This is a genomic window from Nocardiopsis sp. NPDC101807 (assembly GCF_044766605.1).
GTDB lineage: Bacteria > Actinomycetota > Actinomycetes > Streptosporangiales > Streptosporangiaceae > Nocardiopsis > Nocardiopsis tropica.
Map to the genome: position 1 here is coordinate 489,464 of NZ_JBIWMK010000002.1, position 114,739 is coordinate 604,202.

General features: G+C 73.7%; 99 protein-coding genes and 1 pseudogene (2 of these 100 cut by a window edge). 54 read left to right on the top strand and 46 right to left on the bottom strand.

Translation table 11 applies throughout. From position 1 onward, the window contains the following. Positions 1–450: the final stretch of a DMT family transporter gene (locus ACIRPH_RS07395; RefSeq protein ID WP_402910548.1), read on the top strand. Its footprint begins 492 nt before the window's first position; only the last 450 of its 942 coding nucleotides appear in the window; its start codon lies off the left edge, out of view; the stop codon is at positions 448–450. A gap of 29 nt (positions 451–479) precedes the next feature. Here ACIRPH_RS07395 and ACIRPH_RS07400 read toward each other — a convergent pair whose 3' ends face one another. Beyond that, positions 480–2,129, bottom strand: coding sequence for an FUSC family protein (locus tag ACIRPH_RS07400; protein WP_402910550.1), 1,650 nt, complete (start codon positions 2,127–2,129; stop codon positions 480–482). 75 nt (positions 2,130–2,204) lie between these two features. On the opposite strand from ACIRPH_RS07400, the gene ACIRPH_RS07405 reads away from it, so the two are divergent. The 3 genes from ACIRPH_RS07405 to ACIRPH_RS07415 are packed head-to-tail and all read left to right on the top strand — an operon-like array spanning position 2,205 to position 4,777. Further along, entirely contained in the window at positions 2,205–2,690 is a 486-nt protein-coding gene (locus ACIRPH_RS07405) for a MarR family winged helix-turn-helix transcriptional regulator (protein ID WP_402910552.1), read from the top strand. A 57-nt stretch (positions 2,691–2,747) separates the two neighbouring features. Further along, positions 2,748–3,728, top strand: a complete 981-nt coding sequence (locus ACIRPH_RS07410) for a phosphotransferase family protein (protein ID WP_402910554.1) — start codon at positions 2,748–2,750, stop codon at positions 3,726–3,728. Positions 3,729–3,742: 14 nt separating this feature from the next. Next, positions 3,743–4,777: an aminotransferase class V-fold PLP-dependent enzyme gene (locus tag ACIRPH_RS07415; RefSeq protein ID WP_402910556.1), complete on the top strand. Its 1,035-nt coding sequence runs from the start codon at positions 3,743–3,745 to the stop codon at positions 4,775–4,777. Between the two features lie 69 nt (positions 4,778–4,846). Here ACIRPH_RS07415 and ACIRPH_RS07420 read toward each other — a convergent pair whose 3' ends face one another. Further along, entirely contained in the window at positions 4,847–5,254 is a 408-nt protein-coding gene (locus ACIRPH_RS07420) for a pyridoxamine 5'-phosphate oxidase family protein (protein WP_402910558.1), read from the bottom strand. Positions 5,255–5,422: 168 nt separating this feature from the next. Here ACIRPH_RS07420 and ACIRPH_RS07425 point away from each other — a divergent pair, with 168 nt between their 5' ends. Then, entirely contained in the window at positions 5,423–5,812 is a 390-nt protein-coding gene (locus ACIRPH_RS07425; protein WP_402910560.1) for an Hsp20/alpha crystallin family protein, read from the top strand. A gap of 139 nt (positions 5,813–5,951) precedes the next feature. On the opposite strand, the gene ACIRPH_RS07430 is transcribed toward ACIRPH_RS07425, so the two are convergent. Further along, positions 5,952–6,518, bottom strand: coding sequence for a TetR/AcrR family transcriptional regulator (locus ACIRPH_RS07430; RefSeq protein ID WP_402910562.1), 567 nt, complete (start codon positions 6,516–6,518; stop codon positions 5,952–5,954). Positions 6,519–6,911: 393 nt separating this feature from the next. Between ACIRPH_RS07430 and pip the strand changes: the two genes are divergently transcribed. After that, a complete protein-coding gene (pip, locus tag ACIRPH_RS07435; protein WP_402910565.1) occupies positions 6,912–7,856 on the top strand; it encodes a prolyl aminopeptidase in 945 nt (314 codons plus the stop codon). Positions 7,857–7,920: 64 nt separating this feature from the next. On the opposite strand, the gene ACIRPH_RS07440 is transcribed toward pip, so the two are convergent. After that, a complete protein-coding gene (locus ACIRPH_RS07440; RefSeq protein ID WP_402910567.1) occupies positions 7,921–9,102 on the bottom strand; it encodes an aminotransferase class V-fold PLP-dependent enzyme in 1,182 nt (393 codons plus the stop codon). A 166-nt stretch (positions 9,103–9,268) separates the two neighbouring features. Between ACIRPH_RS07440 and ACIRPH_RS07445 the strand changes: the two genes are divergently transcribed. Beyond that, positions 9,269–10,258, top strand: a complete 990-nt coding sequence (locus ACIRPH_RS07445) for an adenosine deaminase (protein ID WP_402911644.1) — start codon at positions 9,269–9,271, stop codon at positions 10,256–10,258. Between the two features lie 52 nt (positions 10,259–10,310). Here the strand turns inward: ACIRPH_RS07445 and ACIRPH_RS07450 are convergent. Next, positions 10,311–11,281, bottom strand: a pseudogene (locus ACIRPH_RS07450) (DUF2332 domain-containing protein). Positions 11,282–11,546: 265 nt separating this feature from the next. On the opposite strand from ACIRPH_RS07450, the gene ACIRPH_RS07455 reads away from it, so the two are divergent. The 3 genes from ACIRPH_RS07455 (at position 11,547) to soxR (ending at position 13,792) form a co-directional block, all read left to right on the top strand. Further along, complete coding sequence (locus ACIRPH_RS07455) at positions 11,547–12,377, top strand: SDR family oxidoreductase (protein WP_402910570.1); 831 nt, start codon at positions 11,547–11,549, stop codon at positions 12,375–12,377. Between the two features lie 213 nt (positions 12,378–12,590). After that, a complete protein-coding gene (locus ACIRPH_RS07460) occupies positions 12,591–13,286 on the top strand; it encodes an ABC transporter ATP-binding protein (protein ID WP_402910572.1) in 696 nt (231 codons plus the stop codon). Positions 13,287–13,318: 32 nt separating this feature from the next. Then, a complete protein-coding gene (gene soxR, locus ACIRPH_RS07465) occupies positions 13,319–13,792 on the top strand; it encodes a redox-sensitive transcriptional activator SoxR (RefSeq protein ID WP_402910575.1) in 474 nt (157 codons plus the stop codon). A gap of 67 nt (positions 13,793–13,859) precedes the next feature. Here the strand turns inward: soxR and rnhA are convergent, their stop codons facing one another. The 4 genes from rnhA to ACIRPH_RS07485 form a co-directional block, all read right to left on the bottom strand. Further along, positions 13,860–14,333, bottom strand: coding sequence for a ribonuclease HI (gene rnhA, locus ACIRPH_RS07470; RefSeq protein WP_402910578.1), 474 nt, complete (start codon positions 14,331–14,333; stop codon positions 13,860–13,862). A 445-nt stretch (positions 14,334–14,778) separates the two neighbouring features. Further along, positions 14,779–15,690: a phosphotransferase gene (locus tag ACIRPH_RS07475; protein ID WP_402910580.1), complete on the bottom strand. Its 912-nt coding sequence runs from the start codon at positions 15,688–15,690 to the stop codon at positions 14,779–14,781. A 143-nt stretch (positions 15,691–15,833) separates the two neighbouring features. Further along, entirely contained in the window at positions 15,834–16,502 is a 669-nt protein-coding gene (def, locus tag ACIRPH_RS07480) for a peptide deformylase (protein WP_402910583.1), read from the bottom strand. 105 nt (positions 16,503–16,607) lie between these two features. Beyond that, entirely contained in the window at positions 16,608–17,051 is a 444-nt protein-coding gene (locus tag ACIRPH_RS07485) for an SMI1/KNR4 family protein (RefSeq protein ID WP_267950397.1), read from the bottom strand. Positions 17,052–17,428: 377 nt separating this feature from the next. On the opposite strand from ACIRPH_RS07485, the gene ACIRPH_RS07490 reads away from it, so the two are divergent. The 3 genes from ACIRPH_RS07490 to ACIRPH_RS07500 all read left to right on the top strand — a co-directional run bounded on the left by ACIRPH_RS07490 (position 17,429) and on the right by ACIRPH_RS07500 (position 20,411). Further along, a complete protein-coding gene (locus tag ACIRPH_RS07490; protein ID WP_402910585.1) occupies positions 17,429–18,400 on the top strand; it encodes a hypothetical protein in 972 nt (323 codons plus the stop codon). A gap of 146 nt (positions 18,401–18,546) precedes the next feature. Beyond that, positions 18,547–19,812, top strand: coding sequence for a histidine kinase (locus ACIRPH_RS07495; RefSeq protein ID WP_402910587.1), 1,266 nt, complete (start codon positions 18,547–18,549; stop codon positions 19,810–19,812). Beyond that, positions 19,764–20,411, top strand: coding sequence for a LuxR C-terminal-related transcriptional regulator (locus tag ACIRPH_RS07500; protein ID WP_402910589.1), 648 nt, complete (start codon positions 19,764–19,766; stop codon positions 20,409–20,411). The genes ACIRPH_RS07495 and ACIRPH_RS07500 overlap by 49 nt, the downstream gene beginning before the upstream one ends. A 55-nt stretch (positions 20,412–20,466) precedes the next feature. Here ACIRPH_RS07500 and ACIRPH_RS07505 read toward each other — a convergent pair whose 3' ends face one another. The 5 genes from ACIRPH_RS07505 to ACIRPH_RS07525 form a co-directional block, all read right to left on the bottom strand. Then, positions 20,467–22,428, bottom strand: a complete 1,962-nt coding sequence (locus tag ACIRPH_RS07505; RefSeq protein ID WP_402910591.1) for an AMP-binding protein — start codon at positions 22,426–22,428, stop codon at positions 20,467–20,469. A gap of 142 nt (positions 22,429–22,570) precedes the next feature. Next, positions 22,571–23,878, bottom strand: coding sequence for a multidrug effflux MFS transporter (locus ACIRPH_RS07510; RefSeq protein WP_402910594.1), 1,308 nt, complete (start codon positions 23,876–23,878; stop codon positions 22,571–22,573). 146 nt (positions 23,879–24,024) lie between these two features. Continuing rightward, the gene (locus ACIRPH_RS07515; RefSeq protein ID WP_402910597.1) at positions 24,025–24,462 is read right to left on the bottom strand and encodes a DUF3037 domain-containing protein; all 438 of its coding nucleotides are present in this window, start codon (positions 24,460–24,462) and stop codon (positions 24,025–24,027) included. Beyond that, a complete protein-coding gene (locus ACIRPH_RS07520) occupies positions 24,459–25,226 on the bottom strand; it encodes a HipA family kinase (protein ID WP_402910598.1) in 768 nt (255 codons plus the stop codon). The genes ACIRPH_RS07515 and ACIRPH_RS07520 overlap by 4 nt, the downstream gene beginning before the upstream one ends. Positions 25,227–25,548: 322 nt before the next feature. Then, positions 25,549–26,268 (bottom strand): hypothetical protein, encoded by a 720-nt coding sequence (locus tag ACIRPH_RS07525; RefSeq protein WP_402910601.1) that lies wholly within the window; start codon positions 26,266–26,268, stop codon positions 25,549–25,551. A gap of 149 nt (positions 26,269–26,417) precedes the next feature. Here ACIRPH_RS07525 and ACIRPH_RS07530 point away from each other — a divergent pair, with 149 nt between their 5' ends. From ACIRPH_RS07530 to ACIRPH_RS07550, 5 genes are all read left to right on the top strand, one after another. Then, a complete protein-coding gene (locus ACIRPH_RS07530; protein WP_402910604.1) occupies positions 26,418–27,485 on the top strand; it encodes an AAA family ATPase in 1,068 nt (355 codons plus the stop codon). A gap of 4 nt (positions 27,486–27,489) precedes the next feature. Beyond that, positions 27,490–28,458 carry a DUF58 domain-containing protein gene (locus ACIRPH_RS07535; RefSeq protein WP_402910607.1) on the top strand — a complete coding sequence of 323 codons (969 nt, stop codon included), beginning with the start codon at positions 27,490–27,492 and terminating at the stop codon, positions 28,456–28,458. 77 nt (positions 28,459–28,535) lie between these two features. Continuing rightward, positions 28,536–29,483: a VWA domain-containing protein gene (locus ACIRPH_RS07540; RefSeq protein WP_402910610.1), complete on the top strand. Its 948-nt coding sequence runs from the start codon at positions 28,536–28,538 to the stop codon at positions 29,481–29,483. 141 nt (positions 29,484–29,624) lie between these two features. Then, on the top strand, positions 29,625–30,365 hold the full coding sequence (locus ACIRPH_RS07545) for an HAD family hydrolase (RefSeq protein ID WP_402910613.1): 741 nt from the start codon (positions 29,625–29,627) through the stop codon (positions 30,363–30,365). Further along, complete coding sequence (locus ACIRPH_RS07550) at positions 30,362–31,141, top strand: NUDIX hydrolase (protein WP_402910616.1); 780 nt, start codon at positions 30,362–30,364, stop codon at positions 31,139–31,141. The genes ACIRPH_RS07545 and ACIRPH_RS07550 overlap by 4 nt, the downstream gene beginning before the upstream one ends. 37 nt (positions 31,142–31,178) lie before the next feature. On the opposite strand, the gene ACIRPH_RS07555 is transcribed toward ACIRPH_RS07550, so the two are convergent. Together ACIRPH_RS07555 and ACIRPH_RS07560 are read right to left on the bottom strand one after the other, a co-directional pair. After that, complete coding sequence (locus ACIRPH_RS07555; RefSeq protein WP_402910618.1) at positions 31,179–32,444, bottom strand: APC family permease; 1,266 nt, start codon at positions 32,442–32,444, stop codon at positions 31,179–31,181. A gap of 340 nt (positions 32,445–32,784) precedes the next feature. Then, positions 32,785–33,291, bottom strand: a complete 507-nt coding sequence (locus tag ACIRPH_RS07560; RefSeq protein WP_402910621.1) for a dsRBD fold-containing protein — start codon at positions 33,289–33,291, stop codon at positions 32,785–32,787. Positions 33,292–33,431: 140 nt separating this feature from the next. Here ACIRPH_RS07560 and ACIRPH_RS07565 point away from each other — a divergent pair, with 140 nt between their 5' ends. From ACIRPH_RS07565 to ACIRPH_RS07580, 4 genes are all read left to right on the top strand, one after another. Then, a complete protein-coding gene (locus tag ACIRPH_RS07565) occupies positions 33,432–34,088 on the top strand; it encodes a class I SAM-dependent methyltransferase (RefSeq protein WP_402910623.1) in 657 nt (218 codons plus the stop codon). Between the two features lie 122 nt (positions 34,089–34,210). Continuing rightward, the gene (locus tag ACIRPH_RS07570; protein ID WP_267944504.1) at positions 34,211–34,771 is read left to right on the top strand and encodes a TrmH family RNA methyltransferase; all 561 of its coding nucleotides are present in this window, start codon (positions 34,211–34,213) and stop codon (positions 34,769–34,771) included. A 235-nt stretch (positions 34,772–35,006) separates the two neighbouring features. Then, positions 35,007–36,389 (top strand): hemolysin family protein, encoded by a 1,383-nt coding sequence (locus ACIRPH_RS07575; RefSeq protein WP_402910627.1) that lies wholly within the window; start codon positions 35,007–35,009, stop codon positions 36,387–36,389. Then, positions 36,386–37,396 carry a hemolysin family protein gene (locus ACIRPH_RS07580; protein WP_402910630.1) on the top strand — a complete coding sequence of 337 codons (1,011 nt, stop codon included), beginning with the start codon at positions 36,386–36,388 and terminating at the stop codon, positions 37,394–37,396. The genes ACIRPH_RS07575 and ACIRPH_RS07580 overlap by 4 nt, the downstream gene beginning before the upstream one ends. Positions 37,397–37,609: 213 nt before the next feature. Here ACIRPH_RS07580 and ACIRPH_RS07585 read toward each other — a convergent pair whose 3' ends face one another. From ACIRPH_RS07585 to ACIRPH_RS07595, 3 genes are all read right to left on the bottom strand, one after another. Next, positions 37,610–38,038 carry an Ohr family peroxiredoxin gene (locus tag ACIRPH_RS07585; RefSeq protein WP_402910633.1) on the bottom strand — a complete coding sequence of 143 codons (429 nt, stop codon included), beginning with the start codon at positions 38,036–38,038 and terminating at the stop codon, positions 37,610–37,612. Positions 38,039–38,104: 66 nt separating this feature from the next. Beyond that, positions 38,105–38,596, bottom strand: a complete 492-nt coding sequence (locus tag ACIRPH_RS07590) for a MarR family winged helix-turn-helix transcriptional regulator (protein WP_402910636.1) — start codon at positions 38,594–38,596, stop codon at positions 38,105–38,107. Positions 38,597–38,740: 144 nt separating this feature from the next. Further along, entirely contained in the window at positions 38,741–40,288 is a 1,548-nt protein-coding gene (locus tag ACIRPH_RS07595; RefSeq protein WP_402910638.1) for an aldehyde dehydrogenase family protein, read from the bottom strand. A 203-nt stretch (positions 40,289–40,491) separates the two neighbouring features. On the opposite strand from ACIRPH_RS07595, the gene ACIRPH_RS07600 reads away from it, so the two are divergent. Next, entirely contained in the window at positions 40,492–41,589 is a 1,098-nt protein-coding gene (locus tag ACIRPH_RS07600) for a pyroglutamyl peptidase (protein WP_402910640.1), read from the top strand. 143 nt (positions 41,590–41,732) lie between these two features. Beyond that, positions 41,733–43,352, top strand: coding sequence for a polysaccharide deacetylase family protein (locus ACIRPH_RS07605; RefSeq protein WP_402910643.1), 1,620 nt, complete (start codon positions 41,733–41,735; stop codon positions 43,350–43,352). 133 nt (positions 43,353–43,485) lie between these two features. Here the strand turns inward: ACIRPH_RS07605 and ACIRPH_RS07610 are convergent, their stop codons facing one another. Continuing rightward, positions 43,486–44,898 (bottom strand): aldehyde dehydrogenase family protein, encoded by a 1,413-nt coding sequence (locus tag ACIRPH_RS07610; RefSeq protein ID WP_402910646.1) that lies wholly within the window; start codon positions 44,896–44,898, stop codon positions 43,486–43,488. Positions 44,899–44,957: 59 nt separating this feature from the next. Between ACIRPH_RS07610 and ACIRPH_RS07615 the strand changes: the two genes are divergently transcribed. Continuing rightward, the gene (locus tag ACIRPH_RS07615; protein ID WP_402910648.1) at positions 44,958–45,614 is read left to right on the top strand and encodes a TetR/AcrR family transcriptional regulator; all 657 of its coding nucleotides are present in this window, start codon (positions 44,958–44,960) and stop codon (positions 45,612–45,614) included. A 157-nt stretch (positions 45,615–45,771) separates the two neighbouring features. Here the strand turns inward: ACIRPH_RS07615 and ACIRPH_RS07620 are convergent, their stop codons facing one another. The 4 genes from ACIRPH_RS07620 to ACIRPH_RS07635 form a co-directional block, all read right to left on the bottom strand. Further along, positions 45,772–47,232 (bottom strand): aldehyde dehydrogenase family protein, encoded by a 1,461-nt coding sequence (locus ACIRPH_RS07620; RefSeq protein ID WP_402910650.1) that lies wholly within the window; start codon positions 47,230–47,232, stop codon positions 45,772–45,774. Between the two features lie 134 nt (positions 47,233–47,366). Next, entirely contained in the window at positions 47,367–48,215 is an 849-nt protein-coding gene (locus tag ACIRPH_RS07625; protein ID WP_402911648.1) for an ABC transporter ATP-binding protein, read from the bottom strand. A 58-nt stretch (positions 48,216–48,273) separates the two neighbouring features. Further along, the gene (locus ACIRPH_RS07630; RefSeq protein WP_402911650.1) at positions 48,274–49,041 is read right to left on the bottom strand and encodes an ABC transporter permease; all 768 of its coding nucleotides are present in this window, start codon (positions 49,039–49,041) and stop codon (positions 48,274–48,276) included. A gap of 95 nt (positions 49,042–49,136) precedes the next feature. Beyond that, positions 49,137–50,000 carry an ABC transporter permease gene (locus ACIRPH_RS07635; protein WP_402910653.1) on the bottom strand — a complete coding sequence of 288 codons (864 nt, stop codon included), beginning with the start codon at positions 49,998–50,000 and terminating at the stop codon, positions 49,137–49,139. Positions 50,001–50,298: 298 nt separating this feature from the next. Here ACIRPH_RS07635 and ACIRPH_RS07640 point away from each other — a divergent pair, with 298 nt between their 5' ends. Further along, positions 50,299–51,462, top strand: coding sequence for a 4-hydroxybenzoate 3-monooxygenase (locus ACIRPH_RS07640; protein ID WP_402910655.1), 1,164 nt, complete (start codon positions 50,299–50,301; stop codon positions 51,460–51,462). An 80-nt stretch (positions 51,463–51,542) separates the two neighbouring features. Here the strand turns inward: ACIRPH_RS07640 and ACIRPH_RS07645 are convergent, their stop codons facing one another. After that, the gene (locus ACIRPH_RS07645; RefSeq protein WP_402910658.1) at positions 51,543–52,208 is read right to left on the bottom strand and encodes a lytic polysaccharide monooxygenase; all 666 of its coding nucleotides are present in this window, start codon (positions 52,206–52,208) and stop codon (positions 51,543–51,545) included. Positions 52,209–52,933: 725 nt separating this feature from the next. Further along, positions 52,934–54,742, bottom strand: a complete 1,809-nt coding sequence (locus ACIRPH_RS07650; protein WP_402910661.1) for a serine/threonine protein kinase — start codon at positions 54,740–54,742, stop codon at positions 52,934–52,936. Between the two features lie 558 nt (positions 54,743–55,300). Between ACIRPH_RS07650 and ACIRPH_RS07655 the strand changes: the two genes are divergently transcribed. Then, the gene (locus ACIRPH_RS07655; protein WP_402910663.1) at positions 55,301–56,554 is read left to right on the top strand and encodes a cytochrome P450; all 1,254 of its coding nucleotides are present in this window, start codon (positions 55,301–55,303) and stop codon (positions 56,552–56,554) included. Between the two features lie 325 nt (positions 56,555–56,879). Further along, positions 56,880–58,043: an endo-1,4-beta-xylanase gene (locus ACIRPH_RS07660; RefSeq protein ID WP_402911653.1), complete on the top strand. Its 1,164-nt coding sequence runs from the start codon at positions 56,880–56,882 to the stop codon at positions 58,041–58,043. Here the strand turns inward: ACIRPH_RS07660 and ACIRPH_RS07665 are convergent. Further along, positions 57,967–58,935, bottom strand: coding sequence for an MBL fold metallo-hydrolase (locus ACIRPH_RS07665; protein WP_402910666.1), 969 nt, complete (start codon positions 58,933–58,935; stop codon positions 57,967–57,969). The two genes, ACIRPH_RS07660 and ACIRPH_RS07665, sit on opposite strands and share 77 nt — an antisense overlap. 149 nt (positions 58,936–59,084) lie before the next feature. Then, positions 59,085–59,918, bottom strand: a complete 834-nt coding sequence (locus ACIRPH_RS07670) for a serine hydrolase (protein ID WP_402910668.1) — start codon at positions 59,916–59,918, stop codon at positions 59,085–59,087. A gap of 38 nt (positions 59,919–59,956) precedes the next feature. On the opposite strand from ACIRPH_RS07670, the gene ACIRPH_RS07675 reads away from it, so the two are divergent. Continuing rightward, positions 59,957–60,925 carry a LysR family transcriptional regulator gene (locus tag ACIRPH_RS07675; protein ID WP_402910670.1) on the top strand — a complete coding sequence of 323 codons (969 nt, stop codon included), beginning with the start codon at positions 59,957–59,959 and terminating at the stop codon, positions 60,923–60,925. 178 nt (positions 60,926–61,103) lie between these two features. Next, on the top strand, positions 61,104–62,036 hold the full coding sequence (locus ACIRPH_RS07680) for an aminoglycoside phosphotransferase family protein (RefSeq protein ID WP_402910673.1): 933 nt from the start codon (positions 61,104–61,106) through the stop codon (positions 62,034–62,036). Positions 62,037–62,140: 104 nt separating this feature from the next. On the opposite strand, the gene ACIRPH_RS07685 is transcribed toward ACIRPH_RS07680, so the two are convergent. Continuing rightward, positions 62,141–63,082, bottom strand: a complete 942-nt coding sequence (locus ACIRPH_RS07685) for an AraC family transcriptional regulator (RefSeq protein ID WP_402910676.1) — start codon at positions 63,080–63,082, stop codon at positions 62,141–62,143. An 80-nt stretch (positions 63,083–63,162) separates the two neighbouring features. Here ACIRPH_RS07685 and ACIRPH_RS07690 point away from each other — a divergent pair, with 80 nt between their 5' ends. Then, a complete protein-coding gene (locus ACIRPH_RS07690) occupies positions 63,163–64,044 on the top strand; it encodes an SDR family oxidoreductase (RefSeq protein ID WP_402910679.1) in 882 nt (293 codons plus the stop codon). A 361-nt stretch (positions 64,045–64,405) separates the two neighbouring features. Here the strand turns inward: ACIRPH_RS07690 and ACIRPH_RS07695 are convergent, their stop codons facing one another. The 5 genes from ACIRPH_RS07695 to ACIRPH_RS07715 form a co-directional block, all read right to left on the bottom strand. Continuing rightward, a complete protein-coding gene (locus ACIRPH_RS07695) occupies positions 64,406–64,972 on the bottom strand; it encodes a hypothetical protein (protein ID WP_402910682.1) in 567 nt (188 codons plus the stop codon). Between the two features lie 254 nt (positions 64,973–65,226). Continuing rightward, positions 65,227–66,411 (bottom strand): GDSL-type esterase/lipase family protein, encoded by a 1,185-nt coding sequence (locus ACIRPH_RS07700; protein ID WP_402910685.1) that lies wholly within the window; start codon positions 66,409–66,411, stop codon positions 65,227–65,229. A gap of 170 nt (positions 66,412–66,581) precedes the next feature. Next, positions 66,582–67,151, bottom strand: coding sequence for a WHG domain-containing protein (locus tag ACIRPH_RS07705; protein ID WP_330161987.1), 570 nt, complete (start codon positions 67,149–67,151; stop codon positions 66,582–66,584). A 137-nt stretch (positions 67,152–67,288) separates the two neighbouring features. After that, entirely contained in the window at positions 67,289–67,990 is a 702-nt protein-coding gene (locus ACIRPH_RS07710) for a pentapeptide repeat-containing protein (RefSeq protein ID WP_402910687.1), read from the bottom strand. Positions 67,991–68,034: 44 nt separating this feature from the next. Next, a complete protein-coding gene (locus ACIRPH_RS07715; RefSeq protein WP_402910689.1) occupies positions 68,035–69,609 on the bottom strand; it encodes a PucR family transcriptional regulator in 1,575 nt (524 codons plus the stop codon). 244 nt (positions 69,610–69,853) lie between these two features. Between ACIRPH_RS07715 and ACIRPH_RS07720 the strand changes: the two genes are divergently transcribed. The 7 genes from ACIRPH_RS07720 (at position 69,854) to ACIRPH_RS07750 (ending at position 80,605) form a co-directional block, all read left to right on the top strand. Then, on the top strand, positions 69,854–70,723 hold the full coding sequence (locus ACIRPH_RS07720) for an FAD binding domain-containing protein (protein ID WP_402910692.1): 870 nt from the start codon (positions 69,854–69,856) through the stop codon (positions 70,721–70,723). After that, positions 70,714–71,229, top strand: a complete 516-nt coding sequence (locus ACIRPH_RS07725) for a (2Fe-2S)-binding protein (protein ID WP_402910695.1) — start codon at positions 70,714–70,716, stop codon at positions 71,227–71,229. The genes ACIRPH_RS07720 and ACIRPH_RS07725 overlap by 10 nt, the downstream gene beginning before the upstream one ends. After that, positions 71,226–72,596 carry an 8-oxoguanine deaminase gene (locus ACIRPH_RS07730; RefSeq protein WP_402910698.1) on the top strand — a complete coding sequence of 457 codons (1,371 nt, stop codon included), beginning with the start codon at positions 71,226–71,228 and terminating at the stop codon, positions 72,594–72,596. The genes ACIRPH_RS07725 and ACIRPH_RS07730 overlap by 4 nt, the downstream gene beginning before the upstream one ends. Beyond that, positions 72,596–75,028 carry a xanthine dehydrogenase subunit D gene (gene pucD / locus ACIRPH_RS07735; RefSeq protein WP_402910700.1) on the top strand — a complete coding sequence of 811 codons (2,433 nt, stop codon included), beginning with the start codon at positions 72,596–72,598 and terminating at the stop codon, positions 75,026–75,028. Before ACIRPH_RS07730 ends, pucD begins: the two co-directional genes overlap by 1 nt. Positions 75,029–75,254: 226 nt before the next feature. Beyond that, positions 75,255–76,697 (top strand): NCS2 family permease, encoded by a 1,443-nt coding sequence (locus ACIRPH_RS07740; RefSeq protein WP_402910702.1) that lies wholly within the window; start codon positions 75,255–75,257, stop codon positions 76,695–76,697. A gap of 231 nt (positions 76,698–76,928) precedes the next feature. Then, positions 76,929–79,580: a molybdopterin-dependent oxidoreductase gene (locus ACIRPH_RS07745; protein WP_402910705.1), complete on the top strand. Its 2,652-nt coding sequence runs from the start codon at positions 76,929–76,931 to the stop codon at positions 79,578–79,580. After that, entirely contained in the window at positions 79,577–80,605 is a 1,029-nt protein-coding gene (locus ACIRPH_RS07750) for an FAD binding domain-containing protein (protein ID WP_402910708.1), read from the top strand. Before ACIRPH_RS07745 ends, ACIRPH_RS07750 begins: the two co-directional genes overlap by 4 nt. Positions 80,606–80,811: 206 nt before the next feature. Here the strand turns inward: ACIRPH_RS07750 and ACIRPH_RS07755 are convergent, their stop codons facing one another. Then, positions 80,812–81,762: a D-alanine--D-alanine ligase gene (locus ACIRPH_RS07755; protein ID WP_402910710.1), complete on the bottom strand. Its 951-nt coding sequence runs from the start codon at positions 81,760–81,762 to the stop codon at positions 80,812–80,814. Positions 81,763–81,818: 56 nt separating this feature from the next. After that, positions 81,819–83,051: a PLP-dependent aminotransferase family protein gene (locus ACIRPH_RS07760; protein WP_402911655.1), complete on the bottom strand. Its 1,233-nt coding sequence runs from the start codon at positions 83,049–83,051 to the stop codon at positions 81,819–81,821. Between the two features lie 560 nt (positions 83,052–83,611). Between ACIRPH_RS07760 and ACIRPH_RS07765 the strand changes: the two genes are divergently transcribed. Further along, positions 83,612–84,223, top strand: coding sequence for a hypothetical protein (locus ACIRPH_RS07765; RefSeq protein WP_402910713.1), 612 nt, complete (start codon positions 83,612–83,614; stop codon positions 84,221–84,223). 300 nt (positions 84,224–84,523) lie between these two features. On the opposite strand, the gene ACIRPH_RS07770 is transcribed toward ACIRPH_RS07765, so the two are convergent. Beyond that, complete coding sequence (locus ACIRPH_RS07770) at positions 84,524–85,843, bottom strand: GAF domain-containing protein (RefSeq protein ID WP_402910716.1); 1,320 nt, start codon at positions 85,841–85,843, stop codon at positions 84,524–84,526. 451 nt (positions 85,844–86,294) lie between these two features. Then, entirely contained in the window at positions 86,295–87,875 is a 1,581-nt protein-coding gene (locus ACIRPH_RS07775; protein ID WP_402910719.1) for a PucR family transcriptional regulator, read from the bottom strand. A 248-nt stretch (positions 87,876–88,123) separates the two neighbouring features. Between ACIRPH_RS07775 and ACIRPH_RS07780 the strand changes: the two genes are divergently transcribed. The 4 genes from ACIRPH_RS07780 (at position 88,124) to ACIRPH_RS07795 (ending at position 93,842) form a co-directional block, all read left to right on the top strand. Next, a complete protein-coding gene (locus ACIRPH_RS07780; protein WP_402910722.1) occupies positions 88,124–89,632 on the top strand; it encodes a sodium:solute symporter in 1,509 nt (502 codons plus the stop codon). Positions 89,633–89,704: 72 nt separating this feature from the next. Next, positions 89,705–90,658 carry an agmatinase gene (gene speB, locus ACIRPH_RS07785; RefSeq protein ID WP_402910725.1) on the top strand — a complete coding sequence of 318 codons (954 nt, stop codon included), beginning with the start codon at positions 89,705–89,707 and terminating at the stop codon, positions 90,656–90,658. A 4-nt stretch (positions 90,659–90,662) separates the two neighbouring features. Further along, positions 90,663–92,288, top strand: a complete 1,626-nt coding sequence (locus tag ACIRPH_RS07790) for a thiamine pyrophosphate-binding protein (RefSeq protein ID WP_402910727.1) — start codon at positions 90,663–90,665, stop codon at positions 92,286–92,288. 111 nt (positions 92,289–92,399) lie between these two features. Further along, the gene (locus ACIRPH_RS07795) at positions 92,400–93,842 is read left to right on the top strand and encodes an aminobutyraldehyde dehydrogenase (RefSeq protein ID WP_402910729.1); all 1,443 of its coding nucleotides are present in this window, start codon (positions 92,400–92,402) and stop codon (positions 93,840–93,842) included. Positions 93,843–93,887: 45 nt separating this feature from the next. Here the strand turns inward: ACIRPH_RS07795 and ACIRPH_RS07800 are convergent, their stop codons facing one another. The 3 genes from ACIRPH_RS07800 to ACIRPH_RS07810 form a co-directional block, all read right to left on the bottom strand. Next, on the bottom strand, positions 93,888–94,514 hold the full coding sequence (locus tag ACIRPH_RS07800; RefSeq protein ID WP_402910731.1) for a TetR/AcrR family transcriptional regulator: 627 nt from the start codon (positions 94,512–94,514) through the stop codon (positions 93,888–93,890). Between the two features lie 205 nt (positions 94,515–94,719). After that, positions 94,720–95,556, bottom strand: a complete 837-nt coding sequence (gene ddaH / locus ACIRPH_RS07805) for a dimethylargininase (RefSeq protein WP_402910734.1) — start codon at positions 95,554–95,556, stop codon at positions 94,720–94,722. A 232-nt stretch (positions 95,557–95,788) separates the two neighbouring features. Next, the gene (locus ACIRPH_RS07810; RefSeq protein ID WP_402910736.1) at positions 95,789–96,766 is read right to left on the bottom strand and encodes a Ku protein; all 978 of its coding nucleotides are present in this window, start codon (positions 96,764–96,766) and stop codon (positions 95,789–95,791) included. A 206-nt stretch (positions 96,767–96,972) separates the two neighbouring features. On the opposite strand from ACIRPH_RS07810, the gene ACIRPH_RS07815 reads away from it, so the two are divergent. The 3 genes from ACIRPH_RS07815 (at position 96,973) to ACIRPH_RS07825 (ending at position 100,724) form a co-directional block, all read left to right on the top strand. Further along, complete coding sequence (locus tag ACIRPH_RS07815) at positions 96,973–98,067, top strand: alcohol dehydrogenase catalytic domain-containing protein (RefSeq protein ID WP_402910738.1); 1,095 nt, start codon at positions 96,973–96,975, stop codon at positions 98,065–98,067. A 200-nt stretch (positions 98,068–98,267) separates the two neighbouring features. Continuing rightward, positions 98,268–99,932, top strand: coding sequence for an FAD-binding dehydrogenase (locus tag ACIRPH_RS07820; RefSeq protein WP_402910740.1), 1,665 nt, complete (start codon positions 98,268–98,270; stop codon positions 99,930–99,932). Between the two features lie 150 nt (positions 99,933–100,082). Continuing rightward, positions 100,083–100,724 carry a Uma2 family endonuclease gene (locus tag ACIRPH_RS07825; protein WP_402910742.1) on the top strand — a complete coding sequence of 214 codons (642 nt, stop codon included), beginning with the start codon at positions 100,083–100,085 and terminating at the stop codon, positions 100,722–100,724. 63 nt (positions 100,725–100,787) lie between these two features. On the opposite strand, the gene ACIRPH_RS07830 is transcribed toward ACIRPH_RS07825, so the two are convergent. Beyond that, positions 100,788–101,048 (bottom strand): hypothetical protein, encoded by a 261-nt coding sequence (locus ACIRPH_RS07830; protein WP_402910744.1) that lies wholly within the window; start codon positions 101,046–101,048, stop codon positions 100,788–100,790. 17 nt (positions 101,049–101,065) lie between these two features. Beyond that, the gene (locus ACIRPH_RS07835) at positions 101,066–101,974 is read right to left on the bottom strand and encodes an SPFH domain-containing protein (RefSeq protein WP_402910747.1); all 909 of its coding nucleotides are present in this window, start codon (positions 101,972–101,974) and stop codon (positions 101,066–101,068) included. A 105-nt stretch (positions 101,975–102,079) separates the two neighbouring features. On the opposite strand from ACIRPH_RS07835, the gene ACIRPH_RS07840 reads away from it, so the two are divergent. Both ACIRPH_RS07840 and ACIRPH_RS07845 read left to right on the top strand, forming a co-directional pair. Further along, on the top strand, positions 102,080–102,577 hold the full coding sequence (locus tag ACIRPH_RS07840) for a PH domain-containing protein (RefSeq protein ID WP_402910750.1): 498 nt from the start codon (positions 102,080–102,082) through the stop codon (positions 102,575–102,577). Further along, positions 102,574–104,445 (top strand): PH domain-containing protein, encoded by a 1,872-nt coding sequence (locus ACIRPH_RS07845; protein WP_402910752.1) that lies wholly within the window; start codon positions 102,574–102,576, stop codon positions 104,443–104,445. Before ACIRPH_RS07840 ends, ACIRPH_RS07845 begins: the two co-directional genes overlap by 4 nt. Positions 104,446–104,501: 56 nt before the next feature. On the opposite strand, the gene ACIRPH_RS07850 is transcribed toward ACIRPH_RS07845, so the two are convergent. Further along, complete coding sequence (locus tag ACIRPH_RS07850; protein WP_267944557.1) at positions 104,502–104,861, bottom strand: STAS domain-containing protein; 360 nt, start codon at positions 104,859–104,861, stop codon at positions 104,502–104,504. A 450-nt stretch (positions 104,862–105,311) separates the two neighbouring features. On the opposite strand from ACIRPH_RS07850, the gene ACIRPH_RS07855 reads away from it, so the two are divergent. From ACIRPH_RS07855 to ACIRPH_RS07875, 5 genes are all read left to right on the top strand, one after another. Then, entirely contained in the window at positions 105,312–105,848 is a 537-nt protein-coding gene (locus ACIRPH_RS07855) for an NUDIX hydrolase family protein (protein WP_402910755.1), read from the top strand. 142 nt (positions 105,849–105,990) lie between these two features. Further along, complete coding sequence (locus ACIRPH_RS07860) at positions 105,991–106,677, top strand: hypothetical protein (RefSeq protein ID WP_402910757.1); 687 nt, start codon at positions 105,991–105,993, stop codon at positions 106,675–106,677. Beyond that, the gene (locus ACIRPH_RS07865) at positions 106,640–107,245 is read left to right on the top strand and encodes a TetR/AcrR family transcriptional regulator (RefSeq protein ID WP_402910760.1); all 606 of its coding nucleotides are present in this window, start codon (positions 106,640–106,642) and stop codon (positions 107,243–107,245) included. The genes ACIRPH_RS07860 and ACIRPH_RS07865 overlap by 38 nt, the downstream gene beginning before the upstream one ends. A gap of 59 nt (positions 107,246–107,304) precedes the next feature. Continuing rightward, positions 107,305–107,961: a nucleoside/nucleotide kinase family protein gene (locus ACIRPH_RS07870; RefSeq protein ID WP_402910763.1), complete on the top strand. Its 657-nt coding sequence runs from the start codon at positions 107,305–107,307 to the stop codon at positions 107,959–107,961. A 301-nt stretch (positions 107,962–108,262) separates the two neighbouring features. Continuing rightward, positions 108,263–109,600 carry an MFS transporter gene (locus tag ACIRPH_RS07875; protein WP_402910765.1) on the top strand — a complete coding sequence of 446 codons (1,338 nt, stop codon included), beginning with the start codon at positions 108,263–108,265 and terminating at the stop codon, positions 109,598–109,600. 61 nt (positions 109,601–109,661) lie between these two features. Here ACIRPH_RS07875 and ACIRPH_RS07880 read toward each other — a convergent pair whose 3' ends face one another. Then, positions 109,662–110,285, bottom strand: a complete 624-nt coding sequence (locus ACIRPH_RS07880) for an HAD-IA family hydrolase (protein ID WP_402910768.1) — start codon at positions 110,283–110,285, stop codon at positions 109,662–109,664. Positions 110,286–110,487: 202 nt separating this feature from the next. Between ACIRPH_RS07880 and ACIRPH_RS07885 the strand changes: the two genes are divergently transcribed. Further along, positions 110,488–113,733, top strand: a complete 3,246-nt coding sequence (locus ACIRPH_RS07885; RefSeq protein WP_402910770.1) for an NACHT domain-containing protein — start codon at positions 110,488–110,490, stop codon at positions 113,731–113,733. 75 nt (positions 113,734–113,808) lie between these two features. Here the strand turns inward: ACIRPH_RS07885 and fahA are convergent, their stop codons facing one another. Beyond that, a protein-coding gene (gene fahA / locus ACIRPH_RS07890) for a fumarylacetoacetase (RefSeq protein WP_402910772.1) crosses the window boundary here: on the bottom strand, positions 113,809–114,739 show its 3' portion. It continues 284 nt past the right edge of the window; 931 of the gene's 1,215 nt are visible here — the last part of the coding sequence; the start codon falls outside the window, past its right edge; it ends in the stop codon at positions 113,809–113,811.

Here is a 114,739-nt window from a genome sequence, read left to right on the forward strand (position 1 = left end):
GTGACCTACGCCCTGGGCGTGGTCTGCCAAAAGCCCGCGCTGCGCCACGCCTCCCCCCTGCAGGTCTCCGCGTTCGGCTGCCTGGTGGGCACGGCCGCGTGCCTGCCCTTCGCCGGGCAGCTGGCCGCCGAGGCGGCCCGCGCCCCCGCCGCGGCCACGCTCAACATGCTCTACCTGGGGGTGTTCCCGACCGCGATCGCCTTCACCACGTGGGGTTACGCCCTGGCGCGCATGCCCGCGGGCCGGCTGGGCGCCACCACCTACCTGGTGCCGGTCCTGGTGGTGGTGCTCTCCTGGGCGGTGCTGGGGGAGACGCCCGCGCCGGCGGCGTTCGCGGGAGGGGCCCTGTGCCTGGCCGGTGTGGCGATCTCCCGCCGCCGCCCCACCGCACCGCACTCCCCCGCGCCGGCGGCGCCCGCCCCCGCTCCCGGCCGCGAACCCGGTGCGTGAGCGGGCCGGCGGGGGGCGGGTCCGCCTCCTCAGCCGCCGCGGGGGGCGTCCAGCAGGGCGCGGGCGCGCCGGTGCAGGTCCTCGACCTCGCCCGTGCGCGCCACCGCGCGGGTTCCGGGCTCGCCCGAGGCCAGGGCGTGGGCCTCGCGCAGCGCCACCAGGGCGCGGGCCAGGCCCCGCCGGGCGGCCGGGTGGTCCGCGCCCCGGCGCTCCAGGGCCAGGCGGGCCCGCTCCCCCTCGGCCAGGGCGGCCTGCAGGTGCTCGTCGGCCCTGCGGTTGGCCAGCACGGCGCACACCGCGATGCCCACCACCGCCCCCAGCACGGTCGCCCACAGCCGCTCGGCCGCCAGGTCCGGCGTGGCGCCCGCCGGGTGGGCCAGCCCGGACAGGGCCAGGGTGAGCGGGGTGACGAACACGATCGCGTAGGAGTAGTTGGCGGCCACCACCATCTCCGCGGCCATCTGGCAGAGCACCACCAGCGCGATGACGCCCAGCGGCGAGTAGTCGAAGGAGAAGAGCACGGCCGCCAGGGCCACGCCCGCGAGCGTGCCCAGGGCGCGCTGCAGGGTGCGGTGCCAGGTGGTGGTGACGTCGGCGGCCTGCAGGACCGACCCGGCCGAGACGGCCGCCCAGTACCCGTGGTCCATGCCCGCGGCCCAGGCCAGGGCCCCGGCGAGCAGGGAGGCCGCCCCCACCCGGGCCACCGAGACCGGGGTGGGGGAGGGGGAGCGCAGCGCACCGCGCAGGCGCTCGGCCGTTCCGGGTTCGGGGTCGCCTTGCCGGCGCAGGTGCTCGGCGTGGGCGGCCAGGGCGGCGCGCTCGCGGCCCCCGACCAGGGGCCGCACCCCGCGCTCGCGCCGTGTGCGGCGGGCGAGCTCGCTCATCTCGGCGGCGGTGCGGGCGTCGCCCAGGGCCTCTCCCGTGCCGCCGAGCAGGGACTCGGCCCGGGCGGTGAGGAGCTCCAGCGACTCCAGCGCGGAGGCACTCCGGGGCCGGGCGGGGCGGGGGCGGCGCAGCAGCGTGGTCCAGGCGTGCTGCACGGCGGCCTCGGCGCCGGCGCGGGTGGCGTCGGTGGGCCCGTCCAGGTGCCGGGCCAGGGCGTGCAGGGCGCGGGAGACCGCCAGGCGCTCGGGGGCGGTGGGGTGGACCAGGGCGCCGGCCACGGCCGCGGCCCAGCACAGGGCGGCGGCCGCCGCGGTGACGGCCACCTCCAGGGGGAGTGCGGCCAGGGTCTGCGGGTTGTAGGCGGCCACACCGGTGGCGAAGACGAACATCAGCCCGGCGGGGGCGCCGAAGGCCAGCGCGTCGGAGAGGTACTTGGCGCCGGCGGCCACCAGGGAGCCCGCCAGGACCGCGGCCAGGGTGTGGGAGAACAGGGCCGAGGCGAGCCCGCCCACCGCCACGGCCAGGGTGAGGGCGGCGCCGACGAGGGCCAGGACCCGGGCGCGGCGGGCGTAGGTGTCGTCGCGCGCGTACAGGGCGGTGAAGCAGCCCATGGCGGCGTAGGGCGCCAGGTCCACGCGCCCCAGGGCGTGGAGCAGCAGCAGGGGCAGGGCCATGCACGCCCCCGCGCGCAGGGCGGTGACGGTGACGTTGCCGTGGACGCGGCGGGGGGAGAAGGCCCCGCGGACGCCGAGGACGCCGCGCAGGGACGCCGCCTTGGAAAAAAAGTAATTCACAAGTAAATTATATTAGGGTGGTTCACCGACGCACCACACGCAAAGAGGGAGACCTCCCCCACCAGGAAGGCCACCATGAGCGACGCCGTCTCCCGCTTCCTCCGCAGCTGGACCCGCCTGCGCCCCGACCTGGACCTGTCCACCATGGCCGCCATGGGCCGCGTCCTGCGCCTGGGCGCCCTGATGAACAACATCACCGAGGACGGCCTGGCCGACGCCGAGGTCACCCGCCCCGAGTTCGAGGTCCTGGCCGCCCTGCGCCGCTCCCCCGACGGACTGCGCCCCCGCCAGCTCACCCGCGAGACCATCGCCTCGGGCGCCTCCACCACCAAGCGCCTCACACGCCTGGAATCCGCCGGACTCATCACCCGCACCCCCCTGCAACGCGACCGCCGCGAGGTCCAGGTCCGCCTCACCGACCGCGGCCGCACCCTGACCGACACCCTCTTCGCCGCCCAGCTCGACCGCGAGGCCGCCGTCCTGGCCCCCCTGGACACCGACGAACGCGCCCAGCTCGCCGACCTGCTCGCCCGCGTCCTGGCCCCCATCGACCGGGCCTGACCCCGCCCCGCGCCCCGGGCGAGCACCGCCCGCCGACCACCCCACCAGGACCCCCTCATGAGCCGCGAACCCGACACCCGCACCCGCCTCACCCACGCCCTGGCGGCCCTGCTCCAGGACCCCCGCCCCGTCACCGCCGTCCAACGCCTGCGCGGCGGCAGCAAGAAGGGCGTCTACCGCCTCACCCTCGACCACACCGCCACCGTCATCGCCTACCTGTGGCACAGCACCGAGGACTACTGGCACACCGGCGACGCCGACCCCGCCGACCCCTTCTCCCACGCCTCGGGCCCCCACCTGTTCACCGCCGCCCACCACGCCCTGGCCGACCTGGGCGTACGCGTGCCCCGCCTGCTCGCCCACGACACCACCGGCACCCACCACCCCGGCGCCATCGCCTTCGTCCAGGACGTGCCCGGCCCCACCCTCGAAGACCTCCTCGAACGCGACCCCGCCGCGGCCGCCCCCGTCCTGGACCGCCTGGGCGCCTTCCTGCGCACCATGCACGCCACCACCCACCCCGGCTTCGGCAAGGTCCACCACCTGGCCACGGGAGGCCGCCCCCACGCCCCCTCCTGCGAACAGGCCGTCCTGGACCGCGCCCTGACCGACCTGGACGAGGCCGCCGCACGCGACGCGCGCCTGCGCCCCCACCACGCACGGCTCACCACCGCCCTGCACACCCTGGCCCAGCGCATCGCCCCGCGCAGCGAACACGTGCTCATCCACGGCGAACTCGGCCCCGACCACGTCCTGGTCGACACCGACGGCGCCCCCGTCCTCATCGACATCGAGGGCATGATGTTCTTCGACGCCGAATGGGAGCACTCCTTCCTGCGCCTGCGCTTCGGCGAACACCACCCCCGCCTGCGCACCCGCACCCCCGACCCCCACCGCACCGCCCTGTACGACCTGGCCATGCACCTGTCCCTGGTCGCCGGCCCCCTGCGCCTGCTCGACGGCGACTACCCCGACCGCGCCTTCATGCTCTCCATCGCCGAACACCACCTGGCCCGGGCCCTGCAGACCACCGCCTGAGACACTCGGGCACCATGGACACCTTCGACCACCTGTGGAAGACCGACACCGTCTGGCTCAACACCGCCCAGTACGGCATCCCGCCCGCCCCCGCCCACCAGGCCCTCGAACAGGCCCTGCACGCCTGGAGGACGGGCACCGGAGACCCCCTGGAATGGGGGCGGGCCGTCCACGACACACGCACCAACCTGGCCGCGCTCGTGCACGCCCCCGCCCAGGACCTCACCCTGGGCTCCGCGGTCTCCCAGATCACCGGCATCCTCGCCGCCTCCCTGCCCGACCGGGCCCGCGTCCTGGTCCCCCAGGACGAGTTCTCCTCCCTGGTCCTGCCGTGGCTCTCCCAGGCCGACCGCGGCGTCACCGTGCGCACGGCCCCCCTGCAGCACCTGGCCGAGAACGTGCGCCCCGACACCGACCTGGTCGCCTACAGCCTGGTCCACTCCGCCACCGGGCGCATCGCCCCCACCGCCGACATCGCCGCCGCCGCACGCGCCCACGGGGCGCGCCTGGTGGGCGACGCCACCCAGGCCGCCGGATGGCTGCCGGTGCGGGCCACCGACTTCGACGCCCTGCTCGGCGCCGCCTACAAGTGGCTCATGGCCCCGCGCGGGCTGGCCTTCGCCTACCTGTCACCGGCACTGCGCGCCGAGCTGCGCCCCCACAACGCCGGCCCCTCCGCCACCCGGGACCCGGCCGCCTCGCTCTACGCCGGAGACCCGGCCCCGGAGCTGACCGGGACCGCCCGGGCCTTCGACACCTCCCCCAACTGGTTCGCGTGCGTGGCCGCGGCCGCCTCCACCCGCGTGCTCCTGCAGGCCGGGGTGGAACGGGTCCGCGACCACAACGTCGCCCTGGCCGACCGCCTGCGCGCCGCCCTGGGCCAGGAGCCCGGCGGGTCGGCGATCACCTCGGTGGAACTGCCCGGGGCCGCCGAGCGCCTGGCGCGCGCGGGGATCGTCACCACGAGCCGGGGCGGCGGAACACGCCTGGCCTTCCACCTGTACAACACCCCGCAGGACGCCGACCTGGCCGCGCGCGCCCTGCTCTGAGGCGCGCACCCGGCGGGGCCGCGAGGGTGCGCGGCCCCGCCGGGCCCGCCCCTCGCCGTGCGCCCCGGGTCAGTCCCGCGCGGGGCCCGGGCGGACGTTGCCCAGCTCCCGGGTGACGGCGATCTCGATGGCCACCCGCCCGGGGTTGGGGCGCGGGGCCCGGTAGCGCCCGGTGTACAGGCGCACCGCCTCGGCCACCGCCTCCGGGTCGCGCGTCACCGTGGCCGTGCCCTCCAGGGTGGACCAGCGCGCACCCTCCACCTGCGACACCGACACCCGCGTCCCGGGACGGGCGGCCAGGTTGCGCGCCTTGAAGCTGGCCCCGTCGGCGATCACGCGCACCAGGCGGCGCCCGGGGTCGTAGGTCGCCCCCACCGGGACCTGGTGGATGCTGCCGTCCGGGCGCGGGCTGGCCAGCGTGCAGATGCGGCGCTCGCTCCAGAAGGCGAGGAAGGGGTCGTCGGGGATCGGGGACACGGGCGGCTCTTCTCGGGTCGTCGGATCGGGTCGTCGCTGGGGACCCCAGGATCCCAGAACACCGGGTGTGCGGTGGCGCACACCACATTGACGCGTCAAACTCCGTCAATAAACTTGAGTCCAACAGCATCAAGTTATGTTTCTGAGACCTTCTCGGGGGTTCACACCATGCTCCTCACCCGCACCATCCCCTTCGACCCCGCCCGCGCCGCCACCACCCGCCAGCACACCGTCCCCATGGACGTCCTGCGCAGCGAGGACGAACTCCTCGTCCGGCTCGACCTGCCCGGCGCCGGCGCCGACAGCATCGACCTGGAGGTCGAACGCGACGTGCTCACCGTCAGCGCCCGGCGCCCCGCCCGCCGCGAGGGGGCCGCCCCCGTCCTGACCGAGCGCCCCGCCGGCCCCTTCACCCGGCGCCTGCGCCTGGGCCGGGACCTGGACACCGACAACATCAGCGCCGACTACACCGACGGCGTCCTGACCCTGCGCCTTCCCGTGGCCGAGAGGGCCAAGCCGCGCAAGATCCTCCTGGGCCAGGGCGGCGCAGCCCTCTGACACCCACACGGCCGAGGGGGCGCGAGGCCACGGGGGACCCGCGCCCCCTCGGCGCGAGAACACGCGGGGGCGCCCCGCCCAGGGGCGCCCCCGCGCGTGCGGACCGGGACGGATACGCCAGGGCCCGCCGGCGCCGCGCTCAGGTCGCGCGGGCCCCGTCCAGGAACAGCGACACCAGGGCGGCGGCCGCCTCCTCGGGGGAGCCCGGCGTCATGTCCACCGCCCTGGCCAGGTGCAGGAAGGCGTTGCACAGCAGGGCCGGGTCCGGGCCGGCGAGCTCGCCCTCGGCCACCGCCCGCGCCATGCGCGCCCTCACCGGCTCCAGCAGCGCGCCCACGTACGCCTCGCGCAGCTCCTTCTCCACCTCCCCCTCCACCTGGCCCAGGGAGTCGAACAGGTGCTGCTCGAAGGAGGAGGTGGCCCCCGTGGGGTCGGCCACGGCGCCGACGATGACGGCCCGCAGCTGGGCGGCGAGCCCGCCCGGGGCCGCCAGCGACTCCCGCAGGCTGCGGCCGCGCCTGTCGATGAACTCCAGGGCCACGAGCTTGTGCAGGGTCTCCTTGCCGCCGGGGAAGTGGTGGTAGAGCGTGGGCTTGCGCACGCCGACCTCGGCGGCCACCGCCTCCAGGGAGGTGCCGCGGTAGCCGCGGGCGGCGAAGTGGGCGGCGTAGACGGACATGGCCCGGCCCCGGGTGTGGCTGGTCATGGTGGGCTCCTCGCTGGCGGACGGCGGTGCGGGCCGGCGCTTCGACCCGCCCCCTGAAACTACCGACCAGTCGGTAGAGACGCAAGCCGGGCCCCACCCCGCCCCCGCACAGCGCACCGGCCACCGCCGCCCACGACAACCGCGACCCCTCCAGGGCCCCGCGCCACGAACGCACCGCCCCCGCCCGCGGCCCGCCCCGCGCCACAAAACCCCCACCTGCCCCGGCGCACAGAACCGGCACCCGCCCCCCACCCGGCCCGGCACCGACAGCCCGAACGCTCGCACAACCTCCCCCGCGACAACCATGCGCGCCAGCGTGCCCCCAGGGCACGCCCAACCCCACACCACCCCGTAGTAGAGTCCCCGACCCACCCCCACGACCACGGAGACCCCATGACCGCGCCCACCCCCCACGCCCAGGGCACACTCCACACCGCCGACGGACACCACCTGTACTGGCACGAGTACGGCAACCCCCACGGCCACCCCGCCCTGGTCCTGCACGGCGGCCCCGGCAGCGGCTGCCGCCCCTCCTACACCGGCTTCTTCGACACCGACCGCTACCGCGTCATCATGCTCGACCAGCGCGGCAGCGGACGCTCCACCCCCAACGCCCGCCACACCACCACCGACCTGAGCACCAACACCACCCACCACCTCATCCACGACATCGAAACCCTGCGCACCCACCACGGCCTCACCGCCTGGCACGTCCTGGGCCTGTCCTGGGGCTGCACCCTGGGCCTGGCCTACGCCCAGGCCCACCCCGAACACGTCAGCGCCCTGATCCTGGCCGCGGTCACCAACACCACCGCCGCCGAGGTCCACTGGCTCACCCACGACATGGGCCGCGTCTTCCCCGAGGAATGGGAGCTCTTCCGCCAAGGCGCCGGACCCGGCGCCGACCCCCACGACCTGTCCACCGCCTACGCGCACCGCCTGGCCCACCCCGACCCGCAGGTGCGCTTCGACGCCGCCCGCGCCTGGTGCCGGTGGGAGGACGTCCACGTCTCCACCGCCCCCGGCCACACCCCCCACGCCGCCTTCACCGACCCCGACTTCCGCATGACCTTCGCCCGCCTGGTCACCCACTACTGGTCCCACGCCGCCTTCCTCCCCGACGGGCAGCTCCAACGCGACGCCCACCGCCTGGCGGGCACACCCGGGGCCATGGTGCACGGGCGCATGGACATCAGCGGCCCCGTCGACATCGCCTACCGGCTCTCGCACACCTGGACCGACGCCGACCTGGTGGTGGTCGAGGAGGCCGGACACGGCGCGGGCACCGTCACCATCCAAGCGGCGACCCGCGCCGCCACCGACCGCCTCGCCCCCTGACCGCCCCCGCACCGGCCGGCCGAGCACCGGGCGGGGCGCCACAGGCACCGCCCCGCCCGGCGGCTCACCCCCGCCCCTGGCGCTCCTTCACCTCCCGCACCAGCACCTCCACCTCCTCCTCGGTGTTGAAGTAGTGCACCGAGGCCCGCACCGCCTCGTCCACCCCCTCCCGCGGCTCCCACACCTGGTTCCACACCCGCGCCACACTCACGTTCACCCCGGCCCCCACCAGATGCGCCCGCACGTGCTCGGCCGGCACCCCCCGCACCGCGAACGTCACGATCCCCGACCGCACCGGCCCCCGGTCCAGCACCCGCACCCCCGCCACCTGCCCCAACCGCTCCCGCGCGTACTCCGCCAGAGCCCCCACCCGCTCCCGGATCCGCTCCAACCCCAGCGCCACCGCGTAGTCCACCGCCACACCCAACCCGATCTGACCCGCCACACTGCGCTCAAAACTCTCAAAACGGCGCGCATCGGCGCGCACCCGATACTCGCCCTCCCCCACCCAGTGCGCCGAGGACACATCCACCACCGCCGGCTCCACCAGATCCGCACCCGCACGCGCGTACAAAAACCCCGTCCCCCGCGGCCCCCGCAAGAACTTGCGCCCCGTCCCCGTCAACAGATCGCACCCCAACCGCTCCACGTCCAGATCCCACTGCCCCACCGACTGGCACGCATCCAGCAGGAACACCGCCCCCGCCGCCCGGCACAGCGCCCCCACCTCCTGCACGGGGTTGACCAACCCGTTGTGCGTGGGCATGTGGTTCAACGCCACCAACCGCACCCCGCCCCGCCCCAGCTCCCGCTCCAACGCCCCCAGGTCCACCACCCCCTCCGGACCGTCCGGCACCACCTCCACCCGCACCCCCCGCTCACGGGCCGCCTTCACCAGCCCCAACGCGTTACTGGGGTACTCGCTCGTGGTCGTCAGCACCCGGTCCCCCGCCTCCAGGCGCACCGCCCCGAACCCCGCCTCCCACGCCCGCGTCGCACTCTCCACGAACGCCACCTCCTCCGGCCGCGCCCCCAGCATCCGCGCCACCGCCGTGTAGAACCCCTCCACCAGCCCCTCCGCACGCTCGGCCGCCTCATAGCCGCCCACCCGCGCCTCCAACCGCAGATGCCCCACCACCGCCTCCACCACCGGCACCGGCGACAACGACGACCCCGCACTGTTCAGATGCACCAGATCCGCGACCGCCGGGGTGTCCGCCCGCACCGCACCCACGTCGATTCCCATACACCGCCGCCTTCCACACAGGGGACCACCAACCCCCCGGAACCTACCCAGCGCCCGCCCCCCACACCGGTGTGGGCCACAACGCCCCCGCACACGACCCACCCACCCCCACCCATCAGCCACAATGACCACAACCACCACACCCGCCACCAGAGAGCACCCCGCCATGCCCCTGCCCAAAGCCGAACTCCACCTCCACATCGAAGGCACCCTCGAACCCGAACTCGCCTTCACCCTCGCCCGCCGCAACGGCATCACCCTGCCCCACCCCACCGTCCAGGACCTGCGCGACGCCTACTCCTTCACCGACCTGCAGTCCTTCCTGAACCTCTACTACCAGCTCATGGACGTCCTGCGCACCGAAGCCGACTTCACCGACCTGGCCAACGCCTACCTCACCCGCGCCGCCGCCCAAGGCGTGCGCCACGCCGAGATCTTCTTCGACCCCCAGGCCCACACCAGCCGCGGCATCCCCCTGGACACCGTCGTCAACGGCCTGGCCGCCGCCCTGGACACCAGCCTGCGCGACCACGACATCAGCACCTCCCTCATCCTGTGCTTCCTACGCGACCGCCCCGCCTCCGAAGCCCTGGACACCCTCCACCAGGCCCGACCCCACCTGCACCGCATCAGCGCCGTGGGCCTGGACTCCGCCGAGGTCGGACACCCGCCCCAGGACTTCACCGCCGTCTTCGCCGCCGCCCGCGACCTGGGCCTGCGCTGCGTCGCCCACGCCGGAGAGGAAGGACCCCCCTCCTACATCTGGCAGGCCCTGAACCTCCTGCACGCCGAACGCATCGACCACGGCATCCGCGCCCTGGAGGACCCCGACCTGCTCGCCCACCTGGCCCGCACCCAGACCCCCCTCACCGTGTGCCCCCTGTCCAACGTGCGCCTGCGCGCCGTGCCCACCCTGGCCCAGCACCCCCTGCCCGCCCTCGTCGACGCCGGACTCCTGGTCACCGTCAACTCCGACGACCCCTCCTACTTCGGCGGCTACGTCCACGACAACTACGAGGCCCTGCGCACCCACCTGGGCCTGGACGAGGCCGCCCTGCGCCAACTCGCCCGCAACTCCTTCACCGCCTCCTTCCTGCCCCCCGAACGCAAGAAGGCCCTCATCGCCGAAGTCGACGCCCACCCCGCCAACGGATAGACACACCACGGGCCCCTCCCCCCAAGGGGAGGGGCCCGACCCCGCCACCGCCTCACACCCAGGCCAGCGACTGCCCGTGCTCACCGGCGTAGGCCACCACCCGCCCGTCCACCGCCAACGTGAAATCGGTCTCCACCACCGGCTCCGCGTTCTCCCACCCCGCGAACACCCGCCACCCCTCGTCGGCCACCCAGTGCCCCTCCAGGGCGCCCACCACCCGCACGAACTCCTCCCGCCGCTCCCGCGACAGGTAGGCCAGCACCGCACTGTGGAACACCACCAGCGTCGCCCCCGCCGGAGCCAGGGCCGCCACCGCACCCACCCGCTCCACCAGGCCCCCCGCACCAGCAGCGGGGGATCGGCCGCCACCACCGACGCCGCCCCCCGCCGCCCCGCCTCCTCCCTCCCCGGCCACACCAGCGACTCCAACCAGCGCACATCCTCCTCGGCGCCCGCGTCCAACGGGTTCAGGTCCACCCCCGCCCGCCACACCACCCGCGGCACCCGCTCCGGAACCGGCACCCCGCCCGAGGTCGCACACTCCAACACCACCGGGCTGCCCGCAGGACCCACCCGGGCCCCGCCGTCGAAGGAGTACCGGTACCGGTCCGGATACAGGCACAGCCCCGCCGAGGCCCCCACCTCCAACAGCGCCAACGGGCCCGGCAGACCCGCCAGCACCGGCAGCAGCGTCGCACACCGGCGCACCTCGTTGGTCTGGGTGTGCCGCTCCAGCACCACCCGGCGCACCTGCTCCCAGTGCCCTACCAGCCACGCCCGCCACGGCCCCCACCCCTGCACCGGACCGCCCAGGTAGCGCACCGCCCCCAACACCAGGTTGGGCTGCCTCTTGTTGCCCCGCGGCAGCGACGCCACCAGACCCAGGACCTCCCCGTCACGCGAGACCCCCTCACAGATCCGCGCGTAGGCGGGGGAGCCCCCCGCCGCACAGTGCCGGGCGAAACCGCGGTACTCGCGCGCAAGGCGCTCAAGGTCCGCTCCACGGTCCACAGCAGAACCCACGACCCACACCCATTTCCACACCGGGGGAAGACGACACCGCACCCCTACCCGCCCCACCCCGCACCGCCCTGTGGCGCCCCTCACCCAGCAGGAACCGCGAGTGCGAGCACACCGGCCCCGGACCGCTGGAGGAGACCCCCGCCGAAGACGACCACCACCTCACGGACCAGGCCCCGCCCCCGCCGGCCCCGAGGCGGCCACGAGGCCGCACACCCCGCCCCTCCCGCCACCACACCTTGACCTCAACAAAACTTCAGATGCAAGCGTGGGGAGCACACCCGCCCACCCCGAGGAACCACCCGTGCACCTGATCACCACACCCACCCACCCCGTCGCACACCACGTCCTGACCACCCTGCTCACCCACGCCCACCCCGTCCGCGCCCTGACCCCCCACCCCCACCACCCCCGCATCCCCCACGGCACACCCACCGTCCGCGCCGACCTGCGCGCACCCGCCACCTGGCCCGCCGCCCTGCACGGCACCACCTCCGCCTTCCTCACCTGGCCCCACCCCACCCCCGACCACGCCGCCGACTTCATCACCGCCCTGGCCCACCACGCCCGCCACATCGTCTACCTCTCCTCGGCCACCGCCGACCCCCACGCCCCCGACCCCCTCGACAGCACCCACGGCCACCTCGAGAACCTCATCACCCGCTCCGGCGCCCACTGGACCCTCCTACGCCCCAGCACACCGGCCACCACCACCCTGCGCTGGGCCCCCGACATCCGCACCCACCGCACCGTCCACCCCACCCACCCCCACCTGGCCCGCCCCCTCATCCACGAAGCAGACATCGCCGACGTCGCCGTCCACGCCCTCACCCACCCCGAACAGCACCACCGGCGCACCCACCACCTCACCGGCCCCCGCCACCACACCGAGACCGAACAGGTCCGCATCCTCGCCCAGGTCCTGGACCTGCCCCTGACCCACCACACCCCCACCCGCCCCCAAACCGCCGACCGCACAGACCCGCACCCGGACCCCGCCCTCCCCGAACCCGCCACCACCACCGTCGAACAGATCCTCCGCCGCCCCGCACGCTCCTACCGCCAATGGGTCGCCGACCACGCCACCGACTTCCGCTGACCCCCGCCCCGCACGGCCCGCCCCCACCACCGGGCGCGGGCCCACACCCCTGCCCACACCCACCACCGCCCCCGGGAACCAACCCGCCCCACCGCCCGTTCCACACACCGAACACCCGCCCACGGAGACCAAGGACACGAGCAGATAACGAGAACTCTCATGCACCCAGAACAATCCCAGGCAGGTGACGACCACCCACACGAACGGACACCCGTGAGGCTCACCCACCGCGAAAAGCTGCGCCGCAGCCCCGCACACACCCCCAACCCCACCCGACCCCTCCTCGAGCTCCACGACGTGTCCCTGGCCCCCGCCCGCCCCCCGCTACTGGACCACCTCGACCTCACCGTCCACCCAGGCGAACACGTCTCCCTCGTCGGCCTCACCCCCACCGCCACCACCGCCCTCACCCACCTGCTCACCGACCGCACCACCCCCACCAACGGCCGCATCACCACCCACACCCCCACCCACCTGCTCACCCCCACCCCCCACACCACCCTCGCCCAGACCATCACCGGCCACCCCACCCCCGACCCCCACGACCCCCACCTCACCCACACCCTCACCACCACCGGACTCGACCCCGCCCACCTGCACACCCCCCTCACCAGCCTCGACCCCGCCCTGACCACCCGCATCCACCAGGCCCGCACCCTCTACACCCACCACACCGGCGCCCGCCTCTTCCTCCTGACCGCCCCCGCACCACCCCCCACCCCCGCACACGACACCGCCCTGCTCTCCCTCACCGACCACCCCACCCACGCCCGCACCGCCGACCGCATCCTCCTCCTCCGCGACGGACGCGTCACCGAAACCGGCACCCACCACCAACTCCTCGTCCGCGGCGGCGCCTACGCACGCCTGTACGCCCTCCACGGCACCCACCGCACCCGCACCCCCTGACCCACGCACCCCAACGACCTAGGATGGGCACCGTGCCACCCATCACCAAGGAACTCACCGTCGGCCAGGTCGCCGAACGCGCAGGGGTCGCCGTCTCCGCCCTGCACTTCTACGAACGCCAAGGGCTCATCCACAGCCGCCGCACCAGCGGAAACCAGCGCCGCTACCGCCGCGACACCCTGCGCAGGGTCTCCTTCATCCGCATCTCCCAACGCGTCGGCATGCCCCTGGCCCGTATCCGCCAGGCCCTCGAAGCACTCCCCGACAACCGCACCCCCACCCGCACCGACTGGGCCGCCGTCTCCGAACAGTGGCGCGACGAACTCGACACGCGCATCGCCCAGCTCATCCGCCTGCGCGACGACCTCACCGGCTGCATCGGCTGCGGCTGCCTGTCCCTGGACACCTGCACCCTGTCCAACCCCGACGACGAACTCGCCGCCGCGGGCCCCGGACCCCGCCGCCTCATGGTCCAGGCCCTCGCCCAGGACGCCGACACCCTCTGAACCACCCCCGCACACGACGACGGCGGCCCCCTACAGGGACCGCCGCCACCGCACACCCGCGAACCGACTACCGCCCGGCCGCCTCATCACGCCCGCGCCGGGCCAACTCGTCCGCGCGCTCGTTGCCCTCGTCGCCGCTGTGCCCGCGCACCCAGCGCCACTCCACCTCGTAACGCGAGGCCACCTCGTCCAGGCGCTGCCACAGGTCCACGTTCTTCACCGGCTTCTTGTCGGCCGTGCGCCACCCGCGCTTCTTCCACCCGTGCAGCCAGGTCGTGATCCCGTTGCGCACATAGGAGGAATCGGTGTGCACCAGCACCGGCAGGGGCTTCTTCAAGCTCTCCAACGCCTGGATGGCCGCCATCAGCTCCATCCGGTTGTTGGTGGTCTGCTCCTCGCTCCCGTACAACTCCTTCTCGTGCTCGCCGTAGCTCAACCACACCCCCCACCCTCCCGGGCCGGGGTTGCCGCTGCACGCCCCGTCGGTGTAGACGACCACCCTGCGCTCCGGCTCCCGGCCGGCCTCGTCCCCGTTGTGCATGCCGCGCAATCTACCGCCCTCCACGGTCACGGAAGAGTCACACTCCCCACCGGAAGAGCCATAAACAGAGCCACATTCCACCACTGGCACCTCTAAACCCATCATTTCGGACCAACAGGCCCCCCAAAGGCACCCACCCACCACCCCAGCACCGACCACCGCCCACGACCCACACGGAGCCACGAAGCACCACTCCGCGTGACGACACCCGGGCGCACCGCCCCCGCGGATCCACCACCCGGACCCCGACCCGCGCCCCACGGGGCCCACAAGGCGGACGGCCCCGGCCCGGAGCCCCGCCGACGGCCGCCCCGGAGCCGGCCAGGGGCGGGTCCCCGAACCGCCGGGTCCCCCTTCCAAGGAGCGAACCCCCCAGGGGCAGACCGCCGCCGCACCCGCCCACGGCCCGAAGGGACCCGGCACAGACGGCGCGACCGCCCCGCCCCTACACCCCGGCGCCCCGCAGAACACGATCCAGCGCCGCCCGGCCCGCCGGCCCCCACGCCGGCTTGCCGCCGGGCAGACCCCGGTCCCCGTTCTGCCCCATCAGCATCAGGAACAGGCTCTTCAACACGGCCAGCCCCCGGGCACGCCGCACCGTCGCCCCGTCGGCCTGCGCATAGGCCTCGAAGAAGCGCGCGGCCCCACCCGCCGGCAGCAGCACCCAGGCGGCCGCCAGGTCCGAGGCCGGGTCACCGGCGAACAGGTCGCCGAAGTCGACGACGCCCGCCAGCGTCCCCTGCGCGACGACGACGTTCGCGGGATGCAGGTCGCCGTGCACCCACACCGGCGGCCCCTCCCACCCGGGGGCCGCGACGGCGTCGTCCCAGACGGCCCGGACGGCGGCGGTGTCGGAGCCGATCGCGTCGGCCTCCAGGGAGCCCGAGAACCGGTCGAATCCCTCCGCGCAGTGCGCGGGGTGCGCTCCGCGTCCCGTGTCCACCGGCGCCTCGGCGGGCGCCGGTACGTGCAGCGCCCGCAGGAACGCCGCCAGGGCGTCGGCCGCGTGCCCGCCGCGGGTGATCGCCCCCTGGTCCAGCGGCAGGCCCGGCACCCACGTCACCACCGTCCACATCTTGGGGAACCGCTCACAGGGCGCACCGCCGCGCACCGGGACGGGGACGGGCAGCGGCAGGCGCGGGGCGAGCAGAGGCAGCCACCGGCGCTCCTTGAGCTGGGGCCCGGGGCCGGCGTCCATGCGCTGGACGCGCACGGCCAGCTCCTCCCCCAGGCGCCACATCTGGTTGCCCCAGCCGCCCTCCACCTCGCGAAGGGGCAGCCCTGCCAGGTCCGGATGCTGCTCCCGCAGCAGGTCGCGGACCAGCTCTGCGGTGACCTCGAACACGGAGTCGCTCATGCGAGGCCACGCTACCGGGCCCGCTCCCGCCCGGGCCACAGCGAGAGGCACAGCACGCCGCGGGGACACGGCGCCCCCGGCCGCCGCGAAAAGAAGGGGGGCGCCCCGGCCGATGCCGGGACACCCCCTTCGCGCACACGAGCTCAGCCCGCGAACTCCTCCGCCAGCTGCGCCGCACGCTCCTCACGACGCGCGAACACGTCGTTGGCCATCTCGTTCATCTTCTTCAGCACCCGCTTGCGCTCGCGCGCCGAGAGCCGGTCCACGTACAGCCGGCCCATGGTGTGGTCGGTCTCGTGCTGCAGGCACCGGGCGAAGTACCCGCTCCCGCTCACCACCACCGGATTGCCGTCCCGGTCCACGCCCCGCACCGTCGCGGTCGCGGCCCGCCCCAGGTCCGCGTGCGGCCCCGGCACCGACAGGCAGCCCTCGCTGTCGACCTCCACGGCCTCGTCCGGGTCGCGCTCGTCCAGCACCGGGTTGACCACGTGCCCCACATGGCGCACCCCGTCGTCGTCGGGGCAGTCGTAGACGAACAGCCGCAGGTCCACACCCACCTGGTTGCCCGCCAGACCCACGCCCTCGGCCGCGTACATCGTCACGAACATGTCGTCGACGAGCTGGTGCAGCTCCCGGCCGCCCCACATCTGCTCGGGCACCTCCGCGTTGCGCCGGTGCAGGACCTCCTCGCCCGTCACGGTGATGCGCCGCACACGGCCGCGCGAGGCCTCCGGGGCCAGTTCGGGGAAGTCCTCCACCTCCCGGCCCTGGACAACGGCGGCGACATGGGCAGGCGTGGACTGCTCCGACATGGTCCTACTCTCAAACGCACTAGGGGAGACAAACAGTGACACAACGCCACCAATACCCCGAAAAATAGCACGAAACGGCAGGTCAGCCACGCACGGAGCACACGGTCAACGGAACCAGGAATTGCCCTGGATCAGGCATCGCGCCAGGTAGTCGCGCAACGACACCACCACCAGCCGCCGCCGGTCGCTCTCATGATCCCACACCACGATCCCCGGACCGTAGTCGGTGTGCACGTAGGCGAACTGCGGCCCCATGTCGGAGTCGCCGAAGAAGATCATCTCGTCGAAAGGCGCGTACAACTCCAGATAATCGGGCTCACCCCGCATCGCCAGGTTGTCCTCCACCAGGCGCCGGGCACTCCACACCACCGCGTCCCCGTACTCGTTGGTCACCCCGTCCGTCTCCCGCAACAGGGAGGCCAACTCGAACGGCAAAGGCAGCATCAACCGCTTCTCCACCTCGGCAAGGGTCACCTCATCGGCCGGATCGTACAGATCGGCCTCGGGATACATCTCCAGGATCAGTTCACGCCACACACTCCCGATCATCACAGGTCGTGGCAAGACACGGGAAATCGTCGACGGCGAGTTGCGCCAAAAACCCGCGCGGACCACGTCCCCAGCGTCACAAACCACCACCCACACCCCCAACCGGCCCCCACGGGAATAGCCGCACCCCCCGACCCGTTGACCCCACTGCGGGACGGTGCGGTAGCAAGTGTCCCCCGGGCTCCACACAAAGCCTTCGCGGAACACCGCGCCCCCAGGGGCGGCCACGGAACCGCGTTGTGCGCCACGCCGTGAGGCGACCGCCGCACCGTCCCGCACTCCTTCCCACCCCACGCACCACATGCCGCCAACGCCCCGAACACTCCCAAAACATCACCCTGAGTGTAGGCAAAGCCACAAACGGTAATAACACTGCCATGACCACCACCACACAACGCCTCCTCGCCACAGCCCTCGCCACCGCACTCACCCTGCCCGCCCCCGCACACGCCACCACAACCCCCACAACCACCCCCACCCACACCACCACCTACCCCGGACACACCACGAGCCGCTACGTCCCCCTGGGCCCCGCCACAGCCGACCACGCACGCGACGCCGGATGCACCGAAGCCCGCACCGGCACCAACGGCGTCCGCATCCTCTTCTTCGGCACCCAGGAAACCGACCACCAACTCCGCGAACCCGGCACCAGCCACGCCACCACCACACCCCGCGCAGCCACCACCAAAGCCGCCTCCTACGCCCACCACTGGGCCCAAGGCTTCACCGACTGCCGCACCGGCCAAACAACAGCCACCCTCGCCCTCGGCGTCAACAACAAGGACGACGGCAACCTCACCGGCCCCACCGCCGGCAAACAATGGGCCACCCTCGTCCACGACGCACGCCAACGCTCCACCACACCCGCCGTCACCATCACCGGCGCCCTCGACGCCGAACCCGCCTGGTCCACCCCCACCTGGGCCCGCGGCTGGATCGACGCCTACACGAAAACCACCACCACACCCCTGCACACCGCCAACTCAGCCGACGGCTGCCCCACCACCGGCACCGCCCACTGCAACAACAACTGGACCCTCGCCGACGTCCACCACCTCGCCGGAGGCGGCCGACCCACCGTCCACGCCCTCCCCCAGATCTACCGCACCGACGGCATCCAAGCCCGCCAATGGGCCAACATCAGCCGCTGGGGCCACACCCACGCCGACGACCCCCTCCGCTTCGCCGGAGCCATGTCCCAACACACCGCCTGCCAACAGCGCACCTGCAACAACACCGACAACACCCCCCGCCAGGCCTGGACCCAACTCACCGACGCCCTCAACGCCCACGCCAGCACCCGCATCCCCGCACTCGACACCGCCACCGACATCCGCTGGCCCTGACCCACACACCACCCCACCCGCCCCCACCCGGGCGGGCCACACCCATGCCCACCCCCCAAAAGGGGAGCCACCACCACCGCAACCACCACCCACCACAAGCCAGAATGGACACACCACACCACACCAGCAGGAACGGAAGACCACCCATGGCCACCGCACCCCACCACCGCGCAGGCCGCCTCACCACCCTCGCCTACCTCTTCCTCCTGCTCTCCCAGAACATCGCCGCCCTCCTCCTGCTCCCCCTCGTCCTCGCCTCCGCCATCCTCACCCTCTTCTGGATCGGCCTCCCCTTCGTCATCCTCACCGGCACCCTCCTACGCACCCTCGCCGACAGCCAACGCCGCACCCTCACCCACCTCCTCCCCAAAACCCCCATCCCCTCCGCCTACCGCCCCATCCCCCCAGGAGGCCTCACCCGCCGCGGAACCACGATCATCACCGACCCCGGCACCTGGAAAGACCTCCTCTGGCTCATCGCCGGAACAGCCAACATCACCCTCATCGCCATCCCCACAGCCCTCCTCGGCCACGCCCTCTACCAACTCCTCTTCGCCCTCGGCCTCGCCGGCAACGCCCTCTACGACACCTACACCCCCACCACCCCCACCGACCAACTCATCTTCCTCGCCCCCTCCGCCCTCCTCCTCACCCTCGGACTCCTCCTCCTCCCACCCACCACCGACATCTACCTCCGCTTCAACCGCCTCCTCCTCGCCCCCTCCGAAAAAGCCCGACTCACCGCACGCGTCGCCCACCTCGCCACCAGCCGCGCCAACACCATCGACACCCAGGCCTCCGAAATCCGACGCATCGAACGCGACCTCCACGACGGAGCCCAAGCCCGACTCGTCGCCCTCGGCATGCACCTCGGCATGGCCGAACAAATCGTCGAACAAGACCCCCACACCGCCCGCACCATGCTCACCGAAGCCCGCGAAACCACCCGCCACGCCCTCACCGAACTCCGCGACCTCGTCCGCGGCATCCACCCACCCGTCCTCGTCGAACGAGGACTCCACGGAGCAGTCCACGCCCTCGCCCTCACCCACCACCTCCCCATCACCGTCACCATCGACCTCGACGGCCGCCCCGCCGACCCCGTCGAATCCGCCGCCTACTTCGCCATCGCCGAACTCCTCACCAACACCGCCAAACACGCCCACGCCACCCAAGCCTGGATCCACATCAACCACGGCCGCGACCACCTCGTCATCACCGTCACCGACAACGGAACCGGCGGCGCCGACCCCGCCCCCGGCAGCGGCCTCGCCGGCATCACACGACGCCTCGACGCCTTCGATGGCACGATGAACATCACCAGCCCACCCGGCGGCCCCACCATCGTGACCCTGGAGATCCCGTGCGCGTTGTCATCGCCGAAGACCTTGCCCTCCTCCGCGACGGACTGATCAGACTCCTCGAAGCACACGACTTCACCGTCGTCGCCGCAGTCGACAACGGACCCGACCTACACACCGCCCTCACCGAACACAAACCCGACGTCGCCGTCGTCGACGTCCGACTCCCCCCCACCTTCACCGACGAAGGCCTCCAAGCAGCCATCGGAGCCCGCACCCAGATCCCCGGCCTCCCCATCCTCGTCCTCTCCCAACACGTCGAACAGCTCTACGCCCGCGAACTCCTCTCCGACGCCGAAGGCGGAGTCGGCTACCTCCTCAAGGACCGCGTCTTCGACATCGGCCAGTTCATCGAAGCCGTCCGCCGCGTCGCCGCCGGCGGCACCGCCATGGACCCCGCCGTCATCTCCCAACTCCTCGCCCGCCAGGACCAGAGCGGCCCCCTCGCCCAACTCACCCCCCGCGAACGCGAAGTCCTCGCCGAAATGGCCGAAGGACGCTCCAACTCCGCCATCGCCGGACGCCTCTACATCACCGAAAAAGCCGTCAGCAAACACATCAACAACATCTTCACCAAACTCGACCTACCCCCCTCCTCCGACGACAGCCGCCGCGTCCTCGCCGTCCTCGCCTACCTCAACGGCCAATAGACACAAAAAACCGCGGCCCCCGGCAACAACACCGAGGGCCGCGGCCACCACCCGACTACCGATCCCGACGCGCCCGATACAACCCGTCGATCTCCTCCGAGAACGCCCGCAACACCGCCTCACGACGCAACTCACCCGAAGGCTGCACCAACCCCGACTGCACCGTGAACTCCTCCGCCAACACATGGAACGACCGCACCGCCAAATGCCGCGGCACGCTCCGATTGGCCTCGTACACCAACCCCTGCACCTCACGCAGCAGATCACGATCCCCCGCGATCTCCTCAGGCGCCATCGCCAACGGCCGACCGTTCACCAAACGCCAGTACTCCAACTGATCACGCACCAACGTCACCAGAGCACTCGCGAACGGACGCCCCTCCACGATCACCAACACCTGGCTGATCAACGGATGAGCACGCAACCGCGCCTCGAACTCCGCCACCAGCTCCGCATCACCGCGCTCCACCGGCTCCTCCACCGCCGACAACGCAGCAACCGCAGCAACCGGAGAAGCCGCCGACTCCTCCACGCCCCCACCCACCACAACCGACTCCGACGACACCTCCAACTCCGCCACAGCCACACCCCCGGCCACGAACCGCCCCGCCACCTCCACCGAAGCCGCCTGCGGACGCAACCGCCCCACCACACTCACAAAACCGTCCCCGTCCACCTCCACCGCGAACCCCGTCGCCAACCACCCCTCACGGAACGCACTCCGGGTCGCCTCCTCATCCCCCCAATAACCCGAGAACACACCCCCACCACGCACATGGGCCTCACCCTCCCGCGAAACCCACACCTCACGACCGGCGACCGCACGCCCCACCGTCCCCGGCACCCGCTCCCCCACACCGGCCGCCGCGAACGCCCCCGCCGTCTCCGCCGTACCGAACACCTGGAACACAGGAATCCCCACACCGCCGAAGAACGAGTCCAAACGGTCCGACAACCCCCCACCCCAGCACACCGCCAAGTGCACCCGGTTCCCCAACGCCTCACGCAACCTCGCGAACTGCCAGTCGTACATCGACCTCGACAACCGCTGCCACGCACCCTTCCTCGGCGACCGGTCGAACTGCACCGCCGAATCCACCGCCGAATTGAACGTCCCCAACGAGTCCCACCCCGTCGAACGCGCACTCCCACGCTCGGACTCGAACACCGACTCCAACAACCCCGCACCACACACCAACACCGTCGGCCGGAACACCTCCGCCCCACGCAAGAACCCACCCGGCCCCGCCAACCCCACACGCACACGCCCCACCATGCACGCCAACAACGAAGCCAACCCCTGAATCTGCGACAACGGCAGATCCAACAACGCACTCGCCCGCCCCGCAGGCAACTCCGACAACCGCGGCCACACCCGATCCACCACACCCGCCGCAGACGCCAACAACGCCCCGTGCGACAACACCACACCACGCATCGAACGCGACACCGTACTCACCGGATACAGCACCACCGCCGCATCCTCCGGCATCGTCTCGTCCCGCCGAAACCGCACCGACGACGCATCCATGTACTGGCCCAACGAGACGATCCCCTCCAGGCCCGCCTCCATCCGCCACACACGACCCAGATCCGGCAACTCACGCTGCAACCCCGTCGCAGCACGCAACAACCGATCCCCCTGGATCACCGCCGCCGCAGGACGCGTCTGCCGCACCACATGCGCCACCCGCTCCACCGAAGCCGACTCCGGCAACGGAACCAGCACACCCCGCACCGACCACACCGCGAACGCCACACGCACCCAGTCCTGATGCGCCGAAGCCGCCACCAGGACACGGTCACCCGCCCCCACCCCGGCAGCCACCAACCCCTTGGCCACCGCCGTCACCTCGGTCGCGAACTCACCCGCCGTGACCCGCTCCCAACCACCCTCACCCCGGGGCACCGAGAACACCTCCGCATGGGCGTCGGAGTTCGCCACCCCATAGACCAGGTCACTCAGACCCGCAAGGCCCACAGCCCACGCACCAGGGGTGTCACTCGGCTCGCCCATACCAATTCATCCTCTGCCACATCGGAAGACGGGTCCACACAAGACCAGACCCGCCTCAATCGGTGAATTGTGACCTACTGTGCCCACAATCCACACCCCACGGCAACCTGGCACCACGACCCGAACCCCACCGCCCCCGAGGTCACCGCACCTTCGCACGCACCGTCCACACATACGCCGCCAACGACAGCGACGCAGCCGACACCATCACCACCGCCATGCTCAACAACGACGCCTGCCCCGAAGGCGTCAACCCCGCCAACGCCGCCACACCGCCACCCAGCGCGAACTGCAACGACCCCATCAACGCCGAAGCCGTACCCGCCACCGAGACCGGCTGCCCGTCAAGAGCCGTCACCGTCGCGTTCGGCATGATGAAACCGACGCTGAACATCATCAGCGCCAACAACCCCACAGCCGTCCACAACGACGCCACACCCACCAACGCCAACACCGCGAGCACACCCACCGAAGCCAGAGCCATCCCCAGCCCCAACCCCAGACGCCGCAACGTCTCCACACGACCCACCAGGAAACCGTTCGCCTGCGTACCCGCCATCATCCCCAACGAGTTCACCGCGAACAGCCACGCATACGTCTGCGGCGACGCACCGAACTCCTGCTGCGACACGAACGAGAACGCCGACACATACGTGAACAACATCCCGAAACTCAGACCCAGCGTCAGCACCGGACCCACGAAACGCGGCTGACGCACCAACCCCGCCACCGTCGACAACAACTGACGCGGACCCTGACGACGACGAGCCTCCACCGGAAGACTCTCCGGCAACCACACCAGCACCAACACGAAACTGACCGCCGACATCACCGCCAGCACCCAGAAACTCACCTGCCACGGACCCACCAGCAACAACTGCGCACCCGCCAAAGGCGCCAACAGCGGAGCCAGCATCATCACCAGCGCCAGACGCGAGAAGAACCGCACCGCGTCATCACCGGCGAACAGGTCACGCACCACCGCACGCGAGATCACCGCACCCGCAGCACCCGCCACACCCTGCACGAACCGCAACACGATGAACGCCGTCACATCCGGCACGAACACACACAACACCGACGTGACCGTGAACACGGCCACACCCACCAACAACGGACCCCGACGCCCCCACGCGTCACTCATCGGCCCCAGGATCAACTGACCCACGGCCAGACCCAGCATCATCGAGGTCAGCGTCAGCTGAATCTGCGCCTCACCCGTCCCCAGAGCCCGCGTGATCTCCGGAAAGGCCGGAAGATACATGTCGGTCGCCAACGGCCCCGTGGCCGTCAGCACACCCAGCACCATCACCAACAGCGCGATCGACCTACGCGACCGCGTCCAGGGCACGGCCCGGGACGAACCGGGACTCTCGGACGTCGACAGGTTCTCGGACCTCTCACCCGCCCCCTGCACAGGGGGCGAGGCGGGGGAGTTCGGGGACTGCACAGGCGCTCCAGCTCAAGAAAGAGGGAAAGGGGCCGCGTGGGAGCGAACCCACAGGCATGGACCACTCCATACCAACACCCCAAAGGGACGAATCGCTCCCCCGCCCACCGACCAATCGCCTGTGATGTCCGTTACCAACCCGGACGTCACCGCACCAGACGATCCACCAACCTCTCCAACTCCGCCTCCGGATCCTCCGCCAACCCCCCGTGGATCGGCCCCGGCTGCACCACCGTGCTCCGCGGAGCCGTCAACCACCGGAACCTCTGCCCCGGCCGCTCACGCCCCGCAGCACCCGCCCCGGCACCACCCCGGCACATCGCCTCGACCGCCTCCAGCGCACGCCGCACACCGGCCACGTCCACCCCCGGCGACACCGCACGCAGACGCCCCTCGTCCAGCGACCACCGGGCCGCCAGGAACCCCCGCTCCTGGCTGTACACGATCACACCGGCGTTCACGCACTCACCGCGCTCCAGACAGGGAACCACCCGCAACAACGCGTACTCGAACACCACCCGGTCACGCTCCACGCCCACACGCCCCGTCGTCACCGCGTCGCTGTAACGCCTCACGTCGCTCACCCCGCCACCCCCGGAAGCCACGAACGGTCGGCCACACGCGCCGACAGGTGCTTCACGTACGCCTCACGCACGTCCCCCGGGGCACCGAACCCCGGCTCGTCCACCAGCCACTCGTCGGGCACCATCCCCACCACTCCCCGCAGCAGATCCTCGTCCACCAGGGGGGCGAACACCTCGTCCGCTGCGGCCACGTCGGGCGAGAACCCCGACAGAACGTGGTCGGCGGCATCGTAGGCACGGCCCACGAAGCGGTCGGCGCCCGACCAGTTGTGGTGGAAGATCAGCGTCGCGCCGTGGTCGATCAGATAGGGGCTCCCGTGCCACAGCAGCATGTTCGGGTTGCGCCACGAGCGGTCCACGTTGCCCGTGAACGCGTCGAACCACAGGACCCGCCCGGCGAACCCCGGGTCCACCTCGAACGTCAGAGGGTCGAACCCGAGCGACCCGGGCAGGAAGTCCATCCCCAGGTTGAGCCCGCCGCTGGCCTTGAGCAGCTCCTGCACCTCCTGGTCGGGCTCACCGCGGGCGATCACCGCGTCGAACTCCACCAGGGCCAGCTCCGGGACCGGAAGCCCCAGGGCCCGGCCGAGCTCCCCGGCGACGACCTCCGCGACCAGGGTCTTGCGCCCCTGGCCGGCGCCGATGAACTTGACCACGTACATCCCCAGGTCGTCGGCCTCGACCAACCCCGGGAGCGAACCGCCTTCACGCAACGCGAGCACGTATCGCGTCGCTATCACCTTTTTCAGCACGCGGACCAGCATAGGCACCGGCCCGGCGGGCGGCGCCCGGCCGCCGAGGCGCTCAGACCCCCGGAGGGCGGAGTGCGCCTCCACCCCTCCCCCGAGCCGGGACCCTCGTCGGCGGGCCCGCTAAACGACGCTGAACACGTTCCAGGCCGGTTCCCCCGAACCGCGACACGCCCGAGCCCCCTCGAGCGGAAAGTTTTGAGAGGGGGCGGCGTAGCCGCGCGAATCATGTTGTGATTCTTTGTTTTTATAGAAACGAACGCCCACCTTTACGACGTAGATTTTTATGGTGGGACACGGAGGGGCGCGGAGCGGTTTCCGCGCCCCCGGACCACGGTCAGAGGTTGTCCTCGGGCTGCTCGCCCCACTCCCCGTCGCCCTCCCCCGGCGTCGGCATCGGCTGGGCGGGACCGCTCCCCCCGTCCTCGCCGGGGGTCGGCTGGGCCTCCTCCCCCTCCGAGCCCTCACCGCCCTCCTCCTGCTCCGCCTCCGAGGGCTGCGCCGGCCCCGGCATCTCGGGCGGCGGGAACTGGAGCATCCACCAGTACAGGAGCGACACCAGCAGCAGGAGCAGCAGCAGGACCAGGCCCAGACCGCCGATCAGCCACCAGTTGCCCCTCCCCGACTCCACCGCGCTGCCCCCGCGTGAGGCCCACGGCGCCCACCGCACCGCGGTGCCTCCCCGCGAACCCGCCCAGTGCGGCATGACCACCGGCCCGTGCTCGGACACGCGCCCCGACCTGGCTGCCGACTCCAGGAAGTCCTCCGCTCCCCTGCCGGAGCCGTCGTAGGGCACCGCCACCCACAGGGGCGAGCGCCCGTGGGTGCGCGCCGCCACCACGTCCGGGCTCTCCTCGACCGCCTCCACGAACCGGGAGCGCGCCGGGCCGTCGCCGCCCGCGCCCGAGTCGAGCACGGCCACGCTGACCCGGTCCCCCGCGCCGTTCCGCCCCAGGTACACCACGCCCAGGGAGGAGTCGCGCAACCTTCCCAGGAGGCGGTAGCCGCCCAGCTGGCGCGGATCGCCCTCGTTCAGTCCCATCGTGGGAACCGCCATGTCACGCCCCCTTTCCCGTCCCCACCCGGTCCGCTCCGCCGCGTCGTGTACCGGACGGGTGGCCGCGAAGCAGGTAGTGTCGCCACAGGTGAGTGATCCACAACCTATCCGGTGCCCCTCCCGGGGGCTCCCAGCCAGGAAGGCGGGCCATGGCAGAAACCTCACCCGGAAACGGCTCAGCGCCCCAGTCGGGCTCAGAGAGCGCACCGGGCGAGCCGACCAGGCTGCTGCGCGCGGCGCTGCACGAGGTGTCCACGGTCATCGTCGGCCAGGAACGCATGGTGGAGCGCTCCCTCATCGCCCTGGTCGCCAAGGGCCACTGCCTGATCGAGGGTGTTCCCGGCATCGCCAAGACCCTGGCCGTGTCCACCCTGGCCAAGGTCACCGGCGGCTCGTTCACCAGGCTCCAGTTCACTCCGGACCTGGTGCCCTCCGACATCGTCGGAACGCGCATCTACCATCCCTCCACCGAGAAGTTCGACGTGGAGCTGGGGCCGGTGTTCGCCAACTTCGTGCTCGCCGACGAGATCAACCGCGCCCCCGCCAAGGTCCAGTCGGCCCTGCTGGAGGTCATGGCCGAGCGGCAGGTGTCCCTCGGGGGGACGACCTACCCACTCCCCTCCCCCTTCATCGTCATCGCCACACAGAACCCGGTCGAGTCCGAGGGCGTGTATCCGCTGCCCGAGGCCCAGCGCGACCGGTTCCTGATGAAGGTCGACGTCGGGCACCCCCGCGCGCACGAGGAGATGGAGATCCTGCGGCGCATGTCCAGCAGCCCTCCCACCGCGCACCAGGTCCTGGACCCGGTCACGCTGGGCGAGCTGCAGTCCGACGCCGAACGCGTGCACGTCCACCAGCTCATCGCCGACTACGTCGTGCGGCTGGTCATGGCCACCCGCGAGCCGGAGGCCTACCAGATGCCGGACCTGCGCCAGGTGCTGGAGGTGGGCGCCAGCCCGCGCGCCACCCTGGGCCTGGTGGCCTCGGCCCGGGCGCTGGCCCTGCTGCGCGGGCGCGACTACGTGCTCCCCGACGACGTGCGCGTGCTCGCCCACGACGTCATCGCGCACCGGTTGGTGCTCACCTTCGACGCCCTGGCCGACGGGATCACCCCGGCCCAGGTCGTCGACCGCATCCTGTCGACCGTCCTGGCGCCCCGCGTGATCTGGGACGAACCCCCCAGCGGAGAGACCGCTTCCTTCGCCTCCCCGAGGTGACCCCTTGACCACTCCGGCGATCGGCACCGATCCCCGCCTCCGCGCGGCCCTGCGCCGCCTCGACCTGAACATCGTCCACCGGCTGGAGGGGCTGCTGCACGGCGAGCACCTCGGCCTGCGGCTCGGCCCGGGGTCGGAGGCCGCCGAGGCGCGCCTCTACCAGCCGGGCGAGGACGACGTGCGGCGCATGGACTGGGCCGTCACCGCGCGCACCGACATCCCGCACGTCCGCGACCTGGTCGCGGACCGGGAGCTGGAGAGCTGGACCCTGCTGGACCTGTCGCCGAGCATGGACTTCGGCACCGGTCTGCGCTCCAAGCGCGACGTCGCGGTCGGCGCGATGGTGGCGGCGAACCTGCTGACCCAGAAGGTGGGCGACCGGTTCGGCGCCCACTTCCTGCACCACGGCAGGATCCGGCGCTGGCCGGCCCGCTCGGGCAAGGAGGCGCTGCTGGCCCTCCTGGCCACGGTGGCCGCGGCCCCGACGGGTGACGAGCGCTCCCCTTCCGCCGACCGGGCGACCCTGGCCGACGCGCTCACGGACCTGGTCCGCACCCGTCGGCGCCGGGGCCTGCGCGTGGTGGTCTCGGACTTCCTGGACACCCCCGCGTTCGGCGGTGGGATCGACTGGGAGCGGCCCCTGCGCCAGCTGGCCTCGCGGCACCAGGTGCTGGTGGTGGAGGTGGTCGACCCGCGCGAACTCGACCTCCCGGAGGTCGGGGACGTGACCATGCGCGACCCCCGGTCGGGCCGGGTGCGCGACGTGCGGCTGACGAAGGCGGTGCGCGAGCGCTACCGCCGGGCCGCGGCCGACCAGAGGACGGCGGTGCGCGACGCCCTGCGCCGGTGCGGGGTGCACCACCTCCTGCTACGAACCGACCGGGACTGGGTACTGGATACGGCACGGTTCGTCATCCACCAGCGGCGCACCGCGCACCACCTGGCCCGCCACACCCCGGGGTCTCCCCGGTGAGAGCGGAGCACGATGGAACCGAACGAGGGCGCGGGGCCGGACCCGCGGGACAGTGCCGACGCACGGGGGACTGAGCGATGACCTTCCTGGAGCCCCAGCGGCTGTGGTGGCTGCTCCTGATCGTCGTGGTGGTCGGGGCGTACGTGTTCGCGCAGAACCAGCGGCGCGAGTACACGCTGCGCTTCACGAACCTGGCACTGCTGGACCAGGTGGCGCCGCACCGCCCCGACATCCGCAGGCACGTCCCGGCTGTGCTGTTCGTGTCCTCCCTGGCGGTCCTGATCGCCTCGATGGCCCTGCCGGCGATGCCGGTGGAGCAGCCGCGCGAGCGGGCGACCATCATGGTGGCCGTGGACGTGTCGCTGTCGATGGCGGCCACCGACATCGAGCCCGACCGGTTGCAGGCGGCCAAGGAGTCGGCGCAGGGGTTCGTGGAGACGCTCCCGGACCGGTTCAACGTGGGGCTGGTGGCGTTCTCCTCGACCGCGACGGTGGTGTCCTCGCCCACGCAGGACCACCAGGCGGTGATCGGGTCCATCGAGAACCTGCAGTTGGGGCCGGGCACGGCCATCGGCGAGGGGGTGTTCGCCTCCCTGGAGGCGATCAGCGGCTTCGACGAGGACTCCGAGGAGGACCCGCCCCCGTCGGCGATCGTGCTGCTGTCGGACGGGGAGAACACCAGCGGGCGCGACATCGTGCAGGCCTCCGCGACGGCGGCCGAGCAGGAGGTGCCGGTCTCCACGATCGCGTTCGGCACGGGGGCGGCGATGATCGAGATCGACGGGTACCAGGTGCCGGCCGACATCGACAAGGACGCGCTGCGCGGGCTGGCGCAGGACACCGAGGGTCACTTCTACGAGGCGGAGAGCGAGACGGAGCTCGACGAGGTCTACGAGAACATCGGCTCGTCCCTGGGCACCGAGCTCGTCCACGAGGAGATCGTCACACGGTTCGTGCTGGTCGCGATCATCCTGGGGCTGGCCACGGCTCTCACGTCCCTGCTGTGGTTCCAGCGGCTTCCGTGATGCCTCCGGGGCTCGGAAACCGGCCGCAAACCAGAGTTTCGGTGATGTTGGTCACAACCCTTTAGGTGGGGTTTACACCATTTACGTTATGTCCAGGGGTTAGCGTTGGCATGTTTTGTCAGGCCACCCTGTTGAGGAACGATGCCGAACCTACCCGCACCGCCGACCGCCATCTGCTTCGATCTGGACGACACCCTCATCGACGACACCGGGGCCTCGTCGCAGGGACTGCGCGCGGTCATGGAGCGGCTCGGCCACCCCGACTTCGGCGCGGCCCGCGCCCTGTGGGACGTGCAGACCGAGATCTCCTTCGCCGCCTACCTGCGGGGAAACCTCAGCCTGGAGCAGCAGCGCCGCGAGCGCGTCCGCGCCCTGGCCGTCCAGGCCGGGCACACCGACATCGCCGACCAGCACTGCGACGACCTCTACCGGCTCTACCTGGAGGCGCACCGCTCCGCCTGGAGGGTCTTCCCCGACACCGTCGCCGCCCTCAACGCCCTGGGCTCGGCCGGCTACCGCCTCGCCGTGGTCACGAACGGGGCCGAGTCGCTCCAGCACGCCAAGCTGCAGGCCCTGGAACTGACCCCCTACTTCCACGCCGTCGTGTGCGCCGACACCGCGGGGGCGGGCAAGCCCGACCCGCGCATCTTCCACATGACCGCCCAGCGCCTGGGCGTGGACCCCTCGGCCTGCTGGCACGTGGGCGACCAGATCCAGTCCGACGGCGTCGGCGCGGTCGCCTCGCGGATGCGCCCGGTCCTGATCGACCGGCACGGCCGGCCGCGCGTCGAGGGCGTGACCACCATCGGCGGCCTCGACGAGCTGCTGCGCATGGTGGGCCTGGGCGTGCCCGGCCTGGCGCCGGCCGCGGGGTCCCTGTGACGGCAGTCCCCCCGGACGCGCCCGCCCGGCGCGTCACCGCGCACCTGCTCACCGGGGGCCCCTCCGTCCTCGGCGCGCGTGTGCTGTTCGGGCAGGACCCGGCCGACGTGGTGCGCGAGCTGGGCGGGCTCTCCCCCCACACGCCCCTGGTCGCGGTGGACGTGCTGACCGAGCTGGTGCGGGCCCCCGACGGCACCGCCCTGCACGTGGAACGGGTCCTCTTCGCCGAGGCCGGGGCGGCCCCGGCGGACGCCGCGCAGGGTCCGCTGGCGCCCTCGGCCGCCGAGCTGCTGCCCGAGGAGGAGCTCCCCGAGGACACCCGTCCCCGCCTGCGCCGGTTCGCCTCCTACGGGATCGTCACCGACCCCGCCGGGCGCATCCTGCTCAGCCGGATCGCCGAGGGGTTCCCCGGCGGCGGCACCTGGCACCTGCCGGGCGGGGGCGTGGACGCGGGCGAGGACGTGCGCACCGCGCTGCGGCGCGAGGTGGCCGAGGAGACCGGGCAGGACGGCGAGGTCGGGGAGCTGGTCACCGCCGCCAGCCACCACCGGGTCCCGCCGACCGGCTACGAGATCTACGCCGTGTGGGCCTTCTTCCGCGTGTACGTCGCGAACCCCGGGCCGGCCCTGGTGATGGAGGAGAACGGCTCCACCTCGGACTGCGGCTGGTTCGAGCCCGGGGAGGTGGCCGGGCTGCACCTGTCCACGACCGCCCGCAGGGGCCTGGCCCACGTGCTCGGGGGCGACAGCGGCGGGCGGGAGGCCCCGCCCCGCTGACGCGGCGCGTGCCGCCGGGGAGGCCCTACGGGACCGGCTAACGCGGTGCGAGCCGCTCGCGCAGCCACCACAGGACCGCTCCGGCGGCCAGGACCGCCATGCCGGTGATGACCGCCGGCAGCGGCAGGCTGCACGCCAGGACCACGCACCCCACCAGCCCGGTCAGGGGGACCAGCAGCGGCGGGCGGGTCTCGTCGGGCCCCAGCCTCAGCGCCGACGCGTTGGTGATGGCGTAGTACACCAGGACGCCGAACGCCGAGAAGGCGATCGCGCCGCTCAGGTCGGCCACCAGGACCAGGACGACGACCACGGCCGCGACGGCGACCTCCGCGCGGTGCGGCACCCCGTGGCGCTCGTGGACCGCGGCCAGGGCGCGGGGCAGGTGCCCGTCGGAGGCCATCGCGGCGGCCGTGCGCGAGACCCCCAGGACAAGGGTGAACAGCGCGCCCAGGCTGGCCACGGCGGCGCCCACGGCCACCACCGGGACCATCCACGGGAACCCGGCCACCTCGACGGCGTCGGCCATCGGCGCGGCGCTGGTCGTGAGGCGCTCGCGCCCCAGCACGATCAGCAGTCCGGTGCCCACGACCAGGTACAGCGCCAGCACGCCGCCCAGGGACAGGGTGATGGCGCGCGGGATGGTGGTCCCGGGGTCGCGGACCTCCCCGCCCAGCGTCGCCACCCTCGCGTACCCGGCGAACGCGAAGAAGATCATCCCGGCAGCGCCCAGCACGCCGAAGGAGCCGGGCCAGGGCCCCAGGCCGTCGACCTCGGCCACGGCCGCCAGCCGGCCGCTGAGCAGCATCGTGACGACGACGGCGGCCAGGACGGCCAGGACCGCGCCCAGCATGAGCTTGAGCACCGGGGTCGAACGTCTCAGGCCCCGGTAGTCGAGGGCGGTGACCGCGACCACCGCGGCCACCGCCAGGGGTTTCTCCCAGCCGGGCAGGGCGTAGGCGGCGAAGGTCAGCGCCATGGCGGCGCACGAGGCGACCTTGCCGACGACGAAGGACCAGCCGGCCAGGTAGCCCCACAGCTCCCCCAGGCGCTCGCGCCCGTAGACGTAGGCCCCGCCCGACTCGGGGTGGCGGGCGGCGAGCCTGGCCGAGGAGACGGCGTTGCAGTAGGCGACGGCGCCCGCGATCAGGATGGCCACGGGCAGCCACGCGCCCGCGCCCAGGGCCGCGGGCGCGAAGACGGAGAAGACGCCCGCGCCGAGCATCGATGCCGCACCGATGGCGACGGCGTCGACGGTACCGAGGACCCTGGCGGGTCTGGCCTGGGGCCCGGAAGGGGTGGTCAACGGGGTCTCCTTGCGTGAGTACTCCCGGCTCGCGCCGGGCGGCAACGCGCTTCTCCCCGGAGTTCCTCCGGCAAAAGCACAGCGGTACCTCGGAACGTGACGTCGGGCCTCGTGCTGCTCGGGTGATCCCGCCCCTCGTCGTCCGTTCCCTGGCGGACACGACGAAGTCCCAGCCCGTCCGGGGCTGGGACGTCCCCCCGCCGAGGGGGCGGGAGTCGTGCCCGACTTCCGAGTGTGCCCGATGCCGGTGACCACCGGGTGCAAACCGCCCGTGGCGGAGGTGGCCGGTTCCGGACCTCCGGGCGACCCGGGCGGGCGAGCGGCGGTCGCGCCCCGGGCGTCAGGTGGGACGCCAGGGGGTCCCGGTGTTGTCGTTGATGTCCTCGGCGGCGACCTGGCGGAGCTGGCGTGAGAGGTCGGAGAGCGCACGCGAGACCGCGAGTTCCTCGCCGATCTCCGGGACGTCGAGGTCGGTGGGGTGCTTGCGCGACATGCCGTGTCCGCGCAGGGCCGTGCCGTCGTCGGCCACCAGCCCGACCTCCGCCCAGGTGCGCGCGCTCTCGCCCTCGCTCTCCTCCTCGACGACGACGTCGACGTTCCAGCGCTTGGTCGTGTGCATGGCATCCGTCCCCTCTGCCTCCGCGCCCGTGCCGCCGGGCGGGTGTTCGATGTGGGCGTCCGGTCCCGGGTAGACCAGGGCGTCGTGCCCGCCTTCGGCGCCGGACCAGTGCACCTGGTACGGGGGCGACCCGCCCGCCCCCCGGATCCCGGTGACGACGCCGGTCCTGCGGTGGGCGTCGTCACGCGGGCTCTCCACCACCAGTCGGTCCCCTACCTCTGCTCGCATGGGATACCCCACAAACCTCGGATACCTCCATCTTCCGCACTGTCCCGGGCGCGGTCTCCGGGGTTGGGGATTTCGTTCCCGTGGGGAGGCGAGGTTTTTGCCGGTACGCGGCGCGCCACGGCCCCTGGTAGCGTCACGGCGTGGCCCAGCACTACTTCGACTCCGACCCCGACGCCGCCAGCCGGCCCTCCACCGCGGACCTGGTCCTGCCGGACCTGCACCTGCGCCTGAACACCGACCGGGGCGTCTTCTCCCCCGACAGGGTCGACCTCGGCACGCGCGTGCTCCTGGAGACGGTCCCGGCCCCACCGGCGGGCGGGCGCCTGCTCGACCTGGGGTGCGGTTACGGCCCCGTCGCCCTGACCATGGCCTCACGCGCCCCGGGCGCGACCGTGCTGGGCGTGGACGTCAACTCCCGCGCCGTGGGCCTGGCCCGGCGCAACGCCTCCGAGCACGGGCTGGACAACGCCCGGTTCGCGGTCGTCTCCCCCGAGGGGGAGCCGGCGCCGGAGCAGGAGGGGGGAGGGGCCCACGCGCCCCTGGCCGAGGAGCTGCTCGGCCCCTTCGACGCGCTCTGGTCCAACCCGCCGATCCGGGTGGGCAAGGGCGTGCTGCACGCGATGCTGCGCACCTGGCTCGGCCGGCTCTCCCCCGGGGGCGTGGCCCACCTCGTGGTCCAGCGCCACCTGGGGTCCGACTCGCTCCAGAAGTGGCTGGACGCCGAGGGCCTGCCCGCCGAACGGGTGGCCTCCCGGGCCGGCTTCCGGGTCCTGGCCGTGCGGCGTTCGGGCGACTGAGAGACGTTTTGCCTGGATGTGTCAGGGGTCATGCGTGCACACGGGCCCGCTGACCGGTAGCCTGTTGCGAACATCCGCACACCGGGACCGCCCGGGTACACCCGCTGAGGAACACACCGCAGTTGAGCACGCAGTTGCGCCCCACCGACGTCAAACGCCTCAACCGTGAATGGCGCCGGCGCACCGAGGGGCGACTCGCCCTCATCGTCGAATCCGTCACCCAGCCCTTCAACCTGGGATCGATCCTGCGCACCTGCGCGACCTTCGGGGTGGACCAGGTCTGGCTCACGGGCAACAGCGCGGACCCCGACGACCCCAAGGTGGGCAAGACCGCCCTGGGCACCGCGGCCAAGGTGAGCCACACGCGGCTCTCCTCGACCGCCGAGGCCCTGTCCGCGGCGCGGGCCGACGGCTACAAGGTCGTGGCCGTCGAGCTGGCCCGGGGCGCGGTGCCGCTGCACGCCGCCCCGCTGGAGCCGGACGTGTGCCTGGCCGTCGGCGCCGAGGACCACGGCTGCTCCCCCGCCCTCCTGGCGGGCGCGGACGCCGTCACCTACATCCCCCAGATCGGGCGGGTGGGATCGCTGAACGTGGCCGTCGCCACCTCGATCGCCCTCGCCGAGGCCCGCCGTCGCGAGTGGGTCTCCTTCGGCGAAGAGGCCGACGCTCCCGTCGGGAGCTGAGAGTCCGGGAACTTTCCCGGCGGTTTTTTCGTCATTCCATCGCAGTAACAACACCAATCACACACTCCACGCGTGTCAACGCAGAGAGAGGAACAGTGGACCCGTCCCGAAGTACCGGCAGCATCCCTCACGGATGCTGTGACCCAGACCTCGACGAGCCCCCTTCTCCGAAGGGTGCGCACCCTCGTAGCAACCAGGCTCCGACCACGAGCCGGAACCAGGCGGTGCGTGCCCGATGATGAGCACCGTACTCAGTATCGCCTTCGGATTCCTGGTGGTCTTCCTGATCACCGTGGCGACGGGCTACTTCGTCGCCCAGGAGTTCGGCTACATGGCCGTGGACCGCTCGCGCCTGCGGGCGAGGGCCGCGGCCGGTGACGCGGGGGCCAAACGGGCCCTGGCCATCACCAACCGCACGTCGTTCATGCTCTCCGGCGCCCAGCTGGGCATCACCGTGACCGCCCTTCTGGTGGGTTACGTGGCCGAGCCCATGATCGGCCAGGGCATCGGTGAACTCCTCGGCGGCGTCGGGGTGCCCACGGGCGCCGGCGTCGCGATCGGCACCGTTCTCGCCCTCGTCTTCTCCACCGTCATCCAGATGGTCTTCGGCGAGCTCTTCCCCAAGAACCTGGCCATCGCCCGACCCGAGCCCGTGGCGCGCTGGCTGGCGCTGTCCACGGGGATCTACCTGAAGATCTTCGGGCCGGTCATCTGGCTCTTCGACCAGGCCGCGATCCTGCTGCTGAAGGCGGTGCGGATCGATCCGGTGGAGGACGTCCAGCACGCGGCGACCGCCCGCGACCTGGAGAGCATCATCGCCGAGTCCCGCGAGAGCGGGGACCTGCCCGCCGAGCTGTCCACCCTGTTGGACCGGACCCTGGACTTCCACGACCGCACCGCCGGGCACGCGATGATCCCGCGCCCGGAGGTCACGACCGTCGAGGAGGGCGACCCGGTCAGCCGGGTCGTCGAGCTGATGGCCTCCGACCACTCCCGCTTCCCGGTCCTGGGCGACGGGGTGGACGACATCGTGGGCGTCATCTGCCTGCGGGACGTGCTCGCCCAGGGCGACCGCGACCTGTCCGACGTCAAGGTCAGCGAGGTGGCCCGGGAGACCGTCATGGTCCCCGCGTCCCTGCCGCTGCCCGTGCTGCTGGACCAGCTGCGCGAGGCGGGCGAGGAGTTCGCCTGCGTCGTGGACGAGTACGGCGGCCTGGCCGGCGTCATCACGACCGAGGACCTGGCCGAGGAGCTGGTCGGCGAGATCGCCGACGAGCACACCCCGGAGGAGGAGGCCCCGTCCTACCTGGACAACGAGGGCTCCTACCTGGTCCCCGGCGCGCTGCACATCGACGAGGTCGAGCGGCTGATCGGGCACGACCTGCCCGAGGGCGACTACGAGACCGTCGGCGGCCTGGTCATCCACGAGCTGCACCGGCTGCCCGGGACGGGTGACCGTGTGGACATCGACCTGCCCCGGCCGCCCAGCGCCCATGAAGGCGACCCCGACATGGCGCTGACCCTGATCGTCAACACCGTGCAGAGGCACGTTCCGCACACCGTGGAGCTGCGCCTGCGCGAAGCGGCCGGGAACGGCGCCGAGGAGGTGCGTGCATGAGTGACATGAACGTGTGGGTGGCCCTGGCACTGACCGCGGTCATCATCGCGCTGAGCGCGTTCTTCGTGGCGATCGAGTTCGCCCTGGTGGCGGCCCGCCGCTACCGGCTGGAGGAGGCCGCGGAGACCAGCGCCTCGGCGCGGGCCGCGGTCAAGAGCGCCCGCGACCTGTCGCTGCTGCTGGCCGGATCGCAGCTGGGCATCACGCTGTGCGCCCTGGCGCTGGGCGCGATCTCCAAGCCCGCGGTCCACCACCTGCTGGAGCCGCTGTTCGGCGGTCTGCCGAGCACGGTGGCGTACGTGGTCTCGTTCGTGGTGTCGCTGATCATCGTGACCTTCCTGCACCTGGTCGTGGGCGAGATGGCGCCCAAGTCCTGGGCGATCTCCCACCCGGAGAAGTCGGCCGTCATGCTCGCCCTGCCGATGCGGGCGTTCATGTGGTTCACCCGGCCGGCCCTGCTGATGCTGAACGGCATGGCCAACTGGTGCCTGCACCGGCTGGGCGTGGAGGCCGTGGACGAGATGTCCTCGGGCCACGACCCGGACGACGTGCGGGAGCTGGTGGAGCACTCCGCCAAGGCGGGGGCCCTGGACGCCGAGAGGCGCGACCAGCTGGCCACCGCCCTGGAGGTGAACTCCCGCCCGCTGAGCGAGATCGTCACCCGGCGCGAGGAGATCGCCTCGGTCGCCCCCGAGGACGGGGTCGAGGTGATCAAGCAGGTGTCGCGCCAGTCCACGCACCTGAGGCTGGTGGTCATGGACCGCGAGGAGCCCGTGGGCGTCCTGCACGTGCGCGAGGCCCTGACGAGCCCCGTCGGGACGACCGCGGCGGACCTGATGCGCCCCGTGCTCACCCTGCCCTCGGGCACGCCGATGTACGCGGCGATGAGCATCATGCGGGAGAGCCGCAGCCACCTGTCGCTGGTGGAGGAGGACGGTGAGGTGATCGGCCTGGTCACCCTCCAGGACATCCTGGACCGCCTGCTGCTGCTGGAGACGGCCGCCTGACGAAGGCGGGGCCGGTACCCGACGGGGGCCGGGAGGGGCCGGAAGGCCCCTCCCGGCCCCTTCTCGCGGACGGGCCGCTGCGGGGGGCCGTGCGTCCGGCCGGTCGCCGGGCGCACGCGTGAGGGGGAGGGCGCGAACGCCCTCCCCCTCTTCGCGGACCGTGCCGGGCGCGGGTACGGGGACCGCCCCGCCCCGCGCCGTCCGGCCGGCGCGCTAGGCGGTCTTGACCGACAGGTCGACCTCGATGTTGCCGCGCGTGGCGCGGGAGTAGGGGCACATCTGGTGGGCCGCCGCGACGAGCTCCTCGGCCTCGGCCTGCTCCACGCCGGGGATGGTGACGGTGAGCTCCACGGCGATGTCCAGGCCCTCGTCGGACTTGCCGAGCGTCACCCGGGCCTCGACGGACGAGCCCTCGACGTCGGTCTTGGCCTGGCGGGCCACGTTCTTGAGGGCGCCGTGGAAGCAGGCGCCGTAGCCGACGGCGAAGAGCTGCTCGGGGTTGGTGCCGGGACCGTCGTCGCCGCCCACGCCCTTGGGCACGGACAGGTCGACCGCGAGGCGGCCGTCGTCGGTCTTCCCGCTGCCCTTGCGGCCCTCGCCGGTGACGGTGGCGTTGGCGGTGTACATGGCCTTGTATGCCATTTCTTGCCTCTCTCCCGGCTCCGCACGCGCGGAGCCAACAGTGGTGGGGTTTCTTACGGTGCGTGGTCAGGTTCCGGGCGCGCCGGCGTCGTCGCACGGGGCGCGCCTGCTCGCGGCCGTCTCCACGGAGAACGTGAGGCGGCCGAGCGCGTCCCGCAGGTCGCGGGCCTGGTCGGCCGTCAGGTCCGTGGCGCAGATCAGCCGGCCCGGGATGTCCGTCGCCCGCTCCTTCAGGGCCAGGCCCCGCGAGGTGGCGGTGACGCGGACGACGCGCTCGTCGGTGGTGCTGCGCTCCCGGGTCAGGAGCCCCGAGGCCTCCAGCCTGCGCAGCAGGGGGGAGAGCGTGCCCGAGTCCAGGTGCAGGGCGCGGCTGAGCTCCTTGACCGTGAGCGTTCCGCGTTCCCACAGGACGATCATCACCAGGTACTGGGGGTAGGTGAGTCCCAGGTCCCCCAGCAGCTCCCGGTACAGCCCGGTCAGGGCCCGGGAGGCGGTGTAGAGGGAGAAGCACAGCTGGTTGTCCAGCGCGAGGGGGTCGCCCTCGTCGGGATGCGCCACGGTGTTCCCCCTGCCTCGCGGGCGGCCCCGTCCGCGGGACCGCCGGTGGCATCACCGTAGCAGAATTAAGTTGCACGCAACATGGTTGGCCACAACTTTTTGTGCGGCGCCCGCGCCCCATGGCGGGGCGCGGGCGCCGGCGTGTCACAGGAAGCGGACCCCCTGGGCCAGGGGCAGCTCACCCCCGTAGTTCACCGTGTTCGTCGCCCGGCGCATGTACGCCTTCCAGGAGTCCGAGCCCGACTCGCGACCGCCGCCGGTGTCCTTCTCACCGCCGAAGGCCCCGCCGATCTCCGCACCGGAGGTGCCGATGTTGACGTTGACGATCCCGCAGTCGGAGCCCGCCGCCGACAGGAACCGCTCGGCCTCGGCCTGGTCCTGGGTGAAGATCGCCGACGACAGCCCCTGGGGCACGCCGTTGTGCAGCTCGACCGCCTCCTCCAGCGTGCTGTAGGTCAGCACGTACAGGACGGGCGCGAAGGTCTCCTCCCGCACCACCTCGGTCTGTCCCGGCATGCGCACCACCGCGGGCTCCACGTAGTAGGCGTCCGCGGCGGCCTCCTCCCACCTGCGGGCGCCGCCCACCAGCACCTCTCCGCCGTCGGCCCGCGCGCGCTCCAGCGCGGCCAGCATCGCGGTGTGGGAGCGCTCGCCGATGAGGGGACCCACCAGGGTCGACCCCTCGAAGGGGTCCCCGACGCGGTCGCGCAGCTGCTTGTAGGCGTCCACGACCCGCCGGGCGACCTCGTCGGCCACGTCCTCGTGCACGATGAGCCGCCGCAGGCTCGTGCACCGCTGCCCCGCCGTCCCCGCCGCGGCGAACACGCTCCCGCGCACCACCAGGTCCAGGTCGGCGGACGGGGCGACCACGGCCGCGTTGTTGCCGCCCAGCTCCAGCAGGTAGCGCCCCATCCGCGCGGCCACACGCGGGGCGACGGCGCGGCCCATCGCCGTCGACCCGGTCGCCGACAGCAGCGCCACCCGCACGTCCTCCACCAGGGCCTCACCGACCTCGCGGTCCCCCAGCACCAGCCGGTGGACGTCGGCGGGCGCGCCCACGTCCCGCGCCGCCCTCATGAGGAGCCCGTGGCAGGCGAGCGCGGTGAGCGGGGTCAGCTCCGAGGGCTTCCACACCACCGTGTCGCCGCACACCAGCGCCACACAGGTGTTCCAGGACCACACGGCCACCGGGAAGTTGAACGCCGTGATCACACCGACCACCCCCAGGGGGTGCCAGGTCTCCATCAGGCGGTGGCCGGGCCGCTCGGAGGGCATGGTGCGCCCGTACAGCTGCCGGGACAGGCCCACCGCGAGGTCGCAGATGTCGATCATCTCCTGGACCTCGCCCAGGGCCTCGGAGTGGATCTTGCCCGCCTCCACGGTCACCAGCGCGGCCAGGTCGGCCTTGTGCTCGCGCAGGAGCTCGCCCAGCCGGTGCACGAGCCGGCCCCGCACGGGCGCCGGGGTGTCCCGCCACTGCGACGTGAAGGCCTCGTGGGCGGCGGTGACGGCCCGCTCGGCGGAGGCGGCGGTGTCGAACTCGACGGGGAAGAGGATCTGGCCGGTGATCGGCGTCCTCGCCACCCCGGCGGCCCCGACCGGCTCGCGCAGCCGCTCGACGCCGCACCGTGCCAGGGCCTCCCTCGCACGCTCGGCGAGTCGCTCGGTGTCGGGGAGGGCGGAAGTGTCCATGTGTTTCTCTCTCCGTTGAGAGGGCCTGCGGTCACCACACACCCTGCCAAGTCCGCGCCGCCCGGTCCAGCCCCCCGTGTCCCGTTCCGGGACGCGCCGCGCACCCCTGCCACAGCGGGGTTCGGGCGGCGTTAGACTCGGCTGGCTCCACCCCCCCGGATCCCCGCACACGCCAGCCCCGCCTTCCGACAGACAGCGACCCCGTGCACCACGACACCACGCCCGAAGAGGACCGCGCCGGCCTCCCCGAGCCCCGCCGCATCCTGGCCCGTTCCGGTTTCGGCGCAGCCGAACCACTGTTCAGCGCCGACCTGCGCGCCGCCACCGACCTCGCCCAGGCCCGCGAGGCGGTCTCCGCACACGCCTCCCGCCTGTGGACCGAGGCCACACGCACCGACGTCGACGGCCCCGACGACCGTCCCCCGTACTGGGCACGGCTGGTGCTCGCCGCCCGCCTGCGCACCTGGAGACCGGGGTTCGCGCTCTCGGGGGCCGAGCGCGCGGAACTGCTGCACCTGCTGGAGACCGGCTCGCGCGGGATCACCGACCTCGACTTCCCTCCGGGCGAACGGTGGATCCGGATCGTCGTGACCGGTTTCGACCCCTTCCGCCTGGACGAGGACCCGGGGTGCTCCAACCCGTCGGGGGCCGCGGCCCTGGACCTCAACGGATGGACCTTCCCCGTGGGCGGGCGCACCGCCGTGGTGCGCACCGCCGTGTTCCCCGTGCGGTGGGCGGACTTCGACGCCGGCCTGGTGGAGGAGGCCCTGGCCGACCAGCACGGGCGCGCCGACGCCGTGGTCACCCTCAGCCGGGGGCGCCCCGGGCGGTTCGACATCGAGGAGTGGAACGGGATCTGGCGCGGAGGAGGGCCGGACAACGTCCGCGAGGTCCGCACCGGCCGGGCCCCGGTGCCCGGCCCCGACGCACCGGAGTGGACGCGCTCGTCGCTCCCCGGCGCCAGGATCGCGGAGGCCACCGCGGGGCGCCCCTACCCGGTGGTGGTCAACACCGCGGTCACCGAGGTCCCCGCCGGGGCCGACGAGCAGAGGGAGCGGCCCGACGGGCCCAGCGGGGGCTCCGCCGCGCGCCGCGGGGGCGGCGGGAACTACCTCTCCAACGAGATCGCCTACCGCAACACCCTGCTCCGGGACCGCTCCGGGTGGGAGGTCCCGGCCGGACACGTCCACCTGCCCGGGGTCGCGGACCCGGGCGAGAACGCCGCCGTCCTGGCCCAGGTGCGCGAGATCGTGCGGACCGTGGCCGAGGAGGCCGCGGGGTCCGCTCCCCCGCCTGCCTGAGGGGCCGATCGGCGGGGCCGCGGAGGCGTTCGCGGCCCCGCCCGGCCGGGCGAGTGCATCGAATTGGCCAATTCGGTACCCAGAGTGCCCCAGGGGACGCGCGGCGCCCCTGCCCCGGCCGGGCACTTCGGTATGGTCCCCACGTGGCTGTCACCTCACTGCGACGAAATCTCTCTGTCAGCGCTGCCCTGGGCCTGCTCCTGGTACCGGGCTGCCATGCCGCGGACCAGGCGCTCCCGTACGCCGAAGCGGTCCGCACACCGGTCGACGAGATGCCCGGCCTGGAGTCGGAGACCCTGTCGGTGACCACCGACCACAGTGTGGTGAGTTACCGGTATCCGCTGCTGGGCGGGGCGCCCGCGCTCATGACCGAGCTCCGCACCTCCATGGCCGAGCGGCAGACGGCCTTCCTGGAGGAGCTCCCCGGGGGCGGCACCCCGGAACTGCACCAGGACGTGGCCCTGCTGGCCGCCTCCTCCGAGATCGTCGGGGTGCGGCTCACCGCGACCGCCTCCGCGGGGACCAACGACACCTTCGACGCGCGCAGCCTGTGGTACGACGTCGCCGGGGAGAGCGTCCTGCCCTGGACCTCGCTCTTTCGGGACGAGGCCGCCATCGAGCAGGCGCACCTGGAGGTCGCCGGGATCCTGGAGGACAGCTACCACCTCCCGGTCCAGGAGATGCCGGGCCTGGTCGGCGAGGTCGCCGCCCGGGCCGCGCAGAACGGGGAGGAGGGCGCCGACACCGCCGCCGCCGACGGCGCCCCGTCTCCCGGGGACGACCCGGCCGGGAGACCGGACGGGGACGGCGGGCCGCTGGACCTGACCGACCCGGAGCAGGCCGCGGAGGCCGCCGAGCGCTGGGCCGGCTCCCCTCTGGAGGACCTGGCGTTCAGCACCGCGGGCGGCCTGGCCGTCCGCATGGAGGCGGCGGACGTGCCGGGCGCGGGCAGCGTCGACGAGGTACTGCTGCCGGTGGAGCCCGGGGACGCCGAGGAGCTGCTGTCCGAGCTGGGCTACCACGCCCGCGAGGCCGCGCTGGGCCAGAACACCGCGGACGAGGACTTCCCCTTGGGCGGGGGGCTGAGCGCCACTGCCGGCGCCCTGGACTGCGAACGCCTCAAGTGCGTGGCCCTGACCTTCGACGACGGGCCCGGCGAGCACACCGACGAACTCCTGGACATCCTCGCCGAGTACGACGCCCGCGCCACCTTCTACGTGCTGGGGTCCTTGGTGGGCGAGTTCCCCGAGCCCCTGGAGCGCATGGCGGCGGAGGGGCACGAGCTCGGCAACCACACCTGGAAGCACGACGACCTCGCGGGGATGTCGGGCGAGGCGGTGCGGCGGGACATCGAGCGCACCAACCAGGCCGTGAAGGAGGTGACCGGCGTCGAGCCGCCGACCATCCGCCCGCCCTACGGGTCGCTCAACGGCACGGTGCGCGAGGCCGTCGACCAGCCGCTCATCCTGTGGGACGTGGACACCCTGGACTGGCAGAGCCGCGACACCGGCGCGATCAGCGAGCACGCGCTGGAGCACTCCGTGCCCGGCAGCGTCGTCCTCTTCCACGACATCCACGAAACGTCGGTGCGGGCCATCCCGGACGTGCTCTCGGGGCTGCACGAGGAGGGCTACCACTTCGTGACGGTCACCGACATCTTCGGCGCGGACGCGCTCACCGCGGGCAAGGTGTACACCGACGCCCAGCCCGCCGGAGAGGACGACGGGGACGAGGACGGGGAGGGCGGGGGCGGCGGGGACTGACGCCCCCGGTCCGCGGCCCGGACCGGGCTCCCACGGGGCCCCGGTCCGGGCCGCGGGCGCGTGGCCGGTCCTGGGGCCGGGACCCGGGCCGCGCACCCGCCGCCGTGGAGGGCCCGCGCCGCCCCGGCGCCTGTCACAGGAGCTTGCGGAGCAGCTTCTCCTTGACGCCCGTGATGGGCGCGTAGGCGACCTTCATCGTGTCCATGAAGAGCGACTTGTCGAGCACCGACTTGGTGTGCGAGAACGTGTCGATCGAGGCCGCCGAGTGGTAGGCCCCCATGCCGCTGTCCCCCACGCCTCCGAAGGGCAGGCCGGGGACGGCCAGGTGGGCGATGGGCAGGCCGAACGCCAGGCCGCCCGAGGAGGTCTCGGTCGTCAGGCGCCGCTTGGTCAGGTCCGAGGCCGTGAACCCGTACAGCGCCAGCGGCTTGTCCCGCTCGTTGACGAAGGCGATCGCGGCGTCCAGGTCCGCCACCCGGACGACGGGCAGGATCGGCCCGAAGATCTCCTCGCCCATCACGGGCGAGTCGGGGTCGACGTCGCCCAGCACCGTGGGGGCGATGTAGAGCCGCTCGCGGTCGCGCTCGCCCCCGGCCGTCACCGTCCCGCTCTCCATCAGGGCGGACAGCCGGTCGAAGTGGAGCTCGTTGACGATGCGCCCGTAGTCGGCGCTGCGGGAGGGGTCCTCGCCGAACATCTCCGTGATGGCGGCGGCCAGCTCCCGCTGGAGGGGCTCGGCGGTGTCCCCGATCGCGAGCACGTAGTCGGGGGCCACACAGGTCTGGCCGGCGTTGGTGAACTTGCCCCAGGCCAGGCGTCTGGCGGTGACCGCCAGGTCCGCGCCGGGCTCGACCACGGCCGGGCTCTTCCCGCCCAGTTCCAGGGTGACGGGGGTCAGGTGCTTGACGGCCGCGGCCAGGACGATGCGGGCCACCGCGCCGTTGCCCGTGTAGAAGATGTGCTCGAAGCGCTCCCCCAGCAGGGCGGTGCTCTCGGGGATGCCCCCCTCCACCACCGCGACCGCCTCGCGGTCCAGGTACCGGGGCAGCAGCTCCCCCAGGGCGGCCGAGGTGGCCGGGGCGAGCTCGCTGGGCTTGACCAGGGCCGCGTTACCCGCCGCGATCGCGCCCACCAGGGGCGCCAGCGACAGGTTGACCGGGTAGTTCCAGGGCGCGACGATCAGCACGGTGCCGAGCGGCTCGCGGACCTTGCGCGCCCTGGCCGGGGCCAGGGCCACCGGCACCGGCACCCGCTGCGGGCGCAGCCACGAGGCCAGGTGCTTGAGCGTGTGGTCGATCTCGTTGACCACGAAGCCGATCTCGGTGGTGTGGGCCTCCACCGGGCTCTTGCCCAGGTCGGTGTACAGCGCCTTCTCCAGGGTCGGCCGCTCCTCGGTGAGGAGGCGCCGCAGTGCGCGCAGCTGGGCGCGCCGCCACGCGATCGGCTTGGTGCGCCCCGACGCGAACGCCGAGCGCAGCCCTGCCACGATCGGCGGGATGTCGGTGGTCAGGGTCAGCGGTTCGGCGGGGGTGTCCGTTGTCGTCATGAACCGATAGTAAACGAAAGCGTTTCGTTTCCAACAGGGCGTTCGCATAGGATTCCGCCATGACCACCGACCATCTGCCCGACGTCTCCCGCTCCCCCCACCGGGGACGCCCGCGGGACGCCGCCCGGGACCGCGCGCTGATGGACGCCACCCTCGCCGAACTCCAGGCCAACGGCTACAGCGGGCTGACCACCGCGGCCGTCGCCAAACGGGCCGGGGTCTCCACCGCCACCCTCTACCGCCGCTGGCGCTCCAAGGAGGACCTCGTCGTCGGCGCCGCCCGCGCCTGGGCCGAGGACCTGGGCCCCGACCGCGACACCGGCGACCTGAGCTCGGACCTGAGCGCCCTCCTGCACGACAAGGCCGCCGCCCTGGACGGGCCCTCCGGCCGCCTCCTGCGCGCCGTCCTGGGCGAGGCCGCCCACAACCGGGCCCTGGCCGACGTGCTCGTGGACCAGTTCGTCATGCCCCTGCAGGAGCGGGTCGGCGCCGTCCTGGACCGGGCGACCAGACGCGGGGAGATCCCCCCGGTGGAGGACGCCCTCGTGGTGGGGGAGATGGTCATCGGGCCCATGGTGAGCCACACCTTCCTCATCCCCCACACCCCGGGGTCCCGACCGGGCGTGGACATGGCGGAGCGGCTGCTCCCCTACCTGCTGAGGGCGCTGGGAGCGGCCACCGCGCCCGTGCCGGAGGCCGCCGCCGGGCGGGGGTGAGGAGCGCGGGCCCCCGGAGGGCCCGCGGCGCCCGCCCGCCCAGCATCGGCGCGGACCGCGAGGGGCGCGAGGGGCGCGGGCGCGTGAAGCGCTCCCCCGCTCCCCGGCTGCCGGGGAGCCGGGACCCCCACGGCCCCCACCGCCCCCGGGCCCGGGATCAGAACGGGTAGCGGGCCGGGTCGGCCTGCATCGTCACCCACTGGGTCTCGGTGAACGCCTCCAGGTTGGCGCGGGTGCCGCCGAAACGGGACCCCGTCCCGGAGTCGCCCACACCGCCGAAGGGGGCGACGGCCTCGTCGTCCACGGTCTGGTCGTTGATGTGCACGATCCCGCTGGGCACCCGGTCCGCGATCTCCATGCCGCGCATCGGGTTGCGTGTGAGCACGCCCAGGGACAGGCCGTACTCCGTGGAGTTGGCCAGCTCCACCAGCTCGTCCACCGAGGAGAAGCGCACGACCGGGGCGACCGGCCCGAACACCTCCTCCGCGTAGGCGGGGGTCGCGGCCTCGACCCGGTCCAGGACGGTCGGCCGGTAGAACAGCCCCTCGTAGGTCCCGCCCGCGCGCAGCTCGGCCCCGTGGTCCACGCTGCCCGTGACCAGCGCGTGGATCTTGTCGCGCTGTCCGGCGTCGATGACCGGTCCGAGCGCCGAGCCGTCGGACTCGGCGTCTCCCACCGTCAGCGCGTCCGCCCTGGCCGAGAGCAGGTCCACGTAGGCGTCGGCGACGGACTCGTGCACCAAGTGGCGGCCGGTGGTCATGCAGATCTGCCCCTGGTGCAGGAACGAGCCCCAGGCGCCGACGGAGGCGGCCGCGTCCACGTCCACGTCGTCCAGGACCACCAGCGGCGAGTTCCCGCCCAGTTCCAGGTGGACCCGCTTGAGGTGGCGCCCGGCTGCCTCCCCGACCCTGCGCCCGGCGGCGGTGGAGCCGGTGAAGGAGATGACCCGCACGTGCGGGTCGGCCACCAGGGCCTCCCCCGCGGCGGCCCCTCCGGGCAGCACCTGGAAGACGCCCTCGGGGACACCCGCCCTGCGGAAGACCCCGGCCATGACGGCGCCCCCGCAGACCGCGGTGCGCGGGTCGGGCTTGAGGACCACGGCGTTGCCGACGGCCAGGGCGGGGGCGACCGAGCGGATGCCCAGGATCAGGGGCACGTTGAACGGGGCGATCACACCGACCACCCCGGCCGGCACCTGGCGGGAGAAGCTCAGCCTCGGCTTCCCGGTGCGCAGGATCTCGCCGTGCGGCTGGGAGGCCAGGGCGGCGGCCTCGAAGCACTCCCCCGCCGCCACGTGCACCTGGAAGCCGGCCATCCCGGCCGCCGCGCCGCCCTCGCGGCGCAGCCATCCCATGATCTCGCCGGCGTTGGCCTCCAGCAGGTCTCCGGCGCGGCGCAGGACGGCGGCCCGCTCCTCGAAGGACGCGGCGGCCCACCCCCTCTGGGCCCGGGCGGCCCGCGCGCCGGCCTCGCGCACGTCGTCGGCGTCGGCGATGCCGGTGCGTCCCAGCACCTCCCCGGTCGACGGCGAGACCACGGGGGCGTCACCGCCCCTGGCAGGCGTCCACGCACCGGTGAAGACGGCGGAGGTGAAGTCCTCGGAGGCGATCAGGGTCACGGTGTGTCTCCTTCGACGGTCTCCCGCGCGTGCGGGAGCGGTATCTGGCTCCGGCGCGGAGCCCGGGTCGGATCGGTCTCCCGCACGTGCGCGGGAGCGGTTCTGCGGGACCGGCGCCCGCGGACGGCGGGCGGTCAGCCCGCCGGGGCGCCGCCGGCGACCGGGCTGCCGTCCCGGCCCCCGGCCTGGCCCCGCGGACGGCCCTCCGCCCCCGCGACACCCCTCTTCGCCCTCTGGATCTCGGCGTAGACGCGGGTGCGCAGCTCGGTGAAGCGACCGTCCCGGCGGGTGGTGAGCTGGTCCCGCACGGCCGGCAGGTCGACGGTGACGTCGTCCTGCACGACGGTCGGTGAGGAGGAGAGCACGAGGACCCGCTCCCCCAGGTAGACGGCCTCGTCGATGTCGTGGGTGACGAACAGGACGGTGACCCCGAGGCGCTTCCAGAGCGCGCGGATCAGGTCCTCCAGGTCGGCGCGTGTCTGCGCGTCGACGGCGGCGAAGGGCTCGTCCATGAGCAGGACCTCGGGCTCGTAGGCGACGGCGCGGGCGATGGCCACGCGCTGCTGCATCCCGCCGGAGAGCTGCCAGGGGTAGGCGTCGGCGGACCCGGCCAGCCCCACCGCCTCCAGGGACTCGCGGACGAGGCCGGTGCGCCGCTCCGCGGGGAGCTTCTTCTCCTTCAGCGGCAGTTCGACGTTGGCGCGCACGCTCATCCACGGGAAGAGGCTGCGCCCGTACTCCTGGAAGACGACGGCCATCTCGGGCGGCGGCGCGGTGACGGGGCGGCCCGCGAGCTCGACGGTGCCGCTGGTGGGCGGCATGAGCCCGGCGATGCACTTGAGCAGGGTGGTCTTGCCGCAGCCGGAGGGGCCGACGAGGCAGACGAGTTCGCCCTCGGCGAGTTCGAAGGTGAGGTCGCGGACGGCCTCGACGGCGGCGGCTCCCCCGTCGTAGACCTTCCGGAGGCCGGTGACCTTGAGCATGGTGGGGCTTTCTCCCTCGTGGTCGGTCGTGGTCGGTTCCGCGGCTGCGCCCATGGGCTCACCCGCCCCGGTGCGCGGCGCGCAGGCCCCGGTACCAGCCCAGGACGCGGCCCTCGACGAGCTCGAACAGCGCCGACAGGGTGAAACCGATCAGGCCGAGCAGGACCATGCCCGCCCACATCTCGGGGATGGCGAAGCTGCGCTGGAACTGGACGATGGCGAACCCCAGGCCGCTGGAGCTGGCGAACATCTCGCTGATGACCATGAGGATGATCGCCAGGGCCAGGGCCAGGCGCAGCCCGGCCATGATCTGCGGGGCCGCCGAGCGCAGGACCAGGACGCGCAGCCGGGTGGCGCCGGTGACGCCGTAGCAGCGGGCGGTGTCGGCCAGGACCGGGTCCACGGCGCGGACGCCCTCCACGGTGTTGAGCAGGACGGGCCACACGCAGCCGGAGACGATGACCATGACCTTCATGGAGTCGTCGATGCCGGCCAGCAGGATCATCAGCGGCACCAGGACCGGCGGCGGGACGGCGCGCAGGAACTCCAGGACGGGCTCCAGGAGGGCCCGGGTCCGGGGGGACAGGCCCAGCAGGACCCCCAGGCCCACGCCGAGGACCGCCGCGACGGTGAAGCCGGTGAGCAGGCGGGCGAGGCTCGGGAGCACGTCGGTGAACAGGCGTTCGGAGAACCACAGCTCGACGAAGGCGGCGGCGACGAGGTCGGGGGCGGGTGCGTAGTAGCTGCCCGAGGCGGCGCCGGCGTAGGCGTAGGCCCCGACGAGCACGAGGGGGAGCAGGAGCACGTGCAGGACGCGCAGGCCCATCCGGCCCGCGGCGCCCCGTCCGGGGCGGCGCGGTCGCACGGCCGGGGCCCGTGTCCCGGCGCCGTCGCCGGCCCGGGCGGTCCCGAGGGTCCGGTTCATGCTGCGGCCTCCCCGCGGACGGAAGCGTGCCAGTGCAGGACTCTGCGTTCCAGGGCGCGCACCCCGGTGTTGACCAGGACCCCGAGGCCGCCGGTGGCAACGATGAGCGCGTAGACCGAGGCGACGGCCCCGCTGGACTGGGCGACGGCGATCTCGCGGCCCAGGCCCGGGGAGCCGATGACGAGCTGGGCGGTGACGGACAGGATGAGCGCGACCGACGCGGCCAGGCGCAGGCCCGTCATCAGGTAGGGCAGGGTGGTGGGCCACACGACGTGGCGGACGCGGGCCAGTCGGCCGAGCCCGTAGGAGCGCGCGGTCTGCTCGGCGACGGGGTCGACGTCGGCCACCCCGTACAGGACCTGGACGTAGAGGAGCCAGAAGGAGGCGTACACGACCAGGAGCAGGGTGGAGCGCAGGTCGGTGCCGTACATGAGGACGGCGAGCGGGATGAGCGCGACCGAGGGGATGGGGCGCAGGAAGTCCACCGTGGAGTCGGTGAAGGCGCGCACCCGGGGCAGCGCGCCCAGGGTGAGGCCGAGCACGACGGCGGCGGCGAAGGCGATGGCCAGGCCCAGGGCCCATCCGGTGAGCGTGTCGCCCACGGCCGTCCAGAAGGCGGCCGTGGTGGCGCGTGCGGCCAGGGTGGCCAGGACCTCCGAGGCGGGCGGCAGGTGGCGGGCGGAGACGGCGCCCAGGCGCGGCGCGGCCTCCCAGAGCGCGAGGAGGGCGGCGATGCCCAGGGCGCCGAGGAGCGGCCTGCCGGGGCCCGCGCGGGCGGCCCGGCCCGGGCGGGCCCCGCCGCCCGGGGGCGCGGCCGTCGGCGCGGCCCCGGTGGTGAGGACTGCCGGCCCACGGCGCATCGGCGCTCCAACCGCGTCGGGGTGGACGCCGGCGCCCACCACTGTACGTTTTGCGAACACTTGTTCTTTTGGCGAACATAGGTGATGTGGCTCACCGGGTCAAGACGTGGCGCGGGCGCATTTCGACCCCGTGGACGCCGCACGGCGGGACGGTCGCCCCCGGCCGGGACGTTCCGGGCCCCGTGCCGCCGCACGGGGTCCGTCGCTCCCCCGATCGTTCGTCATGTGAATATGTGTGCGCACAAGGAACATCTCTGTGGCACCCGGGCGCCATGCCCGACCGACGAGGGGACACCTGATGCGCACACGCGTCGGCATCATCGGAGCGGGGCCCTCCGGCCTCCTGCTCTCCCACCTGCTGCACCTGGCCGGTATCGAGTCGGTGGTGCTGGAGACACGGGACCGCGGCTACGTCGAGGCGCGCCAGCGCGCGGGCGTCGTGGAGCACGGCGTCGCCGACCTTCTCCGCCGCAGCGGACTCGGCGAGCGCATGGACCGCGAGGGCATCACCCACGACGGCATCGAACTGCGCTTCGACGGCCGCTCCCACCGCGTGGACTTCTCCGACCTGTGCGGGCGCAGCGTGGAGATCTGGGCGCAGACCGAGATCGTCAAGGACCTGACCGCCCGGCGCCTGGCCGACGGGGGACAGGTCCTCTTCGGCGCCCGGGCCACCGCGATCGAGCGGATCCGGACCGACCGCCCCCGCGTGCGCTTCACCCTGGAGGGCCGGGAGCAGGTGCTGGAGTGCGACTACGTGGCGGCCTGCGACGGCTTCCACGGGATCGGGAGGCGCAGCCTGCCCGAGGGCGTCGTGCGCACCTTCGAGCGCCTCTACCCCTTCAGCTGGCTGGGCGTGCTGGCCGACGTGCCGCCCTCGTGCGAGGAGCTGGTCTACGCCCGCCACGAGCGCGGCTTCGCCCTGCACAGCATGCGCTCGGAGGAGGTGAGCCGCCTCTACCTCCAGGTGCCCAACGGCACCGACCCCGACGACTGGCCCGAGGAGAGGGTGTGGGAGGAGCTGGCCGAGCGCATGGCCGTGCCCGGCTGGGAGCTGCGGCGAGGACCGCTCACCTCCAAGGGCCTGACCCCCATGCGCAGCCTGGTCACCGAGCCGATGAGCCACGGGCGCCTCTACCTGGCCGGGGACGCCGCGCACATCGTGCCGCCCACCGGGGCCAAGGGGCTCAACCTGGCGCTGCACGACGTGGCACTGCTCGCGGAGGGCCTGCGCTCCTGGTACACGCACGGCGGGACGGGCGCGCTGGAGGGCTACTCGGCCGCGGCGCTGCGCCGGGTGTGGCGGGCCGAGCACTTCTCCCACTGGATGACCACGCTGCTGCACACCTCGGGCGACGCCTTCGACCACCGCCTCCAGCTCTCGCACCTGGAGTACCTGGCCTCCTCCCGGGCCGCCTCGACCCAGCTGGCGGAGAACTACACCGGCCTGCCCCGCCTCTAGAGGCGTTCGGCGGCCGGTGCGGTCACGCCGGCCGGCCGCGCCGTTCCCGTACGGGGCGACGGCGCGGCCGGGGCGGCGGATCACCCGAAGACGACGTCCGAGCAGTTGTAGAACGCCTCGGGGCTGTCCGAGCGCTCCCACACCACGTACACGATGTGCTGGCCCTGCCGCTCGGGCAGGTCGACGTCCCAGTAGTACTCGGCGCCCTGGACCCCGCCCTGGCGCAGCGGCGGGTCGGTCACCTCGTCGATGAGCTCCAGGTCGTCCCAGGCGAGCGGGGAGCCGGGGTTCCACCCCTCCTCGGTGACGTAGGTGAAGAACGTGCCGGGGTGCGGGGCCCAGGCGTTGTGGTGGAACTCCACCGTCTGCCCCGAGGGCAGGCCGGTGGTCGGCCAGTCGGTGCGCGCCGCGTTGAACGCGGAGAAGGCGGGCGTGGGCCCGCACAGCTCGCCGTCGGCCACGACCTCCTGGTGGCGGCCGTCGGCGTCGCTGATGAGGTTGCCGAACCAGTTCCAGAACGGGTACGAGCCGCCCTCGGCCAGGGCGTCGGCGCAGGCGGGGTTGGTCGGCTCGACGTTGCCGCCCGCGCCGCCCTCGAGTCCGTCGACGTAGCAGGCGTAGGTGCGGCTGGCGGGGTAGGTGAACGCGCCGTGGGCGGCGGCGGGCTGCGGGGCGAGCGACACGGCCAGCGCACCTGCGAGGGCGCCGGACGCGGCGATCGCGCCCGCCTTGGTCACGGTCTTCACGGGGGGTCTTCCTTTCCGTCTGCGGGCCTGTCCGCCCGGCCTCCCGGCGGCTCCTCGCCCTGCCCGTTCCGGGTGGGCCCGGTGCGGGCCCCGGCAGGGCGGCCCCGACCGCCCCTTTCCCTCGCACGGCGGCGGGGCACGCCGAGGAATCGGCTGCGCCGCCCCGACGGAGGCGGGGACGTGTCGGGACTTTCGTGAGCACCATGGACGGGCATTCATTTTGGGAACGCTCCCATGGCCTTGCACGGTGCAAGTTAACAGGAACGACACAGGCCCACAACGGGTCCTGGCGAAGAATTTTCGCGGTACGGATCTATCCGGACACGCTGAGCTACAGGACCTTGCGGAACCCCGTCCGCTCCTTCGAGGAGCAGCCGCCCCTGACGTGCGCCGATCACGGGACGGACGCCCGGGGCCGCCGTGGAGCGGGCCCACCGCCGAGAGCGCCGACGCGCGCAAAGGTCAGTGTGTTCGCACCCCGGGGGAAGTATTCGGAACCGTCTCCGGCGAGGCGCGCCGACGGGCGCCGCGGCCCACGGGAGGGAGGACCCGCGGACGTGACCGGCGCCGCCCCGCGGACAGGGGCGGGGGCGGCCCCGTACCGTCCCCGGGCAGCCGCCCGGACGGACCGACGCCCCCGGCGCCCACCGCCCCCGGATACGGGCGCCCGTACCGGTGGGGCGGAGCGAGCCCGGGGCCCGCCCCGCCCGGCACGGGCGCCCCGGTCAGCCCCAGAAACCGAAGCTGTACAGCAGGCCGTTGGTCGCCGCGACCACGCCCAGGGCGAGCACCGCCCCCGTGACGAACGAGGTGCGCAGCGAACGCACCAGGAACTCCAGCGACACCAGGTTGTTGAGGAGGAAGTAGCCCAGCATCGTCGCGTGCCAGAACCCGTCCATCGACAGCGGCTCGAAGAAGTAGGCCGAACCGGTCCACACATCGGTCTCGGTGGTGAACCACGCCCACGCCAGGGCCGCGCCGTACCCCAGCGGGATCTGGATCAGCGGCAGGATCAGCAGAGGCAGGAGCTTGACGAAACCCCACAGGCCGGGCTGGTCGGCCCGGCGCGCCTCGGAGTGCGCCCTGCGGGCCGCGTCCTGCTCCGCGCGCAGGCGGTCGCGGTGCACGCGCTCGGCCTCCTGTCGGCGGCGCTCCTCGATCCGCTGCTCCTCCATGCGGCGCCGCTGGTCCTCCTGCTGGCGCTGCTGCTCCGCGGCCAGGCGGCGCTGCTCCTCCTGCTGCCTGCGGCGCTCCTCCTCCTGGCGCCGCTGGTGGGCGCCGGTGTCCGCGCGCCCGCCGCGGGGCCCGCCGTACAGGTCGGCGTAGGGGTCGTCCGCGTCCTGGTCGCCGTACGCCTGCCCCTGCTGGTACTGGGACGTGGCCCCCTGCCCGTACGGGGAGGCCGTCTGTCCGGGCTGCTGCTGCGTGGGCGGGAACTGCGCCGTGGGCTGGTACCCGCCCGGCGCGGAACCCGCCCCGTGGCCCGCGCCCTGCGTGCCCGCGACCCGGGTGGCCTGGTCGTCGCCGAACGCCCCCGCCGCGGCGGCTCCCCCCAGGGCCCCGGCCGCACCGCCCAGGGCGGCCGCGCCGCCCGCGCCGAGCACCTCCGTGCGCTGGTGGCCGCCGGTGGCCTGCGGGTCCCCCGCCGAGGTCGCGAGCGCCCGGTTGACCTTGGCGACCTGCTCCTGCACACCCGCCATCACCGCCGGGGGCAGCCAGGACGCCCCGGCGTGCACATCGCCCAGGTAGTCGAGGATCTCGCCCGGCCCGGGCCGTCCCTGCGGATCCTTGGACAGGCAGGCGGCGACCAGATGGCGCAGGCTCTCGGGCACCGCCGACAGGTCGGGCTCCCGGCTGATGATGCGCATGACCATGGTGGGCATGTTGCCCTCGCCGAAGGGCCCGGTGCCCGACGCGGCGAAGGCCAGGACGGCGCCGTAGGCGAACAGGTCGCTGGCGGGCGTCAGGTGCTCCCCCTGGACCTGCTCGGGGCTCATGAACCCCGGGGTCCCGATGATGGACTGGGTGGCGGCCGTGCCGTCCGTGGCACGGGCGATGCCGAAGTCGATCACCCGCGGCCCGTCCTCGGACAGCAGCACGTTGCCCGGCTTCAGGTCGCGGTGGATCAGGCCGACCCGGTGGATCTCCACGAGCGCCTCGGCGAGCCCCGCGGCGAGCACCCGCACGCTCGCCTCCGGGAGCGGCCCGTACGCCTGCACCGCCTCGTCCAGGGGCAGCGAGGGAACGTAGGAGGTGACCAGCCACGGCACCTCGTCGTCGGGGCCCGCGTCGATCACCGGGGCGGTGAACGCCCCGCTCACCTGGCGGGCCGCGGTGACCTCGCGCGCGAAGCGCTGGCGGAAGGAGGCGTCCGCGGCCAGGTGCGGATGGATGCGCTTGACCGCGACGGCACGACCGGCGGCCGAACGTCCGAAGAACACCTGCCCCATGCCGCCGGCGCCCAGGCGCCCGATCAGCCGGTACCGGCCAATGCGTTCGGGGTCAGTGTTCTCTAGGGGACCCAACGTCCTCATCCTCCGACTCTGCCGCGACTGTCGTCCCGCGACTGCGCTCCCGGGACCCCCGCGATCGTAGCCAACAGCGGGTGGCGCGCCGACCGCGGACCGATCCCCGCGTCCGCGCGGGAAGGGGCCCAGTCTAGGGGGTTCGGCCGACACGGCACCCCTCTCGCCCGGAAGCGGGGACGCGTGTCCGCCGTCGGCCGGACCCCGCCGGAAACGCCCCGGCCGACCGCGAAGTTCCCCCCTGGCCGCCACCGGCCAAGTTGCCGCACGACGTGGCCGCGGCGATCACGTCACACCTAGTGTCGTCCACATCACCCGCGCGCGCGGAGGACTCCGCGGCCCGCCGGTCCGGCACGGCGGCCTCCCGCCGCGCCCGCGGGGGCGGGGACGCGCGCGAGGGAACGGGGGCCGGGCGCGTGCTCCCCGGACCGGCCGCCTCCGCGGCCCGCCGGGCCCCACCGCGCCACCCGGCGGCCGCTCCCCCGCCCGACCCCGCCGAGGAGAGCACGAGGACGGGCCCCGCCCGGCCCGGGAGCGCCAGAGCACCGAGGAGAGGACCACACAGCCATGCAGGTCATCGACGCACTGCGCATCGACGCCCGGCTGCGCGCGGCCCACAGCCTGTCATGGCTGTCCGCGCAGACGGGCGACCACCCCAGCCGCCTCCTGCACCGCCCCTGGCGCGACAACCCCTACCCGACCTACCGGCGGATGCGCTCCCAGGGCCCCTTCACCACCAGCAAGCTCGGCTTCCGCTCCGCCAACACCTACGAGGCGGTGAGCACCCTCCTGCGCAGCCGGGACTTCGGTGTGCGACCGCCCGCCGGGGCCGCCCTCCCCGGACAGTTCGACATCATCGACCTGTCCTTCCTCATGCTCGACCCGCCCGAGCACACCCGGCTGCGCGCCCTGGCCCGCCCCGCCTTCAGCCCGAGCCGCATGGCCGGGTACCGCACCGAGATCGAGAAGATCACCCACGAACTCCTCGACACGGCGACCGCCCGGCGCGATTTCGACCTCATGCGCGACTTCGCCCAGCCCCTGCCGATCGCGGTGATCAGCCGCCTCCTGGGCATCCCCGAGTCCGACGACGCCCGGTTCGTCCGGATCGGCCACACCATCGGCGGCGCTCTGGACGGCGCCCGCTCGGCGGGCCACCTGCGCCGGATCGACGAGGCCGCGGCCGAGCTGGACGCCCTCTTCGACCGGCTCATGGCCGAACGGCGCGCCCGCCCCCGCGAGGACGTGGTCTCCGCCCTGGTGGCCGAGTCCGACGACGGCGCGCCCACCCCCGCCGAACTGCGCGCGATGTGCCGCCTGCTGCTGGTCGCCGGGTTCGAGACCACGGTCAACCTGATCGGGAACGGGGTCATGGCCCTGCTGCGCCACCGCGAACAGTGGGAACGGCTGGTGCAGGACCCCGGCCTGGCTCCGGGGGCCGTGGAAGAGGTCCTGCGCTTCGACTCACCGGTGCAGATGACCACCCGATGGGCGCACGCCGAGTCGACCGTGCAGGGAAGGCAGCTGCGACCGGGCGACTACGCACTGTGCCTGATCGGGTCCGCCAACCGCGACCCGGACCGCTTCGAGGACCCCGACCGGTTCGACATCACCCGCGAGGACGCCTCCGACCACCTGTCCTTCTCCAGCGGCGTCCACTACTGCCTGGGAGCCCCGCTGGCCCGCCTCGAGGGCGAGATCGCCCTGCGCGCCCTCGCCGAACGGCTCCCGCGCCTGCGGCCCACCGCCGTCCCCACCCGCCGCGGCACCACCGTCGTACGCTCCCTGTCCCGGTTCCCCGTCACCACCGGCGCCGACTAGGACGCGGCCCGCGGGGCCCCTCTCCCGGGACGAGCGGCGAAGGCCGACCCGCCGGTCGGCCGTCCGGGCGCGGTCGGCGCGGCGAGAGGCAGCCCGACGGACCCGAGCCCGGAACGGCCCGCGGACCACGGCCCGGGAAGGCGCCCGGGCCCCGCACCACACGCCCAGCCCGACCCGGGCGTGCTCCACCAGTACAGGCCCGGCGAGAGGAACCCCGGTGGCACCGAGCCCGCGAGAACCCGAGCGACACCGCACACCGGCGGACCACAGGCACGACACGCTCCCCGGCGCCCGCCGGACCTCCACCCGGGGAAGGCGCGCGCCGCTGACCGCCGGCGTCCTGGCCGCGACGGCCCTCGCGGCCACCACGGCCCTGGTCCTCACCCTGCCCGGGCGGGCGCCGGTCGGCGAACTCCCCGCGCTGGCCCGCTCGCACGGCATCGGCCTGGGGGTGGCCGTGGCAGTGGACCCGCTGGTCCGCGACAGCGGCTACCGGGACGTGGTCACCTCCAACTACACCTCCGTCACCGCGGAGAACACCATGAAGTGGCAGTACGTACAGCCCGAGCGGCACGAGTTCGACTGGAGCGGGCCCGACGCGGTGGTGGGCTTCGCCGAACGCCACGGCCTCGACGTGCGCGGCCACACCCTGCTCTGGCACAACCAGCAGCCGCCCTGGCTGTCCGGGGGGACCTGGACCGGCGAGGAGCTGCGCGAGGTGATGCGCGAGCACACGGACGCGCTGCTGGGCCGCTACCGGGGCAGGGTCACCACCTGGGACGTCATCAACGAACCCCTCGTGGACGACGGCCCCCGGCTGCGGGACAACCTGTGGCACCGGGTCCTGGGCGAGGACTACATCGCCGAGGCGCTGCGCATGGCGCACGAGGCCGACCCCGGGGCCAGGCTCTACATCAACGAGTTCGGCATCGAGGGCGCCGGCCCCAAGGCCGACGCCCTCCACGCACTGGTGACCGACCTGCTCGACCGCGGCGTGCCGCTGCACGGCATCGGCTTCCAGGGGCACTTCGTCCACGGCTCCGTCCCCGAGGACCTGACCGCGCAGATGCGCCGCTACAGCGACCTCGGCCTGGACGTCACCCTCAGCGAACTCGACGTGCGCATACCCGAACCGGTCGGCCGGGAACAGCTGGAGGAACAGGCCCGGGAGTACCGGCGGGCCGTCCGGGCCTGCCTGGACGTGCCCCGGTGCGTCAACGTCACCGTGTGGGGGGTCAGCGACCAGCACTCGTGGATCCCCGAGTGGTTCCCCGGCTACACCGCGGCCCTGCCCTTCGACGGCTCCTACCGGCCCAAACCCGCCCTGGCAGGCATGGTGCAGGCCCTGGAACGGCGCCGTGCGGGCGCCGTCCGTCCGGCCCCGCGCACACCCCCGGGCCCCCGGACACGGCTCAAAAACTCAAGGGGGCCAGGTACTCCGGAACCACGACCCGCGTCCGCGGAGCGACCCGCAGCACCTCCGCCGTGAACTCCTCCACGCCCATCCCCGCCCCCGTTCCGTCCAGGGGCGGGTTCACCAGCTCCCGCTCGAAGTGGTCCCAGTGCACGGGCACGACCGTGGCCGGCCTGTCCAGCGCCTCGATGAGCCGCGGCACGTACTCGTGCGTACTGGAGGTCGAGGGCAGCGCGACCATCGCCACGTCCGGCGCCAACCCCGCCACCTCCCGCTCCGCGAAGTCGCTCGCCCCCATCAGGAACACCGACGGCCCCGACCCCGCCCTCACCTGGAAGGCGAGGGTGTCGCCCTCGGGCAGGTCCGCGACCGTGACCGGGACCTCGGGGACACCGACGCGCACCCCGGGGAAGAGCACCGACCTGGAGGCGTTGCGGCTGTGCAGCGCCCGCACGACCTCCACCACGCACCCGCCGAAGTCCAGGACCTCCCCGCCGCGCACCGTGGACACCTGACCCGCGGGAACCCCCATCGCCCGGGCCAGGTGGTACGTCGTCAGGGTCCCCACGACCCGCGCCCCCGTCGTGGTCGCGATGTGGGGGACGTCGGAGAAGTGGTCCCAGTGGCTGTGCGTCACCAGGACGACGCCGTCCTCGCCGATGTCGGCGGTGTGCTCGTCCACGAGCACCGGGTCCACGACCAGCTCCGTGGCGGCGTCGAACCCCCTCCCGGGGTCGAACAGGCCGGTGGAGAACCGGGTGAGGAACGGGTCCACCAGGACCGGCGCCCGCCCTGGGACGTCGATGCGCCAGCCACTGGCCCCCAGCCACCGGAACGTCGCACCCGACCCCCCGCCCGAGGACTCCGCCGGCGCCCCCGCCACCGCACCCGCCGCACCCGACAGCAGGGGCGTGAGCGCCCCCGCCGCCACCGCACCCCGCAGGAAACCCCGTCGTCCGATCGCCATGCGCCGGTCACCTCTTCCACCCGCTCCCGAGCCCGGCCCCGGTGGACCGAACGGCGCACAGCCAAACACGGGCCCCGAACAGGCGTCCAATAAGCAGGCGGCGCCCGGCCATAGGCGTTCGCCTATCGGCCCCGCTCCGCCCCGGTCCGTCACGCCACGGGCGCCCCCGAAACCCGGCGCAGCCGCTCCACCGCACCGCGCGCCGCCCGACCCAGCGCCAGGTCCGCCTCCAGCCCCGTCCTCCCCGGATCGGGGCCGACCGCGCACACCGCCACGGCATAGCGCGCACCGTCCGGGTACTCCACCACCCCCGCCTCCGCACGGAGCCCCGGCAGCGTGCCGGACTTGGCGCTCACCCGCACCCCCGGACCGAACCCCGACGCGATCCGGGTACGCAGGAGCTGGCGCGCCATGAGGTCGCGGACGAACGCGCACGCCTCCGGCTGCGCGGCCGTGTCCGTCCACACCAGCCGCAGGAGCCGCGTCAGATCCGCCGGCGTGCCCGACGTGACGCGCCCCCGCACACCGGCGGGCAGGACCGCGGAACCCGCGCCCCCCGGCCCGCCCTCCTCCAACAGGATCCGCAACAGGTCCCGGGGGCCTCCCGTGAAACGGGTGGAACCCAGCCCCAGTTCGGCCGCCAGCAGCTGGACGGGCTCCACACCCACCCGGTCCACGAGCAGGTCGGCCGCCGTGTTGTCGCTGACGGTCATCGCCAGGAGGGCACAGTCGCGCAGGGACAACTCGACGTCGTCGGCGAAGTCCGCGATGCCCGACCCGCCCAGGCGGTCCGCGCGCCGCGCCACCACCCGCTCGGCCGGGTCCAGGATCCCCGCCCCGGCCTGGCGGGCGAACTCCAGGACGATGAGGATCTTGGCGACGGAGGCCAGCACGACGGGGGCGTCCGCCAGACGCCCCCACTCACGGGACCCGTCGACCTCGCGGACGTGCACGCGCACGGCAGGGGCGTCGGTGGTGGTCACGGCGCTCACGCTACAACCCCTTCCGCTAGTGTCTGGCCGTGGATCTCGGACGGCACCTGCGGTACTTCCTGGTCGTGGCACGCGAAGGCCACTTCGGCGAGGCGGCGGTCGAGCTGGGCATCGCCCAGCCGGCCCTGAGCCAGTCGGTGCGCCGGCTGGAGGAGGAACTGGGCGTCACCCTCTTCGACCGGTCACGGCGCAGGGTCTCCCTCACCCCCGCCGGACGCCTCCTGGTCTCCCAGGCCCGCGACCTCGTCGCGGGCGAGGCCCGTCTCAGGGAGACCATGCGCCGCACACGCGACGGCGAACTCGGCACCCTCCGGGCCGCCGTGCGGCCCGGCACCCCGGCGACGGCACTGCGCGGCCTCCTCCGGGGCATGGCCGAGCACGCCCCCGGACTGGACGTCGACCTGTGCGAGATGACCGGCGCCGAACTCGTGCGCGCCCTGGGCGAGGGCACCGTCGACACCGGCCTCCTCACCACCCCCTTCGAGGGCTCCGGGCTGCTCGGCGAACCCGTGCTCCGGGAGGAGCTGGGCGCGGTGCTCCCCCGGGCCGAGGCGCCACCGCACTCCGCACCCGTGGCCCTCGCCGACCTGTCCGGCCGCGAACTCGTCCTGTCCGCTCGCCGCTCGGACCCCGCCTGGTTCGAGCACGTCCTGTCCGTGTGCCGGGAACACGGATGGACGCCTCCCAGGGTCCGCGAGGCCGGCGACGCGGGATTCCTGCTGGGCCTGGTCCTGGCGGGCCTCGGCGTGGGCCTGGAGAGCGCACGGGTGGCCGCCCGGGAACCCCGCCTGGCCTGGCGCCCCCTGGAGGGTGCCCCCCTGCTCCGGAGCACGGAGGCGGTACGCCCCGCCCGGGACGCCCACCCGGCCGCCCCCGCCTTCGCCGAGGTGGCCGCCCGGGTACTCGCCGAACACCCCCGCGGCTCCCTCGCCGAACCCCACGGGGAACGCCCCTGGTCACTGGTCTACGGGGGCCGGTCCCTCACCCGGCCCCGGTGAGGGCCCGACCCGCACCCCGCCGGACACGCCCGAAAGGGGAGGCGCCGCACGGACGGCGCCGGTAGGGTCGTGTCGTCCGTGACCGCCGACGAGCCGTGAGGTGTTCGGCATGCCCTAGACCCGTGGTCCCCCGCCCTTCTTCGTCACCACCGGAACCGACGACGAAGAAGAGGAACCCGTGCACGAGACGACACCACCACACCCCATCAGCGTCCCCGAGACCCTGGCACCACTCCTGGACCGCGAGTTCGGCCCCGAGTGGACCTCCGGCCTGCCCGCACTGACCGCACTCCTGCTCCGACGGTGGAACCTGCACCCCACGGGCACGCCCATGCACGGCATGGTCGCCCTCGTGGTCCCCGTGCGGTGCGCCGACGGCGCCCCCGCCGTGCTCAAGGTGCAACCCGTCGACGAAGAGACCGAGGGGGAACCCCTCGCCCTACGCGCCTGGGCCGGGGACGGGGCCGTCCGCCTCCTGGACCACGACCCGGACACCGGCGCCCTGCTCCTCGAAGCCCTCGACCCCGCCCGCACCCTCGAACACGAACCCCTCGACCAGGCCCTCACCACCATCGGCGAACTCCTCGCCCGGCTCGACGCCCACCCCGGACCGCCCGGGGTACGCAGGCTCGGAACCATGACCCGTTCCCTGGTGGAACGCGTCCGACCCTTCCTGGCCGACGAGCGCGTCGACGGCCGCGCACGCCGCTCCCTGGCCCGCTGGACGGCGGTCGCCCGGGAGATGGCCGCCGAACCCGGCGACCGGCTCCTGCACTGGGACCTGCACTACGCCAACGTCCTCGCACCCCTGCCCGGCACACGCACCGACCCCTGGGTCGCCATCGACCCCAAACCGCTCGTCGGCGACCCCGGATACGAACTGATGCCCGCACTCCGCAACAGGTTCGCCGAGGAGGCGGCCCCCGGCGGCGCCCCCGCCTCCGTACGCCGCAGGTTCGACCGGCTGACCGGCGCCGCCGGCATCGACCGGGACCGCGCCCGCGCCTGGACCCTCGTCCGCGCCCTGGAGGACTGCCTCTGGCAGATGGAGGAGGGGAAGCGCACACGGTTCGGCGCCACCCGGGCCGTCGCCGACGCCCTGACCGGGTGAGGCCCCGCCGGGCGGTGGCGGGGCCCGCCGCCCGGCGGGACCCCGGCCACTCCCGGCCGACACGTCCGGTCCGGGGGCGGGCCGCCCCCGGACCGGCGAACCGCTCAGGCGGCGACGATCGCCCGGCGGTACTCGGTGGGGCTCACACCGCGCAGGCGCTTGAACGCCACGCTCAGCGCGAACGTGTTCGCGTAGCCCACGCTCCGGGCGATCGAGGCGACCGTGGCGTCCCCACCACGCAGCAGGTCGGCCGCCCTGGCGATACGCCAACCGGTCAGGTACGCCATGGGCGGCTCCCCGACCAGCGACGTGAACCGGCGCGCCAGCGAGGCCCGGGAGACCCCGCAGCCGTCCGCCAGGGCGGCGACCGTCCACGGGCGCGCCGGGTCGTCGTGGAGCAGCCGCAGGGCCCGGCCCACCACGGGGTCGCCCATGGCGGCGTACCAGGAGGGGGCCCGGGTGCCGGGGCGGTCGAACCAGGCGCGCAGGGTGGAGATGAGCGCCAGGTCCAGCAGGCGGTCCAGGACCACCTGCTGCCCGGGCGCCCGGCAGACGACCTCCTCGGCGATCATGGAGGTGACAGGGCGGTGGCAGTCGTCCGCGGGCACCACCAGCACGTCGGGGAGGGCGGAGAGCAGGCGCCGGCTGACCTCTCCCCCGACCTCGTACGAGGCCCCGAGCAACCGGTCCGGTGCGTCGGGGCGCTCACCGTAGGTGCGCGTCCCGAGCAGGATCCCCTCGTCGAGCTCCTCCCCCTCGGGACCCGTGCAGAGGCCGGCGCCGTGCACCAGGCAGGTGGGCCGGGTGTCCGGCCGGTCCGCCACGGTGTACGGCTCGGGGCCGCGCACGATCGCGACGTCACCGGTGCCGAGCGCGACCGGTTCTCCCTGCGCCGGCACGACCCAGCCGCGCCCGCGCACCATGGTGGCCACGCTCAACGGCGACCGGTTCTCGAAGCGCACGGCCCAGGGAGGGGCCATGATCGACTGGCTGAACAGGGCCCCCCGGGCCCGGACCCCGTCCAACAGGTCAGCAAGGGCATCCATGCCGCCACCCTAGACGGAAAGACATCGGAGTGAGGCTTTCAGCCATGGATCGTCTCACCCTCCTCCGGTTGACTCAGGGCATGACAGACACACGGAACACCTCGCGAAGCACGGCCGGCCGACCGGTCCTGGTGGTCGGCGCCACGGGCAAGACGGGCCGCAGGGTGGTGGCGCGGTTGCGCACCGCCGGACACGAGGTGCGCGCGGCGTCGCGCTCCGGCGCATGGCCCTTCGACTGGAACGACCGCACCACATGGGGCCCCGCCCTGGAGGGCGTGGAGACGGCCTACGTGGTCCCCTTCGACCCCGCACCGGTCGTACGGCCCTTCGTGGAGCAGGCCGAGGCCGCAGGGCTGCGCAGGCTCGTGCTCCTGTCCGGCCGGGGGATCGACGACCCGGACTACCTGCCCGGAGAGGCCATGGCGGGCAGCACGCTCGTGGACGCCGAGGAGGCCGTCCGCTCCAGCGGCCTGGAGTGGACGATCCTCCGGCCGGGGTGGTTCTCGCAGAACTTCGACGAGGGCTTCCTCTCCGGCATGGTCGCCTCCGGCAGGATCGTGCTGCCCGCCGGGGACGGCGCGGCGAGTTTCGTCGACGCGGAGGACATCGCGGACGTGGCCGTCGCCGCCCTCACCGGGCCGGGACACGGGGGCCTGATCCACGAGCTGTCGGGACCGCGCGCCCTGACCATGGCGGAGGTGGCGGCGGAGATCTCCGCCGCCACCGGACGGACGGTGGAGTACGTCGCACTCCCTCCGGAGGAGTTCGTCGCGGAGCTCGTCGGCCAGGGGGTGGGGGCCGAGGAGGCCGGGGCGTTGGCGACGACGGTCTCCCCCATCCTGCGCGGCAAGGACGCGCATCTGTCCGAGGGGGTCCGGCGGGTGCTGGGACGCGAGCCGCGGGCCTTCGGGGAGTACGTGCGGAACGCGGTGGCGTCGGGCGCCTGGGCAGATTCGGAGTAGGTTTTGGCCAATAAAGGAACCGCTGCCTTTACATCGTAGATTCTCGCACGTCGCCGGGGAGGACGGCGGCCACGTCGTGGCCGTTTCCCCTCCCCGCCGCCGAGGTGCGCTCGACGGAGCGGTCCCCCGTCGGGCCCGGCACCCGCGAGCAGCCGGAGGCGGGGCGGCCCCGGAGGCGCTCCTCCGCGGGCTCCTCCGGGGGCGTCGGCGGGCCCGAAGGACGGACGCACGCCCCCGGCAGGAGCGCCGGGGGCGTGCGTTCGCGGAGTCGCGCCCGGGAGGGGGTCCCCACACTCCCCCGCCGCCCCGCCGGTCCGGGGTGCGCCCTCCGCGCGGGGGCGCTACCGGCGCACCCCGGCCGTCAGGCCCGCGACGCCTTCCAGTAGGCGACGTCCGCGGCGCGGTTGAAGTAGGCGTTGGTGCACACGTCGTACTTGTCGCCCTCGGTGGAGTGCTGGTTGGTCTCCAGGAAGCCGCCGTTGCCGGCGTAGAGGTTCCAGATCAGGAGCACGTCACCGGTGCGCACGTACTGGTCCGCGGGGGTGGAGGTCTGGGCGAAGACACGCCAGCGCCCGGTGCCCTCGGCGCGGTCCCTGTTCTGGGAGGTCGACACGTCGTACTTGGCTCCGCCGGTCTTCTGGGTGTCGGTGGCGTGGCCGTTGGTGTCGAGGTAGCCGCCGTCGCCGCCGTAGAGGTTGCGCAGCCAGACGACGTCACCGCTGAGGACGTTCGTGCCCGTGGCCTTGCCCTCGGGCGAGAGGATCTCCCAGGTCCCGGTTCCCGCCCCGCGGGTGGGGGTGTCCGCGGTCTGCACCCCGTACTTGGCGGGGGCCGGGCGGTGGTTGATGCTGTCGAGGTAACCGCCCTGCCATCCGTTGTAGCCGTTCAACAGGTGGATCCGGTCGCCGAACCTGATCTCGTTGGCCATACAACCTCTTCCTGTCCCAGTGTGCTGCCGATGGCGGCGCCCGGCCGGGCCGGTGGGCCGAACCTGACCGCGACCACCGCCGGAACGAACGTATCCACTGGTTCACTGTGCGCAACAGGACTGTCCCGACCTGGCCAATCACACCGAATCCGCCCCTGGAACGGACCGGTGTGCTAAGCGCTCACCGGCAACGCGGGTCCGCGGTCCGGCGGGCGCCGCCCGCCGGACCCCGTGGGACGGACGGCAGGGGACGCTCAGGCCGTCTTCCCGGAGAACGGGCCCCCTTCCCCGAAGGCGAACCCGGCGAAGCGCTCCCCGATGCGTCGGTGCGTGGCGGCGTCCGGATGGAGCCGGTCGGGCAGGGGCAGTTCGTCGGCGTCCGCCTCGCCGTAGAGGGCGAGGCCGTCCAGGTAGTGCAGGTTCGGGTCCTCGGCCGCCCGCTGCCCCACGATCCGCGCCAGCTCCTCCCGGACCACGGTGAGCGTCAGCTTGCCCGCGGCCCGCTCGGCCGGGTCCCCCTCGGCCCGGAACCGCAGCTCACCCGCCCGAAGGGCCTCGGTGTCGAAGGCGCAGGGGCCGGGGGTGTCCTCGTGGATGGCGCAGTGGATCGGTGAGACGACCAGCAGCGGCGCCTCGGGGTGGCCCTCGCGGATCGTGTCGAGGAAGCCGTGCACCGCGGGGCCGAAGGCGCGCAGGCGCATCAGGTCGCCGTTGACCAGGTTGAGGCCGATCTTGACGCTGATCAGGTCGGCGTCGGTGTCGCGCATGGCGCGGGCGGTGAAGGGGTCGAGCAGGGCTCCGCCGCCCAGACCGAGGTTGACCAGGTCCACGCCGCCGAGCGCCGCGGCCAGCGCGGGCCAGGTGGTGGTGGGGCTCGCCGCGTCGGAGCCGTGGCTGACGGAGCTGCCGTGGTGCAGCCACACCCGGCGCCCCCGGTCCGGCAGGGGAGCTATCGGGGCGTCGGCCCGCAGGGCGACGATCTCGGTGGTCTCGTTGTGCGGGAGCCAGATCTCGACGTCCTTGTCCCGGTCGGGCAGACCGGTGAAGCGGAGTGTGGCCGCGGGCCCCCGACCGTGCTCCACGGCGCCGGTCGCCAGGTCGACGCGCAGGGTGTCGCCTCCGGTCGCGACGGCCTGGTCGGTGAGGCGGCCGTCGACGAGCAGGTCGTACACCCCTGCGGGGCGGGGCGGCGCCCCCGGGTGGACGCGCTTGGTGGGCACCGTGTCGAGTTCGACGGCGGTGGCCCGCGTGCGGAAGGCCAGGCGCACCCCGGAGGGCTGGGACTCCGCCATGGCGAGCTGCGGGTCGGAGCACTGGGCCCGGGCCCGGGCGGGGAGCCTGTGCGGGAGCAGTCCGCGTTCGGTGCGCTCCAGGTCGAGGGCTCCGCGCAGGAGCTCCGGTGTGAGGGTCGTGGTGGTCCAGTCGTCCTGGGCGTGCATGGCGGCGGCCTCCTGTGGTGGTCGGGTGTGCGTCACGGGCCGGCCCGGCGCCCGGACACGGCAGATCCGGCCCGGGGCCGGCGGGGCGACGCCGAGGCGACCGCCCACCGGAACCGTGGGCCGGGACCACGCACCGGAACCGTGCGCGAGGGGCGGGCGCCCGCCGCGGGTCAGGCCGCGGGCCAGTTGCGCAGCAGCGCGTCGAGGGCGTCGATGGTCCGCGACCAGGTCTGCTGGGTGTCGGGGGCGCTGTGGCTGAACCCTCCCCCCATCTCCAGGGTCACGTAGCCGTGGAAGACGCTGCCCAGCAGGCGGACCGCGTGGGTCTGGTCCGGTTCGGCCAGCTCGTAGCCGCGCAGGATCGCCCGGGTCGTCCGGGCGTGCCTGACGCCGGCGCTGGCGGCAGCCGTCTCCGGGTCGAGTCTGAGCTGGGCAGCCTCGTAGCGGCCGGGATGCTCGCGGGCGTAGTCGCGGTAGACGTTCGCGAGGGCGCCGAGGGCGTCCTTGCCCGCCCGCCCCGCCACGGCCTCGGAGGCCCGGTCGGCCATCTCCTCCAGGGCGAGCAGCGCGATCCGGGTCCTCAGGTCCCGGGAGCTGCGCACGTGCGAGTACAGGCTTGCGACCTTGACGTCGAACCGCCTGGCCAGCGCCGAGGCGGTCACGTTCTCGAAGCCGACCTCGTCGGCCATCTCCGCGCCCTCCCGGGCGAGGCGCTCCGGGGTCAGCCCCGCGCGTGCCATCATGCCTTCTCCGTTCTCCTTGGGGAACCCTACTCCCGCCTAAAGGATTTAGGCAAGTTCCGTCGGCCTGAAGGACGACGGGGACGGAAAAGGCCGGGCCCTCCGCGAGGTGCGCGGCGGCCCGGCCCGGAGGGGTCCTACTCCACGACGGTGATGCCGAGGGCGCCGAGGATGACTCCGGCCTGGGCCGGGCTGATGTCGGCCCCCCGCAGATACCCCGCCTGGTCCAGGGCGAGCTCACCCAGGTCCGCCCCGCGCAGGTCCGCGCCCGCGAACCTGGCGTTGACCAGGTTGGCGCCGCGCAGGCGCGACTCCTTCCACACGGTCTCCCGCAGGTCGGCGCTCGCCAGGTCGGCCTCGTCCAGGCGCAGGCCCTCCAGCGTCCGGCCGCGCAGGGAGAGCCCCTTGCAGCGGGCCAGCATCATGTTGCACTGGGAGAACGTGTAGCCGATCCCCCGCAGCGAGGTCAGCCCCGCGCCGGTGAGCCGGCACCCGGTGAAGACCGTGTCGGTGAGCAGCGCGCCCTGCCAGCGGGTGTTGGCGAGGTCCATCCTCTCGAAGCGGGTGTCGGCGCACTCCGCACCGGAGAAGAGCGCCCCGGGCGCCCCTCCCCCGGTGAACCTCGCGCCGTCCAGGACGGCGCGCTCGAACCGGGCGCCGTCCATGCGGCAGTCGGCGAAGACGGCGTCGGTCAGGTCGGTGTCCCGCAGGTCGGCGCCGGAGAGGTCGCACCGGGTGAACACGCGCGGGACGGGCACGGCGTCGGCCAGGAGGTCGCGCAGGTCGGAGTCGGACAGGTCCGCGTCCGTGGTCTCTGGAGAGGAAGGGTCGGTACTCATCGCGAGGACCCTAGCGGTCGCCGGTGACATCCGGCGCCGTCCCCTCAGTCGCGGAGCTTGAGGGCGAGGAACAGGTCCACCCTGTGCTCCAGGCTGCTCAGGTCGCGCCCGGTCAGCTCCTCCACCCGTCCGATCCGGTACCGCAGGGTGTTGACGTGGACGTGCATGGCGGCGGCGCAGCGCTGCCAGGAGCCGGAGTGGGCGAGGAACCGCTCCAGGGTGTCCACCAGCTCGGAGCGGTGGTCGCGGTCGTAGGCGAGCAGCGGCCCCAGGAGGCGCTCCCGGTAGGAGGCCTGGACCTCCTCGGGGACCGAGGCGAGCAGCAGTTCGTGGGAGTCGATCTCGGCCCCGGCGATCACGCGGGACCGTCCGCCCCGGAGCTCGGCCAGCCGCCGGGCGTGGCGCGCCTCCACGGCGGCGCCGCGCAGCTCGGGGATGCCCCGGGCGGCCGAGCTGAGACCGATGGCGAGGCGGTGGTCGAGCAGGCCGCCGTCCAGCACCCGGGCGCGGTGGAGGAGCCGGGCGCGGATCTCCTCGGCCCGCGCGCGGGCGTCGGTCCCCGCGCCGTCCACCGGGAGGATGGCGAGGGTGTCGGTGTCCCCGGTGACGACGGCGCCGGGGTGGTCGGCGACGAGCTCGGTGACCACCCGCCGGGGCAGGTCGGGCACGCGGGGCTCGGGCAGCATGACGGCGCTCACGACGACGTGGCCCCCCTCCTCCGCCCCCGTGGCCGTCCCGGTTCCGCGCATCAGCTCGGTGACCTCGTCGAAACGCTGTGCGGCCAGCAGGCGCGGCAGCCCCTCCAGGTGGCGTGCGTCGGCCAGTGCGCGCTCGTCGGCGCGACTGCGCGCCAGACCCGCGACGGAGGCGAGTTCGGCGACCGCCTCGTGCTCCTCGTCGGTCCAGGCGGTGTGGTCGCCGGCGCAGACCATCAGCCAGGTGGCGAGGGGGTGGGACTCCTTGGTCTGGACGGGGACCACGGTCAGGACGCGGCCGCCCTCCTCCGGCAGGCGCGTGGTGTGCGGGAAGGTCTGCCAGGTGAGCGCCTTGGCGGCGATCCACTCGCGGTCGGCCTCCGGCAGCGGCGCCCCGGAGGAGGCGACGTGGCGCCCGGTGGAGGAGATCACCCAGGCGGTCCGTCCCTCCTGGGCGGTGGCGGCGGTGAACGCGTCGGAGAAGTCGGCCCCGGCGGCGACGTCGGCCATCAGCCGGCGGTGGCGGTCGCGGGTCTCGGCGATGGTGGTGAAGCGGCGCTGGGTGAGGGAGCGCAGCACCTCCTCGGTGACCGCGCCGAAGGACGTCTCCGCCGGGACCTCGACCAGGGGCAGGTCGTGGGCCCGGCAGGCCTCCACCAGGTCGTCGGGGACCTCGCCCAGGGCGGTGCCGGCCCCCAGGGCGACGGCGCCGGCCCCGACCACGGAGGACACGAAGGCCTCCGAGTCCTGGGGGCGGGTACGCCACATCATGCCCGTGAGGACGAACTCCCCGCCGCGCAGGTAGCGGGCCGGGTCGAGCAGATCGGTGGTGTACGCCCACCGCAGGGTGCGGTGCGCGTGCTCCGCTCCCGACAGGAACCTCAGGTGCAGCCGCTTGATGGCGAGCAGCTCACTGATCTGCATTGACGTCCTTCTGTGCTCGTGCGGACGGGTGTTCGCCCGTGACCGGTGGGCGACGGCGGGAAGGTTTTCCGGAAACGCCGCTTGTAGGAAACGCCCAACCCTAACGGTTCGTTCCAGGATCACTTCATGTCATCGCGTTCTGGTCGGGCCCGCGTATCAGTGTTGTACTTCACAACAGCAACGGACCGACCAGGGGTTGCGCGCCCGCCGACGACCTGACCGAACCCCGACGACGAGGACCAGCATGGAATTCCTGAGCCCCTCCACACTGGAGGAGGCGCTCGAAGCGAAGAGCGCCCATCCCGACGGGCTGCCCATCATGGGCGGCACCGACGTCATGGTGGAACTCAACTTCGACAAGCGGCGCCCCGCCGCCCTGATCGACCTGACCCGGATCCCCGAACTGGCCGAGTGGGGCGCCGAGGACGGCTGCACACGCCTCGGCGCGGGTGTGCCCTACACCCGGATCATCGAGCACCTGTCGGCGGCGGCGCCGGCGCTGGCCAGGGCCTCCCGCTCGGTGGCCTCCCCGCAGATCCGCAACCGCGGCACCGTGGGCGGCAACCTGGGCGGCGCCTCCCCCGCCGGGGAGGCGCACCCGCCGCTGCTCGCCACCGACGCCGTGATCGAACTGGCGTCGGTGCGGGGCAGGCGCCGGGTGCCCGCCCGGGATTTCTACCTGTCGTTCCGGACCACGGCCAGGCGCGACGACGAGCTGATCACGGCGGTACTGCTGCCCGAGCCGTCGGGACCCCAGCAGTTCGCCAAGATCGGCACGCGCAACGCGATGGTCATCGCGGTGACGTCCTTCTCCCTGGCCCTGGACGCGGAGCGCAGGACGGTGGGCACCGGCCTGGGCTCGGCCGGCCCCACGCCGCTGCGGGCGGAGGCGGCGGAGGAGTTCCTGGCCGGGGAGTTCGACTGGGAGGGCGGCGCCCCGCTCCCCGAGTCGGCCGTGCGCCGTTTCGGCGAGCTGGTGGCCGCGGCCTCCCGTCCCATCGACGACCAGCGGGGCAGCGCCGGGTACCGCAGGCACGCGCTCGCGGTGATGGCGCGCCGCGCTCTGAGCTGGTCCGTGACCGACTACAGGAAGGAGGCCGCGCGATGCGCGTGAGCTTCAACGTCAACGGTGAGGACGTGACCGCCGACGACGTGTGGCCGGGCGAGAGCCTGCTGTACGTGCTGCGTGAGCGGTTGGGCCTGCCGGGCAGCAAGAACGCCTGTGAGCAGGGTGAGTGCGGTTCGTGCACGGTCTACTTCGACGGCGTGACGGCGTGCTCGTGCATGATCGCCGCCGGACAGGCCGAGGGGCGCCGCGTGCGCACCGTGGAGGGCCTGGCGGAGGGGTCGGGCAAGGGCCCCGAACGCGAACTGGGCACGGTGCAGGACGCGTTCGTCGAGGCGGGGGCGGTCCAGTGCGGCTTCTGCACGCCGGGGCTCCTCGTCCAGACCGACGACCTGCTGGAGCGGACCGTGGGAGCGGGCCTGCCCGCTCCGGAGGACGCCGAGATCCGGGAGGCTCTGGCGGGCAACCTGTGCAGGTGCACCGGGTACGAGAAGATCATCGACGCGGTGCGCCTGGCGGCCGAGCGCCACGCCGGGACCGGGGGCGGCGCATGAGCGCGGCGGGGGACGGCCGGTCCGTGGTCGTCGAGGGCGCGCACGTGGTCACCGTCGACGGGGCGGAGTACGCCGACGGGCACGTGGTGGTGCGCGACGGGAGGATCACCGCCGTGGGCGCGGGCCCGGCCCCGGCGACCCCGGGCGCCGAGCGCGTGGACGGGCGCGGGTGCCTGGCCACGCCGGGCCTGGTGAACACGCACAACCACCTCTACCAGTGGGCGACGCAGGGGCTGTTCGCCGACGGCACGCTCTTCGAGTGGCTGGTGGGGTCCTACGAGATCTGGGGCCGCCTGGACGCCGGCGTGGTCTCGGGGACGACCTCGGCCGGGCTGGCCCACCTGGCCCTGTCCGGGTGCACGACCGCCTCCGACCACCACTACATCCACCCCTCGGGGCGCGGGGACATCGTGGCCGCCGAGGTGGAGGCCGCCCGCGAGGTGGGGGTGCGCCTGGACCTGGCCCGGGGTTCGATGGACCGTGGCCGGAGCCAGGGCGGGCTCCCCCCGGACGGCGTCGTCGAGACGCTGGAGGCGGCGCTGGCCGGGACCGCAGCGGCCGTCGACGCCTACCACGACCGCGCCGACGACGCGATGACGCGGGTGGCGGTGGCCCCCTGCTCGCCGTTCTCCGTCTCGCGGGAGCTGATGGTGGAGGCCGCGGCGCTGGCCAGGGACAGGGGGGTGCGGATGCACACCCACCTGGCGGAGACCCTCGACGAGGAGGAGCAGTGCCTGGCCGAGTTCGGGTGCACCCCCGTGGAGTACGCGGAGAAGCTGGGCTGGCTGGGCGAGGACGTGTGGTTCGCGCACGCCGTGCACCTGTCCGACGCGGCGATCGCGAGGATCGCCGCGACGGGCACGGGCATCGCGCACTGTCCCACCTCCAACGCCCGCCTGGGCGCGGGGATCTGCCGGGTCACCGAGCTGCTCGAGGCGGGCGTGCGGGTCGGGCTGGGCGTGGACGGCCCCGCCTCCAGTGAGCTGACACCCCTGGCCGGTGAGATGCACCAGGCTCTGCTGATGGCCCGTGCCCGCAAGGGCCCGCAGGCGCTCAGCGCGCGCCAGGCCCTGGAGATGGCCACCCTGGGCGGCGCTCGGGTGCTGGGCCGCGACGCGGAGCTGGGTTCGCTGACGGTCGGCAAGCTCGCCGACATCGCGCTGTGGCGGGTCGACGGGTTCGGCTACGACGTCGTCGCCGACCCGGTGGTGGCGGCGGTCTTCGGCCCCACCCCGCCGCTGGAGCGGCTCTGGGTCGGCGGGAGCACCGTCGTCGACCGGGGCGAGCTCCGCACCCTGTCCGCCGAGACGGCCGCCGCGCGCGGCCGGGCCGCGCACCGCGCACTGACACAGGAGGTGAACCGCTGATGGCGGCGACGACCCGTACCGTGACCGGCCTGTCCAGCACCACGAAGGACGGGGTGGGCGCGAGCCCGCGGCGTCCCGACGGGACGCTGAAGGTGACCGGTGAGTTCGCGTACTCCTCGGACATGTGGATGGAGGACATGCTGTGGGGGGCGACCCTGCGCAGCCCCCACCCGCACGCCGAGATCCGCGGCATCGACATCACCGGGGCCCTGAAGGTGCCGGGTGTGCACGCGGTGCTCACGCACGAGGACGTGCCCGGCGAGAAGCGCTACGGGCTGGAGTTCCAGGACCAGCCGGTGCTGGCCTTCGGCAAGGTGCGCTACAAGGGGGAGCCGGTGGCGGTGGTCGCCGCCGACCACCCGGAGACGGCCCGGCGCGCCATGGAGCGCATCCGGGTGGACTACGCGGTGCTGGAGCCGGTCACCGACTCCCGGCGCGCGGCGATGGACCCGGACTGCCCGCCGGTGCACGAGGCGGGGTCGCTGCCCGAGCACCCCGAGTTCAACCAGCGCGGCAACCGGCTGCGCCACCAGCCGATCCGCACGGGCGCGTTCGCCGAGGCCGCCGGGTCGACCGCCCGCGAGGGCGCGGTGCTGGAGCGGCTGCGCTCGGAGGCCGCCGTGGTGGTGTCCTCCGAGTACGAGGTGGGCATGCAGGACCAGGCCTTCCTGGGCCCGGAGTCGGGGATGGCCGTGCCGGCGGAGGACGGCGGGGTGGACCTGTACGTGGCCACCCAGTGGCTGCACGTGGACCAGCGCCAGATCGCCCCGGCCCTGGGGCTGCCTCAGGACAAGGTGCGGCTGACCCTGGCGGGCGTGGGCGGCGCGTTCGGCGCGCGCGAGGACCTGTCGATGCAGATCCACGCCTGCCTGCTGGCGCTGCGCACCGGCAGGCCGGTCAAGTTCGTGTACAACCGCGAGGAGTCCTTCTACGGGCACGTGCACCGGCACCCGGCGAAGATGCGCTACGAGCACGGCGCCTCGTCCGACGGCAGGCTGCTGTACGCCACGGCCGAGGTGGTCGTGGACGGCGGCGCGTACGCGTCGGCGACCCCCGCGGTGGTGGGTGTGGCGTCCTCGCTGGGCATCGGCCCCTACGAGGTGCCCAACGTGCTGGTCGACGCCTACGGCGTGTACACGAACAACCCGCCCTGCGGCGCGATGCGGGGGTTCGGCGCGGTGCAGGCGTGCTTCGCCTACGAGTCGCAGATGGACAGGCTCGCGGCAGAGCTGGGGATGCACCCGGTGGACCTGCGGATCAAGAACGCCCTGTCGCAGGGCTCGCGCATCATCACGGGCCAGGAGATCGACATGCCGCTGCCCATGGCGGAGATGCTGCAGCGCTGCCGCGACCTGCCGATGCCGCCCGAGCGCGGAGAGCTGCCCGACCCCGGCGACCTGCGCACCCTGCCCGGCGGGGTGGCGGGGACCACCCGCGGCGAGGGCGTGGTGCGCGGCGTCGGCTACGGAGTGGGGCTGAAGAACCTGTGCTTCTCCGAGGGCTTCGACGACTACTCCACCGCCCGGGTGCGGCTGGAGGTCGTGGCGGGCGAGCCCGTGGTGATGGTGCACACCGCCGCGGCCGAGGTCGGCCAGGGGCTGGTGACGGTCAAGGGGCAGATCGCCCGGACCGAGCTGGGCGTGGAGAAGGTCGTCATCCACCCCTCCGACACCCAGGTGGGCTCGGCGGGCTCCTCCTCCGCCTCGCGCCAGTCGTACATGACGGGCGGCGCCGTCAGGGCGGCGTGCGCGTCGGTGCGCGCCGCCGTGTTCGCCCTGGCCCGCGAGCGCGGGCTGGTGCCCGGCGACCTGCCCGACACCGACCTGGCCCTGGCCGGCGGCAAGGTGGTGTCGGCGACGGCCGGGGCGCTGGTGTCGCTGGCGGACCTGCTGGGCGAGGCGGGGCAGGGAGGTGCGGTGGTCGAGGAGACCCGTGAGTTCCACCACCGGCCCACCGAGATGCTCGACCCGCTGTTGGGCCAGGGCGCCTCGCACACCCAGTTCGGGATGTGCGTCCACCGCGCCGTGGTGGACGTGGACGTGGACCTGGGCCTGGTGAAGGTGGTGGCCCTGGACGCGGTGCAGGACGTCGGCAGGGTGATGCACCCGCAGCAGCTGGCCGGGCAGATCCAGGGCGGGTCCGCCCAGGGCCTGGGCCTGGCGCTGATGGAGGAGATCCTGGTGGAGGACGGCGTGATCCGCAATCCGTCGTTCACCGACTACCTGATCCCGACGATCCTGGACACGCCCCCGATGCGGATCGAGGTCCTGGAGCATCCGGACCCGCACGCGCCGTACGGGCTGCGGGGCGCCGGCGAGCCGCCGACGCTGTCGTCGACCCCGGCGGTCGTCGCCGCGGTGCGCGCGGCGACGGGGCGCCCGCTGACGCACGCACCGGTGCGGCCGGAGGACATCGTGGGCATCGACCTGTAGCCCGCCGGGGCGCGGTGGGCGGGGAGCCCCGCCGCGCCCCGTGGTCCCCCGCTCCCGCTCCCCGGACCGCCGGCACCGCAACGCCGGCCCCGCGACGCGGACGCCGCGGTCGGTCTCCGTCCGGGGCCGCGCCGTCCCGGCGCCGACACCCAGGTGACTACTCAAAGTAGCGCCCCCCTCACCTATGGTGGCTCCATGGCCGCCCCGTTTCCCTCCAGGAGGGGACATGACCCGACGTGAGCGCGCCCGTAGGCGCGAACAGCCCGCGACCACCACCAGTCGATCCCGGCTCGACCGCTTCTTCTTCATCGGCGAGCGCGGCTCCGGCATCGCCCGCGAGGTCCGGGGCGGTCTCACCACGTTCATGGCGATGGCCTACATCATCGTCCTGAACCCGATCGTCCTGAGCGGCGTCGCCGACGTGAACGGGGACACCCTGTCGGCCGCCCAGCTGACCACCATGACGGCCCTGGCCGCGGGCCTGGTCACGATCATGATGGGGGTGGTCGGCCGCGCGCCGATCGCCTGTGCCGCCGCCCTCGGTGTGATGGCGGTCGTCGCCTACCAGGCCGCCCCCGTCATGTCCTGGCCCGAGGCGATGGGCCTGGTCGTGTGGCAGGGCGTCGCCATCGTCGCGATGGTCGTCACCGGTGTCCGCACCGCCGTGATGAACGCGCTGCCGCACGACCTCAAGCTCGCGATCGGCGTGGGCATCGGCCTGTTCGTGTCGCTGATCGGCCTGGCCAACGCCGGTTTCGTCAGCAAGGGCGACGGTGACGGCCTGCTCCAGATCGGCGCCTCCGGCGACGGCGGGCACCTCCTGGGCTGGCCCCTGCTGGTGTTCGTGTGCGGACTGGTGCTGGCCGGCGCGCTCCTGGCGCGCGGGGTCCCCGGCGCCATCTTCTACGGCATCGTCGGCGCCACGGCGATGGCCGTCGCGGTGCACCACGCCCTGGGCCTGACCCCGGAGGACTGGGGCGGCGGCGCGCCCCAGCTGCCCGCGAGCCCGGTCGCCGTGCCCGACTTCGGGCTCCTGTTCCAGGTGGACATGTTCGGGGCCTGGACCACGGCGGGGCCCGCGGCCGCGGCGGTCATCCTGTTCACCCTCGTCCTGGCCGGGTTCTTCGACGCCGTCGGCACCATCCTGGCCATCGGCGCCAAGGCGAACATCGCCGACTCCGCCGGGAACATGCCCCGGGTCAACCAGATCCTGGCCACGGACGGGAGCGGGGCCGTGGTCGGCGGCCTGACCAGTTCGTCGGCCACCCTGGTGTTCGTGGAGTCCACGGCCGGGGTGGGCGAGGGCGCCCGGACCGGGCTGGCCAGCGTGGTCACGGGCCTGCTCTTCCTCACCGCCATCGTGTTCGCCCCGGTGTTCGCGATCGTCCCGGCCCAGGCGGCGTCGGTGGCGATGGTCCTGGTGGGGGCCCTGATGATGACGCAGGTCCGCGGCATCGCCTGGGACGACATGTCCGTCGCGATCCCGGCGTTCCTGACGATCGCGATGATGCCGTTCGCCTACGACATCGCGAGCGGCATCGGCATCGGCATCATCGCCTCCACGGTCCTGAGGTCGGCGCAGGGCCGGTTCCGCGAGGTGGGCTGGCTGATGTGGCTGCTCAGCGCCGTGTTCGTGTTCCACTTCTCGATGCACGCCCTGGGGCTCTGACCCGGTACGCCCCCGAGGGGCCGGTGCGCACCGCGGCGCGCACCGGCCCCTCCGTCGTGGGGCACGGGCGCCGTGGGCACGCGGCGGGCCGCCGGCTGGAGCGGCCCGCGCAGCGCTGACCTGCGCCCCGGCGGAAGCGTCCGCGGCCGGTGCCAGAAGGGCGTTGACAGCCCGACGGAGCCACCTTAAGTTGACATTGACAACTTTCATGCGCACCAGGGACGGACACCCATGGACGACGTCACGGTCAACGGCGCACGGCATCCCGCGCCCGTCGACCCCGACACCAGCACCGCCGAGCACGTGCGCGACCGCCTCGGCCTCACCGGCACCAAGATCGCCTGCGGCGGCGGAGTGTGCGGCGCCTGCACGATCCTCGTCGACGGCTCCCCCACCGTCTCCTGCCTCCTGCCCTCCGACCGCCTGGCGGGCCGCACCGTCACGACGGTCGAGGGCCTGGGCGGCACCCACCCCGTCCAGTACGCCTTCGCGGCGCACGACGCGCTCCAGTGCGGATACTGCACCCCGGGGTTCGTCGTCTCCGCCTCGGTCTTCGTCGACGCCTGGCGGGCCGACCACGGCGACACCCGGCCCGACCTCGACACGATCGCCGACGCGCTGTCCGGCCACCTGTGCCGCTGCGGAGCCTACGAGGGGGTCTTCGCCGCCGTCGCCGCCGCCTGTGCCGGGGAGTTCGACTCCCGACCGGACCGGGAGCCGCCCCGCCGCGACGCCGTCGACAAGGTGACCGGCCGGGCGCGGTTCAGCGCCGACCTGGCCCCGCACGGCCACTGGGAGGGCGTGATCGTCCGCTCGACCCACGCCCACGCCCGCGTGCGCGGCGTCGACCCGGGCGCCGCGCGCGCCGGGGACGCCCCGGAGGACACCGCCGCGCCCCCCGGAACCGCACCCGTGTTCGCCGACCTGCTCGGGGAGGACCGCACCGTCCGCTACGTCGGACAGCCGATCGCCGCCGTCGCCGCGCCGACCCCCGCCGGCGCCCGGGCCGCCGCGGCCGCCGTCCGGGTCGACTACGAACCGCTCCCGGCCGTGCTCGACGCCGAGGCCGCCCAAGCTCCCGGGGCCCCGGTCCTCTACCCGACCCGGGCCGAGCGGGCCGCCGTCCCCAGCTACGGCGAGGCCCCGACCCCTCCGGCCCGCTGGGAGGGCAACCTGCGCGGCCCCGGCACCCTGAGCTGGCGCGGTCCCACCGCCGTGCGCAGGCTGCGCCGGGCCGCGCGGACCGGCGACCCGCTCCTGGTCTCCGGGGAGTTCACGACCGCCTCGCAGGCGCACAACCCCCTGGAACCGCACGTGTGCGTGGCCTCCTGGGAGCCGGGGGGCGACCTGTACCTGCGCGTGTCCACACAGGCCGTGGCCAAGACCGCGGAACGCGCCGCCAAGCGCTGGGGCCTGCCCCCGGACCGGGTGCACGTCGTCAGTGAGTACGTCGGCGGCGGGTTCGGCGCCAAGAACGCCCTCTCCGCCGACATCGTGGCGTCGGTGGAGCTGGCCAGGGCCGCCCGCGCGCCGGTACGGGTCGCGTTCGACCGGGCGGAGGAGCTGACCGACGCCGGGCACCGGCCCGCGGCCCGCACCCGGGTGGCGCTGCTCGCCGACCGGAACGGGGACCTGGCCGCGATGAGCGTGGACTCCCGGGGCGAGGGAGGGGTGTCGGTCGGCTCCTCCGCCGCCGCGCTCGCCTTCATGATGTACGGCCGCTCGCCCCGGCGGGTCCGCGACTTCGACGTGGTCACCAACCTGCCTCCCGGCATGCCCATGCGCGGCCCGGGCGGACCGCCCATGGCGTGGGCGCTGGAGCAGGCCGTCGACATGATGGCGCACCGGCTGGGCGAGGACCCGCTGGCGCTGCGCGCCCGCTGGGACGGCAACCCCAAGCGGCGCGCCCTGTACGCGCGGGCCGCGGGGCTGGACCTGTGGCGGGACCGGCCCCGCGGCCCCCGCTCCGGCCGCTTCCGGCGCGGTGTGGGGGTGGCCGCCGCGAGCTGGCTCTACCTCCTCGGTCCGCAGGCCAGGGTCGAGCTGTCGGTGGAGGACGGTTCGGTGGTGGTGCGCTCGTCCACCCAGGACATCGGCACCGGGATCCGCACGGTGCTCGCCGGGGCCGTCGCCGACAGGCTGGGCGTGCCCGCCTCGGACCTGCGGGTGGAGATCGGGCGCAGCGGGCCGGTGCACGGCACCGGATCGTACGGGTCGCGCACCACCACGTCGATGGGGCCCGCCGCGGCGCAGGCCGCCGACAGGCTGCGCGACGCCCTGCGGGAGCGCTCTCCCTCGGTGCCCGCCGTCGGACCGGTCCCCGAGCACGCGTTCAAGGAGGCCCTCGCCGCGGCCGAGGGCGTGCGGGTGGAGGGCGGGCGCGGACCGGACCGCTGGGGCCGGCTCTCCCCGGACATGGCCGGCGACCTGGCCCTGGGCCGGGGCCTCAGCGGCGCGGTGCACGTGATGGAGGTGGAGGTGGACACCCTGCTGGGCCGGGTGCAGCCGACCCGCTGCTGGGCCGGGATCGCCGCCGGCCGCGTCTACGCCGAGCGGCTGGCCCGCAACCAGTGCGAGGGCGCGGTCGTCCAGGGGGTCGGGTACGCGCTGTTCGAGGAGCGGCGCCACGACCCCGCCACGGGCGTGACGCTCACCGACAACATGGAGGACTACCGGATCCCGGGTCCGGGGGACGTGCCCGAGACCGAGGTGTACTTCCACGAGGAGGGGTTCGGGCACGTCCCCGGCGGCGGGATCGGGCTGGGAGAGGTGTCGGTCGTCGGCGTCGCCGCCGCACTGGCCAACGCCGTGCACGACGCCACCGGCTGGCGGCCGCACGAGCTGCCCGTCCGGCCGGACCGACTGATCGAAGGACTGCGATGAGCACCGTCACACGACCCGCGACCCTGGACGAGGCGCTGTCCGGCCTGGACGGCACGGGCGCGCTCCCGCGCGCCGGGGGAACCGACCTGACCGCCTGCCTGGGCTCGGGGGTCCTCGCCTCCGCGCCGGTGGTCGACCTGTCCGGCGTCGGCGAGCTGCGCGGGGTGGACTGGCTCCCCGACGGATCGGCCCGGGTGGGCGCCCTGACCGGCGTCGGCGAACTGGCCGGGGACCCGGGGCTGGCCGGCGCCTACCCGGCGCTGGCCGCCGTGGCCCGGGTCCTGGCCACCCCGCAGGTGCGCGACGCGGCGACCCTGGGCGGGAACCTGTTGCAGCGCAACCGCTGCTGGTACCTGCGCAACCCGGCCTTCGACTGCTTCCAGACGGGCGGTGGCTCCTGCCCCGCGCGTTCGGGCGACCACCTGTACGGGGTGGTCGTGGACCAGGGGCCGTGCGTGGCCCCGCACCCCTCGTCGCTGGCGGTCGCACTGCTGGCGCACGACGCGACGGTGCTGGTCGCGGGGGCCGGCCCGTCCGCCCCGCCGGACGGGGCCGGCTCCTCCGCTCGACCGGCGGAGCGGCCGGTGGCCGACCTGTACGACGGGGCGGACCCCGCCCGGGACCACGTACTGGCGCCGGGCCAGGTGCTGGTATCGGTCTCCCTGCCCGTGCCGGTGCGGGGCGAGCGCTCCTCCCACAGGAGGGCGACGGGACGCTCCCGCTCGGAGTGGCCGCTGGTGGAGGCGGTGGCGCGGCTGGACTGCGGCGCGGACGGCGCCGGACCGGTGACCCGGGCGGCCGTGGCCGTGGGCGGGGTGGCGCGTACCCCGCTGAGGCTGCCCGGCGTGGAGTCCGCCCTGGCCGGAGCCCTTCCGGGGCGGGCGCTGGGCCCGGAGGCGGAGGACGCCCTCGCGGACCTGGCCTCGCTGTGCTCCCCGCTCCCCTCCACCGGGTACAAGGTGGACCTGCTTCGCGCCACCGTGCGCGACGTGCTCGAGCGGGCACTGGGGATCCCCCCGTCCTGAGACGCGGGGCCCCGCCGGGCGCGGTCCGGCGTGACGGCGCGGGTCCGCGACCGCGGGCCCCGGACCGGCGCCCCGGGTCCGGGGCGGTGGCCGTGCCGTCACGCCGGCCGCACGCGCGAAACGCCCGGCCGGGGTGTCCCGGCCGGGCGTCGGACCGTGCCGCTGCGAGCGGGCCGGCGGGCCCCGGCGTCGCCGGGCGGCTCCGGTCAGTGCCTCAGCAGGGCCCGGTGGGCGAGCTCACGGCACACGAGCGCGAAGTCCAGCCCGGCGGCGGCTGCCGCCATCGGGAACGTGGAGGTCTCGGTCAGCCCCGGGGCGACGTTGGTCTCCAGGAAGGTGGCCCGGCCGTCCGCCCCCACGATGAGGTCCGTGCGGGAGAAGTCCCGCAGCCCCAGGACCCGGTGCGCGGTCAGCGCCACCTCCCCGGCCGCGGCCAGGGCGTCCGCGTCCAGGCGGGCCGGGCAGAAGAACTCCGTGCGGCCGGCGGTGTAGCGGGCGGCGTAGTCGTAGACCCCGCCGTCCGGCACGATCTCCACCGGCGGCAGGGCCACCGGACCGTCGCCCGTGTCCAGGACCCCCACGGCGAGCTCGGTTCCCTGGACCTGCTCCTCGACCAGGGCCGAGTCGCTGTAGGCGAAGCAGGAGACCAGGGCGGCGGACAGGTCCTGCACCGAGGTCACCGGGGCGGCGCCGAAGGCCGACCCTCCCCTGTCGGGCTTGACGAACAGCGGCAGGCCCAGGCGCCCGGCGAGCCGGTCGAGCAGCGCCGGGGCGCCCAGGTCGTGGAAGACCGACTTGGGCAGCGCCGCGCCGCGCGGCACCCGCACGCCCTGTTCGGCGAGCAGGGCCTTGGCCGCGGGCTTGGAGTAGGCCAGGCGGCAGGCGGAGGGCCGGGCGCCCACGTAGGGCACCCCGACCAGTTCCAGGACCTCCCGGATGGCGCCGTCCTCGCCGGCGGACCCGTGCAGGACGGGGAAGACGACCTGGGGCGGGTCGTCGGAGAGCCGGTCGAGCAGGGTGGAGTCGACGTCGGCGACCTGGACCTCCACGTCCAGTCGGCGGAGCGCCTCGGCGACGCTGCGCCCGGAGTGGACGCTCACCTCGTGTTCGGGGGACAGGCCCCCGGCGAGAACGAGGACCCGGTCAAGGTCGGCCACGGCGCCAACCTCCTTCTGTGCTGCGGTCATGGTGCTTGGTGCCTTGCTCGGGGGTGTCAGGGCAGGTCGGGGGCGGGCGACTGGTGGCCCTCGGTGCTCGGGGCCAGGGTGGTGCCGAACGTATCACGCAGGTCGACCTCCCCCTCGATGGCGCCGACGAGGCGTCGCACGCCCTCCCGGATCTGCTCGGGCGTGGGGTAGCAGAAGCTGAGGCGCATGCTGTCGCGCCCGCGGCCGTCGGCGTAGAAGCCGGTGCCGGGAACGTAGGCGACCCGCTCGGTGACGGCGCGGGGCAGCATCGCCTTGGCGTCGATGCCCTCGGGCAGGGTGGCCCACACGAAGAACCCGCCCTCGGGCCTGGTCCAGGTGCACCCGGCGGGCATCATCGCGGTCAGCGCGTTGAGCATCGCGTCGCGGCGCTCGCTGTACATGGAGTTGAACGCCTTGATCTGCTCGCGCCACGCGAAGGTGTTGAGGTAGCGGCGCACGACCAGCTGGTTGAACGTCGAGTGGCTGAGCATCGCCGACTCCGCTGCCAGGACGAGTTTGGCGCGCACGGCGGCGGGCGCGAGCGCCCAGCCGATGCGCAGTCCCGGGGAGAAGGTCTTGGAGAGCGATCCGAGGTAGACGACGTTGCCCTCGCTCTGCGAGTACAGGGTGGGCTCGGGTTCGCCGTCGTAGCGGAGGAGGCCGTAGGGGTTGTCCTCGACGATGAGCACGTCGTGGCGCTCGCAGGCCGCGACCACCTGGGCCCGCCGCTCGGCGCTCATGGTGATCCCGGCCGGGTTCTGGAAGTTGGGGACGGTGTAGAAGAACTTCACCGGGCGGCCGTCCAGCTCGGCCCGGACGAGGGCCTCCTCCAGGTCGGAGGGGATGACGCCCTGGTCGTCCATCGCCACGTGCCGGATGTCGGCCTGGAAGGCGGCGAAGGTGTTGATGGCGGTGACGTAGGTGGGGGCCTCGGTGAGGACGATGTCGCCCGGGTCGACGAACACGCGGGTGAGGAGGTCGAGGGCCTGCTGGGAGCCGACGGTGACGATGACGTTCTCGGGGCTGGCGGTGATGCCCTCCAGCGCCATGTACTCGCAGAGCTGCTCGCGCAGGACCGGGTCGCCCTGGGCCGATCCGTACTGGAGTGCGGCCGTGCCCTCCTCGGAGACGACGTCCTTGACGAGCTCTCCGATCTGGTCGAGGGGGAGGGCGGCGACGTTGGGCATCCCCCCGGCGAGGGAGACCACCTCCGGCCTGGAGGCCACCGCGAAGAGTGCCCTGACCTCCGATGCGACCATTCCCTGTGCTCGACGTGCGTAGCGGCCGACGTGGGGGTCGATGCGCGAGCCCTGTTGCGCGGGCTGCTGCTCTCGGTGGTCAGCGGACACGGTCCACCTCCGAAGGAAGGACGGTCTGAGGGGCCGGCGGGACGTCGGCCGGGACCCGGGTGCGGTCTTCCGGTACGACGCCCGTCGTGCCCCCATGGTTCACACGGTGCCCCTGTGGCGGCTGGGCCGCCGGGGCCGGATGAGACGGTCGGGTCGGTCGAGCCGTGGGTGAGCACGGTTCGGTAAATGTGCTGAGTGTAGCCCAGCCCACGGCCCCGGATCCGGGGGGAAGGGCCTTCCGTGCTGTTCGCCACACCGACCCCCCCCGTCCCCTTCATCCCGAATCGTCCTCATCGTGGCTACCCATCCCACGCGGTCGACTCACGGGGGGATGACGAGAATATGAGGAACTGTTCACGCTTTTCTCTCGAGTCGGACATAGGCCCCATCCTTCCCATCGGCGACATTGGTCGCGTAGGGCACGCGCGCCCGCGGGGCCGCCGCCCGGTCCGACCTTCCAGGGGGAAGCCATGAGAGTCCGCTCGAGCACCGTCCTCGCACCGCTCGCCGCCCTCGTCCTGGGCGGGGTGCTCGCGACGTCCTGCTCCACCGGAGGGGCGCACGACGCGGAGGCGGACGCGGCGCGGGTCGAGCTGGAACAGGCGGCCGACGCCCTGGCCGCGACGGCTCTGCGGCCGGGGGCCGAGCGCGCCTTCGCCCGCGGGGGGCACCCGATCCCGGGGGGCCTGGCCTGCGGCGGCCTCCCGCAGGAGGACCCGGCCGCCTCCCCGGCCGTCTCCGTCGCCCCGGCCCCGAACCGGACCGCCGGCACGGAGGGGTACGAGGCTCCCGCCTCCCCCGTGCCCCGCGGCGGCCGGCTGGAGGTCCACTGCACCGGCGAGACCGAGGACGGCGCGCGGGCCGTGTTCGAGGGACGCCTCCTGCGCGGGGCGCTGGCCGAGCGGGAGGCGGGCAACGACAGCCTTCCCGGCAGTTTCACCGGGAGCGTCGACGGCGAGCGGGTCTTCGCCATGGACTGCTTCCAGTGCTCCCCCGCGGCCGAGGACGCCGAGGAGCGGGAGCCCGGCGGCGAGGACCCCGGGACGGAGAAGGCGGAGAACGTCGAGGAGGTCCTCGACTAGGAGGCGCGCGCACCCCCGCGCCCCCTGCGGTGCGCGGCGGGACGTCCCGGAGGAGACCACCTCGGGAGACGTCCCGCCGCGTCGCGCGGCGGCCTCGGGCTCTCCCCCGACACCCCGAACGACCGCCTGGACCCCGCGGCGCGTACGTCCCTCCCCGTGGCCCCCCTCAAGGCCCGAAGGTCGTGAACGCGCCGATGGACCGGTCTCCGGACGCCGTGCCCTCTCCGGCCCGGCGACCGCCCCGGTCGGGGCCGCGCGAGCACAGTCCACCGCACCCGGGAACGGGGCGCAACGGTTGCACTAGGTTGCGATGATGTCGCGCAGAGCAACCGGACGGTCGTCCGACCTCAGCGCCTCGCGGAGGTCCCGGACGCCGGGCGCCACCGATCCGGGCAGCAGGTCGGTCGGGGCCGGCGGGGCGACGACCCGCACCAGGACCTCCTCGCTGAACCGGTAGGGGCGGCTCTCGATGATGCCGCCGAGGTGCCTCCGCAGGCGCGACAGCTCGGCCCGCACGGTCACGACGTGGCCGCCCGCGCCGAACACGGCCTGCGACAGCTGTGCGCCCGTGCGCCCCTCGCGGTGGCCGGCCAGCAGCAGGAGCAGTTCCGCGTGGCGCGGCGTCAGCCGGTGCGTCCACTCCCCGCTGGCCCCGGCGACCGCCACCGTGGGGGCGGAACGGGTCAGGTCCAGGGTGACCGTGGCCCCGCCGCTCTCCCGCTCCGGCCGGGGACGCACCAGCCAGCCCCCGGGGAGGGGTTCCAGCGCGCACTCCCCCAGCGCGGGGAGCCAGGCCGTCCCCGTGTCCCGCTGCGTGGGCAGCAGGACCCTGCGGACCGGCTCCATGTGGACGGCGGCGGCCGTCCACCCGGCGTCGTCCACGACCAGGGCGCGCTCGCTCATCCCGGCCAGCAGGGGCGCCGCCACCGAGCGCAGCCGCTCCAGGTGCGTGTGGTGGATCCCCTGGAGGTGGGCCTCGGCGAGCTGGGCGACCGCGCTGACCAGCGCCAGTGTCGCCGGGTGGATGGTGGAGACGGGACCGGTCACGTCGACGGCGCCGAGCAGGCGCCCGTCGCGGGGGTCGTGGATCGGGGCGCAGGCGCAGGTGAGGGTGTGCAGGCTCCGGACGAAGTGTTCGGCCGAGTAGACCTGGACGGGACGTCCCACGACCAGGGCCGTGCCAATGGCGTTGGTGCCCGTGCTGCCCTCGTTCCAGTAGGCGCCCTCGACCAGCCCCACCCTGTCGCCGACCGACCGCATGCGGTGCGAGCCCTCGCGCCACAGGACCTGCCCCGCGGAGTCGGCGACCAGCATGATGTGGTCGGCCTCGTCCGCGACCGAGACCAGGGACCGGCGGATCAGCGGGAGGACCGCCGCGATCGGGGAGGCGTCGCGGTTGCGCTGGAGCTCGTCCACGCGCGCCACCCGCGGGGGCGGCGCGCTGTCGGGGTCGATGCCGAAGCCGCGCATCCTTTCCCAGGAGTCCTCGATCACCGGGCGCAGCGGCGCGGGCGCGGGACGTCCGGTGAGCGAGGCCTCGTGCACCCGTCTGAGCATGAGCGCGTGCTCGCGGGCGTCGGCCCCGGCGGGCAGGGCCGTGTCCAGCGGAGGAAACGACATGTGGCCCCCTGACTTCGGGTTCGCTACGGAGATACCAAGTGTCCAGGCTGAGCCCCGACAGGGTGAGGGAACCGGAACACACGCACGATTCGGAACTGTTTCCGGCACACAAGTTCCGCTTTCTCGGCGACAACCGGGGCCGCCTACCACGCATGGCCGCCGCCGTCCCCGCCGGGACGTCGGCGTGCGCGACCAGGATCGGGCACCGCGCACCCCGAACCGGGGAATTGGCCGGAAGCGGCCACGCCCGCGCGGGCGAGGGCGGGCGGGAGGAACCGGGCCGGGCCGGTGCACGTGCGTGCGCGTCGCACACCCGCACGTGCGGCCGCGCCCGGAGCGCGGCGGAGGGCCCGGAGGGGCACGGCCCCTGCCTGCCCTGTGCCCTCGGGGTACCGGAGGAAGTATCCCGCGCCGGCGGGCACACGGGCCCGGAACGGGCCCGGGAGCACGGTCAGGGGCCCGGCCGCCACCGGGTGAGCGCGAACCACAGGCGCATGCGCTGCTCGGCGTCGGCCAGGTCCACTCCCAGGTCCCGTTCGATCCTGCCGATCCGGTAGCGGACGCTGTTGCGGTGGGCCCCGAGGTCGGCCGCGGCCCGGTCCCAGTTGCCGTGGCGGGTGAGCCAGGCCCGCAGGGTCGCGCGCAGGAGCCCCGCGGGAGCGGTGTCCTCGGCGAGCGGGCCCAGGACGCCGCGTGCGAGCGCGTCCGCGCCCGCCGGGTCCAGGAGGGCCTCGAAGGGGTCGGTGTCGTCCTCCCACAGCAGCGGGCCCCCGGCCGCGCGGGCGCGGGGGAGGAGGGAGGCCGCCGCGCGGTCGGCGGCGGACAGCTCCCCGGGGGCGACCGGGCCGCTCAGGGCTCCGGTCCACCCGTGGAGCAGGAGCAGGTCCAGTCCTTCCCGGTGCGCCGCGTCGCCGCGGTCCGCGAGGACGGCGCGCAGCAGTCCCGGCGGGCCGGGGGCGGCGTCCAGGACCCGGGTGTCCAGTGGCAGCGCGGTGGGCGCGGTGTGCCGTCCCCGGCCGGCGGGGAGCGCGTGCAGGACGCGGTAGCCGCCGGCGTGGCCGTCCCCGCCCCCGGTGAGCCCGGCGAGCAGGGGCAGGGCCTCCTCGGCGACGCCTCCGTCCAGCAGCAGGGCGGCGAGGAGGCGGCCCGGGGCGGGCGGGGCGCCCCGGTCGGTGCGCGCGAGGAGGTCGAGCAGCGCGGTCGCGGTGCGCAGGACGGCGCGGTCGGTGATGCCGAGGGGGTCGGGGCGCCCCACCAGGACCACCCCGTGGTCGTCGGGGGGCGAGCCGACGGTGTGCAGGAAGACCTCGTCCGCGCCGTACCGCGCCTTGGCGCTGCGGGGGCCGTGCGGGAGGGTGAGCCGGGCGACGAGCCCGTGGAGGTCGGGGTCCAGGTCCCGGGGGGCGCCCGGTGTCGCGTGCCGTCCGCCGGAGCCGGCCCCCGTCCGCGCCGGCACCTCCTCCCCCGGCGCGGACGGGGTCCCGGACGGGACGTGGGCGAGCAGCGCCCACCCTCCGAGGGCCTCGGCGAGCACCCGCAGGACGCGGTCCACCGGCGCGTCGGCGGTGACGGCCAGGGCCAGGGCCTGGTGCGTCTCCCCGAGTCGGCGCAGGTCGCGCAGCCGCCGCTCCTCCAGCTCCTCGCCGACGGCCTGGCTGACGGCGGCGAACGGGGTGGGGCGGGGGACGGAGACCAGCGGCAGTCCGCGCGCGTGGCACTGCTCGACCAGGCCGGCGGGGACGGTGTCGTGGACGGGGGTGACGCCGAAGCCGACCGCGCTGACCCCCGCGCCGACCACGGCGTCGACGTAGGCGCGCAGGCCGGCGGCGGTCCGGGGCAGGTCGACCCCCGCCGTGAGCAGGAGTTCGCCGCCGCGCAGGTAGGCGGAGGGGTCCGGCAGCTCGCTCACCACGGCCCAGGCGATCCCGGGGTCGCCCGCCTCGACGACGGTGTCCAGCGCGAGGTCGCGCCGGCCCGTGACCACGCTCAGCGGCACGGTGTGGACGTCGGTGCGTCGGGCCCGGTCTGCCACGGCGTTCCCCTTCTCCCCGGCCCGCGCCGCGGGTTCCGGCGCCGGGCGTCTCGTGTCCCCCGTGTTGCGCACAGGGGTGCGCCGACCGCACTTTCTGGATGGTTCGCCCATAAAGGGAGGTCCGACGGTGCGGTTCGTCCACTGGAGCGTAGCCGAGACGCTGCCTAGTCTGTCCGAAGTCCGTGTGACCTGCGTCAACGTCGCCGCTGTTCACTCCCCCGTACCCCCGCGTCCACATTTGGAGTGCCATGACCGTCGACCTCGCGGTGATCGCCGCCTATCTCCTGGGTATGGTCGCCCTCGGCTGGTGGGGCATGCGCCGCGCCACCAGCAAGTCCGACTACCTGGTCGCCGGACGCCGCCTGGGTCCGCTGATGTACGCGGGCACCATGGCCGCGGTCGTGCTCGGCGGCGCCTCCACCGTCGGCGGCATCGGCCTGGGATACACCTACGGCGTCTCCGGCGCCTGGCTGGTCGTCGCCATCGGCGTCGGCATCCTCGCGCTGCACCTGTTCTTCGCCAAGCGCATCTCCCGGCTCCGGGTCTTCACCGTCTCCGAGATGCTGGACCTGCGCTACGGCGGCAACTCGCGGGTGGTGTCGGGCCTGGTCATGTGGGGTTACACCTTCATGCTGACGGTGCCCTCCACCCTGGCGTTCTCCACCATCTTCAGCGGCCTCTTCGAGCTCCCGCGCGCGGTGGCGATCATCCTGGGCGGCTCCATCGTGGTCCTGTACTCCACGATGGGCGGCATGTGGTCGGTGACCATGACCGACATGGCCCAGTTCGCCATCAAGACCGTCGGGCTCGTCCTCATCCTGACGCCGGTGGCGATCTGGTCGGCGGGCGGCTTCTCCGGGATGCGCGAGTCCCTGGACCCGTCCTACTTCAGCCCCACCGCCATCGGCGGGGAGACGATCCTGACCTACTTCGTCATCTACTCGCTCGGCCTGCTCATCGGCCAGGACATCTGGCAGCGCGTGTTCACCGGCCGCGACGACCGGGTCGCCCGGGTCGGCGGCATCGGCGCGGGTGTCTACTGCCTGGTCTACGGGGTGTGCGGGGCCCTCATCGGCACCGCGGCGGCCGTCCTCTTCCCGAACCTGGCCAACCCCGACGACGCGTTCACGCGGATGGTCGACGCGACCCTGCCCGTGGGCCTCGCCGGCCTGGTGATCGCCGCCGCCCTGTCCGCCGTGATGTCCACCGCCAGCGGCGCCCTCATCGCCTGCTCCACGGTCACGTCCACCGACCTGTGGCCCCAGGTCCGCCGCCTGTTCGGGCGCGACGGGGCCTCCCACAGGGGCGGCAACCGCGACGAGGTCGCCTCCAACCGCGTCTTCACGCTGGTCCTGGGCGCCGCGACCATCGGCGTCGCCCTGGCCGTCGACGACGTCGTCGCGGCGCTGACCCTGGCCTACAACGTGCTCGTGGGCGGCCTGCTGGTCGCCATCCTGGGCGGCCTGGTGTGGAAGCGCGGCACCCGCGCGGGCGCCCTGGCCTCCATGCTCACCGGGTCGGTGGCCGTCATCGTCACCATGGCCCTGACGGGGATGCTCGCCAACGAGCCCATCTACGTGGGGCTCGGCACCGCCCTGGTCGTGTACGTGGCCGTGAGCCTGCTGACCCCGCCGACGGACCCGGCCGTCCTGGCCGCCTGGCAGAGCCGCCTGCGCGGCGACGACGCGCCGGAGGGGGCCGGGGCGGCCCCGGCCGCCGCGGACTCCGTGGACGCGCCCGCGTCCCGGGACGACTGACCCGCACCGACCGACCCCACCGACCGCGGCCCCCACCGGCCGCACCGACGACGACAAGGACAGGACCACGCGATGAACGCACCGATCGGACCCACCGACTCCAGCCTCGTACCGCGCTTCGCCGGGCCGGCGACCTTCGCCCGCCTCCCCCGCATCGACCAGGTGGAGAAGGCCGACATCGCCGTGGTCGGCGTCCCCTTCGACACCGGGGTCTCCTACCGCCCGGGCGCCCGCTTCGGCCCCTCCGCCATCCGTGAGGCCAGCCGACTGCTGCGCCCCTACAACCCGGGCCTGGACGTGTCCCCGTTCGCGAACGCGCAGGTGGTCGACGCCGGGGACATCGCGGTCAACCCGTTCTCCATCGGCGACGCCGTGGAGACCCTGGACGAGGGCGCCTCCCGGTTCGTGCGGGAGGGCACGCGCCTGGTCACCCTGGGCGGCGACCACACCATCGCCCTGCCCCTGCTGCGCTCGCTGCACCGCGTGCACGGGCCGATCGCGATGGTGCACTTCGACGCCCACCTGGACACCTGGGACACCTACTTCGGCGAGCCCTACACCCACGGCACCCCGTTCCGCCGCGCCGTGGAGGAGGGCATCCTCGACACCGAGGCCATCTGCCACGTGGGCACCCGCGGGCCCCTCTACGGCAAGAAGGACCTGGAGGACGACCGCCGGTTCGGGTTCGGCATCGTCACCTCGGCCGACGTGATGCGCAAGGGCGTGGACGAGATCGCCGACGCGCTGCGCCAGCGCATCGGCAACCGCCCCCTGTACGTGTCGGTGGACATCGACGTGCTCGACCCCGCGCACGCCCCCGGCACCGGCACCCCCGAGGCGGGCGGCCTGACCAGCCGCGAACTGCTGGAGATCCTGCGCGGCCTGGCCACCTGCAACCTGGTGGGCGCGGACGTGGTGGAGGTCGCCCCCGCCTACGACCACGCGCAGATCACCGCCACCGCGGCCTCGCACGTGGCCTACGACCTGGTCAGCGTCCTGGCCCTCCACCACACGACGGGGGCCTGAGCCCATGGGAGCTCCGCGCAACGGCGGGGACCTGGTCACCGAGACCCTCACCGCGCTCGGCGCGCGGGTGGCCTTCGGCATCCCCGGCCAGCACGCGCTGGGGCTGTTCGACGCGCTGCGCCGGGCCCCGGGGCTGAGGTTCGTCTCCAGCCGGGTCGAGAACAACGCCGCCTTCGCCGCCGACGGGCACGCCCGGCTCACCGGCGAGGTGACGCCGCTGCTGGTCTCGACGGGGCCCGGGGCGCTGCTCACGCTGGCCTCCCTCCAGGAGTCCCGGGCGTCCAGCGCCCCGGTCCTGGTGATCAGCAGCCAGGTCCCGCGCGCGGGCCTGGGGGGCGGGCGCCACGGGTACCTGCACGAGCTGCCCGAGCAGTCCGCGAGCTTCGCCAACGTCACCAAGACGGCGTTCACGGTGCGGCACGCCTCGCAGATCCCCTCGGCCCTGGCCGAGGCCTGGCGGGTCGCGGCGAGCGCCCCGGCGGGCCCCGTCCTGGTGGAGATCCCGCAGGACGTGCTGCTGGAGCCGACCGTGGTGCCCCCGGTGGAGGACGTGGACCCGGCCCCGGTCCCGCTCGCGCCGCGCGCCGAGCTGGTGGCCGAGGCGGCCCGCCTGCTGGACGGGGCCCGGCGGCCGAGGATCCTGGCCGGGGGCGGGGTGAGCCGCTCCGGGGGACGGGACGCGCTGGTCGCCCTGGCCGAGGCCCTCCGGGCCCCGGTGGCCACCACCTTCGGGGGCAAGGACGCCTTCCCCTGGGACCACCCCCTCTCCCTCCAGTCGTGGATCGAGGACCGGCACACCACCGACTACCTGGAGGGGGCCGACGTCCTGCTCGTGGTGGGCTCGGGGCTGGGCGAACTGTCCAGCAACTACCACACGTTCGCGCCCCGGGGCCGCGTGGTCCAGGTCGAGGCCGACCTGGGCAAGCTGGAGTCCAACCACCCCGCGCTCGGTGTGCACGGCGACGCCGCCACGACCCTCGCCGGCCTCGCGGAGGCGGTGGCCCGCCGTCCCGCCGACCCGGCCGTGGAAGCGGAGGTGGCGTCCGTGAAGGCCGCCGTGGCCGCCCGCCTCGACGCGCAGGGCCTCGCGGCGGAGCGCGCCGTGCTGACGGCCGTGCGGGAGGCCCTGCCCGACGGCGCGCCCAGCTTCTGGGACATGACGATGCTGGCCTACTGGGCGTGGTCCGCGTGGGACCCGCGCGGGGGCGGTGCGTACTCCGCGCAGGGGTCGGGGGGCCTGGGGTACGGGTTCCCCGCCGCCCTGGGCGCCGCGGCGGCCGGGCGCGGCCCGGTCCTGGCCGTCTCCGGGGACGGGGGCGCGATGTACTCGGTCGCCGAGCTGGCCACGGCCCGCCAGCACGACCTGGACGTGACGTGGCTGGTCGTGGACGACGGCGGCTACGGCATCCTGCGCGAGTACATGGAGTCGTCGTTCGGGGAGGCCACCCACACCGAGCTGGCCCGGCCGGACTTCGTGGCCCTGGCCGAGGCGTTCGGGGTGCCCGCCACCCCGACCTCCCCGGAGCGGCTGCGCGAGGACCTGTCCGCCGCCCTGTCCCGGCCCGGCCCGAACGTGGTCGTGCTGCCCATGGTGCTGGAACTGTTCGCCCCCACCCACCTGGGCGGGTAGGGCCTCCGCCGCCCCGTCCCGTCCGGTCGGCGGCGGCGTGCCGTCCTGCCGGCGCGCCGCCGCCGGCCGGCCCCGGCCTCCCGGCCCCACCGCAACCGACACGAGGAGACCATGCGCATCCACGAGTTCGACACACTGCCCGGCTTCGTCGACGGAGAACCCCTGAGCCCCGCGGACGGGCGCGTCCAGGACCTGGTCGACCCCGTGACGGGAGGGATCGCGGGCACGTCCGGGGTGTTCGGCCCCGGGGAGGTGGAGGCCGCCATGTCCTCCTCCGCCCGGGCCTTCCGGCTCTGGAGCCGGACCGGCACCCCCGCCCGCCGCCAGGACGCCCTCCTGGCCCTGGCCGACGCCCTGGCGGCCCGGGCCGGGGAGTTCGCCGACGCCGAGTGCCGTGAGACCGGCAAGCCCCGCGCGTCCGTGCTCGACGAGGAGATCCCGTTCTGTGTGGACACCCTGCGGTTCTTCGCCGGGGCCGCGCGCCACCTGGAGGGGCGGGCGGCGGCCGAGTACCTGGAGGGGCACACCTCGTGGATCCGCCGCGAGCCCGTGGGCGTGTGCGTGGGCGTCACCCCGTGGAACTACCCCCTGATGATGGCGGTGTGGAAGATCGGGCCGGCCCTGGCCGCCGGGAACACCGTCGTGCTCAAGCCCGCCGAGACCACGCCGACCACCACCGTCATGCTCGCCGAGGCCGCCGCGGAGGTCCTGCCCCCGGGCGTGCTCAACGCGGTCGTGGGAGACCGCGACACCGGCCGCCTGCTGGTGGAGCACCCGGCGGCGCGGCTGGTGTCGATCACCGGCTCCACCCGTGCGGGCGTGCAGGTGGCCCGGACGGCCTCCGCCGACCTGAAGCTGCTGCACCTGGAGCTGGGCGGCAACGCCCCGGTCCTGGTCTTCGACGACGCCGACCCGGCCGGCGCCGCCGCGGGGGTGGTGGCGGGGGCCTTCCTCAACGCGGGCCAGGACTGCACCGCCGCCACCCGGGTCCTGGTGCACGAGGGCGTCCACGACGCGTTCGTCGCCGAACTGACCGCACGGGCCTCCGCGCAGGTCACGGGGCGCCCATCGGACCAGCCCTCCGACTTCGGCCCGCTCAACAACGCCGACCAGTTCGCCAGGGTCACCGGACTCCTGGAGCGCCTGCCCGGGCACGCGGTCGTGGAGACCGGCGGGCACCGTGTGGGCGGTGAGGGGTTCTTCCTGGCGCCCACCGTCGTGTCCGGGCTCCGGGCCGACGACGAGATCGTGCGCGAGGAGGTCTTCGGCCCCGTCGTCACCGTCCAGCGGTTCGCCACCGAGGAGGAGGCGGTCGAGCTGGCCAACGGCGTGGATCAGGGGCTGGCCTCGTCCGTGTGGACAGCCGACCACGGGCGCGCCCTGCGCGTCAGCGGTGAGCTGGACTTCGGCGCGGTGTGGATCAACGGCCACGGCGAGCTGGTGTCGGAGATGCCCCACGGCGGGTTCAAGCACTCGGGCTACGGCAAGGACCTGTCGGCGTACAGTCTGGAGGACTACACCCGGGTCAAGCACGTGATGAGCGCGCTGCGCTGACCGCGGGCGGAGGGCCCCGGGCCCGGACGGGGCCCGGGGCCTCCCTCAGGGCGCGGGGGCCGCGCGCCGGGCCCGCAGGTGCGACCAGGTGAGCTCGGTGACGTGCCCGGCCATGGCGTCGGGGCTCTCCTCCGGGTGGTCCAGGAGCCAGTCGGCGTAGGCGTCGGCCGTGCTGACGGCGATGCGGGCCAGGAGCTGCGCGTCCTTGGTGCCGTGCTCGTCCAGGAGGCCTCCGGTGCAGCTGGTGATGAGGCCGGCGACCTCGTCCATGACCCGGTTCCTCATGCGCGCGGCCTCCGCGGCGAACGGCTCCCCCTGGACGGCGGCGCGCCGGTACAGGACGGTCCAGCTCTCACGGTTCCCGGTCACGAAGGTGAAGAAGGCGTGCATGCCCCGGCGCAGGGGGTCCTCCCCGGAACGGGCCCGGGGGTCGTGGACCGCCTCCCGGATCGCGGCGATGAGCCGCTCGCCCTCCCTGTGCACGCAGGCCGTGAAGATCCCTTTTTTCGAGCCCAGGTAGTGGTACACCGTGGGCTTGGAGGTACCGGCCGCCTCGGCGATCTCCTCCACCCTGACGGAGTGGTAGTCGCCACGGGAGAACGCCGTCACCGCGGCGTCGATCATCTGCTGTTCCCTGATCCGGCGCGGAAGTCTGCGCTGTGTGGTCTTCACGAACCCAGACTTTATTGCGGCGGGGGCGCGGATCCAGGGCCGCGCGTCACACGCGTCGCCCGCCCCTCGGGACGCCGGGGACCCGCGCATGCGTGACCTGTGGCGACGGGCGGACCGCCGCCGGCCCGCGGTGGTATTTCCCACACCGGGCCGGGGCGGGCGGCCGGGCGCCGCGCACGGGCGCGCGAGGCCCGGCCGCCTCCCGTCACACCGGGTCGGGCGTGTCGCGCAGTTCCAGGGTGCAGCACTTGGCTCCGCCCCCGGCCTTGCGCAGCTCGTCCATCTCGACCGGGTGGACGGTCCTGCCGAGCTCCCGCAGGCGGTCGGCGAGGGCCGTCGCCTCCGCGGCGACGACGATGTCGTCTCCCGCGCAGACGGCGTTGAGGCCGAGCACCGCCGCGTCCTCCTCCGTGGCCAGCAGCGCGTCCGGGTAGAGCGCGCGCAGCACCCGGCGGCTCCCCTCGGAGAAGGCCCCGGGGTAGTAGGCGATCTCCCGGCCCGAGAGCGCGAACAGCGCGGTGTCCAGGTGGTAGAAGCGCGGATCGACCAGTTGCAGGGTGACGACGGGGCGGCCGAGGAAGCGCTCGGCCTCCTGGTGCGCGGCGGCCTCGGTACGGAACCCGGTGGCGGCCAGGACCACGTCGTCCAGGGTGACGAAGTCCCCCTCCCCCTCGTTGACGTGCTTGGGCTCGCGGGTCTCGGCGTAGCCCGCCTTGCGGAACCAGTCCAGGTAGGCCGGGCCCTCGGGGGTGCGCTCGGCGCTGGCGAAGCGCGCGCCGTAGACCCGGCCGTCGACGACCAGGGCGCCGTTGGCCGCGAAGACCATGTCCGGCAGGCCGTCGACGGGCTCGATCTCGCTGACCCGGTGCCCGAGGCGGAGGTAGAGGTCGCGCAGCCCCTCCCATTGCCGGATCGCCCTTTCCCTGTCCACTCCCGCCGCCGGGTCCATCCAGGGGTTGATGGCGTATTCGATCGCGAAATAGGTCGGCCGGCACATCAGGTAGTGCCGCGCTCCCGGTGCCGATGCGGCCGGACGAGCCATGGGACCTCCCGTGAGACGCGCGGAACGCTGTTCAGCCCTCGGTGGTACACGCATTTACCACATCGTGGTTCCCGCACGGATGAAGAGGAGATACCCTCCACCGGAGTTCCGGCAACAGATGGTTTTTCCAGAATTGTTCCCCGGTGTCCCGGGCCTCCCCCGGCACCGGCGCGGAACACGGCGCGGTGCCGGGCGGAGGAGGGCCTCCCGCTCCCCCGACCGGCGGGGCCGGTCACCGGCGGCGGCCCGCGCCCGCCCGGCCGACCGCCTCCTCCAGTTCGTCCCTGCTCATCCGCGAGCGGCCCGGGACCTCCAGCTCCGAGGCCTGTCGGAGGAGTTCGCGCTTGGTCCGGCGGCCCTCGGCGGCGCCCCTCGCCTCCGCGCGGACGGTGGCGGGCCTGCGCGGCACGGGGGCGCGTCCCCGCTTGTGCGGGCGGTTCGGCAGGCTCTGCCGGAGCGCCTCGCCGATCGCGCCGACCTCCCCGCCCCCCTCCGAGCGGTCGGGGCGGTGGGAGAACGTGCTCCCCCGGGCCTTGGCCCGCACCAGTTCGGTGAGCCGCCTGCCGTAGCTGTCCTCGTATTCCCCGGGGTCCCACTCCACGGACAGGGCCCTGACGAGCTCCTGGGCCAGCTCCAGCTCGCCCTTGCCGGGTTCGGCCCCCGTGACGGGCGGCATCACGTCGTCCGGGTCGCGGACCTCGTCCGGCCACCACAGGGTGGAGGCCGCCAGCACCCCCCGGTGCGGTTGGACCAGGACCGGGTACTCGCGCTCCCGCAGGACGACGGTGGCCGCGCCCACCCTGCGGGTCCGGTCCAGGGCCGCGTGGAGGAGCCGGTAGGCCTCGGTGTCGGCGGGGCCCCGGGGGGACGCGTAGTAGGTGGACGCGTACCAGAGCGGGTCGACGGCCCCCTCCGGCAGGAAACCGCGCATCTCCATGGTGCGCGAGCCCGCCGGCAGGATGTCCTCCAGCTCCTCGGGTTCGAGGACCACGTACTCGTCCTCGATCCCGGTGCGCGCCCCGCGCACGACCTCCTCGGGGGCGACCTCCTCCCCGGTGCGCTCGTTGACGCGCACGTAGCGGATGCGGTCCGCGGTGCCCCGCTGGAACTGGTGCAGCACGGGACCCCTGCGCTCCCGGGCGCTGTAGAGGCGCACGCCGATCGGCACCCGACCGAACATCAGGGTTCCCACCCAAACCGGATTGACCATGATCCCTCCCTCTGCCTCCCATCATCACTCCCACCTGGCAAGACCCCGCCCACGGAGGGCAAAGGGGAGGTCAGGCCCACGGGGCGGCCGCCGTCCCCGGCGACCGCGGCTCCGTGGCGCGCCGGGGCGGGAGGGAGTGCCCCCGATATCGGACCGACCGGTCGGTATTGCTACTGTCACGGCAATCCCCGATTGGAGTCGCTCCCATGAGTACGACCGTCAAGGCCGCCGTCTTCTCCGAGCAGGGCGCGCCCCCCGAGATCCGTGACCTCGTCCTTCCCGACCCCGGCCCCGGGCAGGTCCGTGTGCGCATCGCCGCGGCCGGCGTGTGCCACTCCGACCTCTCCCTGTCCAACGGGACCCTGGCGCAGAAGTGGCCCGCGGTGCTCGGCCACGAGGGCGCGGGGACCGTCGAGGCCGTGGGCGAGGGCGTCACCGGCGTGGCGCCCGGCCAGTACGTCATCCTCAACTGGGCCCCGGCCTGCCGGGAGTGCTGGTTCTGCCTCCAGGGCGAGCCCCACCTGTGCGAGCACGCCCTCGACGGAGCGGCCCGGCCGTACGCCGAGCTGGCCGACGGCACCCCCGTCCACCCGGGGCTGGGCTGCGGGGCCTTCGCCGAGGCCACCGTCGTCCCCGCCCGCGCCGTCGTGCCCCTGCCCGACGGGATCGACCCCTCCGTCGCCGCCGTGCTGGGCTGCGCCGTGCTCACCGGCTGGGGCGCCGTCAACAACTCCGCGGCCGTGCGGGCGGGACAGACGGCCGTGGTGCTCGGCCTGGGCGGGGTCGGGCTGTCGGTGGTGCAGGCCGCCCGCCTGGCCGGCGCCGACCAGGTGATCGCCGTGGACGTCTCCCCCGAGAAGGAGGAGCTGGCCCGGTCCCTGGGGGCGACCGACTTCCTGATCGCCGACGAGACGCTGACCCGGTCCGTGCGCGGGCTGACGGGGCGCCGGGGGGCGGACCACGCGTTCGAGGTGGTCGGCTCCGCCCGGGTGGTGCGCTCGGCGTGGGACGCCACCCGGCGCGGCGGGACGGTCACGGTGGTGGGCGTGGGAGCACTCGACGACGAGGTCTCGTTCAACGCCCTGGAGCTCTTCCACCAGGGACGCACCCTGCGCGGATGCGTCTACGGCTCCAGCGACCCCGAGCGCGACATCCCGGTGATCGCCGCACACGTGCGCTCCGGCGGGCTGAAGCTCGCCGCGATGGTCACCGACGAGATCTCCCTGGAGGGGTTGCCGGAGGCCTTCGAGCGCATGCGCCGGGGCCTGGGCGGGCGGTCCCTCGTGCGTTTCGGGGCCTGAGCCCGCGGTCGGCGCCGCCTCCTCCTCCCCCGCGGCGCGGCGCCGACCGCCGAACACCCGCCCTCTTTGTCACGGTGTGACAAATGATGTGGCGCAGGACACACGCCACCCTTGTCGGCGGGGACACGGCGCGGCACAGTCGTCACCATCGCGCACGCCGTGGCCCTCCGGGCGCGGACCATCCGAGGGGAAGGAACCAGATGAGCAGCGGAGCCGACCGAGCCGACGCGATCGTCGTCGGAGCCGGGCTGGCGGGACTGGTCGCGGCCGCCGAGCTGGCCGACGCGGGAAAGAGGGTGCTCCTGCTCGACCAGGAGCCCGAGCAGTCCCTCGGCGGCCAGGCGTTCTGGTCGTTCGGCGGCCTCTTCCTCGTGGACTCCCCCGAACAGCGGCGCATGGGTGTCAGGGACTCCCGCGAACTCGCCCTCCAGGACTGGATGGGCACCGCGGCCTTCGACCGCCCCGAGGACGAGTGGCCGCGCCGGTGGGCCGAGGCCTACGTGGACTTCGCCGCCGGGGAGAAGCGCTCCTGGCTGCACGCCCAGGGGCTGCGGTTCTTCCCCGTCGTGGGCTGGGCCGAGCGCGGCGGCCACCTGGCCGGCGGGCACGGGAACTCCGTCCCCCGCTTCCATATCACCTGGGGCACCGGCCCCGGCGTGGTCGCGCCCTTCGAGCGCCGGGTGCGCGCGGCGGTCGAACGGGGCCTGGTCACGCTGCGCTTCCGGCACAGGGTGGACGAACTGGTCGTGACCGACGGGACCGTCACGGGGGTGCGCGGCGCCGTCCTGGCCCCCAGTGACATCTCCCGCGGCCAGGCCAGCAACCGCGACGTGGTCGGCGGCTTCGAGATGGCCGCGCAGGCGGTCGTGGTCACCTCCGGGGGGATCGGCGCCAACCACGACCTGGTCCGCGCGAGCTGGCCCGAGCGCCTGGGCGCCCCTCCGAAGCACATGCTGTCGGGGGTGCCGGAGCACGTGGACGGGCGGATGCTCGGCATCACCGAGCGGGCGGGCGGGCGGATAGTCAACCCGGACCGCATGTGGCACTACACCGAGGGCATCCAGAACTGGGACCCCGTCTGGGCCAGGCACGGCATCCGCATCCTGCCGGGCCCGTCGTCCCTGTGGCTGGACGCGACCGGCAAACGGCTGCCCGCGCCCTGCTTCCCCGGGTTCGACACCCTCGGCACGCTCGACCACATCATGCGGAGCGGCCACGAGTACACGTGGTTCGTGCTCTCCCAGAAGATCGTCGAGAAGGAGTTCACCCTGTCGGGCTCGGAGCAGAACCCCGACCTGACCGGCAAGGACCTCAGACTCCTCCTCCAGCGCGTCCTCCCCGGCGCCCCGGGCCCCGTGGAGGCGTTCAAGGAGCGCGGCGCGGACTTCGTCGTCGCCGACAGGCTGCCCGCGCTCATCCGGAAGATGCGGGAGATCGCCGGGGACGGGGTGCTCGACGCCGACACCGTCACCCGCGAGGTGGTGGCCCGCGACCGCGAGATGGCCAACACCTTCACCAAGGACCTCCAGGTCATGAGCATCCACTCGGCCCGCGCCTACCGGGGCGACAGGCTGGTACGGGTGGCCAGGCCGCACCGGATCCTGGACCCGAAGGCCGGCCCCCTGATCGCCGTGCGGCTGCACATCCTCACCCGCAAGTCCCTGGGCGGCCTGCACACCGACCTGGACGCGCGTGTGCTGGGGGCGGACGGCGCCCCGGTGCCGGGCCTGTACGCGGCGGGCGAGGTCGCCGGTTTCGGCGGCGGGGGCGTGCACGGCTACCGGGCCCTGGAGGGGACGTTCCTGGGCGGGTGCCTCTTCTCGGGCCGCACCGCGGGCCGGGCCGCCGCGTCCGCCGTCGGCTAGCGTCGCGCGTCGGGGCTCGCGTCCCCCGATCCGGGTTACGGCCGACCGCCCAAGATGAGAGGGGAGGTCGTTTATTCACGAGTTTCTCGATTCCGGCCCACGACCGCCCCTCCTCCACAATCCTGGTCCTCATGCATATGAGGAGGCATGATGGCAGTTATGACTATCGGCAAGACCGTCCCGAAACCGGGGCCGCTCACAGTGGACGACCTTCAGCACACGCCGGACGACGGACGGCGCTACGAGCTGGTCGACGGGCGGCTTGACGTGGCTCCCGCTCCCTCCAGCCTGCACACGCTGGCCACCGGGCGCCTCACCGCCCACCTGAGCTACGCCGCACCCGTGGGAATGCTCGTGATGGACGGCCCGGGCATCACTCTCGACACGGAGCGGACACGGCACCGGATACCCGACGTGGCCGTGATCCGGAGCGAGGACTTCCAGATGCCGTACACGACGAGGCCGCCGGTGCTGGCGATCGAGGTGGTCTCCCCCGAGAGCGTCTTCCGCGACCACCACACCAAGCGCCGCGAGTACGCGGAGTTCGGCATCCCCTCGTACTGGGTCATCACCCCCGACCGGGACAAGGCGAGCATCATCGAACTGCGGCTGGAGGACGGCGAGTACGCAGAGGTCTCGGCCGCGTTCGGGGAGGAGGTCTTCGAGACCAGCGTTCCCTTCCCCGCCCGGATCGTTCCGCAGTGGATGCTCAGGCTCGACGGCGACTGGCGCGCGCACATCACCGGACCGGAGGAGACCGAGGAGACCACGAAGCCCGCAGCCGGGGACTAGGCCGCACACGGCGAACGGCGCCGGACACCCTCGGGTGTCCGGCGCCGGCGTGGGCGGGGGATGTCACTCCTCGGTCGGTTCCCGGGACTCCTCGTCCCGGGGCACCTCCTCGGGCGGGTCCTGCTCCGGCGCGGATCTGCGCGGTCTGCCCCGGCGGGGGATGGCCCCGGCCTCCTTCGGCATCCGCCCCGCGTCGTCCAGCGCCCGGCGCAGGAGGAACTCGATCTGTGCGTTGGTGCTGCGCAGCTCCTGTCCGGCCCACCGCGCGAGCGCGTCGTGGACGGCGGGGTCGAGCCGCAGCAGCACCTTCTTGCGATCGGGCACGGCCGCCTCCCCCCGTTTTACTGGTACAGGGTCCCGGTGTTGACGACGGGGCTGGCGGGCCGGTCGGAGCACAGCACCACGAGCAGGTTGCTGACCATGGTGGCCTTGCGCTCCTCGTCCAGCTCGACCACGTTCTCCGCCGACAGGCGGGTGAGCGCGCGGTCCACCATGCCGACGGCCCCCTCGACGATCTCCTGCCGGGCGGCGATCAGGGCGCTGGCCTGCTGACGCTGGAGCATGGCCTGGGCGATCTCCGACGCGTAGGCCAGGTGGGTGAACCGGGACTCCACGACCTTGACGCCCGCGGCCTGGACCCGCTCGCCGACCTCCCTGGAGAGCTCCTCGGTGATGAGGTCGGCACTGCCGCGCAGGGACCGGCTGGTGTCGGTGTCGTAGGAGTCGTAGGGGTAGTAGCCCGCGATGTGGCGGACCGCCGCCTCGGTCTGGATGGACACGAACTCGACGAAGTCGTCCACCTCGAAGGAGGCGCGGGCGGTGTCCTCGACCTGCCAGACGATGACGGCGGCGATCTCGATGGGGCTGCCGGAGGCGTCGTTGACCTTCATGACGGAGGTCTCGTGGTTGCGGATGCGGGTGGAGACCCCCTTGCGGAGGGTGAAGGGGTTGACCCAGCGCAGGCCGTCGGTGCGGACGCTGCCGACGTAGCGGCCGAACAGCTGGACGACCTGGGCCTCGTTGGGCGCGACCATCGTCAGCCCGAACGCGAGCCCCAGTCCGACCAGGCCGACGACGATGCCGACGGCGATCAGGAGGGGCGGCAGTCCGAGTATCGGGAGCAGGGCGGTGCCCGCGCCGACCAGGACCAGCACGAGGCTGATCAGGGCGAACAGGATGCCGTCGTGGCTCTTCGCCGTGTGCTCCCGGTACTCGGGCGCCGGCGCGGTGGGCTGGCTGGTTTCGGCCATCGCTTCTTCCGTTCTCTTCAAGGTGATGACTCGAGCATAGCATTGTGATATCACTTTTAATAGCGAACGGCCCGCCGGGCCCCGAAGAGAGGAGACGTGGAAGCGATGACCACAGACGCGCCGCGCCTGCGCCCGCCCCACCACCGCGTGGACCGACGGGCGATCCGGTGGTGGACGACACGGTCGCTGGCCGTGACCGTCGTCCTCACGGCGGTCCCCCTCGTCCCCGCGATCATCTGGGAACCGCCGCGCACCTGGTTCCTGCTCGCCACCGCCGTGGTCGGCGGGGTCGGGCTCCTGATCACCGTCCTCATGCCGCAGTGGCGCTACCGCGTCCACCGGTGGGAGGTCACCGACACCGCCGTGTACACGTCCAGCGGATGGATCTGGCAGGAGTGGCGCGTGGCCCCGATGTCGCGCATCCAGACCGTCGACACCGCGCGGGGCCCGCTCCAGCGGGTGTTCGGCCTGTCCAGCGTGACCGTGACCACCGCCTCGGCGGCGGGACCGATCGAGATCACGGGCCTGGACCACGTCCGGGCCACCGAGGTGGCGGAGCAGCTCACCGAGACCACCCAGGCGACCCCGGGAGACGCGACATGAGCACCCCCGACGAGCACAGGCGGCCCCTGCGCGAGGACGAACCGGACCGCCCGAGCGGACCGGAGGGCGTCACGGCCGACGGCTCCGCCCTCCCGTCGCCGGCGGGCGGCGCGGCCGCCCCCGGCCGCCTCGGGGCGGACGGCCCGGAGCCGGGGAGCACCCCCGGCCCGGGCGCCGCCGCCACCGAGGACGGAGGCTGGCGGCGGCTGCACCCGTTGAGCGTGTGGGCGAGCACCCTCGTGGCGGGCGCCTTCCTCGTTCCCGGGGCGATCGTCGCCACCGTGGTCCTGGTAATCGCGGGCGAACCCCTGTGGGCCCTGGCCCCCCTCCCCGGCGCACTCGCCTTCCTCGCGCTCATGACGTACCTCGACCTGCTGAGGCTGCGGGCCACCCGCTACCGGGTCACCGACGAGCGCATGGAGGTGCGGTCCGGCATCATCGCCAAGTCCTACCGCTCCATCCCGCGCGAGCGCGTGCGCAGCGTGGACGTCGCCGCGCCCCTCTACGCCCGGGTCTTCGGCCTGTGCTCGGTGACGGTCGGCACCGGCGAGCAGGTCGGCGCGGGGGCCGAGCAGCTCCAGCTGCTCTACGTCACCGCGGAGCAGGGCGAATGGCTGCGCCGCGAACTCCTCCACCGCGGCGCCCCGCGGACCGCCGGGGCCACTGCCGCCGGGGAGGGCCCGGCGCCCGGCGACGACGGTGGGATCGAGGTCGAACTGGCCCGGCTCGACCGGCGCTGGTTCGCCTTCGCCCCCGTGACCACCGCCACGGTGGGCGTGGGCCTCGGTGTCATCGCCACGCTCCTGGGGGCGAACGCCCAGGGCAACGGCGCCCCGTGGCGGTGGATCTCCGAGCGGGCGAACCTGCCCAGCGGCGAGGAGATGGCCTCCTTCGTCGTGGGCCAGATACTGCTCGTGGCGCCCCTGACCCTGCTCGGCCTGCTGGTCTCCGGCGTACTCGTCGTGACGGCAGTGGCGGTGGAGACCTGGTGGGACTACCGGCTCACGCGGGAGGCGGACGGCACCGTGCGCCTGCGCCGCGGCCTGCTCACCAGCGTGTCGCTGTCGGTGGAGGGGCGCCGTCTCAACGGCGTGACCCTGCACGAGCCCTTCCTGCTGCGGTCCGCGGGCGGTGCGGACGTGCGGGCGGTCGCGACCGGCCTGGGCGCGGCCGACGACCAGAAGGCCAGCGCCAAGAGCCGCCTGTCCCCGGCCATGCCCCGGGAGCTGGCACGGGGGCTGGCCGCCGACCTGATGCGGACGCAGGACTCGCCCCTGGACGTGCCCCTGGCCCCCCATCCGCGGGCGGCGCTGCGCCGCCGGCTCACCCGCGCGGGGTACGCCACGGTGCTGGCCCTGGTGCTGTCAGGGGTCCTGGCCTGGCTCCACACGCTGGCGTCCGAGGCGTGGTGGGAGGCCGCGCACGAGGTCGAGGAGTACATCATGCCCGTTCCGCTGACGGTCCGGGCCGTGGAGTCCGCTCCGGTCTGGGGGTGGGCGGTGGTCGCCGTGCTGCTCGGCGCGGCGGCGTTCTGGTACGCGGTGGGCTCCTACCGGGGGCTCGGTCACGGGCTGCACCCGCGCTACCTGGTGGTCCGGCGGGGGATGGCGGTGCGCAGGACGGTGACCCTGGAGAGGGCCGCGGTGATCGGCTGGCGGATCACCAGGTCGCCGTTCCAGCGGCGGCTGGGCCTGGCGGACGTGGCGGCGACCACGGCCGCGGGCGAGGGGATGTACGCTGCGGCGGACGTGGGGCTGGGCGAAGGGCTGGCCTGGGCCGACGAGGCGGTACCGGAGCTGCTGGAGCCGTTCCTGGTGCGCGGCGGCGGGGGGCCGGCGGACGGCCCCGGGGCCTCCGGCCCGCCCTGAGGAGCGCGTCCCGGCCCCGGGCCCCCGTGGTACGGGGGTCCGGGGCCGGCGTCGGCTCACGGTCCGCCGGGGACCGTGTCGCCGATGGGGTCGCCGTTGACCCGCAGTCCGCTGGTGTGGGTCAGTGCCATCTCCAGGATCGGGTAGATCTCGAACAGGCGCCCCATGCCGAGCGCGTCGAGCACGCGCGCGGCGATGGGCGCGGGTTCGGCGAGCACCACGTGGCGCCCCTCAGCGGTGAGGGTCCTGAAGACCGACACGAGGGCGCTCACCCCGCTCGCGTCGAAGAAGTCGAGCCCCGACATGTCCACGACCAGGCAGTCGCACCGTGAGGCGTGCGCGGCCTGGAGCAGCCGATCGCGCATGCGGTCGGCGGTGGCGAGGTCCACCTCGCCGTGGACGGGCACGACCGTCACACCTGTACAGCGGAAACGCTCCTGGGCAGAGAACCGGGCATCCATCACCACTCGGGCCACCTCTCACCGGACGTAACCTTTCCACTACGCAACCGCGTACGAGATCGTAGCCTCTACAGAGAACCCCCGGGAGGCTTTCCGTGAGAAAAACCCGCGAAATCTCGCTGATATGGCCACCCGGCCAGGTTGGTGTCACCCTGTCCCGGGATGACGGGACACACGGCTGCGGGCCCGCGACTGCCGGACCTCTCCTCATCTCTCTCGGACACTCCCGAACCCCCCGCCGCGCCGTGCTTTACGGTCGTGAATGCGGTAGAAGCAGTACATGTGACACCCGCCGGCGTCCGCGCCTCCGGGCCGGGCCCCCGGGCCGACCTCAGGGACAGCAAGACGAAGGGAGGGAGCGGTGACCGCGACCGGCCGCCGGGCCGGGCGCCCGCCGCGCACCCGATGACCGAAACCGCCGACACACAGCCCGGCTGGCTCGCCCCCGAGGAACTGGAGAGCGTCCGGGGCAGGATGCCCGTCCTCTACGTCCAGGCGGTACCCGTCCGGGTGGACGAGGCGGGGCAGGTGACCCACATCGGCCTGCTCCTGCGCGCCACCCCGGACGGCAGCTTCCAGCGCTCGGTGGTCTCGGGCCGCGTGCTCTACCACGAGCGGGTGCGCGACGCCCTGCTCCGCCACCTGGAGAAGGACCTGGGGCCGGTGGCCCTGCCGCGCATCCCCGGCTCCCCGCAGCCGTTCACGGTCGCCGAGTACTTCCCCACCCCGGGCGTCACCCCGTTCCACGACGCCCGCCAGCACGCGGTGGCGCTGGCCTACATCGTCCCCGTCTCGGGCGACTGCCAGCCCCGCCAGGACGCGCTGGACCTGGTGTGGTTCACCCCGGAGGAGGCGGCCAGCGCGCAGCTGCGCGAAGAGATGACGGGCGGCCAGGGGGTGCTGCTGCGCCAGGCGCTGGCCCACGTGGGCCACGCGCCCTGAGGCCCGCCGCGCGGGCCGCGGCGGCCCCGCACGACCGTTGAGGGGTCGGCGCCGGAGAAGCTCCGGCGCCGACCCCTTCCCGTGCCCCCGCCCTGTCCTTTATTATGACTGACTGGTCAGTCATCTAAGGATCGGTGCCACCGTGGAACACGTCCGCCCCCCGGCCTCCGAGCCCGCCGCCACCGTGCGCGGCCCGCGCACGGCCTCGTCCGCTCCGCGCAGCGGTCCCCCCGCGCGCGCCCTGCGCGGTCTCGCCACGGCCCTGGTCGGCCCCGACCCCTCCCCCGGCGAGACCGCCGCCACCCTGGCCTCCGCCGCGGCGGGCGCCGCGCTCGCCGTCGGGGCCTGTCTGGCCGCGGGCCTGCCGGCCGCGGCGACCGCGGTCACCGGGGTCGTCGCCCTCGACTTCTTCGGCGGCGCCGCGGCCACCTCGACGGCGGCGGCCAAACGGCGCTACCACGCGCCGGGACGCGCCTTCCGCCACCACCTGGGGTTCGTGGCCCTCCACGTCCAACCCTTCGCCCTGGCCCTGTTCGTGCCCGGCTTCGACTGGTGGACCGCCGCCGCCCTGTACCTGCTCGCCCTGGGGTGCGCGGCGGCCGTGGGCCTGGCCCCGCTCCCCGTGCGCCCGCCCGTCGCGTTCTGCGCCACGGCGACCGGCTCCGCCGCCGCCCTGCTGCTCCTGCCGGTGCCCGACGCCCTCTCCTGGCTGGCGCCGGTCATGCTCGTCAAACTCCTCCTGGGCCATATGCTCCCCGGAGCGGCACGGGGAGCGGCGGAGAGGGGAGCCCATGGCACCGAAGAGGGTCGACCGGGAGGCGCGGCGTGAGGAGATCCTCTCGGCCGCCGTACGCGTGTTCGCGCGCCAGGGGTTCGCCGCCACCAGGATCGAGGACGTCGCCGCCGAGGCCGGCATCGCCAAGGGCAGCGTCTACCTCTCCTTCGGCAGCCGCGACGAACTGCTGGCCGCCGCGTTCGCGCGGTTGGCCGAACGCTCCGCGGGCGTGCTGGCACACGCCTCCGCGGAGGGGGCCCCGGCGGTCGAACGGCTCGCCTCGCTCGTGCGGGCGGCCGTGGCCATGCTCGCCGACGAGCCCGACCTCACGCGTGTGACGGTCGACCTGTGGGCGGCCGGCCGCCACGGCGGGGCCGCCGCCCCCCTCGACATGGCCTCGGTCTACCGCGAGTACCGGGGCGCGGTCGCCGACCTCCTCCGCCGCGCGGCCGCCGAGGGCGACCTGCGCCCCGGTGTCGGCGAACCCGAGGCCACCGTGGTGGTCGGAGCGATCGAGGGCTGCCTCGTCCAGTGGCTGATGGACCCCGGCGTACGGCTGGACGAGCTCGCCGGCACGGTGGTCGAGGTCTGCCTGACGGGTCTGCGGCCGACCGGGCCGTGACCGCCTCCCGGCGGGCCCGGGGAGGACGCGGGGAGCCCCCGGCGCATAAGCTCGGACCCATGCCCGAACCGCTTGTCCCCGACGCCCTCGCCCTGGCCCAAGAGGCCGCCGGGAGCGGGGCCCGCAGGGCCGTGCTCGGCCTGACCGGCCCTCCCGCCGCGGGGAAGTCGACCCTCGCCCGCCACCTGGTGGCCGAGGTCTGCCGGGTGATGGGGCCCGGGACCGCCGGCTACCTGCCCATGGACGGCTTTCACCTGTCCAACGCCCAGCTCGGCCGGCTGGGCAGGCTCGACCGCAAGGGTGCGCCGGACACCTTCGACGCGCACGGGTACGCGGCGCTCGTACGCCGCCTGCTGACCGAGGCGGACCACCCCGTCTACGTCCCCGACTACGACCGGACCCTGCACGAGCCGGTGGCGGCGCGGCACGTGATCGATCCGCACACCCGGCTGGTCGTGACCGAGGGCAACTACCTCGCGAGCGACGACGAGCCCTGGGCGGGGCTGCGGGGCCTGTTCGCCGGGCTCTGGTACGTGGAGGCCGACGACGGGCTGCGGGAGCGCAGGCTGCACCGGCGGCAGGTGTCGGGCGGGGCGAGCGAGGAGGCGGCCCGGGACTGGGTGGAGCGCAGCGACCGCCCCAACGGCGAGCTGGTCAAACGGTTCCGTGCGAACTGCACGCGGGTGGTGACGACGGGGACCGTGCCCCGGAGGTGAGTCCGGCCCCCGCCGGGGGCGCCCGGGGGCAGGGGCCGCGGAAGCGCCGCGATCCGGCGCCGCGCCTCCCGCCGCCCCCGGCCCGTCTCACGCCCCCCGGAGCCGCGCCCGCCCCGCGTGACGGGTCTCACCCCTGGGGGCGAGAACGCCTGGAACGAAAGGCTTCCCCGCGTTCCACCCGGGGACCACCAGGCGGACACGAGCACCCCAGGCGTCCACATATCGAGACAAATGTTTCACATAGTGTCCACCGCGGCTAACATCCAGCCATCATCACAGCACTGACCTGGAAAGAAGTCCCATGACGGACGTCGCCCCACGCTCACCGGATGTGGCAGAGCCACCGACCAACCCCAGGCGCAAGGTCCTCACGGCCAGCCTCGTGGGCACGTCCATCGAGTTCTACGACTTCTACATCTACGCCACCGCCGCGGTCCTGGTCTTCCCGCTGCTGTTCTTCCCCGAGGGCGACATGCTGGCGGCGCGGCTCCAGTCGCTCGCCACCTTCGCGATCGCGTTCGTCGCCCGCCCCATCGGTTCCTGGGTGTTCGGGCACTTCGGGGACCGGGTCGGCCGCAAGGCCACGCTGGTCGCCTCCCTGCTGACCATGGGCATCGCGACCGTCGGCATCGGCGTGCTGCCGACCTACGCGCAGGTGGGCGTCCTCGCCCCCGTCCTGCTGGCGATCTGCCGGTTCGGCCAGGGCCTCGGCCTGGGCGGCGAGTGGGGCGGCGCGGCGCTGCTGGCGACCGAGAACGCCCCCGCCGGAAAGCGCGGCTTCTACGGCACGTTCCCGCAGCTGGGCGCCCCGATCGGGTTCTTCCTCGCCAACGGCGTGTTCCTGGCCCTGACCCAGACCATGAGCGACGAGACCTTCCTGGCCTGGGGCTGGCGGGTGCCGTTCCTGCTCTCGACCCTGCTGATCGTCGTCGGCCTCTGGGTCCGGCTGACCCTGCACGAGACCCCCGCGTTCGCCAAGGTCGTCGCGTCCGGGGAGCGGGTCAAGACCCCCATGGTCGAGGTGTTCCGCACCAGCTGGCGCGCGGTCGTCCTGGGGACCCTGATCATGGTCGCGACCTACGTGCTGTTCTACCTGATGACCGTGTTCTCGCTGGGCTTCGGCACCGACCCCGTGGCCGGGCTGGGCTACGAGCGCTCACAGTTCCTGGTCTTCCTGATGATCGGCGTGGTGTTCTTCGCCCTGTTCACCCCGGTCTCCGGACTCCTCGCGGACCGGTTCGGCCGCAAGCCCACCCTGATCGCGGTCACCGTCGCGATCATCGCCTTCGGCGTCGCGATGGGGCCGATGATGGCCGGCGGGGGCACGGTCGGGGTCATGGCCTTCCTGATCATCGGCCTGTCCCTGATGGGCCTGACCTTCGGCCCCATGGCGGCGGTCCTGCCGGAGCTGTTCCCGACCAACGTCCGCTACACCGGCGCCTCGGTCGCCTACAACCTGGCGGGCCTGCTCGGAGCCTCGTTCGCCCCCTACATCGCGACCTGGCTCGCGGGCACCTTCGGTCTGGCGTGGGTCGGCGGCTACCTGGTTCTCGTCAGTGTGATCACCCTCGTGGCCCTGCTGATCAGCCGGGAGACCCGGGACGACGACCTGGACGCCATCCCCGCCCGGGCACGCTAGGACCCCAGCCCCTCCGACGGGCCGGCCGGCACCCGCCGGCCGGCCCGTCCCCGTACGGGCGCTACGCGGCCAGGACCTCCGTGAGCAGGTCGCGGGACGTGAAGACGTGGCCGCGCATGCCGACCCCCTCCGCCGCGCGGATGTTGTCCTCCCGGTCGTCCACGAAGAGGATGCGCTCCGCGTCCACCCCCAGCGCGTCCCGGCACCAGAGGTAGGCCCCCTCCTCGGGCTTGGCGTGGCCGATGCGGCAGGAGAGGCCGCGGACCCGGAAGTGACCGAACCAGGGATGCTCGGCCTCGTAGTGGACGGCCAACTCCTCCGGGATGTTGGAGAGCAGGGCGACGGTCCGCCCGGCGTCCGCCAGCTCCGCGACCAGCGAGACCATGGCGGCGTCGACGGCGCTCCAGCTGGCGATGTCGGCCTCGACCAGGTCCGCGACCCGGCGGTCGTCGAAGCGGGCGCCCAGGGCCCGGCCCATCCTGTCCCAGTAGCCGGGGCCGTCCACATCGCCCCGGTCGTAGTCGGGGCGCAGGTCCCAGTACGCCTTCCAGAAGGCGGGCGCCGGCGCGTCCGCGACTTCCACCAACCGGTCCCTGCCCTCCTCCGACTGGTGGCACGCGATGACGCCGAAGAGGTCGAAGAGCACGATGTCGGGGGTCTGCCCCGGATGTTCGGAATGCACCATGCCGCCAGTGAACCCGACGGAGCTCCGCCCGGGCAAAGCGCCCCGGGGGGCCGCCCGCGGACACGGCGGGCGGGGCCTCCGGCCGCCACCGGGCACGGCCGCGGGACCGCGCCTGGCCGCTTCCGGTCGCGCCGGCGCTCCCCCCGGACGGCCCCTTCGCCGTAGGCTCTGGCGCACCTACCCCCTCCGCCCCGGGAGCCCCGTGTACGACGCAGCCCTCAAACTCGGCGCGGCCGTGGTCAAGGCCGCCTGCGGCCTCTGGCTCGGCAACCCCCTGGCGCAGAGCGCCGCCACGACCGTGGTCGACCTCGTCCAGGCCAGGGTCGCCGGCCAACGGGACCGGCGCAGGCTGGAGCGCCGGTTCGCCGAGATCGAGGAGAGCATCGCCGACCGCGTGGTCGGACAGCTCGAACACGAGTTCCACGGACTGGACGACAACGAGCGCGAGGCGGCGGTGCTCGCCGTGGCCGACGCGTTCGAGCGCGCGGGGCTCACCGACCGCACGCTGTTCGAGCAGGACCTGGACCCGCTCCACCTGGAGCGGTACGTCCGGGAGCGCAGCCCCGGCGCCACCCTCGACCTGGGCGGCCCGGCCGTCGCCCTGTACGACCGGGTACTCCCCGAAGCCTGCGCGTACGTCCTGGCCACCGCCTCCGCCCTGCCGCGCTTCCAGGCGGGGGCCTTCACCGAGCTGCTGCGCCGTGAGTCCCTGGTCCTCGAGCACCTGGAGGAGGTCCTGGACCGCCTCCCCCGGCGGGCCGAGGGGCGGGCCGAGGACCCCGGGACGGCGTTCACCACCGCCTACCTGCGCAAGGCGGCACAGCGCTGGGACGTGCTCGAGCTGTTCGGCGCCGACGTCGGCACCCGCAGCTACCCGCTGTCCCTGGCGTACCTGAGCCTGCGCGTGTCACGGGAGCCGGAGCATCCGCAGCCCGGGGACCGGTACGAGACGGGGGACAGCGGCGTCGAACAGGTCCTGGCCGCCCATCCGCGCACGTTCCTGCGCGGCCCGGCGGGATCGGGCAAGACCACGCTCCTGCGCTGGGTCGGGGTCAGGGCGAGCAGGGGCGACTTCCCGGAGGAGATGGCCTCCTGGAACGGGCTCGTGCCCTTCCTCGTGCCCCTGCGCGAGTACGTCGGACGCGATCTGCCCGAGCCTGCGGAGTTCGTCCGCCACACGGGACGGCACCTCGCCGACCAGGTCCCCCCGGGATGGGTCACCGGTCTGCTGGCCGGGGGTCGGGCCGTGGTCCTGGTGGACGGGGTGGACGAGCTCCCCAGAGGGCAGCGGGAGTCCGCTCGGCGCTGGCTGCGGGACCTCCTGGCGGACTTCCCCTCGTGCCGGTACGTGGTCACGGCACGTCCCGGGGCCGCCGGGGCGCGGTGGCTGGACGCCGAGGGCTTCGCCGGCGCCGACCTCCAGCCGCTCGGGGACCGGGACGTACGGGCGTTCGTCCACCACTGGCACGAGGCGGTGCGCAGCGGGACCGCCGACGCGGACGAGCGCGCGCTGCTCACCCGCCACGAGCACGAACTCGGCAGGAAGATCACGGGGCAGCGGCACCTGCGCGCCATCGCGTCCACCCCCTTGCTCTGCGCCCTCCTGTGCGCCCTGTACCGGGACCGGCGCACGGTGCTGCCCCGGGACCGGATGGAGGTGTACGAAGCCGCGCTCGCCATGCTCCTCAAGGACCGAGACCAGCAGCGCGGCATCGAGGGCGTGGACCTGTCCCGCCGGGAACTGGTCCTGCTGCTCCAGGAACTCGCCCGGTGGCTGGTCGTCAACGGCAGCTCCGACGCGCCCGTCGAGACCGCGCGGCGCCAGGTGGCCCGGTCGCTCGCCTCGATGCACCGCGTCGAGCAGGCGCCGGAGGAGGTCTACACCCACCTGGTGGTGCGCAGCGGCCTGCTGCACACGCCCACCGCCGACCGGGTGAGCTTCCTGCACCGCACGTTCGAGGAGTACCTGGCGGCCAAGGCGCTGGTGGAGGAGGACAGCTTCCCGCTGCTGGTGCGCAACGCCCACGACGACCAGTGGCACGAGGTGGTGGTGATGGCGGCGGGCCACGCCACCCCCGCCCAGCGGGAGGAGCTGATCCGGGGGCTCCTCGACCGCTCCGACCGGGTCCGCGCCCACCGGGACCGGCTGCTGATCGTGGCGTTCGCCTGCCTGGAGACGTCGCCGCAGCTGTCGAGGGTCCTGGGCGAGGAGATCCGGGAGAGGGTCAGGGGGATCCTGCCGCCGCGCACGCGCGCCCACGTGCACGCGCTGTCACTGGTCGGCGAGTTCGCCCTGCCCCTCCTCCGGGAGATCCCGCCCGGCAACGCCCGGCAGGCGGAGAAGGTGATCGAGGCTGCCGCGGCCATCGGCGGGCCGGACACCGTGCCGGTCATCGGCAGGGCGCTCGACCTCGATTCGGAACGGGTCTTCCTCGCCGCGCAGAAGGCATGGTGGGCAGACCAAAGCAAGGAACTAGCTGAGGTTTTTCTGTCCCAAGCCAGATCGCTCGAAACGGACTACTACCTTCCCGTCCCGGCGGACAACATCGACCTTCTCGTCCGCCACCTTCCCGACCGTCCACGTGTCTCGCTCGAGGGGCAAAACGGGGACGGAATTGGTGACATCGTCCGGCTGCCCCACACGACCGAGGTGGAGCTGAGCAATCGGGACCACAACGTGTGGCACGGCATCGACATAGCGCCGCTCCGCGGATTCCCCGGACTCAGCAGATTCCGCGTGCACGGAAACGCGTCCATCCGGTCGGTTGCTCCCCTGACGCAGACCTCTCTGGAACAACTTTCACTCAGTCATCCCGGCCTCACCCGTGACCTGGAGATGCTGCGCGGCCTCGACCAGCTGTCCCGGCTGGAGTTCTACCACACGCTATCCACCGTTCCACTGAGAGAAATGTGTCCACCTCACGTTGCATCGCTCGCTTATGTGAACACACCAATCGAGAACCTCTCACCTCTTATCGACGCACCATCTACGTTCACAGCCGTCCGCGTCTGGTACTGCTCCGGTTTCCGTAGCATCGACGGTCTGGAAAGCCAGACGGAGTCACTCGTGCAATTCACCTATGGCGCTCGGGAAGCGCCGAATGTCCTGGACTTAAGCGAACTGGTCCGTTTCGGAAACCTCACCCTCCTGCGTCTGGACTTGGAGACCGCATCGGCAAACCGTCAGTGGATCAGCCGTATGCCCGGCTTGAGGTACCTCCAACTGTCGCTTCGCAACACGCCTGCGGTGGTACCGACATGGGTCCGCGACATCCCCGGATTGCACACCCTGAGCCTCCCGTGCTCAGGCCCCTTGGATGTACGACCCCTCGCCGGGGCACGCGGCCTCACCGTCCGAGCCCACCGCAGGACACGCGTGATTGGAGCGGGTCTTCTCGGCGAAGGCTCGGCCCTTCGTAGGGGATTCCCCGCCCCCGTGCTCCGTTAGTGAGCAACACAGGCGGCGGTCGTTTCCTCCGAACGGCCGCGCCGACCTCCCGGTCGGCGCGGCCGCGGCCCCCGTCTACCTCGCGGGGAGGATCCGGCCCGCCACCTCGCCGAAGTGCACCACCGTCCCGTCCGGGCCCGGAGCGGTCGCGGTGACGACCACCTCGTCGCCGTCCTCCAGGAAGGCGCGCTCGGCGCCGTCGGGCAGGCGCAGCGGCTCCTTGCCGCTCCAGGTCAGCTCCAGGAGGGAGCCGCGCTGGTCCGGCTCCGGGCCGCTGACGGTCCCGGAGGCGAAGACGTCCCCGGTGCGCAGGGAGGCCCCGTTGACGGTCATGTGGGCGAGCTGCTGCGCGGCGGTCCAGTACATCTGGTCGAAGGGCGGGGTCGACACCACGTGTCCGTTGAGCCGTACCTCCAGGCGCAGGTCCAGACCCCAGGGCCGCGACCCCCGCAGGTAGGGCAGCGGCTCGGGGTCCTGGGCCGGCTGCTCGACCCAGGCGGCCTCCAGGGCGGCGACGGGCACCACCCACGGGGAGACCGAGGTGGCGAACGACTTGCCCAGGAACGGGCCCAGCGGCACGTACTCCCAGGCCTGGAGGTCCCGGGAGGACCAGTCGTTGAGCAGGAAGACCCCGAACACGTGGTCGGCGAAGGAGTCCACCCCCACGCTCTCGCCCATCGGGCTGGGCGTGCCCACCACGAAGCCGACCTCGGCCTCGATGTCCAGGCGCACGGACGGCCCGAACACCGGCGCGGGCTCGGTCGGCGGCTTGCGCTGGCCGGTGGGCCGCACGATGTCGGTGCCCGACACCACGATGGTCCCCGAGCGGCCGTGGTAGCCGATCGGGAGGTGCTTCCAGTTCGGGGTGAGGGGCTCCTGGTCGGGGCGGAAGATCCGGCCGACGTTGGTGGCGTGGTGCTCCGAGGCGTAGAAGTCGACGTAGTCGGCCACGGTGAACGGCAGGTGCAGGCGCACCGACGACCGGTCCACCAGGTGCGGGCGGACG

Excerpts from the sequence above, each read along its gene's own strand:
- ACIRPH_RS07575 (WP_402910627.1), top strand. The coding sequence starts at position 35,007 with ATGATGAGCACCGTACTCAGTATCGCCTTCGGATTCCTGGTGGTCTTC.
- rnhA (WP_402910578.1), bottom strand. The coding sequence starts at position 14,333 with ATGCACAACGGGGACGAGGCCGGCCGGGAGCCGGAGCGCAGGGTGGTC.
- ACIRPH_RS07630 (WP_402911650.1), bottom strand. The coding sequence starts at position 49,041 with ATGGGCCTGCGCGTCCTGCACGTGCTCCTGCTCCCCCTCGTGCTCGTC.
- ACIRPH_RS07840 (WP_402910750.1), top strand. The coding sequence starts at position 102,080 with ATGACCACAGACGCGCCGCGCCTGCGCCCGCCCCACCACCGCGTGGAC.
- ACIRPH_RS07445 (WP_402911644.1), top strand. The coding sequence starts at position 9,269 with ATGCCCCTGCCCAAAGCCGAACTCCACCTCCACATCGAAGGCACCCTC.
- ACIRPH_RS07810 (WP_402910736.1), bottom strand. The coding sequence starts at position 96,766 with ATGGTCAATCCGGTTTGGGTGGGAACCCTGATGTTCGGTCGGGTGCCG.
- ACIRPH_RS07625 (WP_402911648.1), bottom strand. The coding sequence starts at position 48,215 with ATGCTCAAGGTCACCGGCCTCCGGAAGGTCTACGACGGGGGAGCCGCC.
- ACIRPH_RS07430 (WP_402910562.1), bottom strand. The coding sequence starts at position 6,518 with ATGACCAGCCACACCCGGGGCCGGGCCATGTCCGTCTACGCCGCCCAC.
- ACIRPH_RS07440 (WP_402910567.1), bottom strand. The coding sequence starts at position 9,102 with ATGGGAATCGACGTGGGTGCGGTGCGGGCGGACACCCCGGCGGTCGCG.
- ACIRPH_RS07695 (WP_402910682.1), bottom strand. The coding sequence starts at position 64,972 with ATGGCCAACGAGATCAGGTTCGGCGACCGGATCCACCTGTTGAACGGC.
- ACIRPH_RS07580 (WP_402910630.1), top strand. The coding sequence starts at position 36,386 with ATGAGTGACATGAACGTGTGGGTGGCCCTGGCACTGACCGCGGTCATC.
- ACIRPH_RS07750 (WP_402910708.1), top strand. The coding sequence starts at position 79,577 with ATGAGCACCGTCACACGACCCGCGACCCTGGACGAGGCGCTGTCCGGC.
- ACIRPH_RS07415 (WP_402910556.1), top strand. The coding sequence starts at position 3,743 with ATGGACACCTTCGACCACCTGTGGAAGACCGACACCGTCTGGCTCAAC.
- ACIRPH_RS07870 (WP_402910763.1), top strand. The coding sequence starts at position 107,305 with ATGCCCGAACCGCTTGTCCCCGACGCCCTCGCCCTGGCCCAAGAGGCC.
- ACIRPH_RS07725 (WP_402910695.1), top strand. The coding sequence starts at position 70,714 with ATGCGCGTGAGCTTCAACGTCAACGGTGAGGACGTGACCGCCGACGAC.
- ACIRPH_RS07880 (WP_402910768.1), bottom strand. The coding sequence starts at position 110,285 with ATGGTGCATTCCGAACATCCGGGGCAGACCCCCGACATCGTGCTCTTC.
- ACIRPH_RS07530 (WP_402910604.1), top strand. The coding sequence starts at position 26,418 with ATGGCAGAAACCTCACCCGGAAACGGCTCAGCGCCCCAGTCGGGCTCA.
- ACIRPH_RS07520 (WP_402910598.1), bottom strand. The coding sequence starts at position 25,226 with ATGCTGGTCCGCGTGCTGAAAAAGGTGATAGCGACGCGATACGTGCTC.
- ACIRPH_RS07685 (WP_402910676.1), bottom strand. The coding sequence starts at position 63,082 with ATGGATGCCCTTGCTGACCTGTTGGACGGGGTCCGGGCCCGGGGGGCC.
- ACIRPH_RS07475 (WP_402910580.1), bottom strand. The coding sequence starts at position 15,690 with ATGAGCGACTCCGTGTTCGAGGTCACCGCAGAGCTGGTCCGCGACCTG.
- ACIRPH_RS07595 (WP_402910638.1), bottom strand. The coding sequence starts at position 40,288 with ATGGACACTTCCGCCCTCCCCGACACCGAGCGACTCGCCGAGCGTGCG.
- ACIRPH_RS07690 (WP_402910679.1), top strand. The coding sequence starts at position 63,163 with ATGACAGACACACGGAACACCTCGCGAAGCACGGCCGGCCGACCGGTC.
- ACIRPH_RS07615 (WP_402910648.1), top strand. The coding sequence starts at position 44,958 with ATGACCACCGACCATCTGCCCGACGTCTCCCGCTCCCCCCACCGGGGA.
- ACIRPH_RS07795 (WP_402910729.1), top strand. The coding sequence starts at position 92,400 with ATGCGCATCCACGAGTTCGACACACTGCCCGGCTTCGTCGACGGAGAA.
- ACIRPH_RS07525 (WP_402910601.1), bottom strand. The coding sequence starts at position 26,268 with ATGGCGGTTCCCACGATGGGACTGAACGAGGGCGATCCGCGCCAGCTG.
- ACIRPH_RS07640 (WP_402910655.1), top strand. The coding sequence starts at position 50,299 with ATGCGCACACGCGTCGGCATCATCGGAGCGGGGCCCTCCGGCCTCCTG.
- ACIRPH_RS07610 (WP_402910646.1), bottom strand. The coding sequence starts at position 44,898 with ATGACGACAACGGACACCCCCGCCGAACCGCTGACCCTGACCACCGAC.
- ACIRPH_RS07635 (WP_402910653.1), bottom strand. The coding sequence starts at position 50,000 with ATGCGCCGTGGGCCGGCAGTCCTCACCACCGGGGCCGCGCCGACGGCC.
- ACIRPH_RS07765 (WP_402910713.1), top strand. The coding sequence starts at position 83,612 with ATGAGAGTCCGCTCGAGCACCGTCCTCGCACCGCTCGCCGCCCTCGTC.
- ACIRPH_RS07705 (WP_330161987.1), bottom strand. The coding sequence starts at position 67,151 with ATGGCACGCGCGGGGCTGACCCCGGAGCGCCTCGCCCGGGAGGGCGCG.
- ACIRPH_RS07740 (WP_402910702.1), top strand. The coding sequence starts at position 75,255 with ATGACCCGACGTGAGCGCGCCCGTAGGCGCGAACAGCCCGCGACCACC.
- pucD (WP_402910700.1), top strand. The coding sequence starts at position 72,596 with ATGGCGGCGACGACCCGTACCGTGACCGGCCTGTCCAGCACCACGAAG.
- ACIRPH_RS07715 (WP_402910689.1), bottom strand. The coding sequence starts at position 69,609 with ATGCAGATCAGTGAGCTGCTCGCCATCAAGCGGCTGCACCTGAGGTTC.
- ACIRPH_RS07485 (WP_267950397.1), bottom strand. The coding sequence starts at position 17,051 with ATGATCGGGAGTGTGTGGCGTGAACTGATCCTGGAGATGTATCCCGAG.
- ACIRPH_RS07815 (WP_402910738.1), top strand. The coding sequence starts at position 96,973 with ATGAGTACGACCGTCAAGGCCGCCGTCTTCTCCGAGCAGGGCGCGCCC.
- ACIRPH_RS07770 (WP_402910716.1), bottom strand. The coding sequence starts at position 85,843 with ATGTCGTTTCCTCCGCTGGACACGGCCCTGCCCGCCGGGGCCGACGCC.
- ACIRPH_RS07745 (WP_402910705.1), top strand. The coding sequence starts at position 76,929 with ATGGACGACGTCACGGTCAACGGCGCACGGCATCCCGCGCCCGTCGAC.
- ACIRPH_RS07585 (WP_402910633.1), bottom strand. The coding sequence starts at position 38,038 with ATGGCATACAAGGCCATGTACACCGCCAACGCCACCGTCACCGGCGAG.
- ACIRPH_RS07875 (WP_402910765.1), top strand. The coding sequence starts at position 108,263 with ATGACGGACGTCGCCCCACGCTCACCGGATGTGGCAGAGCCACCGACC.
- ACIRPH_RS07540 (WP_402910610.1), top strand. The coding sequence starts at position 28,536 with ATGACCTTCCTGGAGCCCCAGCGGCTGTGGTGGCTGCTCCTGATCGTC.
- ACIRPH_RS07495 (WP_402910587.1), top strand. The coding sequence starts at position 18,547 with ATGGCCACCGCACCCCACCACCGCGCAGGCCGCCTCACCACCCTCGCC.
- ACIRPH_RS07425 (WP_402910560.1), top strand. The coding sequence starts at position 5,423 with ATGCTCCTCACCCGCACCATCCCCTTCGACCCCGCCCGCGCCGCCACC.
- ACIRPH_RS07855 (WP_402910755.1), top strand. The coding sequence starts at position 105,312 with ATGACCGAAACCGCCGACACACAGCCCGGCTGGCTCGCCCCCGAGGAA.
- ACIRPH_RS07700 (WP_402910685.1), bottom strand. The coding sequence starts at position 66,411 with ATGCACGCCCAGGACGACTGGACCACCACGACCCTCACACCGGAGCTC.
- ACIRPH_RS07865 (WP_402910760.1), top strand. The coding sequence starts at position 106,640 with ATGGCACCGAAGAGGGTCGACCGGGAGGCGCGGCGTGAGGAGATCCTC.
- ACIRPH_RS07505 (WP_402910591.1), bottom strand. The coding sequence starts at position 22,428 with ATGGGCGAGCCGAGTGACACCCCTGGTGCGTGGGCTGTGGGCCTTGCG.
- ddaH (WP_402910734.1), bottom strand. The coding sequence starts at position 95,556 with ATGGCTCGTCCGGCCGCATCGGCACCGGGAGCGCGGCACTACCTGATG.
- ACIRPH_RS07780 (WP_402910722.1), top strand. The coding sequence starts at position 88,124 with ATGACCGTCGACCTCGCGGTGATCGCCGCCTATCTCCTGGGTATGGTC.
- ACIRPH_RS07545 (WP_402910613.1), top strand. The coding sequence starts at position 29,625 with ATGCCGAACCTACCCGCACCGCCGACCGCCATCTGCTTCGATCTGGAC.
- ACIRPH_RS07825 (WP_402910742.1), top strand. The coding sequence starts at position 100,083 with ATGGCAGTTATGACTATCGGCAAGACCGTCCCGAAACCGGGGCCGCTC.
- ACIRPH_RS07845 (WP_402910752.1), top strand. The coding sequence starts at position 102,574 with ATGAGCACCCCCGACGAGCACAGGCGGCCCCTGCGCGAGGACGAACCG.
- ACIRPH_RS07560 (WP_402910621.1), bottom strand. The coding sequence starts at position 33,291 with ATGCGAGCAGAGGTAGGGGACCGACTGGTGGTGGAGAGCCCGCGTGAC.
- ACIRPH_RS07655 (WP_402910663.1), top strand. The coding sequence starts at position 55,301 with ATGCAGGTCATCGACGCACTGCGCATCGACGCCCGGCTGCGCGCGGCC.
- ACIRPH_RS07710 (WP_402910687.1), bottom strand. The coding sequence starts at position 67,990 with ATGAGTACCGACCCTTCCTCTCCAGAGACCACGGACGCGGACCTGTCC.
- ACIRPH_RS07790 (WP_402910727.1), top strand. The coding sequence starts at position 90,663 with ATGGGAGCTCCGCGCAACGGCGGGGACCTGGTCACCGAGACCCTCACC.
- ACIRPH_RS07405 (WP_402910552.1), top strand. The coding sequence starts at position 2,205 with ATGAGCGACGCCGTCTCCCGCTTCCTCCGCAGCTGGACCCGCCTGCGC.
- ACIRPH_RS07720 (WP_402910692.1), top strand. The coding sequence starts at position 69,854 with ATGGAATTCCTGAGCCCCTCCACACTGGAGGAGGCGCTCGAAGCGAAG.
- ACIRPH_RS07835 (WP_402910747.1), bottom strand. The coding sequence starts at position 101,974 with ATGGCCGAAACCAGCCAGCCCACCGCGCCGGCGCCCGAGTACCGGGAG.
- ACIRPH_RS07730 (WP_402910698.1), top strand. The coding sequence starts at position 71,226 with ATGAGCGCGGCGGGGGACGGCCGGTCCGTGGTCGTCGAGGGCGCGCAC.
- ACIRPH_RS07760 (WP_402911655.1), bottom strand. The coding sequence starts at position 83,051 with ATGGTCGCATCGGAGGTCAGGGCACTCTTCGCGGTGGCCTCCAGGCCG.
- speB (WP_402910725.1), top strand. The coding sequence starts at position 89,705 with ATGAACGCACCGATCGGACCCACCGACTCCAGCCTCGTACCGCGCTTC.
- ACIRPH_RS07665 (WP_402910666.1), bottom strand. The coding sequence starts at position 58,935 with ATGGCGATCGGACGACGGGGTTTCCTGCGGGGTGCGGTGGCGGCGGGG.
- ACIRPH_RS07410 (WP_402910554.1), top strand. The coding sequence starts at position 2,748 with ATGAGCCGCGAACCCGACACCCGCACCCGCCTCACCCACGCCCTGGCG.
- ACIRPH_RS07820 (WP_402910740.1), top strand. The coding sequence starts at position 98,268 with ATGAGCAGCGGAGCCGACCGAGCCGACGCGATCGTCGTCGGAGCCGGG.
- def (WP_402910583.1), bottom strand. The coding sequence starts at position 16,502 with ATGTCGGAGCAGTCCACGCCTGCCCATGTCGCCGCCGTTGTCCAGGGC.
- pip (WP_402910565.1), top strand. The coding sequence starts at position 6,912 with ATGACCGCGCCCACCCCCCACGCCCAGGGCACACTCCACACCGCCGAC.
- ACIRPH_RS07490 (WP_402910585.1), top strand. The coding sequence starts at position 17,429 with ATGACCACCACCACACAACGCCTCCTCGCCACAGCCCTCGCCACCGCA.
- ACIRPH_RS07650 (WP_402910661.1), bottom strand. The coding sequence starts at position 54,742 with ATGAGGACGTTGGGTCCCCTAGAGAACACTGACCCCGAACGCATTGGC.